Consider the following 93,084-nt stretch of genomic DNA (forward strand, 5'->3'; position numbering starts at 1 on the left):
ACTCCTTCGCAACGTGAGGTGCCAAATTATGCCAGGAGCAACCTCTCGCCTGGTCAAATAACGTGCCACATCGAATTCCTGAGCTCTGCCTCAATACCCCGCCGAGATCCGGAAATCTGAATTGATGCTCTCCATATTCCTATTCTAATTCCAATCGCCGCTTTCGGCGGTGACAAAGCCAACCCATGTTCGATTCGGTTCTCGTCTGGTTCCGGCGCGATCTGCGCGACACAGACCATGGCGCGCTCGACGAGGCGCTCCGCCAAGCGCGGCGCGTCCATTGTGCGTTCATCTTCGACCGCGAGATTCTCGATGCCCTGCCCGAGCGTGCTGACCGGCGGGTCGAGTTCATCCGCGATTCGCTGCTCGAGCTCGATCAGGCTCTGCGTTTGCGTGGCGGCGGCCTGATCGTGCGCCACGGCTGGCCACGCGAAGAAATCCCGCGCCTGGCGCAGGAACTGGGCGTTGCCGCCGTCTTCGTCAACCGTGACTACGAGCCGCTGAGCAAGCGGCGCGACGCCGCCGTCGCAGCGACCCTGCGTCGGGCTGGCATCGACTTCCGTTCGTGCAAGGATCAGGTGGTGTTTGATGGCGAAGAAATCCTGAATCGTGCTGGCCACCCCTACACCGTGTTTACGCCGTACCGGAGAGCTTGGCTCGCCCGCCTGACGGAAGACCGTCCGCCCACGCCCGGCCAGCCGCCAACCGGGGCACTTGCCGCACTCCCGGCGGCCGACCAGGTGCCGACCCTGCACGCGATCGGCTTCCGCAGCAGCGATCCCGGTGCGCCACGCCTGGCGACCGGGATGAGCGGCGCGCAGACCTTGCTGGATGACTTTCTTGGACGAATCGCGCGCTACGCGGAACAAAGGAACTTTCCCGCCATCAAGGGCGTTTCATACCTGTCCGTACATTTGCGCTTTGGCACCGTCTCGATTCGTCATCTCGTCCTGCAGGCAATCGCCCACGGCGCGCTGCTCGATCCCGCCGGAGGAGCCGCCACTTGGCTCGGTGAGCTTATCTGGCGCGATTTCTACTTCATGATTCTCGATCACTTCCCGCATGTCACCGAGAGTGCGTTCCGGCCGGCGTACGACGCCATCTGCTGGGAACAGGGGACGTGGGCAGACGAAGCATTCGCCGCCTGGTGCACCGGATGCACCGGCTATCCACTGGTCGACGCAGCGATGCGGCAACTCAATCAGACCGGCTACATGCACAACCGCCTGCGCATGCTCGTCGCTTCGTTCCTGAGCAAGGATCTGGGTCTCGACTGGCGCCGCGGCGAAGCCTATTTCGCAAGCAAACTGAACGACTTCGATCTGGCAGCCAATAACGGTGGGTGGCAATGGGCAGCCTCGACCGGCTGTGATGCACAGCCGTATTTTCGCATCTTCAACCCGCTGACCCAGTCCGAGCGCTTCGACCCAGCCGGGAAATTCATTCGCCGCTACCTTCCGGAGTTGAGCAAGGTTCCCGATCGGCATCTGCACGCGCCTTGGCGCATGTCTCAGTCCGAACAAGCTGCGTGCGCAACTTTCGTCGGGGACGCCATTCGCCAGCCGCTGGTTGACCATGAAACGGCACGCCAGCGCACGCTGGCGCGCTATTCGGTGGTCAGGAATCGCGCCGCGCCTTGACGTGCTGGCCGACCAATTGCAGAAGCTCATCCTCTTGATAGGGCTTGCCGAGATAATGATCGACACCCAGATCAAGCGCATACTGCCGGTGCTTCTCGGCCGTGCGTGAAGTGATCATGATGATCGGGATCTTGCGCAGGCGCTTGTCGGCACGAATGTTTCGCGTCAGCTCGAAACCGTCCATACGCGGCATTTCGATATCGACCAGCATGACGTCCGGCAGCGTCTTGGTCAATTGCTCGAGCGCTTCAACGCCGTTCTTGGCGGTCGTCACCTGGTAACCTTCACGCGCCAGCAAACGACTGGTGATCTTGCGCACGGTCAGCGAATCGTCGACGATCATCACCGTCGGCAAGTCGCCAGCCTGCGCGGCAGTCTCCTCTCCCTTGTGCTGCACCGGTACCGGCGAGACCGCAGCCTGTGTGCGAACCCGGCTGGCCAAGGCCACCGGGTTCAGAATCAGGACAACCTGCCCGTTACCAAGAACGGTTGCGCCAGCGACGCCAATGACCCGGGCAAGCTGCGGCCCAATGTTCTTGACGACGATCTCCTGGTTGCCAACCACCGCGTCGACCTGCGTTGCGATCCTGTTTGTACCGCTGCGCAGCAGCAGCACCCAGTAGCGCGCGTGCCTTTCGGGAAGCGCCCGCAGGTCGCCGAGCAAATGCGGTAAGTAGTGGAACGGGTAGCGGTTCTCTCCCCAGACGGCGAAGTTGCCATCACGAATGCGCGCCAGACCCTTCTCGCGGAGGTCGAGAACCTGCTCGATCATGGCCGACGGAATCGCATACTGCGTGCTGCCCGAACGCACCAGCAAAGCCTTGGTGACCGCCAGCGTAAGCGGAAGGTAGAGGCGGAAGGTGGTCCCCTGTCCGGCGCTGGAGGCCACCTCGATACGGCCACCGAGACTGGCGACTTCGCTACGCAGAACATCCATGCCGATGCCGCGACCCGACAACTGCGACAGTTCGCTGGCTGTAGACACACCGGGAACAAAAATCAGGTCAACCACCCGATCGTCGTCAGCCGCCTGCTCGCGGGTCAGCAGGCCTGCTGCCAAGCCGCGTGCACGCAGGCCATCGAGGTCGAGGCCAGCACCGTCGTCGGAGAAATTGAGGATGATCTCGTTGCCTTCCTGGGTCAGGGTCAGCGCGATCTCGCCGATCTCCGGTTTGCCCCGCGCCCGACGCACTTGCGCCGTTTCCAGCCCATGGGCAACCGCATTGCGCAGCATGTGTTCGAGCGGGGCCAGCATCTTGTCGAGCACCGTTCGGTCGAGTTCCAACTGTGTCCCGCGAATCTCGAGGTTCGCGCGCTTGCCCAGTTCCTTGGCTGCCTGCCGCACGATCCGATAGAGACGATCGGCAATACTGCCGAAGGGCACCATCCGGATCGACATCAGCTCCTGTTGAACTTCACGGTTGAGCCGTGCCTGCGCCAGGATCGCAGCGTTGGCATCGTCAAGATTCTTCAACAGCGTCTGCTGGACTGTGGCGACGTCGTTCACCGATTCCGCCATCATCCGCGTCAGTTCCTGGAAGCGCGTGAAGCGGTCGAACTCGAGCGGGTCGAAGTCAGCCCGCCCTTCACCCGCTTGCGCGGTACGCGACTGCATCTGCGTCTCAGCCTGAATCTCGATATCGCGCAACTGTCGGCGCAGGCGGATGACGTTTTCGGTCAGGTCTAGCAGCGAAACCTTGATCGCCCGCATCTCGCCTTCGATGCGCGAGCGAGCAATCGACAGTTCGCCTGTTTCGTTGACCAGCCGATCGATCAGGTCGGCGCGCACACGCAAGCTCGCGCGCTGCACGGAACTGTCACCCTCGCCTTCGGCAAACTCGGGCAGACTCACGGCGTGTTCCGGCTCGCTCGTCACCGTCGCGTCATGGAGCGCCGCGGGCTGCGCGGTCGGTGTTGCGGAAACGGGCTCGCCAGCCAGATCCAGGTGGGTGTGCGCTGCCTGACCGCGCTGCAGGCTATCGACGATCTGTACGATCGCATCAAACGCGTTATCGACGTCGTCGATCAGTTCGACCGATGCCTGACCTTCGGCCTGCGCCTCAATGAGGCGTGTTTCGATCGCGTGCGTCATTTGGCCGAGGTTCATCGCCCCGGCCATGCGGGCACTTCCCTTCAGCGTATGGAACAGCCGCGCGAGCCCGCGAACGACTTCGGGGTTGGCCGGTTCTTCCCGCCAGGCAAGCAGTTGTTGCGTGATCCGCTGCGCCAGATCCAAGGCTTCGTCGATGAACAGAGGCAGCAGTTGCTCGTCCAGTTCGTCGCGTAGCGCCTGCCCATCACTGGCGCTGGCGAACGCAGCAGCAGCCGGAACGGCGGCCGGCAACTCGACAATCGCTGGCGACGCGCTGACCTCGGTAGCGACCCCGGCGGGCACCGGCTTTTCGCGCTCCTCCGGATAAAGCGCCGACAGCCGCTCGACCAGGCTGTTCGCCGGCTGCGGTTGCCGTCGGCCGGCGATTGCCACCAGCATCAAGGCCAATTCGTCGATTGTCTGGCGGACTACCTCAAGCGCTTCGAAGTTGCCCGGGTGCGCCGTCGAGTTGCGCCGCTGGAGCGCCATTTCCAGAGCTCGCCCCAAGCGATTCACCGCTGGGAAGCCGACGGTTCCGGCGATGCTGGCCAGCGTGTGCGCGGCACGATACATCTCGTTCGTCGTCGGCGCCAGAGGGTCGGCAGCCAGTGCCGAGAACTCGGCTTGCAGCGTGGCCAGATGCGTCTTCGCTTCGTCGTTGAAGATTTCGGCCAAAGACGGCGGAAGCGAAAACTCCGCCTCGCCACCCGTGTCGAACTGCCGCTCCTCGGCCAGCGGCACTCGCCTGACGTCAGTCACCGCAGCGTCTGCCGTAGCCTCGACTGCCGCACTCGCCGGTTCAAGGTGAACAGCCGGCGCTTCTGTCGCCGCAGCGGACGGCAAGGCAGGAGTAGTATCGGCCCCGCCAATCAGGCTTGCCGCCAGACTGGTCACACCGCTTGCGTCGGGCGCTTGGCCGCGTCCGGTCTTCAGATGGTCGACCCAAGCGAGGAAAACCGCGTACGACTGGCCCACTAGATCGAAAATCGGCGCGTTGACTTCGCTTTCCTGACGCAGCCAGAGATTGAGCACTTGTTCGACCGACCACGCAACTTCGCCCAGGTCACGCAGGCCGACCATCCGGCCGCTGCCCTTCAAGGTATGGACCGAGCGGCGTATCGAAGTCAAGACCTCGACATCGTGCGGGTGCTTACGCAGAGCCTGCAGATCGCGCTTGATGCTGACCAAAACTTCATCGCCCTCGTCGAGAAAGATCTCGAGCAGTTCAGCGTCGACTTCCTCGGTGCTCGCCTGGGCCAGCATCACCGTCTTGGCCGAAGGTTCCGGGGCGAGCTGAGCCGCCGGCTTGAGCGTCGCCATCGCTTCGTCGATCTGCTCGGCGGCATCGCCGCCGGCCGCCAGGGCGGAAAGCACCTGCTTGGTTTGCTGGCCGAGTTCGCTGTCTGCTACCAGATCGGCGTCCTTTTGCAGCGCGGTGAGGTTCTGCCGGATTTCCTGGCGAAGTTCGGCATCGCTCGGCTGCTCGCGCAGCGCAACCAGGAGCGCATGCGCCTCGATCTTCTGTTGTTCGACCTCCTGCTCGACCGTAGCCTCGGCCAATTCGCTAGCCGCCTTGCTGGGCTCTGCGCGCAGGCGGTCAACAAACGTGGCAAAGCTCGTCGCGCCATGCTGCAAGGCATCGACAAAGAAGCCAATCAGCGACAGTTGTTCGGCGACACGCTCGAATTCATCCTCGGGCGGTCGTGTAGCCGCCTCGGCAAACGCCCTGATCTGAGTCGCGCACGCCTGAAGAACGGCGACCGCGTCGTCATGACGCATCATGGTCAGGGCACCCGCGACCTGATGCAGCGGTCCTTCGAGACCCTTAAGCTCGACGCGTTTTTCCGGGTCACGGAAGAAGGCGTCGAGCACCTGTTCGACCAGCGCAAGGTTGCTTTGAATCTCCTTGGCAACCTGAACAGTCAGCAGCTTTTCCTGGGCCCGACGCGACATTTCGTCGAGCGACGGATGCTCCGATTCTGGCGGCGGAGGCGTGCCCGTCAGGCAATCATGGATCCGCTCGATCATGACGCTTACCTGGTGGCCGAAACTCTGCTCCAGGTGTTGCATGTTTTCCAGGGCGTGTTGAGCAAGAAGAATGGCCGTCGCCACCTCCATCGCCAAAGCGTCCGTATGCCGTGTCGGGTCGTGATTCAGTATCCCGGCGACGCGCGAAAGTATCTCGACCAAGCGACGAAAGTCGGCTTGCCCGAGATCCTCGACCAGTGCCGCGAGCGTCCCGACATTGCTCTTGAAGGTCGGCAGCGCCTGCACAATCCCGGCACAGAATCGGTTCCAGCTCTCCTCGCTGGCGGCGATCGCGTCACGCAACGAGCGGCGCAGAGCCTCCGCAGCCACCGGCGGCGATGCTGCCGGCGCTGGCAGCAGCGGCGCCAACTGGTAAGCTTCCTTGACCCTGCGAACGGCCCGGTCCTTGCTATCAGCAATCGCGACAAGGTAGAGGGCGTCGCGCATCAATCGCTCGGCAACGTTTTTCGATCCCTCGAGCAAACGGCGCATCTGCAAGTCAATGCGCGTGCATAGTTGCCTCGTCTCGGCGTCCTGCGCGAGCGAGCGCTCGGCAAGCGCACCCATGAAAGCGCCAGCGATCCACCAGAACGAGCGGGCGGACGGCGTTTCCTGCACCGCTTCGACATGTTTGACCGCAGCCCGCATCTCCTGCACGCCGGCCGCTTCCAGCGGAGCCCGCAACCAACTGAGCAAACCACGCTGAAAGTGAGCCCGCTGCTGCCGCAAGTGGTTCTGCAGGTCGCTGCGACCGAGACGAAGCGGCGGGCCGCTGCGGCGCGGCGGACGCACGCGCAGGTTGGGGAAAAAGAGGTCGGTGGGCGCAACCCGCGCCTCGCCACGCGCCAACTGGATCTCGCGGTACAGCGGCAGCAAGCGCAGCGGCTGGTTCGGCTGTCCGTCGACCAGGTCGTCGAGAAAGTGGCCGATCGCCGCCAAAGCGCGCTGCGCAAGCGCAATGACCGCCCCCTCGGGCACCGCTGGCTGCAATTCCGCGGTCTCCAGCAGGGACTCCAGCGCGTCGGCAAATTGCGTCACGCCGTCCAGGCCGACAATGGTCAGCGCACCATGCACCTGGTGCAGATGCGTGCGACTGAAGCGCAACTGCGTGCGGTCACTTCGCCCTTGCGCCGATCCCGCAAGGAACTCCTTCAAGGCGTCATCAGCACGCTGCAGTGCGAGGTCAATCTCGCTCTTGACCCAGGCGAGTGGGCCGATATCGAAGTCCGTCGGGGAATTCATTTCGCGCAGTCCCTCCGTTCCGGCTTCCTGGGAGCTAGATCAGGACACCTTGAAGCCAGCCACCGATCCCTTGAGTTCGGTCGCGAGACCGGCCAGCTCGCCAATTGCCGCCGCCGTCTTCTGCGTGCCGGCCGTCGTCTGTCCGGTAACCAGCAGGATCTCCTGCATCTTGCGTGCAACCTTGGTGGCCGATTCGGCTTGCTGTCGCGTCGCTGCGGAAATCGTGTCGATCAGTTCGGTGAGTTCACGGGACACCTTTTCGATCTCGGCCAGCGCCTGTCCGGCAGCATCCGACAGGCGTGCGCCAACGACAACTTCGCGCGTCGACTCCTCCATCGCCGAAACCGTGTCCTGGGTATCGTTCTGAATCGTCCTGACAATCGCACCAATCTGCTTGGTCGCTTCGCCCGAGCGCTCGGCCAGGCGCTGCACTTCCTCGGCAACCACGGTAAACCCGCGTCCAGCCTCGCCGGCTGATGCCGCCTGAATAGCCGCGTTCAGGGCGAGAACGTTGGTTTGCTCGGTAATGTCCGAAATCAGTTCGACGATTTCGCCAATCTCCTGCGACGATTCCCCGAGCCGCTTGATCCGCTTCGAGGTTTCCTGAATCTGGTCGCGAATCTTGTTCATTCCCTTGATCGAGTCGGTGACCGCTTTGGTGCCTTTCTCGGCCGCCGTGAGCGACTGACGAGCGACGGTCGCTGACTGCTTGGCATCATCCGAAACGTTGGTCATCGAAGTCGCCATGGCCAGCGCCGATTGGCCAGCACCCTTGATCTCGGCCGCCTGACGCTCGGCTGCGGCCAGCAGCTCGGCAGAGGTCTGCTGGGCGATCCCGGTCGCCACGGTAACCCGCCCAGCCGCGTCGTTGATTCGCCCGACAAGGACGCGCAACTCTTCGATCGTGTAGTTGATCGAGTCGGCAATAGCGCCGGTGATATCCTCGGAAACGGTTGCAGTGACGGTCAGGTCGCCGTCGGCGAGGTCACCGAGTTCGTTCATCAGGCGCAGGATCGCACCCTGATTCTGACGATTGAGGAGTTCGCTGGCTTGCCGACTTTGCTCGGCTTTCTCGGCTTGCCGCTGGTTCTCGGCGAGATAGGTGCGCGCGATCAGATAGAGCAGCAGCAAGGCTACGAGAATCAGGACCAGCAGACTGATGGCATAGGCCGCGCGTTGCCCGAGGCTGCCCTGGTAGGCCTGGGCAAGCTGATCGGTCATTTGCAGCAGCTCTTCGCTATCACGGAAAATCTGCGAGCCGGCCTGTTTGGCGATCACCAGCTTCTGCATGTTGGCGAGAATGCCGCTGACGGCTGTGCGGTACTCGGTAAAGCGCGCATCGAGTTCGTTGAGTTTTTGCTTGGTCTCGTTGTCGGTCGCCGCCGCGATGCGCAGTTGATCGCTCCCCTTGCTCAGCGCCCGCAAGGTATCGCGGAAGGTGTTCGTATCCTTGCCGAGCAGGAAGGCGATCTCCGGGTCAATCGCGTCGCCGACCAGCAGCGCGCTGGCGTTCTTGGCGATCCTTTGGGTCAGCATCACCAATTGGCTGGCAGCGGCAATCTCGCGTAACCCGGAGCTGTTCTGCATCTTGAGCGCGGCCACCTGTTCCGCAACCTCGAGCAACTGCGGGTTTTTCTCGTTGATCGAAGCGACATCCTTGCCCAGGGAAATCAGGTTTTTCTCCATTTCAAGCAGACGTGCAGCATTCTTGTCGGTCTTGTCCCAGGTTTGCGTCAAGGCCTGCAGTTGCGGCTGAACGCTGTCCGGAGACGCCGGAACCGTCGTCCCCGCGACCTGACCACCATTGGTCAGCCGATCGAGATTGGTGGCAAAGCCTTCGCGCGAATCCTTCAGTTGCTGAAATGCATTGGCATCGCCGAGCAGCGCCAGGCTCGATGCCTTCGCCAGCCTTTGCGACAACATGCGCATCTCGCCCGCAGCGGCGACGTAGGCCGTGCCATTGCTTGCCTGGCTACTGTCCCGGAAAACGACGACAGCGATGATCAGCACGACGAACAACAGACACGCCCCGAGGATCTGCATTTGCTGACCGATCGGATACTGCCGAAGAAAGGCGGGTAAATGCGCCGCCTCTCCCTTTCCTTCGGGCTGACCCGATTCCATGACCGTACGAGCTGAAGAGGTCTCGCTGCCCGACCCTGTCACTCGCGACAAGAACGCCGACAGCTTAGTCTTGATCGTCATTTTGCTTCTCCGTTTACGCTGCCTCGACGGCGTGAATAGCTGTCGACAAGTCTTGCTTGATACGAAAGCGCCTCACTCGATATGAGAGTGAAAGCGCCTCAAACGCCAATGTCCATGAACGCCCCGTCGCTGAGCAACTCGCGCACCTTGATCTTCTTCCAGTGACGCCCCTCGTTGTCGGTGTACGCTTCTCGCGCCCATGCCGGCACTCGTCCGTCGGGCGCCTGCGGGGTCAACGCTTCAACATAACGCAGGCCGACCATGCGGGTCACCAGCAAGGCGGCATTGGTACCATAGCGGGTACCGATCAACAATAGACGGGACGTTGCGTTCTTCGGCGTCGCCTCGTTACCAAGAAATGCCGACAGGTCGATCACCGAATAAAGGCTGCCACGTATATTGGCAATCCCGGCAAACCAAGGCTTGGTCAGCGGTACAGCGGTCAACGGGGTCAGCGGTACGATCTCGCCCGAATCTGCGAGATCGAGCAACCAGTAATCGGAACCCGCCTGAACTCCGAGGAGTCCGGCCGACTTCTCGGCCGTGCTACCCGCCAGTCGTGCCGCGAGGTATGACTGGAACTCGTGCAGACTGATCTTCTTGGCCATCCTTTGCTCGCTCTGCTACAACGCAGCAATCTTGGCCAGCAACTCCTGACCGTTGACCGGCTTGACCAGGTAGTCATGGGCGCCCTGGCGCAGTCCCCAAATCCGGTCGGTTTCCTGACCTTTCGTCGTACACACGATGATTGGGATGTTTCTGGTCACCTGGTCGCGACTGAGCGTGCGGGTCGCCTGGTAACCGTTGAGACCCGGCATGACGATGTCCATCAACACCAGATCGGGCAGCTCGCTCTTTGCTTTGGCAATGGCCTCCTCGCCACTTTCCGCTGTAATCACCTCATAACCGCTACCGGTCAGCAGGGTCTTCATGACATGGCGCTCGGTCGGCGAATCATCGACAACGAGGATTTTCTTGATGGTCATGAGCTGTTCTTGCCTCTTCGCGTGCCTGTCGGGATTGCCGCGCCGGCTCAGCTAGCCGGCAGGGCATACGCGGCTACCGCCTTCAACAGGCTTTCCTTGGTGAACGGTTTGGTAAGGTAGTGGTCTGAGCCAACCATTCGACCGCGTGCACGATCGAACAAGCCGTCTTTCGACGACAGCATGATGACCGGGGTTGCCCGAAAACGCTGGTTCTTCTTGATCAGGGCGCACGTCTGGTAACCGTCGAGACGCGGCATCAGGATGTCGCAGAAGATGACCGCCGGCTGATGATCGGCAATCTTCGCCAAGGCGTCAAAGCCGTCCTCGGCAAGCAGCACCTGACAGCCAGCCTGCACGAGGAATATCTCGGCGCTGCGCCGGATCGTATTGCTGTCGTCGACAACCATGACCTTGATTCCGCGCAGGTCAGCAGCTTCAGTCAAGTGCATCCTCCATTGATATCCCTGATCGCCGTCCGACCAGGCTTGCCCGTGCTGTCGGAAGCCACCACGGGCGGCCGCCGACTCCGACGACCCGTTACTATACCGCATTGTCTTGCCAATACGTCCATTATGCCTTCCGCAAGCATGCGCTCGCGCTCGCCGCAAACTGCTGGGCTGGTCGTCGTCTCGCTGGCGGCAGCCCGGGGCTTCCGGCCGGCGGTGGATCCATCGCGAGCCGGAGCACACCGCCAGCCACTGATCATCCCGTGGGCGCCGGCACCCCCGATGCCATGGGCGGAACCAACCCCGGTTTTCGGTTAGAATCGCGGAGAACTTGGACGGATTCTAGCTAATGCGCTGACCCACTGCCAAGTCTTTATTTCTTAGACACTAGCAATTTCTTCGCAGGTAGCCCGTGGCGCATGGATGAGCGCTTTGACAAACGCACGCCGCCGCTCGTTCTCAGCTTTGCCGCCAGTGATCCCTCCGGCGGTGCGGGTCTGCAAGCCGACCTCCTGACGATCGGCACACTCGGCTGCCATCCGCTCTCGGTCATCACTGCGCTGACGGTACAGGATACCGTCGGCGTCAGCCACCTGCTGCCGGTTGATCCAGCGTACGTCGAACAGCAGGCACGCGGGCTGCTGATGGACATGCCGGTCGCCGCCTGCAAGGTCGGCCTGACCGGCAGCGTCGACAACATCGCAGCGATCGCCCGCGTGCTCGCCGAACACCCACATGTACCAGTGGTCGTCGACCCGGTTCTCGCCTCGGGCCGGGGCGACCCGCTGGCCGACGAAAAAACAATTGATGCGCTGTTCGATCAACTTTTCCCGCTGGCTACGCTGCTCACCCCGAACACGCTCGAGGCCAAGCGCTTGGCCAGAACGGTTCTGAATGAGGAGCCGTCAGGCGGCCCGGCGCAAGCGCAGCACCTGCTGACCAGTGGCTGCGAGTATGTTCTGTTGACCGGAACGCACGCTACCACTGAGCAGGTTGAAAACACGCTTTTTCGCCGTGGGCACGGCCTGCTTCGGCGCGATTGCTGGCCCCGCCTGGCGGACAGCTACCATGGCTCGGGCTGCACGCTGGCCTCTGCCATTGCCGCGTTTCTCGGCCGCGGCTCGTCGGTGGTCGACGCGGTGTACCTGGCGCAGGCGTACACCTGGCGGACGCTGGCGGCTGGCTTTCGTCCGGGACGCGGCCAGCATATCCCGAATCGCTTCTTTGCCAGCAGTGCGCCGATGGTCGGCGAGCGATGATCGCAGCCGGCCGGCGCGCCTTGCGTGGCCTCTACGCAATCACGCCCGAAGGGCTGACGCGGGCAGATCTTCTTCTGCACGTACGCGCGGCCTTGGCCGGCGGCGCCGTGTTGGTTCAATATCGCGACAAGCTGACGAGTGGCAGCGAGCGCCAGACGACCGCGTCCGCCCTGCGCGCACTCTGTCACGAGTTTGGCACCCCGCTGCTGATCAACGACGATCTCGATCTCGCGCTCGCGGTAGACGCCGATGGCGTACACCTTGGCAGCGACGACGGCGATTGGTGCGCTGCCCGCCGACGCCTCGGGCCTGAGCGGCTGCTCGGCGTCTCGTGCTATGCGGATATCGAGCTGGCACGCCAGGCAGTCCGCGCGGGAGCGGATTATTTCGCCTTCGGTGCGGTTTTCCCGTCGGCGACAAAACCGCTCGCCGTGCGCGCCGAGTTGTCGCTGTTCGCCCAGTGCCGGCAGGAGTTCGCCACCACGGTCTGTGCCATCGGCGGCATCACGCTGGAAAATGCGCCCAGCCTGCTCGCGGCCGGCGCCGACCTGCTGGCCGTAATCAGCGATCTCTTCGCGGCACCTGAGGTGCGGGAACGGGCCGCTGCCTACCAACATCTGTTCAAGGATACCTGCCGTGACTTCCCGTAATCAGAAGCTCTTCGAACGCGCTCAGGAGCATATCCCCGGCGGCGTCAATTCTCCGGTGCGCGCTTTCCGTTCGGTCGGCGGCATACCGCGTTTTCTCGCCGAGGGTCGTGGCCCGCGCGTGATCGACGCCGACGGCACAAGCTATATCGACTATGTCGGCTCGTGGGGCCCGTTGATTCTCGGCCACGCTCATCCGGCCGTCGTCGAGGCCGTTTGTTCAGCCGCCACTCGAAGTTTGTCGTTTGGCGCGCCAACCGAGAGCGAAGTGGAAATGGCCGAACTGCTGTGTGCCGCGCTACCGTCGCTCGAAATGGTCCGTCTGGTCAGTTCGGGAACCGAAGCAACGATGAGCGCCATCCGTCTGGCGCGCGGCTTTACCGGGCGTGACCTGCTGATCAAGTTCGAAGGCTGTTATCACGGGCATTCGGACAGCCTGCTGGTGAAAGCTGGCTCCGGCCTGCTCACCTTCGGCACGCCGAGCTCGAGTGGCGTGCCGGGCGATCTCGTCAAACACACGCTGGTACTCGACTACAACGACCTCGCCGGACTCGCGGCAAGCTTTGCCGAGCGTGGCAGCCAGATCGCGGGCGTGATCGTCGAACCGGTCGCCGGCAACATGAACCTGATCGCGCCGCGTCCCGACTTCCTGCGCGCATTGCGCGAGTTGTGCAGCGAGCACGGCGCGCTGCTCATTTTCGACGAAGTGATGACCGGTTTTCGCGTCGGTGCACAAGGTGCGCAGGGCCTCTACGGGATCACGCCGGACTTGACGACGCTCGGCAAGGTCATTGGTGGTGGGATGCCGGTCGGCGCCTTTGGCGGCCGGCGCGAGGTGATGGCCAAGGTGGCGCCGCTGGGTTCGGTATACCAGGCAGGCACCTTGTCGGGTAACCCGGTAGCGGTCGCGGCCGGCCTGGCGACACTCAAGCTAGTGTGTGGTGAGGATGGCTTTTACGAACGCCTGGCACAGCGTACCGGGCAACTCGTAGACGGCTTGTCGGCTGCCGCCCGACGCGCGGGCATCCCTTTTTCGGCGCAGGCCATCGGCGGCATGTTCGGGCTGTACTTTCGCGCCGAATGTCCGCAAACCTACGCCGAGGCGCTGGATAGCGATCAGGCGGCATTCAAGCGCTTCTTCCATGCCATGCTGGCGGCCGGACACTACTTCGCGCCGTCTGCCTTCGAAGCCGGCTTCGTCTCGGCTGCCCACGGCGAAGCCGACATTGCCGCAACCGTGGCGGCTGCCGAGGAGATCTTCCGCAACTGGTGAGAAAAGGCGGCGCTACTCGCGCAGACTTGCCAGCAAGCCGAGAAACTCGTCGGCACCCTGCAGGCCAACGATGCGGACGCCTTCGATCTCCTTGCCGGAACGGTCGAAGAAGATGATCGCCGGCGGGCCATAGACCTTGAAACGCTGCAGCAACGCCTGATCCTGCTCCGAGTTGCGGGTCACGTCGGCTTGCAGCAGCGTCCACCGGGCGAGTTCGGCCTGCACGCGCGGATCGGCAAACGTCGTCCGCTCCATTTCCTTGCAGGTGACACACCAATCGGCGTAGAAATCGAGCATCACCGGCCGCTGCGCCGACTTGACCCGCGCCGCCACTTCATCGACCGAGCCGACGCGGACGAAAGGCAGGGGACGCGTCTCGCCACCGGAAGCACCATTGCGCAGCACCGAGAGCGGCTGCAACGGATCGCGCGAGCCGGCCAGAGCACCAAGCAACAGGGCCGCGCCACACAGCAGCAGGACGATGCCGATTCCCTTCCAGAAGCGCTGCCAACCCCGGGCATGCACCGGAAGCGGGTCGAGCGCATGCAGATAGCTGGCGGAGACGATCAGTAGCAAGGCCCAGGCCAGCATGCCGGCCACCCCGGGCAGCAGCGGCGAGACCAGCCACAGCGCGGTGGCCAGAAGGATCACGCCGAAGGTCTTCTTGATCGCTTCCATCCACGCCCCCGACTTCGGCAGCAGCGTGCCAGCGGACACGCCGACCGCCAGCAGCGGCGCGCCCATTCCCAGGCCCATCGCAAACAGAGCCGCACCACCGAGCAGGGCGTCGCCGGTCTGACCAATGTAGAGTAGCGCGCCGGCCAGCGGCGCAGCGACGCAGGGGCCGACGATGACCGCCGACAGCGCACCCATCAAGGCCACCCCGGGGAGGGAACCACCGCGTAACTGACGCGCCTCGTCCGACACCTTGCTCTGCACGAAGGTCGGCAACTGCAGTTCGAAAAAGCCGAACATCGACAACGCGAGCACGACGAAGATGGCGGCGAAACTGCCGATGACCCATGGATTCTGCAGCGCCGACGACAACAGTGTTCCGCTCAAACCAGCAAGAACGCCGGCGACGGCGTAGGTCAGCGCCATTCCCAGGACGTAGGCGAGCGATAGTGAAAAGCCGCGCAGATGCGAAACACCGTGTCCGTCGCGCCCAGCACCGACGATGATGCTCGAAACGATCGGAATCATCGGGAAAACACAAGGGGTCAGCGACAGCAAGAGGCCGAATCCGAAGAAACTGGCAGCGAGCAGCCAGAAACCGGCGTGCTGAAAGAGGCGCGCAATGCGGCCCGACTCGTCGTTCATCGGGCGTCGATCGGTGCCACCAGCGGACGGTGAGCCTTCGACGACGGCGTCCGGTAGTTGCACGGTCAGTCTGTGCTGCTGTGGCGGATAGCAGACGCCGGCGTCGGCACAGCCTTGCGAGCTGAGCTTCAGCGTCAGCGGCAACGACCCGAAACTGGTCCGCGTGACCGGCAACCGAAAGAGCACTTCGTCGTAGTACACCTCGACCCTGCCGAAGGTTTCGTCATCCTTTGCCTTGCCGGGTGGCAAGGTCGGTGGCTCGAACGGCACACTCGTCGGGTCGAGCGCGAAGCGAAACTTGTCGCGGTACAGGTAATAGCCTTTGGCGATGGCAAAGCGAACCTCGATCGTGCGCTCGTCGACCGCGCGTGCCGTTGGCCGAAAGGCGACGGCCGGATCAAGAAACTCATCCGCCTGCCCGCTCAGGGCAAGAAACAACAGCAAGGAAAGCAACCAGCGAATCACGACAGCCTTGGCCAATCAGTCACCCTGCGATACTTCGTCGGCGACCCAGGCGAGATAGCCCGGCAAGCCGTGCGCAATCGGCCAAGCGATCACTTCCGGGAGTTCGTACGGATGGCGGGCAAGGATCGCCGCTTCGAGTGCCGGGTAGCGCTCGCTGGTCGTCTTGATCAGCAAGGGCACTTCATCGCTGGCCTCGATCGTTTCCTGCCAGCGGTAGACCGACCGGCACCCGGCGAGGATATTTACGCAGGCGGCCAAGCGTTGCGCGACGAGATCCTGCGCCAGCGCCTCGGCGATAGAACGGTCGGGCAAGTTGGTCAGAACGAGCAACGCAGTCACAGGATGGATTCTACTCCCCGGCGTTCCCGCGCCGGTTGTTCGCTGCAGTTCTACCCGCTGGCGCGGCGTGACTGCCGGTTCTTCGCCCTTGCTCCGCCATTGAACTCAATGCCGCCAGGCGCGGCTGACGATCTCGCGAATGACATGCAGCCGGCGATGGAAAAAGTGGTCGGCGCCCGGCACGACGACCACCGGTAGCTCAAGCGGCCGCGCCCAGGCAATGACATTCGCCAGCGGCACGGTGGTGTCCTCCGACCCGTGGATAACGATGGTGTCGGAAGGAACCGCGCGCGTCTGGTAGAGCCGTGCACCTTCGACGAAACCCGAGGCCGTACCGACGAGAACCAGGCGCTGCGCCGGGTGGCCCAGCGCGCAGAGCGCTTCGGCCACGCGCGTCTGCACGTAGGCACCAAAGGAAAAGCCGGCGAGCGCCACCGGCAGGTTGCCATAACGACATTTCGCTTCGGCAATGACCGCCAGCAGATCGTCGCACTCGCCCTGGCCATCGTCGTGCTTGCCGGCGGTCTGGCCGACGCCACGAAAATTCGGCCGCAAGGCGACATAGTCGAGGTGGTTGAACGTACGAGCCAGGGTCTGCACAACTTTGTTGGTATTGCCACCGCCGAAGAGCGGATGCGGATGCGCCACCAGCGCGATGCCGCGCGGCGCGCCGGGATTTTCCACGGTGATCTCGATCTTGCCGATCGGCCCGTCGATCAGCAACTGCTCGGGCGCCAGTCTCATGGCCAGGCGCGCAAATTCTGCACGCGGCGTGCCTTCGCCAGCTCCGGCGCCCGACAGCGAGCAGCGCCCGGGCAATCAGATGCGCAAGCGATCGACGACGCGCCCATGCAGCAGATGCTCCTGGATAATTTCTTCGATGTCTTCATGATCAACGTAGCGGTACCAGACGCCTTCCGGATAGACGACGACGACCGGGCCGTCGTCGCAGCGGTCCATGCAGCCCGCCTTGTTGATACGAACCTTGCCCGCACCCTTCAGTTGCAACTCGGCGACCCGGTCCTTGGCATAGGTCTGCGCCGCAGTCGCTCCCGCGTCATTGCAGCAGGTTTCGCCTGCACCACGCTGATTGCAGCAGAAAAAGACGTGATACTTGAAATGGCTCATGAACCGATGCTCCTTGCTCGCTACGGCAACCAGCGACGACGGTCGATTGTAACGTATTCCCGTTACAAGCGCCGGCCGAGCACGGTGAGATAGGGCAGCGCGAGAAAAGGCCACAAACTCGCCGCCCAGCGGGTCAATCCATTGAAGTTGAGGAAATGCCCCTGCCGCCAGGCGGCAAGGGCGGCTTCCGAATACGGGTTGGGCGGCGCCAGGTTGACCAGCGCGGTGCCCACCATCAGGGCGACGCCAGCCAGCGCAACACGGATTCCTGCCGGCAGAAAAAGCACGATGGCGAGGAGCACGCTGCCGACCAGCAAACCGATCTGGGCACCCGGGGTAAGCCAGGCAAAGGCGTCTTCCGGTGCCACCAGGACGGCCGCAGCGAGTGTCCTGATGGCCAGAGCGAGCAGAAAGAAGGCAAGCACGACCATCGACGACTGCGCACGGTCAAGCAACATAGTACGGACGAACAAGCCGATACTCAGGGTGTTGCAGGCAATGACGCCGGTTTCGAGAACGAAGAAGGACGATGCCGCGTAAGGCAGGGCTGGCGTCAGGCCAAGTACATGGCGCAGGTCGCCGGTACCAAAGAGTAGCGTTTCCGGCGACAACTGCGACACCAGCCAGAAGCCGATCAGGACCAGGCCCGCTTCAGCGTAGGGAACCTGCGCCAGCAAGTCCTGCTGGACCTGGGCGATCCGCCGGAAGATCCGCTTGCCGTTCCAGACGGCAATAATTGCTCCGACAGCAGCGCCAACGCTGTTGCAGGCGAGATCGAGATTCGACGGCACGCGCGCCGGCAACCAGTTCTGCAGGCACTCGAGGCTGAAACTGAGCGTCCCGCCGAGGAGCGCGGCAACCAGCGCTGCGCTCCACCGGCCAGGTAGGCGGCGCAAGGAAAGCGCCAGAAGAAAGCCGAGCGGAAGGTATGCGATGACGTTGACCGACAGATCGAAGACGGTCCAATAGCGTGGCCAGGGTGCGCTCAGAAAAGCCAGCGGCGGAACCCCGACGTGGCGCCAGCCGCTCAGCGGGTACAGACTGGCGTAGCTGATCACGACGACGTAAGCGAGCGCAAGCGCGAGCGGCAGCCGCGTCGCCGGTGACAGGCTGCGCCGAGCGGGCATGCTGTTGACCGGGATCTCGTGTGATCTGCGGAAGAACGCCATCAGGCAGATAGGCAGCGCAAAAAGCCGTCATTGTAGTGCTTGCGGCGAGGTTGGCGCAGGCGCCCGCCGGCGGGAATGCCGCAGGACTTGGCGCGCGGCCTACCTCTTGCGGTGGTCATGCAGGGCTTCCGCATGGTGCGTTTGCGCCGCAGCATGGTGATGCAAGCGGTGATGAAGATCGCCTGCCGGTGCTCCCCGGCCAATGTGCTGCGGCAAGAGCGACCCGCTCAGCATGCCGGCGATGCTGACCAGCAGGCCGATGAGCTGCGCCGGAACCAGTGGCTGCTCGACGAGCGTCTCGGCAAGCAGCCAAGCCGCCAAGCCACCCACGATCGCAGCCAAGGCGCCTTGCGTCGTCGCGCGTCGCCAGTAGGCGCCGAACACCAGCGGAACGAAAGCGCCGGCCAGGGTGACCTTGTAGGCGTTTTCCACCATCTTGAAGATCGACGCTTCCGAATTGAGCGCAAAGACGAGGACGATGCCGGTAAAGCAGACCAGCGTGATGCGCATCATGCGCAGGAAAGCATGATCGCCGGCTGCCGGAAAGAAGCCGCGCACGACGTTTTCCGAAAACGCGACCGACGGCGCGAGCAGAGTTGCCGAAGAGCAGCTCATGATCGCCGAGAGAACGGCACCAAAAAAAACCGCCTGGGCAAGCAGCGGCGTATGTTCGAGGACGAGCGTCGGCAACACCAGTTGCGAGTCGCTCTCGATCAGGCGATTGAACTGCTCTGGGTCGATCAACGTGGCCGCGTAGGCGATGAACATCGGGATGAAGGTAAAGCAGAAGTAGAGCGCCCCGCCGAGCAGCGACGCCTGGATCGCGATACGCGCGCTACGCGCCGAGGTAATGCGCTGGAAGACGTCCTGTTGCGGAATCGAGCCAAGCATCATCGTCATCCACGCAGCGAGAAAAGCCAGCCATTCGGCGGCCCCACCGCTCGGGAAGAAATCGAGCTTGCCGGCCTCGGCTGCCTGCCGGACGACCGTCTCGACGCCGCCGGTCATGCCGCTGACCAGGTAGCCGATGTAAGCCATGCCGCCCATGACCACCGTCATCTGCACAAAGTCGAGAATGGCGACCGAAAACATGCCGCCGAAGGTCGTGTAGGTAAGCACGATCGCTGCGCCGAGAATCATTCCGGCGTTCGCACTGACCGTACCGTTGGTGACCACGCTGAAGACCAGGCCAAGCGCCTTGATTTGCGCCGACACCCAGCCGAGGTAGGAAGCGACGATGCACAACGTGGTCAGCAGTTCGACGCTGCGGTCGTAGCGCAAGCGGAAGAAGTCTCCCAGCGTGAGCACATTCAGGCGGTAGAGCGTCGTTCCATAGAAAACGCCGGCGATCACCAGGCACAGGCTGGCGCCAAAGGGATCGGCGACGACACCGCGCAAGCCGTCCTTGACGAAGGTTGCCGACACACCGAAAACCGCTTCGGCACCGAACCAGGTTGCAAAAACGGTGGCGGTCACCACCGGCAGCGGCAAGCTGCGGCCGGCAACTGCGAAATCTTTCGCGCTATGCACCCGAGTCGCCGCATACAGGCCAATGCCGATCGAAACCATCAGATAGATGACGATGAACCAGATCAGCATTCGGAAACCTCACGCACGAAATGTGGTGCTTCCACTTGGCGGCCGGCGACGATGGTCAGGCGCGCACCATGTGCTTCAACAGCGCGTATCGAGCCCGTGCTCGGCGAGTTCCGCAGCATGCAGGACGGCGCGCGCCTTGTTCTGCGTCTCCTGCCACTCGGCCGCCGGGTCCGAATCGGCAACGATGCCCGCGCCTGCCTGCACGTGCAACTGGCCATCCTTGACGATGGCCGTCCGGATGGCGATCGCCAGGTCCATGTCGCCGTTGAAGCCGAGATAACCCACAGCGCCCGCGTAGAGGCCACGCTTGAGCGGTTCGAGTTCGTCGATGATCTCCATCGCGCGCACTTTCGGCGCACCCGACACGGTGCCCGCCGGAAAGGTCGCCTTGAGCACGTCGAGAGCGCCCAGCTCGGGGCGCAAGCGCGCCTCGACGTTCGACACGATGTGCATGACATGTGAGTAACGCTCGACGATCATGTGCTCGGTGACCTTGATCGTTCCGACGCGCGCCACGCGCCCAGCGTCGTTGCGCCCGAGATCGAGCAACTGGACATGCTCGGCGCGCTCCTTCTCGTCGGCCAGCAACTCGGCGGCCAGCGTCTGATCTTCGTCGTAAGAAACGCCACGCCGACGCGTGCCGGCGATCGGGCGGACGGTCACCGTATCGCCGTCGAGACGAACCAGGATCTCCGGCGAGGCGCCAACGACATGGAAATCCTCGAAGTCGAAAAAGAACATGTACGGTGACGGGTTGAGCGAGCGTAGCGAGCGATAGACCGCCAATGGGCTGGCGGTGAGCGGCTTGCTCATGCGCTGCGACAGCACGACCTGCATGATGTCGCCTTCCGTGATGTAGCGCTTGGCCCGGCTCACCGCCTGTTTGAACTGCGTTTCACCGAACATCGACACCGCCGGCTGTGACGATTGCGGTGTTTCCAGTGGAATCCGCGCAGGCTCGCGCAACTGACCCAGCAACTCGCGTAATCTGGCCTGCGCCTTCTGCTGCGCGCCCGGGACGCCGGGCTCAGCGTACACCACGAGCGTCAGCTTGCCGGACAGATTATCGACCACGGCAATCTCTTCCGAGAGCAACAGAACGATGTCCGGAATCCCCAGGTCGTCGGGCTTCAGCGAACGCGTCAGGCGGGTTTCGATGTAGCGCACGGTGTCGTAGCCGAAACAGCCGACCAGACCGCCGCAGAAACGCGGCAGACCCGTCGTCGGTGCGGCCCGAAAGCGCTTCATGAACTTGCCGATGAACTCGAGCGGATTGGTATCGTCCTCGCGCTCGGCGATCCGGTTGCCGTTGAGGACGAGCACCTGGTGCCCGTTGACGACAAGGCGCGTCGGACTGGCCAGGCCGATGATCGAGTAGCGGCCGAAACGCTCGCCGCCATGCACCGATTCGAGCAGATAGCTGTACGGACGATTGGCCAGCTTGAGGTAGATCGAGAGCGGTGTGTCGAGGTCGGCGAAGGTCTCCAGCGTCACCGGAATCCGGTTATAGCCTTCGGCAGCCAGACGGTTGAAGTAAGCATCGTTCATGGGTAGCCTGTCACGCGTTGAGCAGCCTCGAGCAGCGACGAAACGATCCCGTCGCAAGGCAGATCGCGCACGTCGCGCCCCTCGTTATAGCCGTAAGGGACGAGAAACACCCGGCAACCGGCTGCTCGCCCGGCATGCCAGTCGTGCACCGAATCGCCGATCATCAGCACGGTCGTCGGCGAAACGCCGAGGCGACCGCTCGCCCACAGCAGGGGCATCGGGTCGGGTTTCGGGCGCGGCAGCAGGTCGCCGCTGACGATGACCGCGAAGAAAGGCGTCAGACCCATGTGCTGCAGCAAGGGCAGGGTGAAGGCCTCAGCCTTGTTGGTGATGACGCCCATCGGCAAGCCGAACGCACGAAACGCTTCGAGACCTTCGCGAACCCCCGGAAAGAGCGTGCTTTGCCGACCGTTGACCTGTGCGTAGTGGTGCCGAAAACTCGCCAGAGCATTCGCTGGCGGCGGTGACGGGTCGTCGGCGGCTTCCCTTCCGCCGGCCAGGATGCGCTTGACCAGATTCGGAATGCCTCGCCCGACGTAGCTGCGGATGTCGTCGACCGCCAGCGGAGGCCGCCCGAGGTCGCCCAGCATCAAGTTCGCCGCGGCATGCAGATCGGGCACCGTATCGAGCAAGGTACCGTCAAGATCGAGCAGGACGGCACGCAGGGCCGGCATGGCGGAGCTCATCTCGTCTCCAGTTGGGCACGCAGGGCAGCGATCACGGTGTCGTAACGATTCGGGTCATCGCCGCGCGCCGCACCGAAAATGGCCGATCCGGCAACGAAAGTGTCGGCTCCGGCCCGCGCAATCTCGCCGATGTTCTCGACCTTGACCCCGCCATCGATCTGCAGGCGAATCCGGCGCCCACTGGCGCGCGCGTAACGGTCGATCCGGCGGCGCGCAGCGCGCAGCTTGGCGAGCATAGACGGGATGAAGGTCTGCCCACCGAAACCCGGGTTGACGCTCATCAGCAGAACCAGGTCGAGCTTGTCCATGACGTGATCCATGTAGGCCAGTGGCGTCGCCGGGTTGAAAACGAGGCCGGCGTGGCATCCATTTTCGCGGATCAGCGACAAGCTTCGGTCAACGTGTTCGGACGCTTCCGGATGGAAGCTGATCAGGTTGGCGCCAGCGCGCGCGAATTCAGGAACGATGCGATCGACCGGTTTGACCATCAGGTGAACGTCGATCGGGGCGGCGGTCAGCGGTCTGATTGCGGCACAGACAAGCGGGCCAATGGTCAGGTTGGGGACGTAATGATTGTCCATCACGTCGAAATGAATCCAGTCGGCACCCGCAGCAACGACGTGGCCGACCTCATCGCCGAGGCGTGCAAAGTCGGCGGAAAGAATGCTGGGAGCGATCACGAACACGGCACGAAACCCTTGGCGGCGGAGCATTCATTGTACCGCGAATTGCCCCGGCTCCGACTTCACGCGCGGCCCGCCGATCGCCTCGGCGACCGGGATCAATTTCCCGGAACACGGCCTGACGAACTTGCTAGACTGAGCAACAGCCAGCTTTCGCCAACTTCGGCGCGCTGGCGCCCGCCGGAGATGCGCACCGGCGATGCACATCGCCAAGGCTGGCGCGTCCGAGCGCCACCGGCAGACACGGCGGAACAGACGGAACCAATTCATTCGGAGAACACACATGGAAACACGCAGGGTCGCGATTGCTTGTCAGGGCGGTGGAATTCACGGTGCGTTCACCTGCGGCGTGCTCGACGCGCTGCTGCAAGCCAAGGAGGACGAAGCGGTTGGCAAAGCAGCCGCTGACGCCAGACGAAGCTTCGAGATCGTCGGCCTGAGCGGGACTTCGGCTGGCGCGCTGAACGCTTTCTCGGTGTGGTACGGGCTGATGGCCAAGGGCAACCGCACCGGCAGCATAAGCGAGGCGCGCCGCGTGCTCAAGCAGCTCTGGGATACCTTCCAGGTGCAGAAGCTGGGCGAATACGGGATGAACTGGTTCGGCCAGCAGATCTACAAACTCGCCGAAATGGGCCTGATGCTGAAGCAGCCCTACCCGGCGCAATCACATGAACTGTTGATGGCCTCGCTCAAGCAGTGGTCGGGTGTCGAGGAAATGCTCGCGCCGCATGCCGACTTTGGCGAAATCAGACCGGAGTTCTACGATTTCATGGCGCTCCTGGAGACCTGCACACCGGAGTTCGGCGAGCTGGATCTGGCGCGAATCGCCGAGCAAAAGACCGGGCCACGCCTGCTGCTCGGCGCGGTGGAGATCATCAGCGGCGCGTTCACCGCTTTCGACTCGTGGTTCCGACCCGCCATGGAGGGTCGCTGCGAACGTCGCGGACCGATCAGCCGCGAAGCGGTGGCCGCTTCCGGCACCTTGCCCGACCTGCGCCCCGCCCAGCGCATTCCCGGCATGTTCGCCGACGATCAGCGTGAAGGTCGGTACTGGGATGGCGTCTTCTCGCAGAACCCTCCGGTTCGGCAGTTTCTCGCCGACAGCGAGCGGAACCGCAAACCGCAGGAAATCTGGGTCATTCGGATCAATCCCCAGAAACGCAGCGAGGAACCCAGGACACTCGGCATGATCGAGGACAGACGCAACGAGCTATCGGGTAATCTGTCGCTCAATCAGGAGCTCTACTTCATCGAGAAGATCAATCAATGGCTGGCGCGGCTGGCTCCGATTGCGCAGGTGGACCCCGAGCATCCGGCCGTTCGGCTGTTTGCCGACTATCAGCCGGTGACGATCTACATGATCACGATGGACAAGAGCAAGGCCGAGCTGGGCGTTGCCTCGAAATTCGATCGCCAGCCCGAGTTCGTCCACGCGTTGCGCGAACACGGCGCGCTGCGCGCCCGCGAGTTCCTGCCGCTTTGGCTGACCGAATCGCCGCGCCTCGTGGCCTGGCCGCACGGCGACGCCCTCGACGGCTGAGCAACCCGGCCCGCGGCCGCGCAGCGCCGCTGTGCGGGCCGCGGTCAGACGCGCTCGATGATCATCGCCCGTCCTTGCCCGACGCCGACGCTCAGCACGCACAGGGCGTAGCGACCGGCACGCCGATGTAGTTCCCAGGTCGCGGTCGTCACCAGACGCGCACCGGTCATTCCCAGCGGGTGACCGAGAGCGATTGCCCCACCATTCGGATTGACACAGTTCGCGTCATCGGCAATCGACAACTCGCGCAGAACGACCAGGCATTGCGCGGCAAAAGCCTCGTTCAGTTCGATCACATCCATCTGCGCGAGCGACAGTCGGCTCTTCGCCAGAACCTTGCGGATCGCCGGAACCGGGCTGCAACCCATCAGGCATGGATCGACGCTCGCCGTCGCCAGAGCAACGACACGCGCCAGCGGGGTGAGGCCGTGTTCGAGTGCGGCAACCTCGCTCGCCATCAGCAGCGCGCAGGCGCCATCGGTAACGGCGGACGAGTTGCCGGCGCTGACCGTGCCGCCGAAGCCATTGATCGACGGGCTCTTGGCGAGCGTGAAAAGCGTCGTCTCGGGTCTCGGGTGCTCATCGACATCGACAAACAGCGGCCCACCCTTGCTTTGTGCAATGCGTACCGGAACGATTTCATCCGCAAAGCGACCGCCGCGATACGCCGCCGCCCAGCGCTGCTGTGAGCGCAAGGCAAAGACGTCCTGGTCAGAGCGCGAAATCCTGAAGCGGGCAGCCAGATGATCGACCGTCCGCGCCATCGAACGCGTGTTGTAGAGCTTCTTGAGCATTGGGCTGGCAAAGCGCCAGCCGGCCGTCGCGCCCTGCGCCGTCGCGCGCGGCGAAAAGGGCGTCTGCGCCTTGGCAATCACCAACGGTGCGCGCGACATGCTCTCGACGCCGCCGGCGATGATCAGGTCGTCCTCACCCGCCTTGATCAAATGCGCAGCCAGGCCAACCGCGTCCATTCCCGAGGCACATAACCGGTTCAGCATACTTCCGGGCACTTCCACCGGAAGCCCGGCGAGCGAGCCCGCCATGCGCGCCACGTTGCGGTTATCCTCACCTTCGCGATTGGCACAGCCGTAGACCACATCGTCTACCGCTGCCCAATCGACATTGACATTACGTTCGATCAGCGCGCGAATCGGCGTCGCAGCCAGATCGTCAGTTCGCACGGACGACAATGTTCCGCCGTAGCGTCCGATCGGCGTCCGGACAGCGTCGCAAATGAATGCTTCAGTCATTGTTCCTGTACTCGCCACAGCCCATGCGGCGTCCCGCCTCGCCCCCGTGCGTGCGCCTTCACTGCGGGTTCCCTTCCATCGTCCTGGCCGGCAAGCTGAACGAACCGTCGTCCCTGGCCTCCGCCGCCAGCCCGGCAATCACCTCACCAGCGATTCGATAGGACTTGCCGCGGAAAAGGGCAATGATCGTGCCCTGGCAATTGCGAATCGTCACATCGTAGACGCCGGTGCGGCCGGCGAGCGAGCGTTCCTCGCACTCCGCTTCGAGTTCCTCACCCTCGCGCGCTGGGGCGAGAAAGTCGATGTGGCACGCCGAGGCGACCGTGTTGCGATTGTAACTGTTGCAGGCGTAGGCAAAAGCAGAATCGGCGAGCGTAAAAAGGTAGCCACCGTGACAAATGTGGTGTCCATTGACCATATCGGGGCGGACAAGCATCGCCAGTCTGGCGTAGCCGGGTCGAACGGCGAGCAGGCGCAGTCCAATCAGCTTGCTTGCGGCATCGCGTTCGAACATCGCTTGCGCCGTTTCGCCGGCGAGCCTGAGAGCAGCTTGCGTCGGCGGCGCACCGCCACTTGCTCGGGACATGACAGATCCTATACCCGCCCGTGCAACACGCGGCGCGTGCGGCAATGGCGGCCGGCCTTGGGACGGCAAATCGCCTGCACCCTGTTCGCCTACTCGCCGCGAAACCTGGCCGGCCGCTTTGCCATGAATGCGCTGACCCCCTCCCGGTAATCCTGCGAGTGGCCCAGTTCCTGCATGATGTCGCGTTCGAGGTCGAGTTGGCGTTCAAGCGCGTTGCTCATGCCCGCGCGCATCGCCTCGCGCGTGCGCACGAGAGCCGACGTCGCCGATCCGGCAAGTTGCGCGGTGAGGCGGCCTACCGTGGGGTCCAGGTCAGAGTCATCCACACATGCCCAGATCAACCCCCAGGCAGCCGCCTGTTCGGCTGACAGGCGCTCGGCCAGCAGGGCGAGACCCAGCGCACGCGCCATGCCAACGCGCTGCGGAAGGAACCAGGTTCCACCACTATCGGGAATCAGGCCGATCCGGCTGAACGCCTGCAGAAAGCTGGCCGACCGCGCGGCGACGACGATGTCACAGGCAAGCGCCAGGCTGACGCCAGCACCCGCGGCAATCCCCCGCACGGCGCACAGCGTCGGCACCTGCAGCCTCTGCAGACGAAGAACCAGCGGCTTGTAGTTGCGCTCGATGACATCGCCGATAGCCGGTGGCTGATCGCCGATCGCCACGGCCGGATCGCTCAGATCCTGGCCGGCGCAGAAAGCTCGCCCGGCACCGTCGAGAACCAGAACACGCGCGCTGGTATCGGCTTCAAGCAAGTCCAGCGCCCGCCTGAGATCTTCGTGCATCGCCTCATTGAAGCTGTTCAAACGATCGGGCCGGTTCAGCGTCAGCCGGGCAATTCCCGCGTCAACTGAGTAGTTTATAGTGGCGAAGCTCATCGGGGCTTGTTCTCGCATCAGGGCGGGCCGCTACCGGCCGCGGAACAGGACGCTACAAATGAAGCGCGCAGATGTCAAGCGCGCCGCACCGTAGCGCCTTCACACCGCCTGCGGGCAAAGCTTTGCGTTGACAGGCATCGCCCGGCTGACTAAGATCCCTGCCTCTTGGGGGTTGGTAGCTCAGTCGGTAGAGCAGTGGACTTTTAATCCATTGGTCGTGGGTTCGAGTCCCACCCGACCCACCAGGCGTCCAAGAAAAGGGGCACCACTGCGGCGTAGGACGCATGTCGGGGCGTTAGCTCAGTTGGTAGAGCAGCGGACTCTTAATCCGTAGGTCCAGAGTTCGAGTCTCTGACGCCCCACCAGATCGATCGACGGCAGGCACACGGCGACGATTCCGCGCCGGCTCCCAGAACCACGAAAGCTTTCCTCTGATGCTTCCCGGCGACTTGCCGTTGACGCTGCTTTGCCATCCGGCGACGCCGGCACCGGTCGTGCGGACGATCGAGGCCGGTGCCACGCGTCGTGCCGACGGCACGCTCAGCTTCCACTATTGCCTGCGCGGCGACATCGTCCGCCTGCTCATCCCGACGCCCGATCCGGCGGGCCGTACCGACGGCCTTTGGGAGCATACCTGTTTCGAAGCCTTCGTCGGCCTCGCCGGCCAAACCGCCTACACCGAGTTCAACTTCTCGCCGTCGGGCCAGTGGGCCACCTACGCCTTTGCCGACTACCGGCAACCCGCAGCAGAGCCCGAGGTGTTTGCACCGCCGCAGATCACGGCGCGCGTCTTCGCCGGACGGATCGAGCTCGAGGCCGTCGTTCCGCCCGGCACGCTGGACTTGTCGGCCAGCGAAGCACGCTTGCAGATCGGGCTGTGCGCTGTCGTCGAAGCGCGCGACTTGATCGACGGGCGACACAGCTACTGGGCGCTGCGACACGCGGCAGACCGGCCGGATTTCCACGACCGGCGCGGTTTCGTCCTTGAACTTGCGGCGCCGCGCCGCACGCCCGGAGGCGACTGATGAGCGACGTACAGAGCGGACTCGACCGCCTGCTTGCCGAACCTGCCCTGCGCCGGCCGCTGCGCGGGCGACGGATCGCGTTGGTCGCTCACCCGGCTTCAGTCAGCAGCGACCTGAAGCACGCGCTCGACGCGCTGGCGGCGCTCGGCGACCTGAATCTCACCGCCGCTTTCGGCCCGCAGCATGGATTGCGCGGCGACAAGCAGGACAACATGATCGAGTCGGCGGACTTCCACGACGAGACGCACGGCATCCCGGTGTTCAGTCTTTACGGTCGCGTGCGGCGGCCGACGCGTGAGATGATGAACACTTTCGATGTCCTGCTGATCGATCTGCAGGACATCGGCTGCCGCATCTACACGTTCATCACGACCCTGCGCTACCTGCTGGAAGCGGCGGCGGAACACGGCAAGTCGGTTTACGTGCTTGACCGTCCGAATCCGGCCGGGCGGCCGCTCGAGGGATTGCTCCTGCGCCCGGGATGGGAAACCTTTGTCGGCGCCGGCCCACTGCCGATGCGCCACGGTCTGACGATCGGCGAACTCGCCGGCTGGTTCATCCGGCAGTGCAATCTGACCCTTGACTGCACCGTCATCCGCATGCATGCCTGGTTTCCCGACCAGGCCCCTGGCTTTGGCTGGCCGCTCGGCGAACGGACCTGGATCAACCCCAGTCCGAATGCGCCGAACGTGTCGATGGCACGCTGCTATGCTGGCACGGTGATGCTCGAGGGGACGACACTGTCCGAAGGGCGGGGAACGAGCCGACCGCTCGAGCTTTTCGGCGCGCCGGACCTCGACGCACGAGGCCTGTTGACGACGATGTACGGTCTGGCGCCCGACTGGTTATCCGGTTGCCGCTTGCGCGAGTGCTGGTTCGAACCGACTTTTCACAAGCATGCCGGCACCCTGTGTCATGGCATCCAGATTCACGTCGACGACGCGCACTACCAACACCACACCTTTCGCCCCTGGCGAATCCAGTGCCTGGCTTTCAAGGCTCTGCGTACACTGCGGCCAGACTATGCACTCTGGCGCGATTTTCCCTACGAGTATGAGTACGAACGGCTGGCGATCGACCTGATCAACGGCTCGGCGCTGCTCCGCGAATGGGTAGACGATACGCAGGCGACACCCGCCGACCTGGACGCGATCTGCCGTGCCGACGAAGCGATGTGGGAAGACGAACGGCGCGAATTCCTGCTTTATTAGTCGGGCGAACGGCGAACGACCGACTTCGCGCCAGCCGCAAGGCCGGCACCTTTCCCGGAAGGTCGATTCGTAGCACCGGAAATCGTCCCCTGCCTCAGCCGACGGGCCAGGGCTGGACCCACCGCGATCGGTACCGAATCAACGGCTGCATTCCTCGCCGCCTGCGCGCGGCCGGGTCGCCTCCTCCAGCGCGGCGAGCCAGGCGAGTGCGTGCTGCCGATCGTCGCCGCACATTTCGACCGATGGCTGCAGGCCGGCGCAAAAACCGGGTCGTTCGGCACAGCCCCAGAGACGGCAGCGAAAGTCGGTAGTCAGATGGCTGCACACCTGGCCGGCCGGTTTCCCCAGCGGGTGACCGGAATACGCGGTCGTGATCGACGGCGCAATGCAGCATGCACCGCACGCTGCCCGGCAGCTAACTCGCGCGCCCATCACCGGCAACCGCCTCCAGCGTCGCGGCGAGCAGTTCATCAGCCTGCGGCGTTGCTCCCGGAACACCCCGGTAGCCGAGCCGCCGCGACAGGGTTGCCGCCGCTTCGCGCGTCGCCAGCGCCATCGGACTATCCCAGTCCATTTCAAAGTTGCCGATGATGCCAAGTGACGTGAGCGCGGCGACCATATGTCCGCGATGGTCGAATACCGGTGCACTGAACCCGTTGATGCCTGGCGTGACGCTGCCTGAAGCGCGCGACAGGCCGTGCCGGCGGATTTCATCGAGTTGCTCGGTCAGGCTGGCCAGGACGTCGTCCGGCGCCATCCCACGCGCCTGGGCAGTGGCCAGGATTTCGCTCTCGAGCATCTTCTTCAGGTAAGGCGAACGGTAGAAGGCGGCGAAAGCGAGTCCGGTCGCCGACGAGGTCAGCGGCAGGACGACACCGGTGCGCAGCGTGATTGTCACCGGACCGCCGGCTTCGACCCAGCGCACGCAGGTCGCGCCATGGTTGCCCCACATGGCCAGGGCGACCGTTTCGCCGATGCGCTCGCAAAAGTCGTCGAGCACGGGACCCGCGGCGCGGACCGGATCGAGTCGGGCCAGGCTGGCGAGCCCCAGTTCGAGCGCAAACTCGCCGAGATCGTAACGCCCCGTATTCGCATCCTGCTCGACCAGACCCATGCGCATGAAGCTGACCAGGTAGCGACGTGCCTTGGCGGCGGGCATTCCGGCGGTACGCGCAACGTCGCGCAGCATCATCGAGCGGCCGTTGCGCGCCAAGGCGCGCAGCAGACGGCTGCCAACTTCAATCGACTGAATTCCCTGGCGTTGCCTGGGGGCTTCGCTGTCGTCCATGTCTGTCATCGGTGCCCGATGCTCCTCGTCAAGGGGTAGAAGAGACCAATCGTGCGACGCGCTTCCGGCCAGCCGCCGACTGCCTGGAGGTCACCGGCTAACGTTCGAAAAGAGCAATCGATTCGATATGCGAGGTATGCGGGAACATGTTGACCACGCCCGCACCGCGCAACCGATAGCCCTTCTCTGCCACCAGGATGCCGGCGTCACGCGCCAGTGTCGCCGGGCTGCAGGAAATATAGACCAGGCGCCGCGGCGCGTCGTCGACCGTCAGCGCCTTGACCAGTTCGACCGCACCCTCGCGCGGCGGATCGATCAGCATCTTGTCGAAACGGCCGAGCGCCGCCAGCGCTTCCGCGTTGAGCGCGAAGAGATTGGCCACCCGGTAATCGACCAGGTGCTGCAGTCCGTTTGCCGCAGCGTTCTCGCCGGCACGCCGAACGAGCTCGGCGCTGCCCTCGACGCCGAGCACGCGCGCCCCGCGCCGGGCAATCGGCAGGGTGAAATTCCCCAGGCCGCAGAACATGTCGGCGATCTGCTCGCCGGGCCGCGGATCGAGCAGGGTCAGCGCGCGGCGCACCAGCACGCGGTTGATCGCGTGGTTCACCTGAGTGAACTCGGTTGGCGAGAAGAAGTGCTCGATCGCGAAATCCGGCAGCAGGTAGGACAAACGCGCGCCCGCCGCCGGATGAAAACGATAAGCCGTCGCCGGTCCTTGCGGCTGCAGGTAAAAGACGACGCCGTGGTGATCGGCAAATTCGCGCAGCAGTATTTCATCCGCCGCCACCAGCGGTTCGAGAATGCGCAGCACGAGCGCCGTCTGCCGTTCGCCGACCGCGACTTCGATTTGCGGCAGACGCTCGCGGATCGACAGGCGCTCGACCAGCCGGCGCAGCGGCAGCAGCATCTCCGACAGATGTCGTGGCAGGATCTCGCACTGCTCCATGTCGGCGACATAACTGCTCTTCCGTTCGTGGAAGCCGACGAGCACCCCACCCTTCTTGACGACCAGGCGCACGCTGAGCCGCGCGCGGTAACGATAGGCCCACGCCTGACCTTGAATCGGCGCGTAGAGCTCTTCGGCAACCACCCGCCCGAGATGCCGGAGATTGTCCTCGAGCAGCCTTTGTTTGACCGCCACCTGCGCCTGCGCATCGAGATGCTGCATACTGCAGCCGCCGCAAACGCCAAAGTGCGGGCAGCGCGGCGGCACGCGCGCCGGCGAAGGCGCCAGTACGCGCACCGTGCGCGCGATCTCATAGCTCGGCTTGCGCCGGAAGCTGACATGCTCGACCTCTTCGCCGGGCAGGGCGCCCTCGACGAATATCGTCTTCCCGGCCAGCCGGGTCACGCCGCGTGCTTCGTGGTCAAGCGATTCGATGATTCCGGTCGGCATGCGGCAGGCCCGTGCGAAAGGGTGCAATTCTACCGTGATTGCCGGCTTTGCCCGGCCCTTCGCGCGCCGGGCGCGGAAACCCCACCGCGCGCAGTCGCACACGCGACGGAAAGACCAGGATCATGATAGATTCGCATCCTCCTCGTTGCCTCGGCAAGACCATGATCCACCCCCCGCACCAATGGCCGGATTCGGAGATCTTCGAAGATCTGTTCGTTCTCGAACTGGCCAACAACCACCAGGGAAGCCTCGAACGCGGCCTGCGCATCGTCACCAGCTTTTCCCGGATTGTCCGCTTCAACAATGTCAAGGCGGCGATCAAGCTCCAGTTGCGTGACGTCGACGCCTTCATCCACAAGGACTTCCGCGCTCGCTCGGATATCCGCTACATCAAGCGGACGCTCGATACGCGCCTGAGCAAGACCGAGTACGCAACACTGGCAAACGCCATCCGGCGGGCAGGCTGCATCCCGATGGCTACCCCTTTCGATGAGGTTTCGGTCGAGTTGTGCGTCGAGCTTGGCATCGACCTCATCAAGATCGCCAGTTCGGACATCAATGACTGGCTGCTCATCGAAAAGATCGCCGCCACCAAGAAGCCGGTCATCGTGTCCACCGGCGGATCGTCGTTGAAGGACGTCGACGATCTGGTGAAGTTCTTCAACCGACGACAGATCCCGCTCGCCATCAACCACTGCGTGTCGCTCTACCCGTCGGCCGACCACGAACTCGAACTCAACCAGATCGATTTCCTGCGCCGCCGTTACCCGCTGAACACCATCGGCTTCTCGACGCACGAGCATGGCGACTGGCAGACTTCGATCGCGATTGCCTACGCGAAGGGCGCGCGCACCTTCGAACGTCATATCGACCTGGCCGACTCTGAAGAGCTGTCGCCGTATTGCAGCCTGCCGCAGCAGATCGACCAGTGGTTCAAGGCGTACAAGCGCGTCGTCGCGATGTGCGGCGCGCCGGGCACACAGAAACGGCTGCCGCCAGCGCGCGAGATTGCCTACCTCGACACGCTGGTCCGCGGCGTCTATGCCAGACGGGCACTCGCCCAGGGCCACGCCTTGTCCGATGAGGACGTCTATCTCGCCATCCCGCTGCAAAAGGGGCAACTGTCGTGCCGCGAACTGATGCGCGGCGAGTTGCTGTTGCGCGCAGCCGCAGCCGACGAGCCCATCATGATCGACATGATCGACAGCCCCTATGCCGAAAACGAGCAGTTGAAAGCGCTGATCTATCAGCGCGGCTTATGAGCAAGGCAGGCAGGTGTCGCTGCACCGACTGGCGGCCCACACTGGCCGCCGGTACTTGGCGCGAGCGCAACACTGCCGACCTGCCGGCCAGGCCATCGGAAGCTGCAGCCTGCGCGCCACGATGAAGCTGATCAGCGTCGTCACCGGCTGCTTCAACGAGCAAGACAATGTCGATGAACTGTGTGCGCGCATCCGCCACCAGTTCGCGCAACTGCCCGGCTACGATTACGAGCACATCCTCATCGACAATGCATCGACCGACGCGACAGTGGCCAGAATCAAGGCGATCGCCGCGCACGACCGGCGCGTCAAACTCATCGTCAATACGCGCAACTTCGGACACATTCGTTCCCCCATGCACGCGCTACTGCAGGCACGCGGCGACGCGGTCATCGCCATGGCCTCGGATCTGCAGGAACCCCCCGAGTTGATCGGAGAATTCATTGCCAAATGGGAAGAGGGCTTTCGCATCGTTGCCGGGGTGAAGCCGCAGAGCCAGCACACAACCGCACTCACCTTCATTCGTCGCGCCTTCTACACGACGATCGGCCGCATCTCGGAAACGCGCCTGATTCCGGATTTCACCGGCTTTGGCTTGTATGACCGCTCGGTCGTCGAGATCATCCGGCAACTGGACGACCCCTACCCCTACTTCCGCGGCATGATCGCCGACCTCGGTTTCGCGCACGCCGAGGTTCCTTTCGTTCAACCGCAACGTAAACGCGGGATTAGCAAGAACAACTTCTACACGCTGTACGACATGGCTATCCTCGGCATCACCAGCCACTCCAAGGTGCCGATACGCCTGGCGACCATGGCCGGCTTCTTGCTCTCCGCCCTCAGCCTGCTCGTCGCCATCGTCTACCTGATCTACAAGCTGCTACGCTGGGATCAGTTTTCGCTCGGCGTCGCGCCGGTGGTCATCGGCTTCTTCTTCTTTGCCTCGGTGCAGTTGTTCTTCATCGGCATACTCGGCGAATACATCGCGGCCATCCACACGCAGGTTCTCAAGCGGCCGCTGGTCGTCGAGAAGGAACGAGTCAATTTTGCCCCGGACGAGAAATGAAAACCGTCGCTGCAGGCAGCGGCAACGGCGATGACCCACCGGCAACGCAGGTTGGCGCGTCCGACCTGCCGCCCGACGGCAGGCTCACTGCGTGCGCGCTCGTCTACCTGGCGCTGCCCAACCTGCTGTTCCTGCTCGGCTGGTTTCGCATCGGCCCGGCCTTGCTGCTCTTGGCGGTGGCGGTTTACCTGCTGGCTGCGGCCTTGCGCGTGCTCGCACGGCCGGCATCATCAGCGTATGCGCCGACTGCATTCCTGGTCATTCTCCTGACCAGCGCGCTTTGGTCGGTCTTTGGTGGCGGCAGTCATTTCATGTACGCCAACCCCGACTGGGAGATTCGCGATGCGGTGCTTGGCGACTTGATTCACGCCAACTGGCCCGTCTATTACTTCTCGGCAGCAGGCGAACCGCTAATCCTGCGTTCAGCAATCGGCTTCTTTCTACCGATGGCGGTTTTCGGCAAGTGGTTCGGCCTGGCCCATCTCGACCTGGCCGTCTACTTCTGGACGGTCGCCGGCGTTCTGCTCTTCCTGTTGCTGCTACCCCTTCCGGGACGCGTCGGTTGGCGCTTGGCGCTGAGCTTGGCGCTGGCTGTGTTTTTCAGCGGGATGGACCTCGTCGGCCAGTTCATCGCAACCGAATCGTGGCCAGAATTTCCCCTGCGCATGGAGTGGTGGGCTCCCCTGAGCTACCCCTCGCTCACCAATCAACTGCTCTGGGCACCGAATCACTGCCTGCCGATCTGGATCGTCACCTTGCTCTACTGGCGGCACCGCCAACGCGACGAGTTGTTCCAGGTGATGGCGGCAGCATTGTCTTTGAGCCTGATCTGGACGCCTTTTGCTGCCCCGGCGTTGCTTCCCTTTGCCGCGCTCGCCGCGATTACTGCGGTTCGCCGACACGGCTGCGGCGCAATTCCTTGGACCAGTTGTGCAGCAGCCCTGGTGTTCGCCCTGCCGCTCAGTGCCTTTCTGTTGACCGACGCCGCGCCCATTCAGGGAAGCCTGACAAGAGCATCGTCGCCAGCCGCACCGGGGACAGGCTACGCACTGCAACCGTTTTCTGCCCATACTTACGCGCTCTTTGTCTGTTGCGAGTTCCTTTTTCTGGCGCTGGTCTTGGCGCCGCACGTTCGACGGGACAAGATTGAGTTCTGGCTCGCTGTGTTCATCCTGCTGGCACTCCCTTTCGTTCGCCTTGGGCCATCGAACGATCTTGGTCTACGCCTGAGCGCACCGGCGCTGATCGTCCTCCTGATCGTCAGTCTTGACACTCTGCTCGGCGAGAAGCGCCTGGCAAGGCGGAGTACCTTGTGGCTCGCGTGCCTGTTTCTCCTGATTGGCGCTCATACGGCATTCAACGAACTGTGGCGCGCCGCCACTTTCCCACGCAGGCAGCCAGACTACCAACAGACGCTCGCCGAACGGCAGGGCGGCCAGCCGGCAGCGCACTACGCTGGGCGGGTCGCTTCGTCAGCGCTCGGACGATGGTTGCTGCGACCCGTTCCCAAGACAGCCATTTCCGGCGGTTAGCCAATCACCGGGCAGCACTTCGTGCGGCGTACCTGTCAGGCATCCGGGGAGATGCTGGCGGCGCATCGCCGGACGGCGACGCAGATCCCGCGTCGAGGTAACGGAAGAAGACATCTTCCAGGGTCAAGGTTGGCCGGATTTCGAGAACGGAATGTCCGGCCGCGCGCAGCGCGTCAAGGGCCGGCCAAAGTTCGTCCCGGCGCAAGTCGGCACGCCAACGCCCCTGGGTCTCCTGAACAAACGTAGCAACCGGGCTTGCTCCGCTCGAACGAACGGTCACCGTCTGCTCGGCATGCAGCAATTCGCCGGGTGCCTGCACGGTGACCAGATCCCCCCGGTGAATGAGGCCAAAGCGGTCGGCCAAGCGCTCGACATCGTGCAGAACGTGCGAAGTCAGGAAGATCGTTCCGCCCGCTTGGCGGTACTCGCCGAGAATGTCGACGACATCCTTGCGGCCAACCGGATCCAGGCCCGACAAAGGCTCATCAAGAATCAGCAGCCGCGGCTCGATGGCCATCGCGTGAGCAAGCGCTACGCGCTGCGTCATTCCTTTCGAAAAGCTGCGCACGCGCTTGTCTGCCACCTGGGCAAGAGAGAAGCGATCGAGCCATTGCAGACAGTGGCGGCGCTCATTGGCCGGCTTCACCCCGTGGATGGCCAGACCCATGCGCAGAATTTCCAGCGGCGTCAGATAGTCGTACAGGCTGGGATTCTCCGGCACATAGCCCAAGCCACGCCGCGCCTCGGGCAAGGAAACGTCCTTGCCGAAAAGCGCTGCCGACCCATGGCTCGGCTGCAGAACGCCGGTCAGGACCTTGATTGCAGTGCTCTTGCCGGCGCCGTTCGGTCCGATGAACCCAAAGACCTCACCCGGCGCGATCTCCAGCGAGATGCTGCGCAGCGCTTCGAAAGGCGGTGTCAGCCACGCCCGCGGGTAGGTCTTCGACAAGCCTTCGATCAGGATCGCAGGGCTCATTTCCCGGCGCTCCTGGCGACACTCCCCGCAATCACCGGCAATCCCGCCTGATCGAGCGCAAAGCCCGAGCCGAAAGGATCCTGCGGTATCTGCGCAATCAGCCCGCTGCGCACCAGATCGTCGAGCGATTCAGGCGGCCGCTGATGCCGCTCGGTATAGCTCGTCGCGGCCCGACGCAACGCCGCCAGATCGCGTAGCCGCTGGCTGCGCTGCCGCAGATAGGCGGCGAAATCCTCGCGTTTGGCTTGGGCAGCCATCGAGTCGACGATCCTTGCCGCCAAATCGAGATCCTGCGTCTTGTCAAGCCACCGGGCAGCAAAATTCTCCATCGTCAATTGCTCGTCCGGATCGGACAGTTTGCTTGCCGCCCTACGCAACCACTCGGATGCTCCGAGCGCATCACCCTTAAAATGCATCTGGTTGAACGCGTAGTAGAACGGAGGCTGGTAATCGAACGGACGAGCCAACGTTGCCCGCCGAAGAATTACCTGTGTCGCGTCCACTTCTCCTTCCCACGGCAGGATGGCTGTCGCAATGTAGTAGTTGTCTTCGTGCGCCGGGTTGAGCCAGGAAACATCTTCCTGCACCAAAGCAAGGATACGGTACCCCTCGGGGGCCATGCGAACGGTTTCGGTGACCAGGGCGCGAATGCTCGACCAGCTTGCCGCAAGATAGCGGTCCCCTCCGGTGAGTGCAACCTGAACGAACACCGGAAGAACCACCTCGATTTCCGCTTTCGGACGCGGTCGCTTCACCTCCTGGATGCCTGTCTGTCCCGCCCAGAAAGCCAATCCCCCAGCCATCGCTAGCAGCATCGGCAGCCAGGCCGTCCGTTGCGCGCCGGCCATTCTCAAAAGAACTCGCGTCGGCGGAACGTGAGGACCGCCAAGGCGAGCAGCAACGTCGAATAGCCGACCGCCAGCAGCACGCCATAGAAGATCGCCCCCTCGCCGGGTGAAGTCCCATACATCGGCCAAGTGCGCCAGTCGAGGCGAGACAAGTCGGGCATAGCGTACTGAATGGCCTGCAGCACGGGCCCGTAACGCCCAGTCAAGGCTTCATCGCCATCGGCACCCCGCTCGATATAGTCGAGCACGGATCCCAGGCTTTTTCCGGCTACGGCAAAAACGATGCCCAGAGCAACCGGAAGCATCTGCACGGTTGACAGGCTGGCAATCCACAGCGCAAAGGAGGCAACTACGATGGCGTCGATCAATACGCCGATGAGGGCTACCAGATACGGCCAGCCGACATTGACCGGATAGCCCTGCGCATAGTGACTTTGCGCCCAGTGAACGGAAAACCAGAGTAAGGTTCCCAGCGCGGCTGCGGCGACCAGCAGCAGGCCGACGACACCGAGAAAGCGGCCCAGCAGATATGAGGCACGCGACACGGGATAGGCCAGCGCGTAGAGCACGGTGCGCCGTTCGACCTCGCGGCCGACCAGTTCGTGCACCCAGAATACGGCAAGCAGGACGAGGCTGAAACGGATGCCCGAAAACCCGACATCAATGGTCACCGTCTGCGGTTGTCGCGGCGAAAAGGACGCAGCAAGAAATGCGACGCCGACCAGCAGTGTCCCGAGGATGAGGCTCAGCAGCACCGCGCGCGAGCGAAAGCCGGATCGTAAAGCGCTTAGACAGAACGCCCACATGGAACGAAAAAGGCGCGCAGAGCGCGCCCCCTAGTCGTCTAACAGAGGGTCACTCAGCTCGCATTCATTTGAGTGTCGGAGTTCCCCGAGGTGATTTCGGTAGTATCCGTACAACCCGTGCTGGCACAGTTGTTTATGTACTTGATTCCCCCTCCATTCGAACCGCCGCCGAAATACGACTTGCCTTTCTGAGAACCGGCCACAACCCCGAAAGCCGTGTTGTTTTGTGAGTACTGAAGCAGTACGTTGTTCGAACACTTTCCGACAAAGCCGTTGCGGGCAAACTTCGTATTATCAGCGGCTACAGTGACCTGCGCACCGGCCCCGGCACATCCGTTTGGAGCCGCGCTCGCCGTCGCGCTCAGCGACGCCATTACGGCAAACGCCGCGAGAGAAACCATTTTATTCATCACATTCTCCTGAGAGTTCATCAGCAATCAATTATCAGTTGTTCGACGCCGCAACCGCAGACGTTAGCCAGTTCTTGGCATCCGATTGCGCAGCTTTGTCTTCACCCTTCTTGGTGTACTCAGAGAACTGTGGAATGGCGATCGCCGCCAGGATACCGATGATCGCGACGACGATCATCAGCTCGATCAGGGTAAAGCCCTTTTGCAGCTTTTTCATCAATTGAACTCCTTCCAGTGAATGCAACGGACGCTCCGTTGCATTCACTGAATCAAGTTTCGTGCCAGGCAGGAAATCGCCGGAACGGCACGTATCGGCAGGCGATGCGGCACCCGGCAACGGCGGTCTGCGTCAGCGACCTGACAAGAATTGTCAGTTGCCGGGGCTGCTTGCGGGAACGCTCAGAGCTCGAAAACCTGGCCGTGGCGCAGCATCCTGGGCTTGAATTCGCTCACGGCGGCCTCGATTTCGGACATCGTCAACTCGATCTGGCCCGGTTTCAAGTGGCTGATATAAATTTTTGGCGCAAGCCGCAAGCGGCGCAACTCGCTGGCCAGCATGCTTGGGCAGAGGTGTTTGGAGACCTCGGCCAGCGCCTTTTCCTCATCTGGAAAAGCAGTTTCGATGAGCAGGTAGCGCAGGTTGGCGATCGCATTGACGATCGGCCAGAAAGCGGCGTTGGTCGTCGTATCGCCGGTGAAGACCAAGCTGCCAGCGCCCGAGTCGAGCTGGTAGCCGACCGCCGGAACCGTGTGTTCGGCGGGCAGCGCGGTGATCGTCCGTGTCCCCAGGCGAACCGACTGGCCGATACTGATCGACTGATACTGCATGAGCGCGCGTTCACGGTTCGGGATAGCGTTGAAATCCGGCCAGATCGACCAGTTGAAGACGTGCCGGACGAGAATGTCGATGGTCGCCGCGGTCGCATGCACGGTCACCGGTTTGCTGCGCAGATCGCTGACCGAATCGATCAAGAGCGGCAACGCTGCGATGTGATCGAGATGCGAATGCGTCAAGAAAACGTGGTCGATAAGCGCCAGATCGGCGAGCGGGAGATCGGCAACGCCGGTTCCGGCGTCGATCAGCAGATCATGATCGACCAGAATCGACGTCGTCCGCAACTGCGCGCCGCCGATTCCGCCGCTGCAGCCGAGAACCGTAACCTTCATGCGGGCCCCACGGCTTCCATCGTGTTCCTTCCTAGCGCACGTTGGCGAGAACACCCGCAGACAGGCGGGCAGACCGAGCAGACGACATCAGACCTTGAGAAAGAATTCCATCTTGACGCCGGCAATCTCGATCACATCGTGATCTTCGAGCCGCCGCGCTTGCGCATCGATCGCCTTGCCGTTGAGCAAAGGATATGCCGCTCCTTCGACGTGCGTCAGGAAGTAGCCATGCGGACGCCGGGCGATGACGGCGACCTGCACGCCCGGCTTGCCGAGCGTGGTCAACGTCTTGGTCAGTTGAAGTTCGCGACCGGTGTTTGAACCACTGAGCAACTGGATGGCGGCCGGCGGCACCGGCGAGGACGGCAGCTCAAAGCGCGGCGCCGAACCGACTGGATCGCTCGCCTTGCTCAGCTCCGGCACGGGGACCGTGTCGACCGGCATACGCCCGTCGTAATCCGCTTTCTCCTGGCTTGGCGGGGCGAGCAGATACTTCATCTTGTACTTGCCAAGTTCGATGACGTCGCCATCCTTCAGAAAATGTTTCTTGATCGGTTGGCCGTTCACCATCGTTCCGTTGGTGCTGTTCAGGTCTTCCAGGAAGGAGTCGTTGAGGATCGTGACGACGGCCGCATGTTCGCCGCTGATCGCCATGTTGTCGATCTGTATGTCGTTATGCGCCTTACGCCCGATGCTCATGCGCTCCTTGCGCAGAGGGATCTCCTTGAGAACCAGGCCGTCCATGCTGAGTACGAGCTTTGCCATTGTTTGCTTCTTCCTTATCTAAACCACGACCACGGTTTCCACCAGCAAGCGCTGCCAGCAGGAAACTCGCGCAAGACCTTGACCACGACGACCGAGACATTGTCTTCGCCGCCATTGTCGTTCGCGGTGCGGATGAGCTGGCGGGCCGCCAGATCGGGATTCGCGCCATATGTTTCGAGCGTACGGTGGATTTCCGGGTCGTCCACCATATCGTAAAGCCCGTCGGAACAAAGAAGATAAAGGTCGCCAGGTTGCACCGGGTAAAGATGGATCTCCACATCAACCTCCGGGTCCACGCCAACCGCTCGCGTCACGAGGTTTTTGTTGATCGAGTGGCGCGCCTCCTCGACCGAAATCAGGCCGCTGTCGATCTGCTCCTGCAGCAGCGAATGATCGCGTGTCATGGCGGCGAAGCTCCCGCCCCGTAGACAGTATAGACGCGAGTCTCCCACATGCGCGACGACCAGCTTGTTGTCGCAAAACACGACGGCGACTAGCGTAGTTCCCATACCAACGAGTTGGACCTGGCTTTCTGCGGCTCGATAGATCGCTGAATTGACCGCGGCAATCTGCTGCACCAGGCAACTGTGGGCAAACGGCTGCCCTGTCCTGCCGTCCCGCGTGTGCGCCGGAACCGACTTGAAGGCAGCTTCAAGGCGGGAAGACAGGAGCTTGGTGGCCATGCTGCTCGCCACCTCCCCGGCGCTGTAGCCGCCCATGCCGTCGGCGAGAATCGCCAGCCCACGACCAGCGTCAGCAAAGACAGCGTCTTCATTGTGTCCTCTGACCAATCCGGGGTCCGTCTGGACGGCAACCTCAAGCGCACCGGACAGGCTGTTGGGCACGGCTAGGCTCCATACGGCAGTTCGCTGCCCAGACCGCGCGTACGTGCGAGGCTCTCCAGGCGAGCAGCCAGGGCCAGGTCCTGCACGGCCAGGCCTTGCGATTCGAACAAGGTGATCTCGTCGACGGTCGTCCGCGCGGGCTGACGCCCGGCGAGCACCTGACCAAGGTCGCGCAACTGGCCGACATGCAGGCGACCCTTCTCCAGCCAGGGCAACAGATCGCCGGCTTCGCGCAGCGCCGTTTCGACGCTATCGACGACAATCGCCGAACAGCGTTTCAGCACGTCTTCACCGAGCTCGCGCCTGATCAGCGAATTCGATCCGGCCGCGTTGATGTGCGTTCCTGGCGCCAGCCAGTCGCCACTGAACAGCGGACTGGCGGCAGTCGTCACCGTGCTCACCAGATCACTGCCGCGCACCACGTCTTCCGGTGACGCTGCCGCTCGCACCTCGAGCCCCAGGCGCTCCGACATTCGTCGACAAAAGTTCTGCAGTCGTTCTGCGTTGCGCGAATAGACCTTGACCCAGTCGAGCGCACGTACCGCGGCAATCGCCTCGAGATGGCCTTCGGCCTGCCAACCGGCGCCAAACATTCCGAGCACGCGCGCCTCCGGCCGCGCCAGGCAGCGCGTCGCGACGCCGGAGGCAGCGGCGGTGCGCATCATGCCCAGGCGGTCGGCCTCGAGCACGGCGCGCAGGCTGCCGCTCGAGGCGTCGTACAGATGGACGAGAAAGCGCACTCCCGAGCGATTGCTCGTGTAGGCCTTGTAGCCAATCACTCCGAGCTCGGGCAGTGCTCCTTGCAGAACATGCAGCGTGGTCTGCGGCAGACGCGTGCGCTGGCGTGGCACATCGAGCGCCTGCCCCACAGCCAAGGCTCGGTGCGCGGCTTCCACTGCCTCCAGCGCGAGCGGCATCGTCAACAATTGTGCGACATCGCTTTCAGTCAGAAATAGCGCCATTCTCTCCTCATGGTTTTGACACTGTGATGGCTGCTGCTTCGGGGGCTCGCCAGGCAGGCCGTCGATGAACTGGCGCAGCCCTGATTTTACCGGCAAAACTCGACTCGCCAAGAGCAAACAAAGAGGGCAGACGATCGTCTGCCCTCTTTTCCCCAACTCTGCACTGCAGGCAACGGGCTCAGATCATCGACTTGATCAGTTTGGCCATTTCCGAAGGATCGCGGGTCACCGTGAAACCGCACTCTTCCATGATCGCCAGTTTGGCTTCGGCGGTATCGGCACCGCCGGAAATCAGCGCGCCGGCGTGGCCCATCCGCTTGCCGGCGGGTGCCGTGACGCCGGCAATGAAGCCGACGACCGGTTTCTTCATGTTGGCCTTGCACCACAACGCGGCGTTTGCTTCATCAGGACCGCCGATCTCGCCGATCATGATCACTGCATCGGTATCCGGGTCGTCGTTGAAGAGCCGCATGATCTCGATATGCTTCAGGCCGTTGATCGGGTCACCACCGATACCGACCGCCGACGACTGACCAAGGCCAATCTCGGTCAACTGGCCGACCGCTTCGTAGGTCAGCGTACCCGAGCGGGAAACGACGCCGATGCGCCCCTTGCGATGGATGTGACCCGGCATGATGCCAATCTTGACTTCGTCGGGCGTGATCAGTCCAGGGCAGTTCGGGCCCAACAGCAAGGTCTTCTTGCCGCCAGCGGCTTCGCGCTTCTTCATCTTGTTGCGCACAACCAGCATGTCGCGTACCGGAATCCCTTCGGTGATGCAGATCACCAGGTCGAGGTCGGCTTCGACCGCTTCCCAGATCGCCGCTGCCGCACCGGGTGGTGGAACGTAGATCACCGAGACGGTGGCGCCGGTCTGCGCGGCGGCTTCCTTGACCGACGCGTAAATCGGAATGCCGAAGATGCTCTCGCCGGCTTTCTTCGGGTTCACCCCGGCGACGAAGCAGTTCTTGCCATTGGCGTATTCCTGGCATTTTTCGGTGTGAAACTGCCCGGTCTTGCCGGTGATCCCCTGGGTGATGATCTTGGTGTCTTTGTTAATCAGAATCGACATGGTGGCTCCTTAACTGACCGCAGCGACGATCTTGGTGGCGGCTTCCGCCATTGAATCAGCGGTGATGATCGGCAGGCCGGATTCACTCAGGATCTTCTTGCCGATATCCTCGTTGGTCCCCTTCATGCGCACGACCAGCGGAACCGAGAGGTGCGTTTCGCGCGCCGCGGCAACGACACCAGTGGCAATCGTGTCGCAGCGCATGATGCCACCGAAGATGTTGACCAGAATCCCCTTGACCTTGGGGTTGCGCAGCATGATCTGGAAGGCCTCGGTGACCTTTTCCGTGGTTGCGCCGCCGCCGACATCAAGGAAGTTGGCCGGTTCGGCACCGAAGAACTTGATCGTGTCCATCGTCGCCATCGCCAGGCCTGCACCGTTGACCAGACACCCGATGTTGCCGTCGAGCGAAATATACGAGAGGTCGAACTTCGAGGCTTCGAGTTCGTCCGGATCTTCTTCGTCGAGATCGCGGTAGGCAACGATCTCCGGTTGCCGATAGAGCGCATTGGAGTCGAAATTGAACTTGGCGTCGAGCGCCTTGATGTTGCCGTTCCCTTCAAGAATCAGCGGATTGATCTCGGCCAGCGAAGCGTCGGTCTCCATGTAGCACTTGAAGAGCGCTTTGAATGTTGCCACGGCCTTGTCGCGCGATTCGGCCGGTACGCCGATACCGTCGGCGAGTTGCCCCGCCTGCGCGTCGGTCAGTCCCTCCTCGGGGTCGACGAAGACCTTGATGATTTTCTCGGGTGTCTTGTGCGCGACTTCCTCGATATCCATGCCGCCTTCCGACGAGGCCATCATGGCAACCGTCTGCGTCGCGCGGTCGGTCAGCGCCGCCACATAGTATTCCTTGCGGATGTCTGCCCCTTCCTCGATCAGCAAACGCCGCACCTTCTGGCCCTGCGGTCCGGTCTGGTGGGTGACGAGCTGCATGCCGAGAATCTGGTTCGCATACTGCCGCACCTCATCGAGCGATTTGGCCACCTTGACGCCGCCGCCTTTGCCGCGCCCGCCGGCGTGAATCTGAGCCTTCACGACCCAGACTTTGCCGCCCAGGGTCTCGGCTGCCTTGACCGCGTCTTCGACGGTCGGACAGAACACCCCGCGCGGAACGACAACGCCGAATTTCTTCAGGAGTTCCTTGCCCTGATATTCGTGAATTTTCATGCGCTTTCCTTGCTTGAGTTAAGGTTGCGAAACGTAATGAACCGCAGGGCAGAATTTCCTACCCCGGCTTCTGGCCGCGGTACCAACGTGGATAGTACTGGCGTACCGCGTCTGAATGGGACTCCAGCGCGTGGCAGCGATCGAGCTGATAGGGTTTGTGTCCGCTGTCGTCGTTGTCCGGCACGTCGCTGGCGAAAGTCTGCAGCGCAGCGGTGGGCAGGAACATTGCCAACTCACTCAGGTGCGAGCAGCCGCGCGTGCTGCGAAACAGTGTCTTGACCGCCGTGCGGAAACCATGAAAGAGGTTGAGGCCGATCAGTTGCCGGTAGGCCGGCGTGATGCGATCACAATGGCCAACATACGGCATGGCATCAGTGCTGGCCACGGCGTCGACGATGCCCATTCGCGAGTCGATGGTCACCCGCAGCCACATGTCATGCACGGCCTCGCCCCGCTTGCGCAAACCTGACGACAAGAGGTAGTCCTGATCTTTGACATCGGTCAGACGTGCCTCGATGTCCCAGCGTCCGTCGCTCCGCTTGTAGCCACCAAGCTGCACGCTGCGCACATGCTTGAGGGTACGTTCGGCGGTGGGCGGGGGCAGCGTCATCAATGATCCTGAAGGAGCTGGCGAGCGGCACTCGAGGCTTCGCCACTAGCGCTGGATCTTACTACAAGCGGGCACTTCTTTGCCGGCGAAATTCATAATTACAGCCGTCGTCCGGCCTCCTCGGCGGGCGCTTGAGGTGCCGCCGGGCACCTCGCCGCCGCCTCTTCAGCGCCTCGGCGAACGCCTCAGGCGACCACCAGCCGGCGAATCTCGGCCAGCCCGGCCGAGAGCATCGCCAGATCCTGCGGCTCGCTGCCTTTGAGTTCGTCGACCACGGCGCCTGCCCTGTCAGTCGGCGGTTGCGCGTCGGCCAGGACTTGCCGGAGGAGGTGCTGGCGCAGCGCGGCAAGGTCGGCCGCCAGTTGCGAACGGGCTCTTGCCTGCCAGCGATTGCCCGCCGGCAGACGACCGATCGCCGCCGCCAGCCAGTCGAGATCAAGTTGCTCGGCAAGTCGTTCGAGCCCTCGCTTCACTTCGCCCAGAGAATGGCCGGTAATGTGCGTCAGGTTGACCAGTTCGATGACCGCAATCACCGCTGCACGCTGCTCGATCAGCGCGGTGATCGCTTCGACGCCGCGCCGCGCACCGCGCAGCTCGGCGATGACCTCGGCCGCCGACTGGCGGTAGTCGTCGATGATCTGGCCCAGGGCCACGCCGGAGCGCAGGCGGACAAGCAACAGACGCGTCACCTGCCCGGTCATTGCCCGCAGGTTTGCCATCAGTTCCATCTGCCTGCTTGCCGGCAGCAGGCCATCGAGGCGCTCGAGCTCGTGCCAGATCTCTTCTGCCGCGAGCACGCGGTTCGTCGCATACCAGGCAGCGGCCACTTCGGCCGCCGACGCAGCCGTCTCGTCGCCGATCCGCATGACGAAAGTGGTTCCCATGCGATTGACCATCAGATTGACCAGTTGCGTCGTCGTGATGTCTCGCCGCAGCGGATGCCTGGGCAAGAGATCGCGGCAATGCTCGATCAGGACGCCCGGGAAGTAGTTCACGAGCAATTCGTGCACCTCTTCGCTGTCCGGCAACGACGACGCCAGGAGATCCTCTTTTAGCGAAATCTTGGTATAGGCCAGCAGCACAGCAATTTCCGGTGCGGTCAAGCCACGCTTCTGCTGCGCGCGCTCGCCCAGACCCTTGTCGTCCGGCAGACATTCGATGGCGCGGTGCAGGGCCCCGCGCGCTTCGAGATTGCGGATCAAGCGACCGTGAACTTCGATCAGTTCGACCCCCGCCGCTGCTTCCAGCGCGATGGCCAGCGTCTGCTGGCGATTATCGGCGAGGACGAGTTGGCCGACCTCGTCGGTCATCGAGGCCAGCAGGGCGTCGCGCTGTTTGGCGGTCATGTCGCCGCGCGCCACGAGTCCGGAGAGGAGAATCTTGATATTCACTTCGTGGTCCGAGCAGTCGACGCCCGCCGAGTTGTCGATCGCGTCGGTAAAGATGCGGCCACCGTTCAGCGCGTACTCGATTCTTCCCCTTTGCGTGATTCCCAGGTTGCCGCCTTCGCCGACGACGCGCGCCTGCAGCTGGTTGCCGTCGATGCGCAGCACGTCGTTCGCCCGGTCACTCGCTTCCTGATGGCTTTGCCCGCTGGCCTTGACGTAAGTCCCGATGCCGCCGTTGTAAAGCAGGTCGCACTTGGCCTGCAGAATGGCCCGGATCAGTTCCGGCGGGGTCATCTGCAGCGCGTCGCAGCGCAGCCAGGCGCGCATCTCGCGCGACAGGCGGATCGACTTGCTGTCGCGCGGCCAGACGCCACCGCCGCTGGAGATCAGCGCCCGATCGTAGTCCGCCCACGATGAGCGCGGCAGGGCAAACAGTCGCTGGCGCTCGGCAAAGCTGCGCTCGGCGTCGGGCTGCGGGTCGACGAAGATGTGCCGATGGTCGAAAGCTGCCAACAGCCGAATCTCGCGCGACAACAACATGCCGTTGCCGAAGACGTCGCCCGACATGTCGCCAATGCCGATGACGGTGAACGGCTGTTGCTGGATATCGACGCCGAGCTCGCGAAAATGCCGCTTGACCGCCTCCCACGCGCCGCGCGCGGTGATGCCCATCTTCTTGTGGTCGTAGCCGGCCGAACCGCCGGAGGCAAACGCGTCGCCGAGCCAGAATCCGTAATCGACCGCAATCCCGTTGGCAATGTCGGAGAAAGTCGCCGTACCCTTGTCGGCAGCGACGACCAGGTAAGGGTCGTCGCCGTCGCGGCGACGCACGCCGGACGGCGCGACGACCTTGCCGTCGACCAGATTGTCGGTCAGGTCGAGCAGGCCGCGGATGAACAGCGAATAACACGCGACGCCCTCGGCGAGCACCGCCTCGCGTTCGTTCGCCGGCGGCAGCCGCTTGCAGACGAAACCCCCTTTCGAACCCAGCGGAACGATCACCGCGTTCTTTACCATCTGCGCCTTGACCAGCCCGAGCACCTCGGTGCGGAAGTCTTCCATGCGATCCGACCAGCGCAAGCCACCACGCGCCACACGCGCCCCGCGCAGATGAACGCCTTCGACGCGTTCGCTATAGACGAAGATCTCGTACAGTGGCACCGGCGCGGGCAGGAAAGGTATGTCGCGCGAGGACAACTTGAACGACAGGTAGTCCTTTGCCCGACCGCTGGCGTCGGTCTGATAGGCGTTCGTGCGCAAAGTCGCCTGGATCACGGTATGCAGCGCGGCAAGGATGCGGTCGTCGTCGGGATTGCTCACCTGCAACAGGGCAGCGTTCAGTTCGTCGCTCAGTGCCGCCGCGCGCTGCTCGTCGGCCTGCGCTGCAAAGAGCGCCGCGAACAGTTCGACGAGATGGCGGGCAATGCGGAAATGCGCCGCCAGACAGCGCTCGACCGAAGTCTGGCTGAACGGCAGACCGGTCTGCCGAAGGTAGCGGCTGTACGCGCGCAGGATGCCGATCTGCCGGCGATCAATTCCGGCAAGCAGCGCCAGACGGTTGAAACCGTCGTTTTCGGCCTGCTCGCGAAGCAAGGCTTCGAGCAGCTCGACGAAGGCCCGGCGCGTGGCTTCGTCGTCAAGCGTCGCCGCCTGCGGCAACTGAACGGCAAAGTCGGCGATCTGCAGGTCACTCGCCGGCAAGGAGAACGGCTGCTCGGAGAGCACCGTCAGACCCATGTTCTCGAGCATCGGCAGGATGGTCGACAAGGGCCGCGGACGGCCACGACGAAAAAGCTTCAGACGCTGGTGCGAGGCGTCGTCGCCCGGCGCGTTGCTCAGCTTGACCTCGACCTGACCGCTGCGCTCGGCCGTTTCGAGGCGCTCGAGGTCGGATACCGCGCCCGCCGGCGTGACGCATTCCTGATAGGACAGGGGCAACTCGCCGGCGTAGCGGCGCAGCAAGCGATTGCCGTGTTCCTCGCCGTAATGCGCGACGAGGTTCTGCTTCAACTCGTCGGTCCACCCGCGCACGATGCGGGCAACCTGACGTTCGATGGCCTCGCCGTCGTACTGATAGCGCGTACCGAAAGGCGTGCGAGCGATGAAATGCAGGCGCGCCAGCCGCGATTCGCCGAGCATCACGAAGTAATCGACCTGATCGGCCGCCAGGGTATCCTGCAGGAGCGCCGAAATCCGCCGCCGGACGGTCGTGTCGAAATGGTCACGCGGCATGTATACCATCGCCGAAACGTAGCGCCCCCATGCGTCATTGCGCAGGAAGACGCGCACCTGTTCGCGCTCGTGCAGAGAGACGATGCCACGCGCAATGCGCACCAGGTCGTCGCGCGCGATTTCGATCAATTCGTCGCGCGGGTACGTCTGGAGCACGTTGACCAGCGTCTTGTCGCGATGGCTGCGCGGCAGAAAACCAATCGCCTCGACGACTGCCGACAGTTTGCGCCGCAGGAGCGGAATGTCAGTCGCCGCTACGTGGTAGACCTGCGCCGTGTATAGCCCGACGAAAGCGCGTAGCCCGATGATCCTGCCGTCCTCGGCAAAGCGTTTGACGCCGATGAAATCGAGGTACGCCGAGCGATGCACGGTCGAGCGCGTATCCGCCTTGACCAGAATCACCGCCGCCGGATCTTTGCCGAGTTCAGCGATCGCGCCTGGAATTCCGCTCAGGCAGCGACCGAAGCGCGGATGCGCGACATCGCGCAGGATTCCCAGGCCGCTATCGGCGACGCGCACGAGAACGCTTTCACCGGCCACCGACTGGTAATCCGCACTGCCCAGAAAAACGAAATTGTTGGCGACCACCCAGGCCAGGTAGGCGGCCGTTTCATCGCGCTCGAACGCGGCCGAAACGGCCACTTCGTCGCGCGCTGCATGCATGCGCTGATACATCGCCGCGCCGTCGTCGACCGCGCTGCGCACATCGGCGAGCACGGCGACGATTTCCTCGCGCAAGGCGGGCAAGGCATCAGCGCCGACGCGATCGATTTCCAGGTGTATCCACGACTCGGCCTGAGTTCCCTCGCTGCCGCGCGGTCGGGTACGCTGCAGCCGGCCGCCGTCGCTGCGCAGCGCACCAAGCAAGGGATGCAGGAGGCGATGGATGGCCAGACCATGGCGGTAGACGACCATCGTGATCGAGTCGACCAGGAACGGGACATCGTCGGTGACGACATCCAGCACGGTATGCGGCGAATGCCAGCCGTGGCGGTCGAAGTCCGGCGTGTACAGCATGACGCGGGCCTCGCCCGGCTGGCGTTCCTCGCCCAGGCGGAAATGCTGTACGGCCGCGCCGAGAAGTCCTTCCGGACTGGCATCACCGGCATCGGTCAGCTCGACATCGGCGAAGTAGGTGTCGAGGAATTCGCGCACTCCCGTCGATAACTTGTGACGGTCGGCGACATCACGCAGATTGCCGCGCAGGGTGACGATCGATTCGCTGAACGCTGCCATGGCGCACGCCTCCCGCGCGGGTCAGTGGTGAAGAATCTTGGCGAGAAACTGTTGCGCACGCTCCGAACGGGGATTCTGGAAAAACGCCTCCTTGCTGTCGTCTTCGACGATACGCCCCTGGTCCATGAAGATCACCCGACTGGCGACGCGCCGGGCAAAACCCATTTCATGCGTCACGCACATCATCGTCATCCCTTCCTGCGCCAGTTCGGTCATCACGTCGAGCACCTCGTTGACCATTTCCGGGTCGAGTGCCGAGGTCGGCTCGTCGAACAGCATGCAGATCGGGTCCATCGCCAGCGCCCGGGCAATGGCCACGCGCTGCTGCTGTCCGCCGGAAAGCTGGCCCGGGAACTTTTCCGCCTGTTCGCGCAAGCCAACGCGCTCCAGCAGCTTGCTCCCCTTCTCGCGCGCCTGTTCGAGGCTGCGACCGAGTACCTTGACCTGGGCAATGCACAGGTTGTCGATGATTTTCATGTGCGGGAAGAGCTCGAAGTTCTGGAAGACCATGCCGACCGTCGACCGCAGCTTGGACAGGTTGGTTTTCGGATCGCCGACCGATACGCCGTTGACGATGATCTCCCCACTCTGGAAAGGCTCCAGCCCATTGACGCATTTGATCAGCGTCGACTTGCCCGAACCCGAAGGCCCACAGACTACGATCACTTCTCCCTTGTGGACCTGCGTCGTACAGTCAGTGAGCACCTGGAACGTGCCGAAATGCTTGCTGACCTTGTTCATCGAAATCATCGAATACTCCTTGCGTCCGCGCTGCCGCAACCGCTCACGCGGTTTTCAGCCGGTTCTGGAAATGGCGAACCAGTCTTGATGCGGCAAAACAGATGATGAAATAGACCACGCCGGCAAAGAGCAGCAGTTCAACCAGCCGGCCATCGCGATCGCCCACCTTGTAAGCCGCTCCGAAAAAGTCGGCGAGCGCCGACACATAGACCAGGGACGTATCCTGGAAGAGGATGATCCCCTGCGTCAGCAGCAGCGGCACCATGTTGCGAAAAGCCTGCGGCAGGACGACCAGGCGCATCGACTGGCCGTAGGTCATGCCGAGCGCACTCGCCGCAGCCATCTGGCCCTTGGGCACCGACTGTATTCCGGCGCGAATGATCTCCGAATAGTACGCGGCTTCGAACAGGGCAAAACCGGCGATCGCCGAAGCCAGACGCACGTCCGACCCCGGCGGCAGACCGAAAAGCCTTTCAAGCAGGTGCGGGACGATGAGGAAGAACCACAGCAGCACCATGACCAACGGCACCGCGCGGAAGAGATTGACGTAGGCAGCGGCAAACCAGGAGAGAACGCTGACCGACGACAGGCGCATGAGCGCCAGCAGGGTACCCCAGACGATGCCGAAAACAACCGCGCTGAGCGTAATCTCCAGCGAAATCTTCATCCCGTCCCAGAGAAACGGCAGCGCGTTGGGAATCGACGACCAATCGAATTCGTGCATCTCACTTAGCTCCGATGTAGCCCGGGACGCGCACGCGCGCTTCGACCCAGCGCATGCCGAACATGACGACGACGTTGATCGTCAGGTAGGCAAGGGTGACCGCGATGAACGACTCATAAGGCTGCGCCGTGTAGTCGACGAGTTGCCGGCCCTGCGCCGCCAGTTCAAGGAGACCGATCGTCGAGCAGACCGCCGAGTTCTTGAAGATGTTGAGGAACTCGGACGTCAGCGGGGGAACGATCAGACGGACGGCCATCGGCAGTAGAACATGGCGATAGGTCTGCGCCAGCGTGAAGCCCATCGCCAGTCCGGCGTTCTTCTGCCCCGGCGGCAGCGAATTGATTCCCGAACGAACCTGTTCAGCCACCCGCGCGCTGGTAAACAAGGCAAGGCAAACCATCGAGGCGAGAAACTGCTGGAGTATCGGGTTGGTTTGCTTGAAGGCATTGCCGAGTTGCTCGGGCAGCAGCTCGGGCATGACGAAATACCAGAGAAAAAGCTGCACGAGCAGTGGAATGTTGCGGAAGACCTCGACATAGGCAGTGGCGATTCCTGCCAGCAATTTGTTCGGCACCGTGCGCAGGATGCCGACCACCGCGCCCACCGCCAGGGCAATCAGCCAGGCGGAGAGCGACAGGGCGATGGTCATCTTGAAGCCATAGAACATCCAGCCAAGATAGGTATCGTCGCCCGTCGCCGTCGGCTGCAGAAAAACGCCCCAGTTCCAGTTATAAGCCATCAGTCGAAGGCTTTGTCGTTAGGCGCCTTGTAGAGCGCTTTCACGACATCGGAAAGCGGGAAGTTGAGGTTCAGACCTTTCGGCGGAATCGGCTGCAGGAACCATTTGGCGTAGATCTTCTCCGCTTCACCCGAGGTCATCGCCTTGGCCAACGCCGCGTCGACAACCTTCTTGAACGCCGGATCATCCTTGCGCATCATGCAGCCATACGCCTCGAAAGATTGTGGTGTGCCGACCACCGCCCAGTCACTGGCGCGTTTGGCCTTGGCCATTTCGCCGTAGAGCAGCGCGTCGTCCATCATGAAAGCGACCGCGCGACCGGTTTCCAGCGTCAGGAACGATTCGCCGTGGTCCTTGGCGCTGATCACGTTCATCTTCATCTGCTTCTCTTCGTTCATCCGGCGCAGAAGGCGCTCGGAAGTCGTCCCGGCGGTCGTCACGACGTTCTTGCCAGCCAGGTCCGGAAAATCCTTGATGCCGGAATTCGTCTTCGTCATCAGACGCGTCCCGATGGCGAAAATGCTGTTCGAGAAGCTGACCTGCTTTTGACGTTCGGTATTGTTCGTCGTCGAACCGCATTCGATATCGACTGAACCGTTTTGTACCAGCGTGATGCGGTTGGCCGAGGTGACCGGCATCAGCTTGGTGTCGAGCTTGGCCATCTTGAGTTCGGTCTTCACCGCATCGACGACCTTGAGCATCAGCTCATGCGAGTAGCCGATGACCTGCTGCTTGTCGTCGTAATACGAAAAGGGGATCGACGATTCGCGATGGCCCAGGGCAATGATCCCGGTATCCTTGATCTTCTTCAGTGTACCGGTGAGCTCCTGGGCCAGCAGCGGTGTTGCCGACAGCATGCCAGTAGCTAACGCGAGCGCCAGCACCTGGCGCGTCATATTCTTCTTCATGGGTTTCTCCTTCCTCTCCAAAATACGAGTCGTTTGTCGGGTGAGCACCCGGGGCTCATGATTGTGGCACGACTTGCGCGCGAAACCAAGCAATGACCCATGCATGGTTTACGCGCGATCAGCCGCCCGCTCTCGACCTCCGCGCGCCAGACGAGTGAACGCGCGAAGCGCAGTACCCGCAGCGCTCGCCGTTCGACCGCGCGGATGCCTTACAATTCGCGTACAGGTCACGACTTTCGCCAGGCATTCTGGATGGACAGAGCGATGACCGTCCCCTCTCCCCGCCTGTCGGCAAGGGTTTGCTGCGTCGCTCACCGGCGCGACATGCCCGGGAGAATCCATCAGCGACTCCAGACGAAGCAACGGCATGCCAGCCGCACCCATCCTCTACCGCATTCAGCCGAGCAATGTGCACGCGCATCTGTTCGAAATTCGCTGTACGCTGCGCAACCCCGCGGTGGGTGGTCAAGGTTTCGCTCTCCCGGCCTGGATTCCCGGCAGCTACATGATTCGCGACTTTGCGCGCCATGTCGTGGCGATCCGTGCCGAGTCGTCTGGGCAAGCGCTACGCCTGGAGAAGATCGACAAGCAGACCTGGCAAGCGGCAGCCACCAAAGAGCGCCGCCCGCTGACGCTAATCTACCAGGTATACGCCTGGGATCTCTCGGTGCGCGCCGCACATCTCGACCAGTCGCACGCCTTCTACAACGGCACCAGTGTTTTCCTGCGCCCGCTTGGCCACGAGCATCTGCCCTGCCTGGTCGATATTCAGCCGCCGCGCGGGAAGGCGTTTGCGCATTGGCGGGTAGCGACCGCTCTGGCGCCCGCCAGCGGCGAAAAGGGCTGCGCCAAACCGCATGGCTTTGGCCTCTACCGCGCCGCCGACTACGACGAGCTGATTGATCATCCGGTTGAAATGGGAAGCTTCGCGCATGCCGCCTTCACTGCCTGCGGCGTTCGCCACGAAGTCGCCATCAGCGGCCGCCACGACGCCGATCTGAACCGCCTGACCAGCGATCTGCAGCGCCTTTGCGAATGGCAGATTCGTTTCTTCGGCGAACCCGCACCGATGCCCGCCTACGTGTTCCTGATCACCGCCGTCGGGGAAGCCTACGGCGGACTCGAACATCGTGCCTCGACGGCGCTACTCTGTTCCCGCGACGATCTACCCTACGCCGGCATGCGCGGCACCCCCGAACGCTATCGCGCCTTCCTCGGCCTGTGCAGCCACGAGTATTTCCACACCTGGAACGTCAAGCGCATCAAGCCTGCCGCCTTCTGCCCGTATCAGCTCGAGGCTGAAACCTACACGACGCTGCTCTGGGCATTCGAGGGTTTCACTTCGTACTATGACGATCTGGCTCTCCTGCGCTGCCGCCTGATCAGCCGCAAGCAGTGGCTGGACGGACTTGCCAGGACGATCGACAAGGTTCAGCGCGCCCCCGGACGGCACGTTCAGACGCTGGCCGAAGCGAGTTTCGACGCCTGGACGAAGTACTATCGACCGGACGAGAACACGCCGAATGCGAGCGTCAGCTACTACGCCAAGGGTGCGCTCGTCGCCCTCGCCCTCGATTTGACGCTGCGCGCCGGAACCGCCAGTCGGGTCAGCCTGGATGACGTCATGCGGACGCTCTGGCAACGGTTCGGCCGCGATGCGGGCAGCCCGGGAATCGAAGACGACGACCTCCAGCGGATAGCCGAAGAACTCTCGGGCATCCCGCTGGCCAGCTTCTTTACGGCGGCCGTGCAGAGCACCGACGATCTGGCGCTGGCCGACCTGCTCAAGCCGTTCGGCGTCCGACTGACGCACAGCACCGCGTCGACAACGCCGCAACTCGGGGTGGACACCGCCGATGCTGGCGACGAAGTCCGTTTGACGACGGTCTACAGCGACAGCCCGGCGCAGATCGCCGGGTTGTCGGCGGGTGATCTGCTCGTCGCCCTCGACGGGCTGCGCGTAACGCCGCACAGCTTCGAGCGCCTGCTCGGCCGGCGCAAAGCCGGCCAGCGCGTCGAAATCCTCGCCTTCCGACGCGACGAATTGCGCGTTTTTTCGGTCGAACTGGCCGCCCCTGCTGCCGATCGGCACAAGCTGCACGTCGGCCAACGCGGCAACGCCCTGCGTCGCGCCTGGCTGGGCAGGACGGGCAAACACGAACGTTCGACAGATCACGGAGACCGCGAAAAATGACCGACCTGGCCACCCTGCGCAAGAGCTACGAACGCGGCAAACTCAGCGAGGAGTCGTCGCACGCCGATCCACTGGCGCAGTTCGCTCAGTGGTTCCAGGAGGCCATTGCGGCCCAGCTTCCCGAACCGAACGCCATGACGCTGGCCACCGTGGACAGCCGCCAGCGCCCGTCCACGCGCATCGTACTGATCAAGAGCTACGACGAGCACGGTCTGACCTGGTTCACCAACTACGAGAGCCGCAAGGGACGCGAGCTGGCGAACAACCCATGGGCTGCCCTGCAGTTCCACTGGGTAGAGCTCGAGCGCGTCGTACGTATCGAGGGCCGGGTCGAAAAGCTGGCCGCAGCGGAAAGCGACGCCTACTTCGCCAGCCGGCCGCTCGATTCACGCATCGGCGCCTGGGCAAGCCCGCAAAGCCAGGTCATTGCCGACCGCGGTGTGTTGATCGCCGCCGCCGCACGCTATGCCGCGCGTTTTCTGCTCGACCCACCGCGCCCGCCGCATTGGGGGGGTTACCGCTTACAACCTGACACCTGGGAATTCTGGCAGGGCCGAAAAAGCCGCTTGCACGATCGACTGCGCTACCGGCTGGACGGCACCCGACAATGGATTCACGAACGCCTGGCCCCTTGAGCCGCACAGGGCAGCAGAACACGCGCGGAAAGGCTGCGTCGACGACGGCCGGCCTGATCGCCGAGCAGCTTGGCAGGCGGTCGAACGTGCGCCTTGGCCGGCTGTCTTAGGCCGATATAATGCTGCGTTCGCTTGCCCAAGCGAACAGCCTGCGAGCGGCTGGCGCAAACCAGGCTGCTCAGCTTGGCCGATCAGCGTGGGGGGACGAAGCAATGAGCTTACGAGAACGAACAGTCAGCGGCCATTCCGGATTCTCACGGTCGATCCACACCCGGCTGTTCCTGCTCCTGCTCGCCTGCCTGGGCCTGACGGGGTGTGCTTCGCTCACCCTCGACATCGTCCGTGACGGTCAACTGGTAGCCAGCGGCGACCCGCCGGGGGTCGACCTGGCGCGCCAAGGCATGCTCCTGAGCGTGACGCCCGGCATGGCCCTGCAGGCGGGCGACGAGTTGCGCACCGACGCTCGTTCGACGGCGGTGGTCAGCTTCTTCAGCGGCGCGCGCGCGTATGTCCAACCGAACAGCCAAGTGCAGCTCGGCAGCCTTCTCGTCTACCTCGGTGAAGTGCTGGTCAAGGCCAGAGGCTATTTTCGCGTCGACACGAAGTACGCCACAGCAGCCTCCGAAGGCACCGAATATCTCGTTCGCGTCGATCCCGGAGAGCGCCTTCAGGTCACCGTCGCCGAGGACCGCGTCAGCCTCAGCTCACCCAACCTCGCATGGCCGAAGAAGTCGCTCGGCGTCGGGCAAACAGCCCGCCTCAGCGGGCCCGACCTGCTTGATATCGGCCTGGCAGCACCCGGTGAAGTCGAGGCAATCAGAAGCCGCATAGACAGTCTCGACCAGATCGTCCCCAGCTACGCCGGCATCGGCACCGCACTTCTCGTCGGCGCCGCGATTACCGCGGGTGCCGTGGCGATCGGCAGCCAGTCGCACAACGAACGCGAGCACGATCGCCGCCGGCGCACGCCCGACCGGCCGGCCGCGGATGACGCCAGCCCCCAGGATCCGCTGGGACCGGCACGTCGTCGCTGAGCATCGTGAGGCGCGCCTGTCGGCGGCCAGCGAAGCCGCTTTGTTGCCGCCACGGTTGATTCGTGAGCAGAATATTCATCAGCTATCGGCGCGAGGACAGCATCGCTTACGCCGGGCGCCTGCACGACAACTTGGCCGCGCATTTCGGCGTCGACCGGGTTTTCATGGACCTTGGCCAGATCAAAGCGGGTGACGACTTCACCCGCGTCCTGGCCGACCAGATCGCCGCCTGCGACATCGTCGTCGCGGTGATCGGGCCGCACTGGCTGGACGCGAGCAATGCCCAGGGACGTCGGCTCGCACAGGCGGACGATTTCGTGCGCTACGAACTGGCAAGCGCGCTTGCCCAGGGCAAACGCCTGATTCCAGTGCTCGTCGGCGGTGCGCGCATGCCGGCAAGCAGCGACCTGCCGGCGACCATCGCCGAGTTGGCGCGCCGCCAGGCGCATGAACTCGACGACCACCGCTTTCAGCTCGACCTCGACGCGCTGATCCGGCAAATCGAGCGGCGCCCATCGTTGCTGGCCCAGTTCGCCGGGATGGCCAGGGCCGAGCGCGTCTACCGGTGGCAGCAGCCTGCCCTCGTCGGTATCGCCTTGACCATGGTGCTGTTTGCCTGGGTGCAGTTGTTCGATGCACTGGGCATCGACGCGCGCCTGGCGAGCTACACGATGGCGATCGGCGACCAGCTCGCGCCACCGGCAGTGAGCGACCGGATCGCCATCGTCGGTTTCTCCGAGGCAAGCGAGGCGCGCCTCGGGCGGCCGGGGCCTGCCTGGCGGCGGGCGCACGCGCAGATCATCGACCGGCTGAGCGAGGCAGGTGCCAAACTGATCGTGTTCGACGTGTTCTTCGAACGAACAACGGCAGCCGACGAAGACTTTCTCGCTGCGATCGGGCGCGCTCGAGAGCGCGGAACACGTGTCATCGTTGGCGTTCGGCGCCTGCTCGACAGCCAGCCGGCAATGCTGCCGGGTTTGCCCGCGCTGGTTGACGGCGGCCTGCTCTGTCTCGGCGGTCGGCTGGGCTACGCTTCGCTGGCGCCGCTTGCTGTCGTCAAGGCAGGCAGGGACGCAACATCCGGCGATCCGCCGGCACTTGCCGGACGACGCAGCCTGATCGCCATCAGTGCGCTCGCCGCTGGCGGCCAGCTTGCCGTCGTCGACGCGCAACACCAGCAACTGACGCTGGTCGGCGCCGGCGCGCAAACGCTCTGGCAGGGCGCCTTGCAGCCGGTCGGCCGGCAGCTCGAAGCATCGGGACAGGCCAGCCGCGACTGTCCCTTGCTGGCTGAAGACGACCTAGTCGCGACGATGCTGATTCGTCTGGCGCCGGCCGCCGCCTGGCGCACCGGACAAGCACGCTACGACTACGAGCAATTCACTTCATCGACCGCAGCCGTCGGCGACATCCACCTGGCTGATCGCATTGTCCTGGTTGGCGACGCGCGCCAGGAGGGCGACCAGTTTCTCGTCCGCCGCGGACTCGCCAGCGAATGGCGAGCAGGCGTCGAACTGCATGCCGAGGTGCTCAACAACCTGCTGCAGGGCATCCACGTACGCCAGCTGAACCCGCTTGCCCAGTTCGTCGTCATGCTGGCGTTCGCCGCCGCGGGCGGCTGGCTGCGCCGCGTTTGTGCGGACCTGCGTCGCTATTGGCGGGTCATGCTGCTTGGCGGAGCCATCGTCGCTTATCTGGCAGCGACGGTCCCCGCCTATACGCAGTACGGCTTGCTGCTCAACCCGGCTTACCCGCTGGGCGCGCTTTTTCTCGCCTACTACCTGTTCGGCCGCATGGTGAGCAGCAGCGAGCCTGACCGAGTGGGGTAGACTTGCCGACCATTCACCCAAGGAGGAGCACAACGAATGATTGCCACGACCAAGCGCGCGGCGCTGCTGTGCAGCGTACTCGGCGCCCTGCTGATCGGCTGCGTTTCGCTGCCGCAGGAAGACGTTTCGTATCCGCGCTCATCGGCGCTGCCGCCACCACCGGATCCGCCCGACAATCCGACAACGCCAGCAAAAGCGGCCCTCGGCAAACAGTTGTTCTTCGATAAACGGCTCTCGGGCGACGGCAGCACGTCCTGCGAGGGCTGCCACTACCGCCACCTTGGCTGGACGGATGGGCTTGCCCTCTCGCGCAAAGTGGGTGGCGAGATGAACACCCGACACACGCCGACGCTCTACAACACCGGCTACGCCGACGCATGGTACTGGGACGGACGCGCGCGAACGCTCGAGGGTCAGATCGCGGCCGCCTGGAAAGCGCAGATCGGCGCCGACCCACAACGGACTGCAGCGCTCATCGGCACCGTCGCCGCCTACCGCAACCAGTTCCAGGCCGTCTTCGGAAGCGAACCGACGGCAGACAACATCCCGCGCGCTCTGGCCACCTTCCTGCGCACACTGAACAGCGGTGAGTCGCCGTGGGATCGCTACCTCGCTGGCGATTCGACGGCGGTACCAGCGGCGGCGATCGCCGGGCACGAACTGTTCATCGGCAAGGCCGGCTGCGCGAGTTGCCATACGCCGCCGTTATATACCGACAATCGTTTCCACAATATCGGCCTGGAAGCCGGCAAGAGCCGACCTGACTCCGGCCGCCAGACGATCAGCAAAGACGCGCAGGATCTGCATGCGTTCAAGACGCCGACACTACGCTCGGTTGGCCTTTCCGGACCCTACTTTCACGACGGCAGCGTCGGCCGCCTGGAAGACGCGGTGCGTTACATGGCGGCCGGTGGCGGGGCTGATCCGCAACGAAGCCCGCTGCTCGTAGACCGCAAGCTGTCCGAAGAAGAAATCGCGCAGATCGTCGCCTTCCTCGGCACGCTGACCAGCGATGAGCGCTTCATCCGGCCCAGCCTGCCCTGATTCAAGCGCCGGCCTGACCGGGCGAATCACCGACCAGCGCGCCCGGTTCCGCCGCTCCGGGCGTTGCGCGACTTGCCCTGGGGCAAATTCTGCGCACTAAACAGCCTTCCGGCGTGCGCTCGGCAGGCCTTATTTGTTGTACCCTTGCGTGCCTTTCCGGTTTGCCTCGGCAACCCCGGGCTTGTTCGCCTTTTCGTGCTCACCAGGCGGTCCCCAGGCGGGACCGGTTCATTTCTTTGAAGGAGGTGCCATGCGATTCCCAGTCAGCTTCTTGCAAGCCGCCCTGCCCCTGTTGCTGATCCTTGCCGGCCCAGCCGACGCACGCGAATGGAACGTCGTCAAGAGCTCGGGAACGATCATCGCCGCCACTGAGGGTGGTTTTCAGCCCTTCAACTACTACGAGGGCGCCAAGCTCACCGGCTTCGAAGTCGAACTCGGCGAAGCCATCGCGCGCAAGCTTGGCCTGAAGCTGGAGTGGAAGGTCGTACCTTTCGACGCACAATTGGCTGCGCTGCAGCAGGACCGCTTCGACTTTGCAATCGCCTCGCACGGTTACACCGAAGAGCGCGCGAAATCGGTCGACTTCGCCAACCCGCATTACTGCACCGGCGGGCAGATCGCGGCGCGCGCCGGCGGCCCGCTCACCGTCACCGCACTGAGCGGCAAGACGGTCGGCGTACAACTCGCCACCAGCTACGCCGACGCCGCCAAGAAGATCAATGGCATCAAGGAAATAAAGACGTACAAGGGCGATCCGGAAGCGTTTTCAGCGCTCCGCGCGAAGAAGGTCGAAGCGTGGATTTCGGACAAGTTTACGGTCAAGGCGACGCTCGACAAGAACCCGAAGGCAGGAATCGTCGCTGGCGATCTGGTCTTCGTCGAGCGCGTTTCGATGATCCTGCGCAAGAACAACAAGGAACTCGCCGACAAGCTTAATCAGGCGCTGGCCGATCTGATGAAGGACGGCACCTACCGTGCGCTGTCCGAGAAGTACTTCAAAGAGGACATTTCCTGCCGCTCATAGCACCAGCGACCAACGATGAACTGGGCGACGCGCTACCCCGGCTGGGCAATGTTTGCCGCCATGGCCGGGCTGCTCGCCTTTCTCTGGGGACTGGCGATACCGCTCGCCGCCGCTCCTGAGCCGATCGGTCCGGCCGCCGAGCAATTCGCCGACGGCGCCCGGATTACCGTCTGGCTGACGCTGGTAGCCGGCAGTTCGGGCATCGTCATCGGCGTTCTCGCCGGCGTCGGCAAGCTCTCGCGTTTCTGGCCGCTGCGCCGACTCTGCGACGCCTACGTCTGGCTGATTCGCGGCACCCCCTTGCTGCTGCAGATTCTGTTCGTCTGGCTGGCGGCGCCGTCGATCCTGCCCGAGGACATCGTGTTGTCCGATTTCGCCTGTGCGGCGATCGCTTTGGCACTGAATGTCGGGGCTTACAACACCGAATGCGTGCGTGCCGGGATTCTCGCCGTCCCCTGGGGGCAGGTCGAAGCTGCGCGGGCGCTTGGCCTGACGCCGGTACAGACCTTCATGGACGTTGTCCTGCCGCAGAGCATGCGCGTCGCGCTACCCGCGCTGGCCAACAATCTCGCCTCGCTGGTCAAGGACTCGTCGCTCGCCTACGCGATCAGCGTCGTCGAGCTGACCATGGTCGGCTATCGCGTCCAGGCGGAGAGCTACCAGCCGATCCCCGTCTTCGTCACCACCGCGGTGATCTACCTGATTCTGACGACCGCTTTCACGACACTCACGGCGGCGCTCGAAGCGCAGCTCAACACCGGCCAGCAGCGCTGAGCGAAGCCGCATGAACAGCCCGGCACCCAGCCCCGACACAAGCTTGCGACCGATCATCGAGGCGCGCCAGGTCGACAAGCGATTCGGCTCGTTCCACGCCTTGAAAAAGGTCTCGGCGGTCTTCTATGAAGGCCAGGTGACGGCCATCGTCGGACCGTCCGGCTCCGGCAAGTCGACCTTTCTGCGCACGCTGAATCGTCTCGAAACGCACGATTCGGGCGAGATCGTGATCGACGGCATCGTTCTCAACGACGACCTGAAGAACCTCGACGCCATCCGCCGCGAAGTTGGAATGGTCTTCCAGAGCTTCAACCTCTTCACTCACCTGACGATCCTGCGCAACATCACACTGGCGCCGATGCGTGTGCGCAAGATGGAGCGTGCGGCGGCCGAGCAGAAGGCGCGCACGCTGCTCGAACGCGTCGGCCTGCTGAGCCAGGCGGACAAATACCCGGTGCAGCTTTCCGGCGGCCAGCAGCAACGCGTGGCGATTGCCCGCGCCTTGGCGATGGACCCCAAAGTACTTCTCTTCGACGAGCCTACCTCGGCACTCGATCCGGAAATGGTCAATGAAGTCCTCGCCGTGATGCGCGAGCTGGCCTACAGCGGTATCACGATGCTCGTCGTCACGCACGAAATGGGCTTCGCGCGCGAGGTCGCCGACCGGATCATCTTCTTCGACGACGGCGTCATACTGGAAGACACGACGCCGGAGGTTTTCTTCACCCAAGCCGAGCATGAACGGGCACGCGCTTTCCTGTCGCAGGTACGACACGGCTTCTGAACGGCGGAGCATCAGCCCGCGCGTAGCGGGCAGCCCGATTCGTCGGCGGCGAGATTGGCAGAAATGAAGTTCAACCAGCAGGCCGGTGCCTGGGCGATCATCCACAGCACGGCGACCGATACCTTCCTCTTCGGTCGTCGTTCGCCAGCGATGAACAAGCCCGGCGTGTGGAACTTCTTTGGTGGCCATGTCGACGCGGACGAAAGCCCGGAGGAGGCGCTGTTGCGCGAGTTATCGGAGGAACTGGGGATCAGACGCACGCGCGACCAGCTTCTTCGTTTCGGCAAGGTCAGCGGCGCCGCGGTCGAGCACCTGGGCTACGTCGATGCGCTACGCGAGCTGCACTACTTTCTGCTGCGTACCGAGCACGAGTTCGAGCCGCGCTTGAACTTCGAGCATTCTGCTTTCGCCTGGTGCAAGATCGGCAAGCTGCCGCGCAACCTCAACCGCCCAACCGCGATCGGGGTCAGCATCGGACTGCTCCATAAGGCGGCCTTGCTGGCTGGCGAGACCTGATCGGCACCCAATGATGGTGCCCCGCCGGGTGGCAAAATTCCCGCCACCTAGTCCAGTTGCCGACGTGCGCCGATCTGCAGCCAGAGCATGGCGTCGTACGGAACGCGCCGGTCTACCGCCGCCGCGTCCGAAGAATGCTCGCCGGCCGGACCGACCAGGACCTTTTCCGCGGTGACGCCGAGCACGCCGTACGGCGACCCGGCAAAGGGCTCATCGAGCCGCGAACGAAACGCCTCCGCGCTGAGCAGCGCGGCGACCAGAGCGTTCTCGCCACCGCTACGTCGCGCCCTGCCGCGACGCGCATCCCAGGCAGCGCTCGCCAGCGCGGCATCGGCCAGATGGCGCGAGATCCACGGAAAGCTCACCGCCCGGCCGAGATAGAGCGTGCGCAGGGGCGGCGCCGCGGACGGCCGCTGGTGCAACCAGGCGCCGACGACAGAACGATAAACCGCTTCGTGAACCTGGCAGTGCAGGAAGGCATTGCTGTGCGGACGGAAAACAGCCGCTTCACCGTCCGCCGATGCTTCAAGCAACGGGTTGCACGCCACCGCCCAGCCGGCGCCAAAGCCCAGCCAGACCGGCAGCCAACGACCGGCCAGGCGGCGTAGCTGGCCGAGCGCTCGCCGGAACGCTAGCCGTAGCGTGACTTCGGCAACCGTGAACATGTGATCAAGCGCGTAACGCCCTGCCATGCGCGCGCGGTCCTCGGTCGTGCAAACGGGATCCATCGGCCCACCCGTGACCCATCACTCGGTCAGCGGCCAGCGCGGACGCACGGCGAAAGCCCCGGGTGTCCTGCCGTTCAGCCCGGCCTGCAGGCGCAGCGCGCCGGCCAGCGCAATCATCGCGCCGTTGTCGGTGCAGAATTCGAGCGCGGGATAGAACACGGCGACGCCGGCGGCGGCTGCCGCCGCATCCAGGCAGCAGCGCAGATGGCGATTGGCGCCAACGCCACCGGCAACGACCAGCCGCCGCAAACCGCTGAGCTCGACCGCGCGCAGCGCCTTGCTGACCAGCACCTCGACGATCGCCTCCTGAAAGGCACACGCGATGTCGGCCCGCTGCTGATCGTCGAGCGTCGCCAACTCGCGCACTCGCGTGACGACGGCCGTCTTCAGGCCACTGAAGCTGAAGTCCAAATCATCCGAGCGCAACATCGGCCGCGGCAGTCTGATCCGACCGGGCCGACCGCGTTCGGCCAGCGCGGCCAGCGCCGGGCCACCAGGATAGCCCAGACCAAGCAGCTTGGCCGTCTTGTCGAAAGCCTCGCCGGCCGCGTCGTCGAGCGTCTCGCCGAGCAGCACATAGTCGCCGACCCCGCCGACGCGCATGAGCTGGCTGTGGCCACCGGAAACGAGCAGCGCAACGAAGGGAAAACTGGGCGGCGGGTGGGCGAGCAAGGGTGAAAGCAGATGTCCTTCGAGATGGTGTATCGCTACACTGGGCACGTCGAGCGCGGTTGCCAGCGCTTCGGCAAACGCCGCACCGACGAGCAGTGCGCCGGCCAGGCCAGGCCCTTGCGTATAGGCCACCGCGTCAATTTCGTGTCGGGCGCGTCCGCTCTCGGCAAGAACCCGCCGAAACAAGGGGACCAGGCGCCGGATGTGGTCACGCGAAGCGAGCTCCGGCACCACGCCGCCGTAATCCTCGTGCATGCGCACCTGCGAATGCAGCGCGTGCGCCTGGAGAACGCCGCCGTCGGCCGTGTCGTAGAGCGCGACGCCCGTTTCGTCGCAGGAGGATTCGATTCCAAGGACCAGCATCGGGCGTATTCTACCGCACGGCACGCCGCCCGCTGCCCGCACCTGGCACAGGCGGATGGCTAGGCCGGGTTGTGCGAGTCGATGACGAGCGTCACCGGGCCGTCGTTAACCAGATGCACCTGCATATCGGCTGCGAAAACACCGGTCTGCACCTGCCTGCCCAGATCCCTTTCAAGCTGTCGCACGAAAGCCTCGAACAAGGGCTGCGCCACTTCCGGCCGCGCTGCGCCACTCCACGAAGGGCGATTGCCCTTCTTCGTCGAAGCGTAGAGCGTAAACTGACTGACGGCGAGCAGTTCACCGCCAATCTCGAGCAGGCTGCGATTCATCACGCCGGCAGCGTCCGGGAAGATGCGCAAACGGACCAGCTTGCCCGACATCCAGGCGATATCATCGGCCGAATCGACCGCCGCGAAACCCGCCAGCAGCAACAATCCGCGACCGATCGAACCGCTGACGCGGCCGCCGACTTCGACCCGCGCTGCCGCGACGCGCTGCGCCACCACCCTCATCGCCGAGCTCCCCCGATCGCCTGCCGCTCAGACTGCCTCGCGCTGTGCCGCCCGCGGCAACCAGCGGATGATCGTGTTGAGCGGCTCAGGCTGCAGCGTGACGTGCGTGATTCCCCGCTCGGCCAGCACCTGCCGACTCGTCGCGAGCACCTCAGGCCACTGCTCGAGCGCTTCGACGACCAGGTGCGCGGAGAGCGCCACGCGCTGTGAAGACAGCGTCCAGATATGCAGATCATGCACCGAAGCAACCCCCGGAATGCCCGCCAGAACCCGGCCAACGTCTTCGCTCGACAGGCTGGGCGGCACGCCCTCCATCAGCGCCTGCACGACCTCGCGCAGCAGACGCAGGCTGGAGACCAGCATCAGGGCACAGATCAGCAGCGAAAGCAGCGGGTCGACCGTGGTCCAGCCGGTCCACATGACGACCGCACCCGAAATCAGTGCGGCAACCGAACCGAAAAGGTCGCCCAGCACGTGCAGCAGCGCGCCGCGCGTGTTCATCGTCTGCTCGCCGCGCATGAGCAGATAGGCGACGCCGATGTTCAGCGCCAGCCCGAGTGCAGCGACCAGCGTGACCGCCTCGCCGACGACCGGCGCCGGGGCGAGGATTCGACCGACCGCGGCGACCGAAATGGCAACCACGACGACGACCATGAAGAGCACATTGAACAGCGCGGCAAGCGTTTCGACGCGGCCGTAGCCGTAGGTATGCCGCCGGGTCGGCGGGCGGCCGGCGAGAACGGCGGCAAACGCAGCGAGACCGAGCGAGGCGCTGTCGGTGACCATGTGCCCAGCGTCGCCGAGCAGGGCAAGCGAGCCCGCCCACCAACCGACCAGCGCCTCGACGGCGGCGAAGGCGAGCGTCAGCAGCAGCGCCCAGATCAGTTGCGGGCCGCTGCCGGCGCCATGCCGGTGGCTGTGGCCATGCCCGTGCTCGTGGCCTTCATCATGTCCGTGCGCATGCGGTGGATCATGCTCATCGTGATGCGCATGGCGAGCAGGCTGGTCGGCGGCCTGCGGCGCGTGCGAATGCTGGGACCCGTTCATGGACGCGCATTCTAGCACCGGGCATGCTCGACCGTTCCCGCCCTGGACTGCCACCGCGCGCAAGGAGAGAATCCGATCGGGCGGTGTTCGCGGCGATCCGGCGCATCGCAGCATGCGGCCAGCCGTACGCCTGATGGGGGGCGCTGCTCGCTCCGTGTTGCCGTACAATGGCGTCACGGTCCTGGTGCCCGGTCGCGCGCCTTGCCCATTCCCCTTCAGAACCCCTCTTCTTGCGCCCACCGCCAGGCCCGTCCCGAATTGCACAGCGAACCGCACTCCGCAAATTCTTCAACGCAACACCAGGCTCGACAGGCGTCCGGAGCTGGCGGCGGCCAGACCGCTACGGACGATGCAGCGGCATGGGCGAGCTTTGCCGCGGCGCAGTCGGCGGCTGATTTCTGCCACAGTTGGCTGGCGATTCAGTGCGCGCAGGTGGCCGACGTGCGTAGCGGCCTGCTTCTGCTCGAACAGGACGGCGGGACCTACGTGCCGGCGGCGATCTGGCCGCTGGCGACGAGTGAAGTGAGCCATCTGGCACCGGCAGCAGAGGCATGTCTGGGCGAGCGCCGCGCCAGGATTCTGCGTGCTCAGCCGGGAGCGCTGGTCGTCGTCGCCTACCCGATCGAGGTCGATGGACGGATGCAGGGCGCCGTCGTGCTCGATCTGAGCGAACGGGCCGAGGCGGCGCTGCAGCTCGTCCTCAGACAGTTGCACTGGGGAATCGGCTGGCTCGAGGTCCTCTTCCTGCGCCGCAGTGCCTTGCACGACGCGGAAAGCTTACAGCGGGCGCGCACCGCCCTCGATGTACTGGCCATCGCCGCCGAGCACGAAGCGCTGCAACCGCTGGCGATGGCCGTGGTGAACGATCTGGCCAGCCGCTTTGCCTGCGCGCGCGTTTCGCTGGGGATCGACCAGCGCGGGCGCACGCGCCTGCTGGCGATGTCGCATTCGGCATTCTTCGAGAAGAAGAGCCAGTTCGTTGCAGCCCTCGAAAACGCCATGGACGAAGCGCTCGATCAGCGCGGCAGCATTGCCTTCCCGGCCAGCGCCGAAGGCGACAGCGGCATTGCCGTCGCACACCGCGATCTTGCCGCCGGGCGCGCCGTCTGCTCGGTCGTCCTGACCAGCCGCGGCCGGGGAATCGGAGTGCTGACCTTCGAGCGGAACGAGGCGACGCCGTTTGCCGCCGACGAGCGGCGCAGCTTCGAAGCGCTCGCGACACTCCTCGCGCCGCTGCTGGAGAGCAAGATCGCTCTGCACCGCTGGTTCGCAGGCCGGGCGGTAGACCGTCTGCGCGACTTTCGGCGCCATCTGCAGGATGCGCGACGACCCGGCCTGCGCATCGGCTTGGCGATCGCTGCACTGTTTGTCGCCGGCACCGTTCTGCTCGACGGCGAGTACCGCGTCGGCGCGCGCGCAGTCGTCGAAGGCGAAGTACAGCGCGCAGCAGTGGCACCGTTCGACGGCTTCGTGCGCGAAGCGCCGGTGCGTGCCGGTTTCATCGTCAAACAGGGGCAAACGCTTGCCGTGCTCGACGAGCGCGATCTGCTCGTCGAGCGCCAGCGCTGGTTGTCCGAGCGTGAGCAGCATCTGGCGCGCTATCGTGACGGGCTGGCCAAGCACGAGCGCGCAAACGCCAATGTCGCGCTGGCGCAGGTGCGCGAAGCCGAAGCGCAACTGGCGCTGGTCGAGGAGAAGCTCTCCCGCGCAACGATCGTCGCACCTTTCGACGGCGTCGTCGTTTCCGGCGACCTGAGCCAGTTGCTCGGTTCGCCGGTCGAGCAGGGCAAGCTGCTCTTCGAGGTCGCACCGCTCGACGCCTACCGGGTGATCCTCAAGGTCGAGGATCGTGACATTCGCGACGTGCGCGTCGGCCAGTCGGGCACCCTGGTGCTCGCCGGCCTGGCCGGCGAGGCCCTCGACTTCGCCGTGCGCAACGTTTCGATGGCCGAGGCCGAAGACGGCAAGAACGTCTTTCGGGTTGAAGCGCAGCTGGCGCGCAGCGATCTCAAGCTGCGTCCGGGCATGGAAGGCGTCGGCAAGATCAGCGTTGGCGAGCAGAGCTACGCCTGGATCTGGACGCATCGGCTGACCGACTGGCTGCGCATGCAGGCCTGGACCTGGCTGCCCTAGGCTGCGCCGAGCGATGTCCGGCCCGTTTCTCAGCGCCTCCTGGTACCGTGTCGCCGACTTGCGTCCGGAACTGCGCCGGCACGCGCGCATTCACCGCCAGCGCTTTCGCGGCCAACCCTGGTACGTGCTCGCCGACAGCGCTTCCGGCAAGCTGCATCGTTTCAGCCCGGCGGCGTACCGCGTCGTGCAGTTGATGGATGGCGAGCGGACGATCGACGAAATCTGGCGCGTCGTCGCGGCCGAGGCGGGGACCGAGGCACCGACGCAGGACGAAGTGATCCGCCTGCTCGCGCAATTACACACCGGGGACCTGCTGCAGTCGAACGTGCCGCCCGACGTCGACGAACTGGCCAGCCGCGGTGCGCAGCAGAAACGGCGCAAGCTGCTGCAGAGCTTCGTCAATCCGATGTCGATCCGCCTTCCGCTGTGGGATCCCGACGCCTTCCTCAACCGGACTTGGCCGCTGGTCAGCGCTTTGGCCGGAAAACTCGGCCTGCTCGCCTGGCTCGCCGTCGTTCTGCCGGCGACGCTCCTGGCCGGCGTACATTGGCAGGAATTGACCGCCAACCTGAGCGATCAGATTCTCGCCACGAACAATCTGCTGCTGCTCTGGTTCGTCTATCCGCTGATCAAGTTGCTGCATGAAATGGGGCACGCTTACGCGGTCAAGTCGGGCGACGGCGAAGTGCACGAAATGGGCATCATGCTGCTCGTCCTGGCGCCAATTCCCTACGTCGATGCGACCGCCTCAGCCGGTTTTCGCAGCACGCTGCGGCGGATGGTGGTCGGCGCTGCCGGCATCCTCGTCGAGCTTTTTCTCGCCGGCTTGGCGATGTGGGTCTGGATTCTCGTCGAACCCGGACTGCTGCGCTCGATTGCCTTCAACGTCCTGGTCGTCGCCGGCGCCTCGACGCTGCTCTTCAACGGCAACCCGCTGTTGCGCTACGACGGCTACTACGTGCTGAGCGATTTCCTCGAGATCCCCAACCTCGGCAATCGCGCCAACCAGTACTGGCAGTGGCTGGCCAAACGCTACCTGTTCGGCCTGCGCACGCTCGATCCACCGGTGGCGACGCCTGGCGAAAGGCGCTGGTTCGTCTTCTACGGCGCGGCGTCGTTCGTCTATCGGACGATGGTGATGATCGCCATCACGCTGTTCATTGCCGGCGAGTTCTTCTTCATCGGCGTCGTCCTCGCGCTCTGGGCGGCAATCACGATGTTCGTCGTGCCGCTCGCCAAGGGCCTGAACTACGTCCTGAACAGCCCGGAGCTGCAGCGCGCGCGGACGCGCGCCCGACTGGTCACTTTCGGCCTGCTGGCAATCACCGTAATCGGCGTCCTCGCTTTGCCGATGCCGCTGCGCACGCACGCCGAAGGCGTCGTCTGGGTGCCCGAGAACGCCGAGTTGCGCGCCGCCGGCGACGGTTTCGTCGAACGTCTTCTGGCCAACCCGGGAACGCCGGTCAATGCCGGCGACCTGGTGCTGGCGATGAACCAGCCTGCGCTGGTGGCCGAGGCCGAGCAGACGCGTGCCCGCCTGCGCCAGTTCGAAGTGCAATACGCGTCGCTGATGTTCGAGGAACGTGCGCAAGCGGCGGCGATGCGCGAGGATATCGCGCGCGAACAGGTGGCGCTGGCGCGCGCCGAGGAGAAGCTGGCCTCGCTGCTCGTCGTGGCGGCGGTGCCCGGCGTGCTCAGGCTGGCACGCGCCGAGGATCTGCCCGAGCGCTACGTGCGCAAAGGCGAGATGCTCGGCTATCTGCTCAGCGGTCCGCCGCGCCTGGTGCGCGTCGTCGTTACGCAGGACGACATTGCGCTCGTGCGCGAACGCCAGAAACACGTCGAAGTGAAGGTCGCCGACCGGCTCGCGCAGACGTATCCGGCGCGCATCCTGCGCGAAGTGCCCGGCGGCCACGACCAGTTGCCGAGCAAGGCGCTGGCCACCGCCGGTGGCGGACCGCACGCTACCGATCCACGCGACACGCACGGACTGAAGTCGCTGCAGAGGCTGTTCCAGTTCGATCTCGAACTACCCGAAGAGATTGGCCGCGTCGAGGTCGGGACGCGCGTCTACGTGCGCTTCCACCATCACGCCGAACCGCTCGGCGAGCAGTGGGCGCGTCGCCTGCGACAGCTTTTCCTGGCGCGCTTCAATGTCTAGGGCGCTGCTCGCCAGTTGGCAGGTCCACGAGTTCGGCCCGGGCCTGTACCCGGAACGACGCGACGGCAAGGACGGCGCTCTCGATCGTTGGCTCGGCCGCCTGCTCGGCCGCTGGGCGCAACGCGGCTCGCCGCTGCGTGTGCGTCGCCTGCGCCGTTTCGCCGAGCGTTGTGCGGCGCTGGCCGACGATCTCGGCAGCGCCTCCGAGGACGAACTGCAGCGGCGCGCGACGACGCTGCGCGCGACGCTGGCCTCGAACGGGCCGCGCGACGAACACGCCGCCGAGAGTTTTGCCCTGATCCGCGAAGTCTGCGCGCGCCGGCTCGGCCTGCGTCACTATCCAGTACAGTTGATGGGCGGCTATGCCCTGCTGCGCGGCACACTGGCCGAAATGCAGACCGGCGAAGGAAAGACGCTGACCGCGGTGCTACCCGCCATAACCATTGCCCTTACCGGCGCAGCCGTGCATGTGATCACCGTAAACGCCTACCTGGCACGACGCGATGCGGAGCATCTGGCCCCGGTCTATGCCTTCTTCGGCCTGCGCGTCGGGCTGATCGTCCCCGAGCAGGACAACGCACAGCGTGCGCAAGCGTATCGCTGCGACGTCACCTACTGCGTCAACAAGGATATCGTCTTCGACTACCTGCGCGATCGGATCACCGCCAAGCACACGCTGGGCGGCGCGCGCGCGGTCGTCTGCAACTGGCTGAGCTCCGTCAGTGAGCACTCACCGGCGCTTCTGCGCGGCCTCTATTACGCCATCGTCGACGAGGCGGACAGCGTGCTGATCGACGAAGCGCGGACGCCACTGATCATTTCCAGCAACGTCGATGATCCGCACGGGCGCGCGCTCTACGCGCAAGCGCTGGCGCTCGCCGGCAGTCTGGTGAACGGCGAGCACTACCGGCTGCGCGCTGACGAACACAGCGTCGAACTGACCGACGCCGGGCGCACCGTGGTCGCCGAATTTGCCCATGGCCTGAGCGGATTGTGGGCCATCTCGCGGGCGCGCGAGGAACTCGTCGAGCAGGGCCTTTCGGCGCTCCACCTCTTTGCCTGCGACCGCCATTACATCATCAGCGAGGGCAAGATCCAGATCGTCGACGAATACACCGGTCGGGTGATGGCCGATCGTTCATGGGAACGCGGCCTGCACCAGATGATCGAGGTGAAGGAAGGCCTGGACCTCAGCGAACGCCGCGAAACCATCTCGCGCATCACCTATCAGCGCTATTTTCGCCGCTATCTGTGCCTGGCCGGAATGAGCGGCACGGCTACCGAAGTCGCGCCCGAAATGCGTTCGGTCTACGCGCTCGATGTCCTGCGCATACCGCCCAACCGGCCGGTGATCCGCCGCGATCTCGGGCAGCGCGTCTTTCGCGACGGCGACCAGCGCTGGGCGGCAATCGCCGAGCGCGCCGCGCAGATGCGCCAGGCGGGGCGGCCGGTGCTGATCGGCACGCGCTCGGTGGCAGCTTCCGAACGGGCCAGCCACCACCTGACGGCGGCTGGACTCGAGCACGAGGTGCTCAATGCCCGCCAGGACGCACGTGAGGCCGAAATCATCGGACAGGCCGGGCAGCCGGGGCGGATCACCGTGGCCACCAACATGGCCGGCCGCGGAACCGACATCCTGCTCGCCCAGGCGGTACGCGCGGCCGGTGGTCTGCACGTGATCCTCTCCGAGTATCACGACTCGGCACGCATCGACCGGCAGCTTTTCGGTCGTGCTGGCAGGCAGGGCGACCCCGGATCGTGCGAGGCAATCGTTGCCCTCGACGATGAACTGTTTGTCGCCCATGCGGCGCGCCTGCTAGCCTGGCTGCGCACGCGCGTTTCGCCCGACGGACTATTGCCTGAACGCCTTGGCCGCTTGCTCAGGCGCTACGCACAGGCGGCCGCCGAGCGACAGAACTCGCGGATTCGTCGGCAGACGGTCGAGCTCGATAAACGGATGGAGCAGTCCCTGGCATTTGCCGGGAAAGGCGAGTAAGCGAGAGGAACCAGCGATGGGAGAACGATGACAAGACGATTGAACGAGGCGCTTGGCGTTGCCGCCCTGCTCGGGCTGCTCGTCGGCGGGCCGGCAGCGGCCGGCGAGTTCGACTGCATCATCGAGCCGAGCAAGACGGTAGACGTGCGTGCGGCGAGCGAAGGAATGATCGAAAAGATCTGGGTTGACCGCGGAGACATGGTCAAGGCAGGGCAGGTGCTGGTCACCCTCGAGTCGGGAGTCGAGCGCGCGGCAACCGAATCGGCGCGCTTCCGGTCGACGATGCAGAGCAAGATACGGACCGGCGAAAGCCGCCTGGCCTTCTCCAGCGCGAAATACGACCGCCGCGAGAAGCTGGCTGGCCAGTCGTTCATTTCGCTGCACGACCGCGACGAGGCGCTGACCGAAAAGAAACTGGCCGAATCGGAGTTGCTCGAAGCACGCGACGACCGGCGGCTGGCGGAAATCGAGTACCGCCGGCTGTCCGAGCAACTGCGCCTGCGGACGATCAGAAGTCCGATCGACGGGGTCGTCGTCGACCGCATGCTCAATGCCGGCGAACTGGCCGACAACCGCGACCTGCGCAAGCCCATCCTGCGCCTGGCGGAGATCAGCAAGCTATTCGTCGAAGTCCTCATGCCGATCGAGGCCTTCGCCAAGCTGAGTCTTGGACAGACCGTCGAAGTGCTGCCGGAAGCCCCGGTCGGCGGGCGCTACAACGCCAGCGTGAAAGTCATCGATCGCGTGCATGACGCGGCCAGCGGAACCTTCGGTGTGCGTCTCGAAATGACCAACCCGGGTCTGAAACTGCCGGCGGGAATCAAGTGCAAGGCGAGCTTCCCGGGCATCGGCGGCCGCCCGACCGCCGCACCCGCAGCGCCGCGCGGCGACCGCCGGCCGAGCGCTGCGCCCGGCCCGGCGCAAAGCGGCAAGCCGCTGTAACGATGCCCGGCAACCGGCGGGCGCTGCCCGCTGCGCCCGCTCAAGTCCTGGGCACGCCAGCGTGCCCGACGGGAACGGCCTAGGCGGCGGCGATCGAACGACCGGCGCCCGGGCGAGTACGGCCGGGCGCCGCTTTGCTGGCCTTGTTCCAGCCGGGCTTGCCGGTTGGGCGGGGTGCCGTCGAAGCCTGACGAGTCGGCTCGTGCCCGGCGACGATACTCACCGGAATCGTCTGCCGCGTGAAACGTTCGATCTTCCTGACGTTGAAGCGCTCGCCATGGTGCACCAGCGAAATCGCCAACCCGCTGCGCCCGGCGCGGCCGGTCCGACCGATCCGATGCACATAGTCCTCGGCAAACTTCGGCAGATCATAGTTGAACACATGCGTGATCGCCGGCACATCGATGCCACGCGCGGCAACGTCGGTCGCTACGAGAATGCGCACCTGACCGCGGCGCATGGCAGCGAGCGTCCGGTTGCGCGCCCCCTGATGCATGTCACCGTGCAGCGCAGCGGCGTTCAGTCCGGCGAGATTCAGGCGATCGGTGAGCAGGTCGGCATCGCGCCGGGTGGCGGTGAAGACCAGCGCCTGACCGATCGCAGCGTCGCGCAGCAGAAAGTCGAGCAAGCGGTTCTTGTGTGCCTGATCGTCAACGAAGTGCATGCGCTGCTCGATGGGCTCATGCCGATCGGCGACGGCATCCACCCGGATGCGCAGCGCGCAGCGCGTCATGCGCTGCGCCAGCTCACCGACCGTACCCTCGAGCGTCGCCGAAAAGAGCAACGTCTGGCGCGTCGTCGGCGTTGCGCCAACGATCGTCTCGATGTCCTCGATGAAACCCATGTCCAGCATACGGTCTGCCTCGTCGAGCACGAGCACGCGCAGCAGCGAGAAGTCGATCTTTCCCGAGTTCAGATGATCGATCAGGCGACCCGGCGTCGCGACGAGAATCTCGGGATTGCGTGCCAACAGTTCCATCTGCTTGGCGTAGGGCATGCCGCCGAGGATGGCCACGGCATTGACCTGCCGCAAGCGAACGGCATAGCGGTCGCTCGCCGCAGTGACCTGCAGCGCCAACTCGCGCGTCGGTGTCAGGACCAACATGCGCGGTTGCGCCGGCGTGCACGGTCGGCGCGTCGCCGGACGGCCACGGCGCAGCGTGTTCGTCGAATGAGCTGGCGCTTTGGCGGATTGCGGGCGCTGCTCGCTGGCGATGAGGTTAAGCGCCGGAAGGACAAAAGCGGCGGTCTTGCCCGAACCGGTCGGCGAGGAAACCAACAGATCGTTACCCGCGAGCGCGGCGGGAATCGCCTGTTGCTGCACGGATGTCGGTTGGCTGTAGCCGCAGTCGGCAAGGGCAGCAAGAAGGGCGGGATGGAGGCCGATTTCGGCAAAAGTCATACTTCTCTTTCTCGAGTGGAGGCGCGTGCTCCCGCTTGGCGGGAGTGCACGGCGCTAAGGTAAGAATGCAACGCCAACCAAACGAAGAAGCTAAGGGAAAGACTCCGTTCGCTGCGGAGGGCAGAACCGGCCGGTGGCCGCACATAGGCGGAACTTCGACGAGAAGATCCGGCGACAGGAAGGTTCGAGAGTTACAAAAAGGTTCGCGGTGCGCTAGACGATGGCCGGGCAGGCCAGCCACCTAGCCTTATATTATAGCATCAGAACAACGCCGGCAACCGTCGCATTTGCGCCACAGGGCGCTAAAACAGGCACGACCTGGCACGAAGAAACGTCTGGGCGACAGATAGGTGCTAGAATACGCCATTGATCGACGTGCTAGCCGGTCAACCAATCAGTTCTTAGCCCGTTGTAACCAATCTCTATGTCGATAAGGAACCCAATATGAAGAACTCCCTGCTCGTAGCCGCGCTGATCGCTCTTGCTGTTACCGCTTGCGGCAAGAAGGAAGAGGCCAAGCCAGCCGCCGCTCCCGCGGCCGCCCCGGCTGCTGCTGCTCCTGCTGCCGCCCCGGCCGCTGCTCCTGCTGCCGCCCCGGCTGCTGCCCCCGCAGCCGATGCCGCCAAGCCGGCCGCCGATGCTGCCAAGCCGGCCGAAGGCGCGATGGACAAGGCCAAGGACGCCGCCGCCGACAAGGTCAAGGAAGCTGCCGACAAAGCCAAGGAAGTTGCCGGCGCTGCCGCCCAGGGTGCTGCCGACGCAGCCAAGGACGCGATGAAGAAGTAATCTTCGTCCTGGAGACGAAAAAAGCCGGCATTGGCCGGCTTTTTTTTGCCGCTTTTTTGCCCTGCGCGGCGCGTCGACCGACCGACCTTGTCCCTTGGCTTTCTCTCTTGTCTTGCCCTTGTCGACCCGTGGCCGGTTTTGTCCAGCGCTTGCCGACTTAGGGGCTGCCGACTTCGCCAAGCTCGTGCATCAGGTCAGCGCCGACCCCAACGCGAAGGCTGCCGAGTGCCAAAGCAGCACCGCAGGAAACTACTTCAACTGATTGTGCAGAAGACCCAGGATTCGTTTCGCGGTTTCCGACTGGTCGACGCCACCTTCGGCGCTGAGCACCTGAACCGTCGACCGGATGCCGACATCTCTCAGAAAGATGCGATACTGCGTCTGCGGCTTGCCGCTGGAGCTCGACTTGAAGATGTTCAGCCGAGATAGAAAGCCCTCTTCCTTCTTCTCGTTGTCGATCTCCGGATCGACGTAGCGAACGAAGTACAGCCCGCGCGAGCGGTCACGGTCTTCGACCGTGAAGCCCACCCGGTCGAGCGCCAGACCAACCCGCCGCCAGGCACGGTCAAACGACTCCTCGACTTCCAGCGTTCCCGTGCCGTCGGCGCCACGCGACAAACGCGCCCGCTCGGGCGGCGTTTCCTGCGCCGCGCGGATCACCTCGGTCGCCCGCTTCTCTTCGCTCCCCAGACGAATCATCAGGCGGCGCAGCATTTCCGCTTCGAGTTCGGGATCTGCCGGGCGCGGCTGCCACTTGGTCTGGTCCTTGCCCTCGCTGACGAAGATTTCGTACATTCCGCGATGACTGATGAAAATGTCGGTCGTCCCCGCTTCACTGCCCGGTTCGAGACGTGTGCGGAACTTGTCGCGCTCGGGAGTCGAGTACACCGAATCGATGACCTTGCCAAGAAAGTTGCGAATGAAGTCCTGCGGTATCTTGGCCCGGTTCTCGGCCCAGTCGGTTTCCATCACGCCCGCATCCGGTAGCTCGAGGGCGATCAGGAAACCGGTTTCCTGCCAGAATTCCTTGATCGTTCCCCAAAGTTTGTCGGGCGATCCGGCGGCCACCAGCCAGCGTTGCGTTCCGGCGCGCTCGATGCGCGCCTTGTCCACCTGCGGCAGGACGTCGCCCTTCTGCTGCGACCGCGCCTCCGGCGAGCGCTCGGCGCTGTAAGCCGAGTAGGTGGCTGTACCTTTGCCGCCACCAATGTCGGGAACAGCGTAGCGATCGTCGCGCGTCGGCGAAGTCAGGTCGGGCGGGACTTCCAGCGACGGCGCGCGCGTGGTCGATGCCGTCTTGTACTCGATCTTCTTGCTTTCGAACAGGGAACCGTTGCACGCCGCCAAGCCCGCGGCAAGCGCCACGACGAGCAGCCGTTGATGCGAGCTGTTGGCCATCATCTGCCGGCCCCGCAATCAGGCGAGTACGCCGGCCTGCACCAGAGCAGTCCGGACCCGCGCCTGGCAGTCAGCAGAAAGTGGCGTCAAAGGCAGGCGCAGGCCGGGTTCGATCAGTCCGAGCTGCTGACACGCCCATTTCACCGGGATCGGATTAGCCTCACAGAAAAGCTGCCGATGCAGTCCGTGCAGACGAGCGTTGATCGCGCGCGCCTGCAGCGCATCACCCTGCAGCGCCGCGGCGCACATCTCGTGCATCAGGCGCGGCGCGACGTTGGCGACGACCGAGATGTTCCCCTTGGCGCCAAGCAGGATCAGCGCGCACGCGCTGGCGTCATCTCCGCTGTAGACGGCGAAACCCGTGGGAGCATGATTGATCAGTTCGCTGCCACGATCCATGCTGCCGGTTGCGTCCTTGATGCCGACAATGTTGGGTATCTCGGCCAAGCGCAGAGCCGTCTCGTTAGCCAGATCGGCGACCGTCCTGCCGGGTACGTTGTAGAGGATGATCGGGATATCGACCGCCTCGGCAATCGTCCGGAAATGGCGGTAGAGCCCCTCCTGCGTCGGCTTGTTGTAATAGGGCACCACTGACAAAGCGGCGTCGGCACCGGCCTGCCGGGCGTAGCGCGTCAACTCGACCGCTTCGGCCGTTGAATTGGCACCCGTTCCGGCGATCACCGGCAGGCGCCCAGCCGCCTGCTCGACGGCGACGCGGATCAGTTCGCAATGCTCGGCGAGGGTGACCGTCGGCGATTCGCCAGTCGTTCCGACGATGACGATCGCGTCGGTACCCTGGGTGACGTGAAAATCGACCAGGCGGCGCAAGCCCGGCAGGTCCAGGCTGCCGTCAGCGTGCATCGGGGTGACGATCGCAACGATCGATCCGGTAATCGTTTTCATGATGGATGCTCTGCAGTCAAGCTAAGGCGTGCCGCCTTGAAGCCGCAGATTCTAACCGAAGGCAAGACGCTTGACCACGAAAAACGCCGCCCTCGGCGGCGCACTCAGCGACTGCGGCAAGCCTTAGAGGTCGCCCAGGACCCGCAGGTGGGCGATGACGCAGCGGGCCAGCGCGGAAAGCGCGTAGCCGCCTTCAAGCATCGAGACGATCCGCCCTTGCGCTGTCTCGTCGGCGAGCGACTTGAGCTGTCCGGTGACCCACGCATAGTCCTTTTCGAGCAGGCGCAGGCCCCCCATTTCGTCTTCATAATGCGCGTCGAAACCGGCCGAGATGAGAACCATTTCCGGCCGGAATTCGTACAGTCGAGGCATCCACAGGTCGCTCACGACACGCCTGAACTCTTCGCCGTCGGCACCCCGGGCGAGCGGGATGTTGAGCATGTTGGGCGCTGGATTCTCGGTGCCGCTGTAGGGATAGAAGGGGTGCTGAAAGGTGCTCACCATGAGCACACGCGGGTCGGCTCGGAAGCAGTCTTCGGTACCGTTGCCGTGATGCACATCGAAGTCGATCACGGCCACGCGCGCCAACCTGTGGGCTTCCAGAGCGTGTGCCGCAGCAACGGCAATATTGTTGAAAAAACAGAAGCCCATTGCGGTTGCGCGCTCGGCGTGATGGCCAGGCGGGCGAACCGCGCAGAAAGCAGTGCGGACTTCGCCCTTCATCACCAGGTCGACGGCAAGAACGCCCGCGCCGGCCGCGCGCAAGGCGGCCTGCCAAGTATGCCGATTCATCGCGGTGTCGGGGTCGAGGTGAACGATCCCGAGTTCGGGTGACGCGCGCTTGAGGCGATCGAGATGTGTCGCGGTGTGGACCCGCTTGAGTTGCTGAAAAGTTGCCTGCGGCGCGTCGTGATAGATGAGGTACGAGTCCAGCCCCTGCGCGATCATGTAATCATTGATCGCGGTCAGCCGCTCCGGCGATTCCGGATGATATGAACCCATGTCATGGAGCTGGCAGTCGCGGTGGGTGATGAATGCAGTGCTGGTCACGTTTGCCTTTCGTGCCGCAGAGGGAAGCCGGCACCGGCGCCGGAATCCGCGGGAAGTCTAGTTGTTCGCTGATAGTTTATTATCGTCCCATTTGCGCCGCCACGACAAGCCATGCCGTCCATCGCCGAAACCGCTCTCGTGAGCGAAATCCTCGCCGCCGCCAACTCGGTCGTCCTCGGCAAGAGCCGGCAGACCAGGCTGGCGCTGTGCTGCCTGTTGGCGCGCGGCCACCTGCTGATCGAAGACCTGCCCGGCGTCGGCAAGACGACGCTGGCGCAGACGCTGGCCCGCCTGCTCGGCTTCCAGTTCTCGCGTATCCAGTTCACCAGCGACATGCTGCCAGCCGACATTCTCGGCGTCTCGATCTTCGACCGCGAGCGCGGCGATTTCCGCTTCCTGCCCGGCCCGATCTTCTCGCAGCTCCTGCTTGCCGACGAGATCAATCGGGCAACGCCAAAGACGCAAAGCGCGCTGCTCGAAGCGATGGAAGAAGGACAGGTGACCAGCGAAGGCGAAACACGCCGGCTACCCGAGCCCTTCTTCGTCATTGCGACACAAAACCCGTCGAACCAGGCCGGCACCTTCCCCCTGCCAGAGTCGCAGCTCGATCGTTTCCTGCTGCGCATTGAACTGGGTTATCCCGATCACGCCGCCGAACGCGCGCTACTCGAAAGCGGCGGCCGGCGAGATCAGTTGCCAGCCCTGGCGCCATGTCTGGCAGCGGCCGATTTCACTCGGCTGCAGCAGGCAGCGGCAGCCGTTCACGTGGCTCCGGCGCTGCTCGACTACGTCCAGGCGCTGGTCGGCGCAACCCGCAACGACGAGCGTTTTATGCACGGCCTGAGCCCGCGCGCGGCACTCTCGCTGCTCGCCGTGGCACGCGCCTGGGCCTTTTCCGGTGGACGCCAGATGGTCCTGCCGGAGGACGTGCAGGCCGTCTTTGCCGCGGCCAGCCGGCATCGTCTGCGTCTGGTCAGCGGCAGCCACCCCACCGACGGCGACATGGTCGGGCTGCTTCAGCGCGTACCGCTCGCCTGATGCGGCCGGTCGCTCTCGTCCAGCGCTGGCTGTTCCGCCTCGGGCGCGACGTAGAACTCCCGATCATCCTTTCGCAAAGGCGGATCTTCATCGTACCGAGCGCCGCCGGGCTGCTCTACGCTGCCGTCCTCCTGGTCATGGTGGTTGGCGCAATCAATTACAACCTGAGCCTCGGCCACGCGCTGATCTTTCTCCTCGCCGGCCTCGGCTTGGTGGGCATGGTGCACACCTTCAACAACCTGTTTGGCCTGCGTCTGCTGCCCACGCCTTGCGCGGCCGTTTTCGCCGGCGAAACGGCGCGCTTTCCGCTGCTCGTCGATAACCCGCGCCAACTGTCGCGGCGGGCGCTTGAATTCGCCTTCGCCGGCCAGCCGGTAGCGATCCTCGACCTTGCCCCGGGCACTTCGGCAACCGTCGCCGTGCCCTTCGTCGCCGCACGTCGGGGACGCCTCGACCCCGGTCGGATCACCTTGTCGACGCGCTACCCACTCGGCCTGTTCCGCGCCTGGAGCTATCCGCATCCGGCACTCTCGTGCCTGGTCTATCCACGCCCGCTGCGCACCCCGCTGCCCGCTGCGTCGGCCGGCCAGCCAAGCGACAGCCGACATGGTGCCAGCGGCCAGGAGGATTTTGCCGGCCTGCGTGCGCGCCAAGTCAGCGACCCGATCCGGCACATCGCGTGGCGCGCCGTCGCCCGCCGTACCAACGATCAACCTTTGTTGGTCAAGCAGTTCGCCGGTGGAGCAAGCGAGGAACTCTGGCTCGACTGGTCGATGACGCCAGCCGACGCGGACCCGGAGCTGCGCCTGTCGATACTCGCCGGCTGGCTGCAGATCGCGGAAGAGCGCCACCTGCCTTATGGGCTGAGCCTGCCCGGCAACCACTTCCCGCCGGCGCTCGGCGACGCGCAGCGCAGCCGCTGCCTGCGTGCGCTGGCGCTCTTCGGCACGGACGACGCCGCAGGTGTCGACTAGATCGGCGGCCAGCGAACTCGAACACGGTGCGACGCCCTGGCTGCTCGTCGCCGCCCTGGCGACGAGCGCGCCGCACGTCGAACATCTGCCGATCTGGCTGTCGCTGCTGACCGGCGCGGCGCTCGCCTGGCGCACCTGGCTTTGGCATCGACACGGCCGCTTGCCGCACCAGGCCTGGCTTGCGCTCCTCGTCGTCGGCTGCATCGGCGGCATCGGCTGGCAGTATCGGACGCTCTTCGGGCGCGACGCCGGGGTCGCCCTGCTCGTCCTCTTCATGGCTCTCAAGCCGCTGGAGATGAGCCGCCGGCGCGATGCGCTGGTCATCGTCATGCTGGGGTACTTTCTTCTCCTGACCCACTATTTCTATTCCCAGAGCATCCCGACCGGCGGCTGGCTGCTGCTCGTTACCGGCTGGCTGACCGCGACCCTGATCCGGCTTTACGGCGGCGCTCAGCCGCTGCCGCAGATCGCCCGCCAGGCGCTCGTCCTGCTCGCCCAGGCTCTGCCCTTCATGCTCGTCCTCTACCTGCTCTTTCCACGCATCTCCGGCCCGCTCTGGGGCTTGCCGCAGGATGCCCATGCCGGACTCAGCGGCTTATCGGATCGTCTGGCACCGGGTTCGATCAGCCATCTGATCCAGTCGGGCGCCATCGCCTTCCGCAGCCGTTTCGTCGGCGAGGTTCCGGAACACGCCAGCCTCTACTGGCGCGGACCGGTCTTCGACGAGTACGACGGACTCACCTGGCGGTTGCGCGCCACACCGGCCAGCGAACGTCCGGCGCCACCGGTGATCGACGCCAGCGCGCCGGCGCAAGCCTACACAACGATTCTCGAAGCGCACAATCAGCGCTGGTTGCTGGCGCTCGACATGCCCACCGAGCTGCCCACCGACAGCGCCTTCGGCCCTGGCCTCGAGGTTCTCGCCCGGGAACCGCTACGCGCCCGTGCCCGTTTCAGCTTTTCTTCCGTCCTCACCTATCGCGTCAACCAGCGCGAGACGCCGACGGTCCTGCAACACGCGCTACGCCTGCCGGCCCAGATCAACCCGCGCACGCGAGCGCTTGCCACAAGCTGGCGGGCGCTACCGCCGGAGCGCATCGCCGAAGCCGCGCTCGACCTGTTCCGGCGCGAGAACTTCGTCTACACCCTGCGTCCCCCGCTGCTCGGCACGGATGCGATGGACGACTTCCTGTTCGTCACGCGCCGCGGCTTCTGCGAGCACTACGCGTCGGCCTTCGTCTTCCTGATGCGCGCCGCTGGCGTCCCAGCGCGCGTCGTCGCCGGCTACCAGGGCGGAGAAATCAATCCGGTCGACGGCTATCTCACCGTGCGCCAGTCGGACGCACACGCCTGGAGCGAGATCTGGCTCGCCGGACAGGGCTGGGTGCGCGTCGATCCGACAGCAGCGGTCGCTCCCTCGCGCGTCGAACAGGGAATCGCCGCGGCACTTCCCGATGGCGATCCGCTGCCCGCCGTCGTCCGTCTCGACGCGGACTGGGCGCGCCAATTGCGCAATCGCTGGGAAGCGGCGAACAACGCATGGAATCAGTGGGTGCTCGGTTACAATCCGCAGCGCCAGCGCGAAGTGCTCTCGCGCCTGGGCCTGCGCCAACCAGACTGGCAGGAAATGACTGCCGCGCTTGCCCTGTTCAGCGCGCTGACGCTTATTGCCGTGACCTGGTGGACCTTGCCGCGCCGGCGACGACGCGACGCGGTACAAAGCGCCTGGCAAGGTTTCTGCGCCGGCCTGGCGCGACACGGGATCACTCGCGCCGACTGGGAAGGGCCGCTCGATTTCGCCGAACGCGTTGCCCGCGAAAAGCCCGAACTGGCCGCACTGGCGACAGCGGCTGCCAGCCATTACGCCGAACTGCGCTACGGCCTTGGCGACACCCGACAATTGCAGCACCTGCAGGAATGCGTACGCCGGATTCCCAAACCAAGGAGAAGAACGATTTGAAAAGACGATGCGCCACCCTCTTGTCGGCCCGCTTCTTAGCCCGCTTCTTAGCCCGCTTCTTAGCCCGCTTCTTAGCCCGCTTCTTAGCCCGCTTCTTAGCCCGCTTCTCAGCCTGCTTCTCAGCCTTCTTGTCGGCCCTTTTTACAGCCCTCTGCGCGCTCCTTCTGCCGCTCACCGCCAGCGCCGAGCCTCCCCCCCCGTTCAGCGAACAAGACGAGGTGCGCACCTTCGTCGCCGCGATGCACGAGCAACACGGTTTCGATGTCGCTCATCTGACGCGTCAGTTTGCCCAGATCCGCCCGAACGCCAGCGTCCTGCGCGCCATTCGGCCGGCCGCCGTGCCCGAAAAGCAGCGCTCATGGCAACGCTACCGCGAGCGCTTCCTCAACCCGCGGCGAATCGCCGGCGGTCAGCGCTTCTGGCGCGAGCACGCCGCAGTATTGGCGCGAGCAACGGCGATCTACGGCGTACCGCCGGAGGTCATCGTCGCTATCATCGGCGTTGAAACCGAGTATGGCGGCAACATGGGCAGTTTCAGCGTCCTCGAAGCGCTCGCCTCGCTCGCTTTTCACTACCCGCCACGAGCCGAATTTTTCCGCAGCGAACTCGAACAGTTCTTGCTCATGGCACGCGAAAACGGGCTCAGCCCGCTCAGCATCAAAGGCTCCTACGCTGGCGCCATCGGCATCCCGCAGTTCATGCCGAGCAGCCAGCGACGCTTTGCGGTGGACTTCGACGGCGACGACCGCATCGACCTGCGCACCAGCAGCAGCGACGCGATTGGCAGCGTCGCGCGCTACTTGCAGCAGTACGGCTGGCAGAAAGACGCGCCGATCGCCGTTCCGGCGCGGGTGCAGGGTGACGCCAGCGCGCTCATCGCAGCGGGCATCAAGCCGACGTTGACCGTGCGCGAAATGGCCGCACAGGGCGTCCGGGCGAGCGCTGACGGCGATCAACAGGCGGCGCTGATCGACCTCGTCACGCCCGATGCAGCGACCGAGTACTGGCTTGGTTTCGACAACTTCTACGTCATCACGCGCTACAACCGGTCGAGCTTCTATGCGATGGCCGTCTTCCAGCTCGCCGAGGCGCTGCGCGAACGCCACCGGCAGACGGCGGCACTACCCTAGGCGAGGCTCGCAGCGCACCTCGGAGCGCACCGAGTTGGCGATGAAGCACGCCTCGTGCGCCTCCTGATGCATCGCCCGAACGTCCGCCGGCATGGGTTGACGATCGCCCGAAAAATGTACTTCCGGGCGTAGCGTAACCACCGTCATCGCCAGCTTTCCCTCCGCATTCCTGGCCATGATGCCGACCGGATGGTCGGCGTAGGAATCGACGCAGAAGCCGTGTTTGGCGGCAATCGATAGAAACCAGAGTAGGTGGCAACTGGCGAGCGAGGCAACGAAAGCTTCTTCCGGGTCGATCGCTGCCGGATCCGACATCGGCAGCGGCACGACATGCGGCGAAGACGAGGCCGCGACTTCGAGGCCACCGTCAAACCGCAGCATGTGCTGCCGGCTGTAGCGCTGATCAAGAAAATTCTGCTCGCCGCGGAGCCAGGAGAGTTGCGCGGAGTATTCGTTCATCGTGATTCCGAGATGGATGAGCAATGCCAGGGGAGCCACACATGGTCATCGCAATGTACAACGCGTCGTTCCGAAGCACCAGCGCCAGATCCTGCGGCGAAACTGCGCGTAGCCAGGTTACCACTTGTCGCGCAGTCGGAACTTGCCAGGCCGCTACTTTTGACTGCCAAGGAAGAAACCTTCGGTGACACCCACGGTCTGACGGGGTAACGGCAGTTGGCAGGTGCGCAAAGCTGTCCACTTTGCCGCGTACAAGCACCCGACCGATGCCGGCGGGTGGATCAGGCGGGTGAATCAATCTGGAAAACCATGGGAGAGGAGACAATGAATGGGTGACAAGACAAACAAGACAATATTCAACAAGCGCCGGACAGCCGTCACGCGAGGTCGCCGACTGCCCTGGGCGCTGCTTTGTGCACCCCTGCTGGCGGGAGTGGCGGGCGAGGCGCTGGCCGGTTTCGTAGCCTACAGCGCTGCGGGACAGACGCCAGCCGACATTACTCCAACGCGCGACGCCTTTCGCGCTGCCATCGGCGGCGGAACGACGTCCGCCGCGAATGGCGATTTCGGCGGCGTGCGACGCGAGATCAACTGGGACGGTGTGCCGGATGCGCGCTCCGATCCCAACCTGCTGCCGGGAAACTTCTTCAACGTCAACTCGCCACGCGGTGCCGTCTTCAGCACGCCGGGCAGCGGCTTTCTGGTCAGCGCAAATTCGGGCGCAGGCCAGGCAATCCTGTTCGGCTTCCCGAACGACCTGCAGACGTTCAGCGCGCAAAGACTGTTTGCGCAAGTTGGCAGCAACATTCTCGACATCAACTTTTTCCTTCCCGGCACCACAACGGCAGCGACGACCAGTGCCTTTGGCGCGGTTTTCGTAGACGTGGAGGACAACAACTCGGTCAATGCAACAATGCTGGAGTTCTTCGATGCGGCGGGAGCGCGCATCTTCAGCCAGACGGCAGCCGCGGCGGGCAACCAGGGTCTGTCCTTTCTCGGCGGGGTCGCCGACGCCGACGAGCGCATCGGTCGGGTACGCATCACGACACCGAACAATTTCCTGATCAGCAACGGGGTGCGCGACAACGAGCAGATAGATTTCGTCGTGATGGACGACTTCATTTACGCGACGCCGGGCGTGCTTCCCTTGCCAGGCAGTCTGGGGCTCAGCCTGATTGGCCTGGCGTTGCTCGGCTGGCGCCAGCGCGTAGCGCAGGCGTAGAGACGGAGTCGCAAGCGGCGGGCGAAGCCAAGCGGCCGGCCGGTTGCTGCTCGCCGACAAACGGCGGCGCGGCACGGTACGGCGCGAGGCCTGTCGCTCAGAAACAGCCCGGCGTACCGAGTCGGGAAAGCCTGCCCATATCCACCACGTGCGCTTCGATCAGATCCTGAAAGCGCTTGCGCAACCCCGGAAAGTCGCGCTCGAACTCGCGCTCGAAAGCCTCCGCGTACGGCCTGCTTTGGCGCCTATGTGCGCTCCCCAACCAATGCAGCATGTGCAGCGTAAACGCTTGCTGGCGCGCGATGTCGGCGGCCTTTTTCGGCTTGCTTGCGCCATCGAAGCGGGCTTCCGCCGAGACGCGCTCGAGGTAGTAAGTGCCGCTCGGCGCGTGAACCACCTCGAGTAGCGTGCCTGGGTTGCGATTCGGCCGGTAATGCTCGAGCAGCTTGTCGATCCGCGCCGCGTGATCCGAAGCCGCGCCAAAAACGGCGGCAGCCGGAATACCTTGCGCCTTGAACTCGACGACGCGGCATTTGTCGCCCTTCTTTCCCTTGCCCTCGTTCTCGATCAGATAGAGAAAGCGGGGTAGGCACATGCTGCCACCGCTCTCCTTGAGCCTGACGCCGCGCGCGACGATCTGGCCGAGCTCCTGCCGGTGGATCGCGTCCTCCAGCGCCTTGCTATCGGTCTTGTACTGCCGCTTCACCCGGCTTCCGACGCCGTCTGGTTCTGCCCAGTCGCGTGCCTTTCGGCGCAAGGGCTTGCATTCTGCCGCAGCTGCCGTTGCGTCGCCGAGGATGTCCTTGAGCGAGCCGACGCCGGTCAACGCCTGCCCGGCCAGACCGCGCTGGTAAGCCTCGACGGCCCGATTGAACGGGATCCGGACCGTTTCCGGGTTCCAGGCGTGGTTATAGCTCAGGGTGTGAAGGAAATCAGCCAGAAAGCTGCCATGTCCACCGTCGTCGAGGTCGATCAGACCGACGTGCAGACCACCCTTGTCCTCGACGATGTCGACGTTGTCCGGTTTGACGTCCGCGCCGATGATTCCCGTGAACTCGCTCAGGCGCCGCAGCGTTTCGCCGCCTTGCGCAAGCTGCTCGCTCAAACAGGCGAGACTTCCTGCCGGATTGGAGCGCATAAACTGGAGCAGGTCGCCGTCAACACGGCGAAAGCACCCGTGTGCCGGGTCCTCGCTGCAGGCCTTGCGGCTGCAGACGGGACCGGCCGGCAGCGCCGCGGGCGGCACGAGCAGAACAGCCATGGCAACGACAAAGAATTGCCTGAAGTGTTTCATATGCGCCTCGCAGATGCATGAGTCGACGCTCGGGAGCGCCACGGGTGGTGGGCCAGGGAACTGCAGCGCCGGCAAGCGGAAGCTCACGTCAGCCTATGCGGCGCAGGGCACTGCCTGACGGCCCAAGTCTAGCATGCGACCGCGGACTCGCGCGACCGCTGCCACGCCGCCAAGCCAGCCGCATCTGGTCCGCACAGAGGTGCATCGACAGGCCGCCCGCCAGCAGCTAGACTGTTGAATTAGGACAAAACCATAGATCGTCGCAGTCGCCGGCACCGACCGCGTGGCGAGCGGACACTGGCCGCGCCAGTCCACCCTGGGGCAAGCCTGGCTTTCGGGAAACCCCTCAAGCATTCGTGACGATGACCGATAACGTTTCTGTGAACCTCACCTTGCCAAACAACAACGACCACCCGACAGCGCCGGACGCCGGCCGGGCGCACGTCCCCGATCTGCGCGAAGACGTTCTGCATCACGATCCCTTGCTCGCCTGCCTTGTCGAACTGACACGCCTGCACGGTCGACCCAGCACGCGCGCCGCCCTGACGGCCGGCCTGCCGCTTGTCGGCGGCTGCCTGACCCCCGCGCTGCTCGCGCGGGCAGCGGCGCGCGCCGGATTGTCTTGTCGGCTCGTTCGGCGCGCGCTGGACGAGATCGACCAGGCGCTGCTGCCGGTCATTCTGCTTCTCGACAAGGATCAGGCGTGCGTGCTGCTGGCTTGGGACGACAAGGGTGAAGTGGCGCAGCTTCTATTTCCAGAGAGCGGACAGGGCGAAGTCCGACTGACGCACGCTGAACTGAGCGAGCGTTACCTCGGAATCGCCGCTTTTGTCCGGCCGCGCTTTGCTTTCGACGCGCGCACGCCGGAGGTCGGCAAGGTCGTCGAGCGACACTGGTTCTGGGGAGCCTTGCTCGAGCAGGTGGCGCTCTATCGGGATGTCATCGGGGCGGCGCTGCTGGTCAACGCTTTTGCCCTGGTCATGCCGATCTTCGTCATGAATGTGTATGACCGCGTCGTTCCCAACAATGCGACCGATACGCTGTGGATGCTGGCGCTCGGCGTCTTGCTGGTGATCGGCATGGACTACATGTTGCGCCTGCTGCGCGGGCGATTCATCGACCTGGCCAGCGCGCGCATCGACGTCAAGCTCTCGGCGCTGATCATGGAGCGTGTGCTCGGTATGCAGCTCGAGGCGCGGCCGGCATCGGTCGGTTCGTTTGCCGCGAACTTGCGTTCGTTCGAATCGGTGCGCGATTTCATTGCCTCGGCCACCGTCTCGGCCTTGATCGATTTTCCGTTCGCGCTGATCTTCCTGCTCGTCATCGTCTGGATTTCGTGGCCACTCGTCCTGATTCCGCTGCTCGGCCTGCTGATTGGCGTCGTCTACGCCTATCTCGTGCAGCATCGGATGCACGAACTTGCGGAGACGACGTATCGGGCAACCGCCCTGCGCAACGCCGCCCTGATCGAAAGCCTGACCGCGCTGGAGACGATCAAGACGCAAAACGCGGAGGGTGTCGTACAAAGCAAATGGGAACGGACGACCGCTTTCCTCGCGCGTAGCGGGGTTCAACTGCGGCTGCTGTCCTCATCGGCCGCCAACGGTGCCGGCGCGATCGCTCAGTTCGTCAACGTCGCCCTGATTATCGCCGGCGTCTACCTGATCCAGGAAAAGCTGCTGACGATGGGCGGACTGATCGCCGTCACCATGCTCGGTGGGCGAGCGATCGCACCGCTGGCGCAAGCCGTCGGCCTGCTGCTGCAGTATCAGAACGCGAAAATGGCGCTAAGCACGCTCGACAAGCTGATGGCGCAACCGATCGAGCGGCCGGATGCCACGGCCTTCATCCATCGCCCGGAGTTGAAAGGCGAAATCGAGTTCCGCCAGGTGTCTTTCAGTTACTCCGAGCAGGGTGAAGCTGCCTTGCGCAACGTCTCGCTGCGCATCCAGCCGGGCGAGCGAGTGATCATCATCGGCCGCACCGGCTCGGGCAAGACGACGCTGCAGAAGCTGATGCTTGGCCTGTACCGACCCAGCGAAGGCGTCGTGCGTATCGACGGAATCGACCTGCGCCAACTCGATCCAGCCGATCTGCGACGCAATGTCGGCTTCGTCGGTCAGGATGCGACGCTTTTCTACGGATCGCTGCGCGAGAACATCGCGATCGGCGCGCCGTACGCTGACGATACGGCAGTCGTCGCCGCGGCTGAAGTCGCTGGTCTGACGCAGTTCGTCAACCGCCACCCGAAGGGTTTCGACATGCTGATCGGCGAGCGCGGCGAATCGCTCTCGGGCGGCCAGCGGCAGGAGGTGGCGATCGCCCGCGCCGTCCTGATGGACCCGCCGATCCTCCTTTTCGACGAGCCGACGAGCTCGATGGATTACTCGACCGAACAAGGCTTCAAGGAACGCCTGGCGCGCTTCGCCGCGCATAAGACGGTGGTCATCGTGACGCACCGGAGCAGCCTGATCGACCTGGCGACACGAATCATCGTCATGGATGCCGGCCAGATCGTCGCCGACGGCCCGCGCGACCAGGTCGTCGAAGCCTTGCAGACAGGCCGTGTCGGGCGGGCCGCATCATGAGCCAGGGTCTGATCGGCAGTTTGCGCAGCCTGCTCGATCGTTGCGAGCGCTTGCGCCAACGCCTGCAACCAGGTTTCGACGCGTGGCTGAACCGCGCGATGCAGCCCGAGAAGGGCCACGAGGAACAAGGCTTTGCTGCTGATGCGGACTGGGCCATCCTGCAGCAGGAACCCTTGCGCGCACGCGTCCTGCTCAAATCGATCGGTATCGCACTGGCGCTGTTTCTGATGTGGGCAGCGGTCACCCAGGTCAATGAGGTGACGCGTGGCGAAGGGCGGGTGATTCCGTCACGTCAGTTGCAGATCCTGCAGAGCCTCGACGGCGGGGTCGTAGCCGAGATTCTGGTGCGCGAAGGCGATGTCGTCGAACCGGATCAGATTCTCCTGCGCATCGACCAGACGCGTTTCGTCTCGTCGGTACGCGAGAGCCGCGTGCAATACACGGCGCTGGTCGCCAAGGCGGCGCGCTTGCGCGCGCTGGCTGAAGGAACGGCGTTTGAGCTGCCGGCACAGGTACTGAAGGAGGACCCACGCACCGCGGAGGAAGAGAAGCGACTCTACGAATCGCGCCGCAGCGAGCTTGAGGCCAGCCTGTCGATTGCCCGCCAGCAGTTGGCGCAACGCCAGCAGGAACTGGTCGAAGTACGCGCCAAGCACGAGCAGGCGAGCAAGGGTCACGAACTGGCGGCACGCGAGCTATCGGTCACCAAGCCCCTGATCAGTTCGGGCGCCGTATCGGAGGTCGAATTGTTGCGCCTGGAACGTGATGTCTCGCGCTTTCGCGGCGAACGAGACATGGCAGCGGCGCAGATTTCGCGTCTGCAATCGGCGATCAACGAGGCCGGCCGCAAGATCGAGGAGGTTGGGCTGACTTTCCGCAACGAGTCGGGCAAGGAGCTGGCCGAAACGATGGCCAAGCTGAACAGCCTGGCGGAAGGAGGCGTCGGACTGGCCGACAAGGTGAGCCGCTCGGTACTGCGCTCCCCGGTCAAAGGGACGGTCAAGCGCTTGCTGATCAACACGGTCGGTGGTGTCGTGCAGCCGGGCAAGGATGTCGTCGAAATCGTGCCGCTGGAAGACACGCTGTTGCTCGAAGCACGCGTTCTGCCACGCGACATCGCATTCCTGCATCCCGGGCAAAAAGCGGTGGTCAAGTTCACCGCTTACGATTTCGCCATCTACGGCGGCCTCGACGGCAAGCTCGAGCACATTGGCGCCGACACGGTGATCGACGACAAGGGCAATGCCTTCTATGTCGTTCGCGTGCGTACCCATCAATCGACGCTGGGCAGCAATCTGCCGATCATTCCCGGCATGGTCGCCGAGGTTGACATCGTCACCGGTGAAAAAAGCGTCCTGTCCTACCTCCTGAAACCGGTCTTGCGTGCCAAGTCACGCGCACTTTCGGAGCGTTGAGCATGCAACAAATCTTTCTCTGTGCGGATGCACGACCACGAAGTTCCTGGCGCGAAGCCTTCCCCGGCCTGATCGCGGCGCGCCTGGACAGCGTCCCCGCCGGTGGCGGTGTCGTCTGGGCCTTGCTTCCGGTCGGCCAGCCACTCGACACCGTGCTGATGCGCGTGCGCCAGGGACTGGCCGGTCGACCGCTGATCGTTCTCGCCGACGAACCGAATACCGACGGCGCGCTTGCCGCACTAGCTGGCGGAGCGTCCGGCTACTGCAACGGGCATGCGGCAGCGAGCGTGCTGCAACAGGTTGCAGCGGTGGTTCAAAACGGCGGACTGTGGATTGGCACAGCCTTGATGAAACGCCTGCTGAACACAACGGCCGCCCTGTTGGCCCGCCGTCCCGGCGAGAAGAACGCATGGCGCGCCGCGCTCACGGCGCGCGAGCAGGAAGTCGCTCTAGCGGTCGCTGCGGGCGCCAGCAACAAGGAAATCGCCCGCGACCTCGAAATCAGCGAACGTACGGTCAAGTTTCACGTCAGTGCCGTGCTCGACAAACTCGAAGCGCGCGACCGCCTGCAGATCTCCCTGATCATCAATGGCGTACCCGAGCAAATTTGACCAGACCCAGCGGTCGCGCTCGCTTGCGGCCGCGCCCGGCAAGCGGGCATCGTTCACTTCCCGTACTTCAGTACAGTAGGCGAGAACCCGAGCGCCGGCTATCTTGAGTATGTCCACAGTCCTATCCGAAGGTGTCCCCCATGGCTGAAAAAATTCCCGTTGCCCGAGTTTCCGCGATCCAGGGCAAGGCCTTTGTCCGCGAGGCCGACGGTACGCTGCGCCCCTTGCAAGTTGGCGACATGATTTATGAAGGCGATATCGTCGTCACCGCCCAAGGCAGCCGGGTCGATCTCGCAAGCCCGGATAACCGCCCCCTCGTGCTGCGCGAAAACGAAACGCTGACGGTCGATGAAAATGTCTTCGGCACGGTCAGACCCGATGCCACCGATGCCGCCCTGGTTGCCGGCGCAAGCGATGTAAACCGCGTGATCAAGGCCATTCGCGAGGGTGGCAGCCTCGACGAACTGCTCGAAGACCCGGCCGCCGGTCCGGCCGCTGGCGGCGCTGGCGGCGCCGACGGCGGACCCACTTTCGTCCGCCTGCTGCGCATCGTAGAGAACGTCGATCCCTTGACTTTCGACTTCGGTACGGCACGCGGCACCTTGGATGACACTGCTCCGGCGGGCATCGCCGGCACCACTGACGCACCGGCGGAAACCGTCGCCACTACCGGACCCACCGCTGTACCGCCCACCTTGAACCTGGTCGCAGCGAACAACACCAACGACAGCACGCCGACCATCACCGGATCGACCAACGCAACCCCCGGTTCGACGGTCACCCTCACCGTCACCGACGCGGCAGGCATCGTCCAGACCTTGACCGCGGTCGTACAGGCCGACGGCAGCTTCAGCGCCACCCCCGGCAACACGCTGGCTGACGGCGGTTACAACGTCGTCGCCAGCGTCACCGATCCCGCCGGCGGCACCGGCACGGCGAGCGGCGGTGGCACCGTCGACACAACCGCGCCGACGATCAGCGTCGTCGCCCCCAGCAATACCAATGACAACACCCCGACGATCACCGGTACGACCGATGCTGCCCCAGGTTCGACCGTCACGCTCGTCGTCACCGA

Annotated in this window: 80 protein-coding genes and 2 tRNA genes; 35 read left to right on the top strand and 47 right to left on the bottom strand. The window is 64.1% G+C overall.

The window, feature by feature from the left end:
- The first annotated feature begins 185 nt into the window (after window positions 1–185).
- On the top strand, window positions 186–1,640 hold the full coding sequence (locus Q1L59_RS12630) for a deoxyribodipyrimidine photo-lyase (RefSeq protein ID WP_300332702.1): 1,455 nt from the start codon (window positions 186–188) through the stop codon (window positions 1,638–1,640).
- On the opposite strand, the gene Q1L59_RS12635 is transcribed toward Q1L59_RS12630, so the two are convergent.
- The 5 genes from Q1L59_RS12635 to Q1L59_RS12655 form a co-directional block, all read right to left on the bottom strand.
- Window positions 1,618–7,002, bottom strand: a complete 5,385-nt coding sequence (locus tag Q1L59_RS12635) for an Hpt domain-containing protein (RefSeq protein WP_300332704.1) — start codon at window positions 7,000–7,002, stop codon at window positions 1,618–1,620. The genes Q1L59_RS12630 and Q1L59_RS12635 overlap by 23 nt on opposite strands.
- A 39-nt stretch (window positions 7,003–7,041) precedes the next feature.
- Window positions 7,042–9,207 carry a methyl-accepting chemotaxis protein gene (locus Q1L59_RS12640; RefSeq protein WP_300332706.1) on the bottom strand — a complete coding sequence of 722 codons (2,166 nt, stop codon included), beginning with the start codon at window positions 9,205–9,207 and terminating at the stop codon, window positions 7,042–7,044.
- A 98-nt stretch (window positions 9,208–9,305) separates the two neighbouring features.
- Complete coding sequence (locus tag Q1L59_RS12645; protein WP_300332707.1) at window positions 9,306–9,815, bottom strand: chemotaxis protein CheW; 510 nt, start codon at window positions 9,813–9,815, stop codon at window positions 9,306–9,308.
- Between the two features lie 15 nt (window positions 9,816–9,830).
- Entirely contained in the window at window positions 9,831–10,193 is a 363-nt protein-coding gene (locus Q1L59_RS12650) for a response regulator (protein WP_300332709.1), read from the bottom strand.
- A gap of 47 nt (window positions 10,194–10,240) precedes the next feature.
- Window positions 10,241–10,600: a response regulator gene (locus Q1L59_RS12655; protein ID WP_300332839.1), complete on the bottom strand. Its 360-nt coding sequence runs from the start codon at window positions 10,598–10,600 to the stop codon at window positions 10,241–10,243.
- Window positions 10,601–11,058: 458 nt separating this feature from the next.
- On the opposite strand from Q1L59_RS12655, the gene Q1L59_RS12660 reads away from it, so the two are divergent.
- From Q1L59_RS12660 to hemL, 3 genes are read left to right on the top strand one after another with little or no spacing between them, the layout of a single operon-like run.
- Complete coding sequence (locus tag Q1L59_RS12660) at window positions 11,059–11,898, top strand: hydroxymethylpyrimidine/phosphomethylpyrimidine kinase (RefSeq protein WP_300332710.1); 840 nt, start codon at window positions 11,059–11,061, stop codon at window positions 11,896–11,898.
- Entirely contained in the window at window positions 11,895–12,548 is a 654-nt protein-coding gene (gene thiE, locus Q1L59_RS12665; RefSeq protein WP_300332711.1) for a thiamine phosphate synthase, read from the top strand. Before Q1L59_RS12660 ends, thiE begins: the two co-directional genes overlap by 4 nt.
- Window positions 12,535–13,818, top strand: a complete 1,284-nt coding sequence (gene hemL / locus Q1L59_RS12670; RefSeq protein WP_300332713.1) for a glutamate-1-semialdehyde 2,1-aminomutase — start codon at window positions 12,535–12,537, stop codon at window positions 13,816–13,818. Before thiE ends, hemL begins: the two co-directional genes overlap by 14 nt.
- A 12-nt stretch (window positions 13,819–13,830) precedes the next feature.
- Here the strand turns inward: hemL and dsbD are convergent, their stop codons facing one another.
- The 9 genes from dsbD to rpe all read right to left on the bottom strand — a co-directional run bounded on the left by dsbD (window position 13,831) and on the right by rpe (window position 22,758).
- Window positions 13,831–15,618 carry a protein-disulfide reductase DsbD gene (gene dsbD, locus Q1L59_RS12675; RefSeq protein ID WP_300332715.1) on the bottom strand — a complete coding sequence of 596 codons (1,788 nt, stop codon included), beginning with the start codon at window positions 15,616–15,618 and terminating at the stop codon, window positions 13,831–13,833.
- Window positions 15,619–15,951, bottom strand: coding sequence for a divalent-cation tolerance protein CutA (gene cutA / locus Q1L59_RS12680; RefSeq protein WP_300332841.1), 333 nt, complete (start codon window positions 15,949–15,951; stop codon window positions 15,619–15,621).
- Between the two features lie 96 nt (window positions 15,952–16,047).
- The gene (locus Q1L59_RS12685) at window positions 16,048–16,686 is read right to left on the bottom strand and encodes an alpha/beta hydrolase (RefSeq protein ID WP_300332717.1); all 639 of its coding nucleotides are present in this window, start codon (window positions 16,684–16,686) and stop codon (window positions 16,048–16,050) included.
- A gap of 75 nt (window positions 16,687–16,761) precedes the next feature.
- A complete protein-coding gene (locus Q1L59_RS12690; RefSeq protein WP_300332719.1) occupies window positions 16,762–17,070 on the bottom strand; it encodes an NAD(P)H-dependent oxidoreductase subunit E in 309 nt (102 codons plus the stop codon).
- Between the two features lie 62 nt (window positions 17,071–17,132).
- A complete protein-coding gene (locus tag Q1L59_RS12695) occupies window positions 17,133–18,197 on the bottom strand; it encodes a VanZ family protein (RefSeq protein ID WP_300332721.1) in 1,065 nt (354 codons plus the stop codon).
- Between the two features lie 141 nt (window positions 18,198–18,338).
- Window positions 18,339–19,838, bottom strand: a complete 1,500-nt coding sequence (locus tag Q1L59_RS12700) for a sodium:solute symporter family protein (RefSeq protein WP_300332723.1) — start codon at window positions 19,836–19,838, stop codon at window positions 18,339–18,341.
- 75 nt (window positions 19,839–19,913) lie between these two features.
- On the bottom strand, window positions 19,914–21,386 hold the full coding sequence (trpE, locus tag Q1L59_RS12705; RefSeq protein ID WP_300332724.1) for an anthranilate synthase component I: 1,473 nt from the start codon (window positions 21,384–21,386) through the stop codon (window positions 19,914–19,916).
- Window positions 21,383–22,072, bottom strand: coding sequence for a phosphoglycolate phosphatase (locus Q1L59_RS12710; protein WP_300332726.1), 690 nt, complete (start codon window positions 22,070–22,072; stop codon window positions 21,383–21,385). Before Q1L59_RS12710 ends, trpE begins: the two co-directional genes overlap by 4 nt.
- Entirely contained in the window at window positions 22,069–22,758 is a 690-nt protein-coding gene (gene rpe, locus Q1L59_RS12715; protein ID WP_300332843.1) for a ribulose-phosphate 3-epimerase, read from the bottom strand. Before rpe ends, Q1L59_RS12710 begins: the two co-directional genes overlap by 4 nt.
- A gap of 280 nt (window positions 22,759–23,038) precedes the next feature.
- On the opposite strand from rpe, the gene Q1L59_RS12720 reads away from it, so the two are divergent.
- On the top strand, window positions 23,039–24,295 hold the full coding sequence (locus tag Q1L59_RS12720) for a patatin-like phospholipase family protein (protein WP_300332728.1): 1,257 nt from the start codon (window positions 23,039–23,041) through the stop codon (window positions 24,293–24,295).
- Window positions 24,296–24,339: 44 nt separating this feature from the next.
- On the opposite strand, the gene pcaF is transcribed toward Q1L59_RS12720, so the two are convergent.
- The 3 genes from pcaF to paaG form a co-directional block, all read right to left on the bottom strand.
- A complete protein-coding gene (gene pcaF, locus Q1L59_RS12725) occupies window positions 24,340–25,545 on the bottom strand; it encodes a 3-oxoadipyl-CoA thiolase (RefSeq protein ID WP_300332730.1) in 1,206 nt (401 codons plus the stop codon).
- Between the two features lie 58 nt (window positions 25,546–25,603).
- The gene (gene paaI, locus Q1L59_RS12730; RefSeq protein ID WP_300332732.1) at window positions 25,604–26,131 is read right to left on the bottom strand and encodes a hydroxyphenylacetyl-CoA thioesterase PaaI; all 528 of its coding nucleotides are present in this window, start codon (window positions 26,129–26,131) and stop codon (window positions 25,604–25,606) included.
- Window positions 26,132–26,220: 89 nt separating this feature from the next.
- Window positions 26,221–27,012, bottom strand: coding sequence for a 2-(1,2-epoxy-1,2-dihydrophenyl)acetyl-CoA isomerase PaaG (gene paaG, locus Q1L59_RS12735; protein ID WP_300332733.1), 792 nt, complete (start codon window positions 27,010–27,012; stop codon window positions 26,221–26,223).
- A 169-nt stretch (window positions 27,013–27,181) separates the two neighbouring features.
- Between paaG and Q1L59_RS12740 the strand changes: the two genes are divergently transcribed.
- The 4 genes from Q1L59_RS12740 (at window position 27,182) to Q1L59_RS12755 (ending at window position 29,248) form a co-directional block, all read left to right on the top strand.
- Window positions 27,182–27,257, top strand: a tRNA-Lys gene (locus Q1L59_RS12740).
- 44 nt (window positions 27,258–27,301) lie between these two features.
- A tRNA-Lys gene (locus Q1L59_RS12745) sits at window positions 27,302–27,377 on the top strand.
- Window positions 27,378–27,446: 69 nt separating this feature from the next.
- Window positions 27,447–28,037 carry a DOMON-like domain-containing protein gene (locus Q1L59_RS12750; protein WP_300332735.1) on the top strand — a complete coding sequence of 197 codons (591 nt, stop codon included), beginning with the start codon at window positions 27,447–27,449 and terminating at the stop codon, window positions 28,035–28,037.
- Complete coding sequence (locus Q1L59_RS12755) at window positions 28,034–29,248, top strand: DUF1343 domain-containing protein (protein WP_300332845.1); 1,215 nt, start codon at window positions 28,034–28,036, stop codon at window positions 29,246–29,248. The genes Q1L59_RS12750 and Q1L59_RS12755 overlap by 4 nt, the downstream gene beginning before the upstream one ends.
- A 138-nt stretch (window positions 29,249–29,386) precedes the next feature.
- Here Q1L59_RS12755 and Q1L59_RS12760 read toward each other — a convergent pair whose 3' ends face one another.
- The 3 genes from Q1L59_RS12760 to rlmD all read right to left on the bottom strand — a co-directional run bounded on the left by Q1L59_RS12760 (window position 29,387) and on the right by rlmD (window position 31,932).
- Window positions 29,387–29,680, bottom strand: coding sequence for a YkgJ family cysteine cluster protein (locus tag Q1L59_RS12760; protein ID WP_300332736.1), 294 nt, complete (start codon window positions 29,678–29,680; stop codon window positions 29,387–29,389).
- Window positions 29,664–30,545, bottom strand: a complete 882-nt coding sequence (locus Q1L59_RS12765) for an IclR family transcriptional regulator (RefSeq protein WP_300332738.1) — start codon at window positions 30,543–30,545, stop codon at window positions 29,664–29,666. Before Q1L59_RS12765 ends, Q1L59_RS12760 begins: the two co-directional genes overlap by 17 nt.
- Before the next feature lie 88 nt (window positions 30,546–30,633).
- On the bottom strand, window positions 30,634–31,932 hold the full coding sequence (gene rlmD, locus Q1L59_RS12770; protein WP_300332740.1) for a 23S rRNA (uracil(1939)-C(5))-methyltransferase RlmD: 1,299 nt from the start codon (window positions 31,930–31,932) through the stop codon (window positions 30,634–30,636).
- 161 nt (window positions 31,933–32,093) lie between these two features.
- On the opposite strand from rlmD, the gene Q1L59_RS12775 reads away from it, so the two are divergent.
- The 3 genes from Q1L59_RS12775 to Q1L59_RS12785 all read left to right on the top strand — a co-directional run bounded on the left by Q1L59_RS12775 (window position 32,094) and on the right by Q1L59_RS12785 (window position 35,792).
- A complete protein-coding gene (locus Q1L59_RS12775) occupies window positions 32,094–33,194 on the top strand; it encodes an N-acetylneuraminate synthase family protein (protein WP_300332742.1) in 1,101 nt (366 codons plus the stop codon).
- A 121-nt stretch (window positions 33,195–33,315) separates the two neighbouring features.
- The gene (locus Q1L59_RS12780; RefSeq protein WP_300332744.1) at window positions 33,316–34,260 is read left to right on the top strand and encodes a glycosyltransferase family 2 protein; all 945 of its coding nucleotides are present in this window, start codon (window positions 33,316–33,318) and stop codon (window positions 34,258–34,260) included.
- On the top strand, window positions 34,257–35,792 hold the full coding sequence (locus Q1L59_RS12785; protein WP_300332746.1) for a hypothetical protein: 1,536 nt from the start codon (window positions 34,257–34,259) through the stop codon (window positions 35,790–35,792). The genes Q1L59_RS12780 and Q1L59_RS12785 overlap by 4 nt, the downstream gene beginning before the upstream one ends.
- A gap of 4 nt (window positions 35,793–35,796) precedes the next feature.
- Here Q1L59_RS12785 and Q1L59_RS12790 read toward each other — a convergent pair whose 3' ends face one another.
- From Q1L59_RS12790 to Q1L59_RS12870, 17 genes are all read right to left on the bottom strand, one after another.
- A complete protein-coding gene (locus Q1L59_RS12790) occupies window positions 35,797–36,768 on the bottom strand; it encodes an ABC transporter ATP-binding protein (RefSeq protein WP_300332748.1) in 972 nt (323 codons plus the stop codon).
- On the bottom strand, window positions 36,765–37,523 hold the full coding sequence (locus Q1L59_RS12795) for a hypothetical protein (protein ID WP_300332750.1): 759 nt from the start codon (window positions 37,521–37,523) through the stop codon (window positions 36,765–36,767). Before Q1L59_RS12795 ends, Q1L59_RS12790 begins: the two co-directional genes overlap by 4 nt.
- A gap of 95 nt (window positions 37,524–37,618) precedes the next feature.
- Window positions 37,619–38,422 (bottom strand): ABC transporter permease subunit, encoded by an 804-nt coding sequence (locus Q1L59_RS12800; RefSeq protein ID WP_366145656.1) that lies wholly within the window; start codon window positions 38,420–38,422, stop codon window positions 37,619–37,621.
- A gap of 53 nt (window positions 38,423–38,475) precedes the next feature.
- The gene (locus Q1L59_RS12805) at window positions 38,476–38,832 is read right to left on the bottom strand and encodes a hypothetical protein (RefSeq protein ID WP_300332754.1); all 357 of its coding nucleotides are present in this window, start codon (window positions 38,830–38,832) and stop codon (window positions 38,476–38,478) included.
- Window positions 38,833–38,866: 34 nt separating this feature from the next.
- Complete coding sequence (locus tag Q1L59_RS12810; protein ID WP_300332756.1) at window positions 38,867–39,049, bottom strand: prepilin-type N-terminal cleavage/methylation domain-containing protein; 183 nt, start codon at window positions 39,047–39,049, stop codon at window positions 38,867–38,869.
- A gap of 182 nt (window positions 39,050–39,231) precedes the next feature.
- Entirely contained in the window at window positions 39,232–39,999 is a 768-nt protein-coding gene (locus Q1L59_RS12815; protein ID WP_300332757.1) for a 3',5'-cyclic-nucleotide phosphodiesterase, read from the bottom strand.
- A gap of 87 nt (window positions 40,000–40,086) precedes the next feature.
- Complete coding sequence (locus tag Q1L59_RS12820) at window positions 40,087–40,764, bottom strand: FHA domain-containing protein (RefSeq protein ID WP_300332759.1); 678 nt, start codon at window positions 40,762–40,764, stop codon at window positions 40,087–40,089.
- Between the two features lie 14 nt (window positions 40,765–40,778).
- Window positions 40,779–41,609 carry a Stp1/IreP family PP2C-type Ser/Thr phosphatase gene (locus Q1L59_RS12825; RefSeq protein WP_300332760.1) on the bottom strand — a complete coding sequence of 277 codons (831 nt, stop codon included), beginning with the start codon at window positions 41,607–41,609 and terminating at the stop codon, window positions 40,779–40,781.
- Window positions 41,610–41,611: 2 nt separating this feature from the next.
- Window positions 41,612–42,571: an ornithine cyclodeaminase family protein gene (locus Q1L59_RS12830; protein ID WP_300332762.1), complete on the bottom strand. Its 960-nt coding sequence runs from the start codon at window positions 42,569–42,571 to the stop codon at window positions 41,612–41,614.
- A 178-nt stretch (window positions 42,572–42,749) separates the two neighbouring features.
- Window positions 42,750–43,643, bottom strand: coding sequence for a succinate--CoA ligase subunit alpha (sucD, locus tag Q1L59_RS12835; RefSeq protein WP_300332764.1), 894 nt, complete (start codon window positions 43,641–43,643; stop codon window positions 42,750–42,752).
- A gap of 9 nt (window positions 43,644–43,652) precedes the next feature.
- Entirely contained in the window at window positions 43,653–44,813 is a 1,161-nt protein-coding gene (gene sucC, locus Q1L59_RS12840) for an ADP-forming succinate--CoA ligase subunit beta (protein ID WP_300332766.1), read from the bottom strand.
- Window positions 44,814–44,871: 58 nt separating this feature from the next.
- A complete protein-coding gene (locus Q1L59_RS12845) occupies window positions 44,872–45,423 on the bottom strand; it encodes a DUF2889 domain-containing protein (RefSeq protein WP_300332768.1) in 552 nt (183 codons plus the stop codon).
- 185 nt (window positions 45,424–45,608) lie between these two features.
- Window positions 45,609–50,279, bottom strand: coding sequence for an NAD-glutamate dehydrogenase (locus tag Q1L59_RS12850; protein ID WP_300332770.1), 4,671 nt, complete (start codon window positions 50,277–50,279; stop codon window positions 45,609–45,611).
- 21 nt (window positions 50,280–50,300) lie between these two features.
- Window positions 50,301–51,029, bottom strand: coding sequence for an amino acid ABC transporter ATP-binding protein (locus Q1L59_RS12855; RefSeq protein ID WP_300332772.1), 729 nt, complete (start codon window positions 51,027–51,029; stop codon window positions 50,301–50,303).
- Between the two features lie 34 nt (window positions 51,030–51,063).
- Window positions 51,064–51,744 (bottom strand): glutamate/aspartate ABC transporter permease GltK, encoded by a 681-nt coding sequence (gltK, locus tag Q1L59_RS12860; protein ID WP_300332774.1) that lies wholly within the window; start codon window positions 51,742–51,744, stop codon window positions 51,064–51,066.
- A gap of 1 nt (window position 51,745) precedes the next feature.
- Entirely contained in the window at window positions 51,746–52,483 is a 738-nt protein-coding gene (locus Q1L59_RS12865) for an amino acid ABC transporter permease (protein ID WP_300332776.1), read from the bottom strand.
- Window positions 52,483–53,391 carry a glutamate/aspartate ABC transporter substrate-binding protein gene (locus Q1L59_RS12870; RefSeq protein ID WP_300332778.1) on the bottom strand — a complete coding sequence of 303 codons (909 nt, stop codon included), beginning with the start codon at window positions 53,389–53,391 and terminating at the stop codon, window positions 52,483–52,485. The genes Q1L59_RS12865 and Q1L59_RS12870 overlap by 1 nt, the downstream gene beginning before the upstream one ends.
- Before the next feature lie 367 nt (window positions 53,392–53,758).
- Between Q1L59_RS12870 and Q1L59_RS12875 the strand changes: the two genes are divergently transcribed.
- From Q1L59_RS12875 to Q1L59_RS12915, 9 genes are all read left to right on the top strand, one after another.
- Complete coding sequence (locus tag Q1L59_RS12875) at window positions 53,759–55,585, top strand: PDZ domain-containing protein (RefSeq protein WP_300332780.1); 1,827 nt, start codon at window positions 53,759–53,761, stop codon at window positions 55,583–55,585.
- Window positions 55,582–56,220, top strand: coding sequence for a pyridoxamine 5'-phosphate oxidase (pdxH, locus tag Q1L59_RS12880; RefSeq protein WP_300332782.1), 639 nt, complete (start codon window positions 55,582–55,584; stop codon window positions 56,218–56,220). The genes Q1L59_RS12875 and pdxH overlap by 4 nt, the downstream gene beginning before the upstream one ends.
- 212 nt (window positions 56,221–56,432) lie before the next feature.
- Window positions 56,433–57,254, top strand: coding sequence for a hypothetical protein (locus tag Q1L59_RS12885; protein ID WP_300332783.1), 822 nt, complete (start codon window positions 56,433–56,435; stop codon window positions 57,252–57,254).
- Between the two features lie 62 nt (window positions 57,255–57,316).
- On the top strand, window positions 57,317–59,083 hold the full coding sequence (locus Q1L59_RS12890; RefSeq protein WP_300332786.1) for a CHASE2 domain-containing protein: 1,767 nt from the start codon (window positions 57,317–57,319) through the stop codon (window positions 59,081–59,083).
- Between the two features lie 36 nt (window positions 59,084–59,119).
- Window positions 59,120–60,127, top strand: a complete 1,008-nt coding sequence (locus Q1L59_RS12895; protein WP_300332788.1) for a cytochrome c peroxidase — start codon at window positions 59,120–59,122, stop codon at window positions 60,125–60,127.
- A 250-nt stretch (window positions 60,128–60,377) separates the two neighbouring features.
- Window positions 60,378–61,151, top strand: coding sequence for an ABC transporter substrate-binding protein (locus Q1L59_RS12900; protein ID WP_300332790.1), 774 nt, complete (start codon window positions 60,378–60,380; stop codon window positions 61,149–61,151).
- Between the two features lie 15 nt (window positions 61,152–61,166).
- Complete coding sequence (locus tag Q1L59_RS12905; RefSeq protein WP_300332792.1) at window positions 61,167–61,925, top strand: amino acid ABC transporter permease; 759 nt, start codon at window positions 61,167–61,169, stop codon at window positions 61,923–61,925.
- A 10-nt stretch (window positions 61,926–61,935) separates the two neighbouring features.
- Complete coding sequence (locus tag Q1L59_RS12910; RefSeq protein ID WP_300332794.1) at window positions 61,936–62,709, top strand: amino acid ABC transporter ATP-binding protein; 774 nt, start codon at window positions 61,936–61,938, stop codon at window positions 62,707–62,709.
- A 63-nt stretch (window positions 62,710–62,772) separates the two neighbouring features.
- On the top strand, window positions 62,773–63,225 hold the full coding sequence (locus Q1L59_RS12915) for an NUDIX domain-containing protein (RefSeq protein ID WP_300332796.1): 453 nt from the start codon (window positions 62,773–62,775) through the stop codon (window positions 63,223–63,225).
- Window positions 63,226–63,272: 47 nt separating this feature from the next.
- Here Q1L59_RS12915 and Q1L59_RS12920 read toward each other — a convergent pair whose 3' ends face one another.
- From Q1L59_RS12920 to Q1L59_RS12935, 4 genes are read right to left on the bottom strand one after another with little or no spacing between them, the layout of a single operon-like run.
- Window positions 63,273–63,917, bottom strand: a complete 645-nt coding sequence (locus tag Q1L59_RS12920) for a hypothetical protein (protein ID WP_300332798.1) — start codon at window positions 63,915–63,917, stop codon at window positions 63,273–63,275.
- A gap of 54 nt (window positions 63,918–63,971) precedes the next feature.
- Entirely contained in the window at window positions 63,972–64,988 is a 1,017-nt protein-coding gene (gene tsaD, locus Q1L59_RS12925; protein ID WP_300332799.1) for a tRNA (adenosine(37)-N6)-threonylcarbamoyltransferase complex transferase subunit TsaD, read from the bottom strand.
- A gap of 59 nt (window positions 64,989–65,047) precedes the next feature.
- The gene (gene dtd, locus Q1L59_RS12930; RefSeq protein WP_300332801.1) at window positions 65,048–65,500 is read right to left on the bottom strand and encodes a D-aminoacyl-tRNA deacylase; all 453 of its coding nucleotides are present in this window, start codon (window positions 65,498–65,500) and stop codon (window positions 65,048–65,050) included.
- Window positions 65,501–65,527: 27 nt separating this feature from the next.
- Window positions 65,528–66,547, bottom strand: coding sequence for a cation diffusion facilitator family transporter (locus tag Q1L59_RS12935; RefSeq protein WP_300332802.1), 1,020 nt, complete (start codon window positions 66,545–66,547; stop codon window positions 65,528–65,530).
- A 441-nt stretch (window positions 66,548–66,988) separates the two neighbouring features.
- Here Q1L59_RS12935 and Q1L59_RS12940 point away from each other — a divergent pair, with 441 nt between their 5' ends.
- From Q1L59_RS12940 to Q1L59_RS12955, 4 genes are read left to right on the top strand one after another with little or no spacing between them, the layout of a single operon-like run.
- Window positions 66,989–68,680 (top strand): HlyD family efflux transporter periplasmic adaptor subunit, encoded by a 1,692-nt coding sequence (locus Q1L59_RS12940; RefSeq protein ID WP_300332804.1) that lies wholly within the window; start codon window positions 66,989–66,991, stop codon window positions 68,678–68,680.
- A gap of 13 nt (window positions 68,681–68,693) precedes the next feature.
- The gene (locus Q1L59_RS12945; protein ID WP_300332806.1) at window positions 68,694–70,841 is read left to right on the top strand and encodes a PqqD family peptide modification chaperone; all 2,148 of its coding nucleotides are present in this window, start codon (window positions 68,694–68,696) and stop codon (window positions 70,839–70,841) included.
- Window positions 70,834–72,837 (top strand): preprotein translocase subunit SecA, encoded by a 2,004-nt coding sequence (locus Q1L59_RS12950; RefSeq protein ID WP_300332808.1) that lies wholly within the window; start codon window positions 70,834–70,836, stop codon window positions 72,835–72,837. The genes Q1L59_RS12945 and Q1L59_RS12950 overlap by 8 nt, the downstream gene beginning before the upstream one ends.
- A 27-nt stretch (window positions 72,838–72,864) precedes the next feature.
- Complete coding sequence (locus Q1L59_RS12955; RefSeq protein ID WP_300332810.1) at window positions 72,865–73,779, top strand: efflux RND transporter periplasmic adaptor subunit; 915 nt, start codon at window positions 72,865–72,867, stop codon at window positions 73,777–73,779.
- Between the two features lie 79 nt (window positions 73,780–73,858).
- On the opposite strand, the gene Q1L59_RS12960 is transcribed toward Q1L59_RS12955, so the two are convergent.
- Window positions 73,859–75,181, bottom strand: coding sequence for a DEAD/DEAH box helicase (locus Q1L59_RS12960; RefSeq protein ID WP_300332812.1), 1,323 nt, complete (start codon window positions 75,179–75,181; stop codon window positions 73,859–73,861).
- A 444-nt stretch (window positions 75,182–75,625) separates the two neighbouring features.
- On the opposite strand from Q1L59_RS12960, the gene Q1L59_RS12965 reads away from it, so the two are divergent.
- Window positions 75,626–75,967, top strand: coding sequence for a hypothetical protein (locus tag Q1L59_RS12965; protein ID WP_300332814.1), 342 nt, complete (start codon window positions 75,626–75,628; stop codon window positions 75,965–75,967).
- A 249-nt stretch (window positions 75,968–76,216) separates the two neighbouring features.
- Here Q1L59_RS12965 and bamC read toward each other — a convergent pair whose 3' ends face one another.
- The 3 genes from bamC to Q1L59_RS12980 form a co-directional block, all read right to left on the bottom strand.
- Complete coding sequence (bamC, locus tag Q1L59_RS12970) at window positions 76,217–77,365, bottom strand: outer membrane protein assembly factor BamC (RefSeq protein ID WP_300332847.1); 1,149 nt, start codon at window positions 77,363–77,365, stop codon at window positions 76,217–76,219.
- 18 nt (window positions 77,366–77,383) lie between these two features.
- A complete protein-coding gene (gene dapA, locus Q1L59_RS12975) occupies window positions 77,384–78,268 on the bottom strand; it encodes a 4-hydroxy-tetrahydrodipicolinate synthase (RefSeq protein WP_300332816.1) in 885 nt (294 codons plus the stop codon).
- A 123-nt stretch (window positions 78,269–78,391) separates the two neighbouring features.
- Window positions 78,392–79,318, bottom strand: coding sequence for a histone deacetylase family protein (locus Q1L59_RS12980; protein ID WP_300332818.1), 927 nt, complete (start codon window positions 79,316–79,318; stop codon window positions 78,392–78,394).
- Window positions 79,319–79,429: 111 nt separating this feature from the next.
- On the opposite strand from Q1L59_RS12980, the gene Q1L59_RS12985 reads away from it, so the two are divergent.
- The 4 genes from Q1L59_RS12985 to mltB all read left to right on the top strand — a co-directional run bounded on the left by Q1L59_RS12985 (window position 79,430) and on the right by mltB (window position 84,420).
- Entirely contained in the window at window positions 79,430–80,356 is a 927-nt protein-coding gene (locus Q1L59_RS12985) for an AAA family ATPase (RefSeq protein ID WP_300332820.1), read from the top strand.
- On the top strand, window positions 80,356–81,330 hold the full coding sequence (locus tag Q1L59_RS12990; RefSeq protein WP_300332822.1) for a DUF58 domain-containing protein: 975 nt from the start codon (window positions 80,356–80,358) through the stop codon (window positions 81,328–81,330). The genes Q1L59_RS12985 and Q1L59_RS12990 overlap by 1 nt, the downstream gene beginning before the upstream one ends.
- Window positions 81,320–83,290, top strand: coding sequence for a DUF3488 and transglutaminase-like domain-containing protein (locus Q1L59_RS12995; protein WP_300332824.1), 1,971 nt, complete (start codon window positions 81,320–81,322; stop codon window positions 83,288–83,290). Before Q1L59_RS12990 ends, Q1L59_RS12995 begins: the two co-directional genes overlap by 11 nt.
- Before the next feature lie 218 nt (window positions 83,291–83,508).
- Window positions 83,509–84,420, top strand: a complete 912-nt coding sequence (gene mltB, locus Q1L59_RS13000; protein WP_300332825.1) for a lytic murein transglycosylase B — start codon at window positions 83,509–83,511, stop codon at window positions 84,418–84,420.
- Here mltB and Q1L59_RS13005 read toward each other — a convergent pair.
- On the bottom strand, window positions 84,412–84,879 hold the full coding sequence (locus Q1L59_RS13005) for an OsmC family protein (protein ID WP_300332827.1): 468 nt from the start codon (window positions 84,877–84,879) through the stop codon (window positions 84,412–84,414). The genes mltB and Q1L59_RS13005 overlap by 9 nt on opposite strands.
- Before the next feature lie 328 nt (window positions 84,880–85,207).
- Between Q1L59_RS13005 and Q1L59_RS13010 the strand changes: the two genes are divergently transcribed.
- Window positions 85,208–86,101, top strand: a complete 894-nt coding sequence (locus Q1L59_RS13010; RefSeq protein WP_300332828.1) for a PEP-CTERM sorting domain-containing protein — start codon at window positions 85,208–85,210, stop codon at window positions 86,099–86,101.
- A 97-nt stretch (window positions 86,102–86,198) separates the two neighbouring features.
- Here the strand turns inward: Q1L59_RS13010 and Q1L59_RS13015 are convergent, their stop codons facing one another.
- Window positions 86,199–87,395: a hypothetical protein gene (locus Q1L59_RS13015; protein WP_300332830.1), complete on the bottom strand. Its 1,197-nt coding sequence runs from the start codon at window positions 87,393–87,395 to the stop codon at window positions 86,199–86,201.
- Between the two features lie 362 nt (window positions 87,396–87,757).
- Here Q1L59_RS13015 and Q1L59_RS13020 point away from each other — a divergent pair, with 362 nt between their 5' ends.
- The 4 genes from Q1L59_RS13020 to Q1L59_RS13035 all read left to right on the top strand — a co-directional run.
- Complete coding sequence (locus Q1L59_RS13020) at window positions 87,758–89,983, top strand: type I secretion system permease/ATPase (protein ID WP_300332831.1); 2,226 nt, start codon at window positions 87,758–87,760, stop codon at window positions 89,981–89,983.
- Complete coding sequence (locus tag Q1L59_RS13025) at window positions 89,980–91,398, top strand: HlyD family type I secretion periplasmic adaptor subunit (protein ID WP_300332833.1); 1,419 nt, start codon at window positions 89,980–89,982, stop codon at window positions 91,396–91,398. The genes Q1L59_RS13020 and Q1L59_RS13025 overlap by 4 nt, the downstream gene beginning before the upstream one ends.
- A gap of 2 nt (window positions 91,399–91,400) precedes the next feature.
- Window positions 91,401–92,009, top strand: a complete 609-nt coding sequence (locus Q1L59_RS13030; RefSeq protein WP_300332835.1) for a response regulator transcription factor — start codon at window positions 91,401–91,403, stop codon at window positions 92,007–92,009.
- A gap of 140 nt (window positions 92,010–92,149) precedes the next feature.
- On the top strand, window positions 92,150–93,084 hold a 935-nt coding region (locus tag Q1L59_RS13035; RefSeq protein ID WP_300332837.1), incomplete at its 3' end, for a retention module-containing protein.

This window comes from Accumulibacter sp. (assembly GCF_029255125.1).
In the GTDB taxonomy this organism is placed as follows: Bacteria; Pseudomonadota; Gammaproteobacteria; order Burkholderiales; family Rhodocyclaceae; genus Accumulibacter.

What these genes read in the sequence shown, in the direction of transcription:
- Q1L59_RS12630 (WP_300332702.1), top strand. Translation starts at nt 186, where the DNA reads ATGTTCGATTCGGTTCTCGTCTGGTTCCGGCGCGATCTGCGCGACACA.
- Q1L59_RS12635 (WP_300332704.1), bottom strand. Translation starts at nt 7,002, where the DNA reads ATGAATTCCCCGACGGACTTCGATATCGGCCCACTCGCCTGGGTCAAG.
- Q1L59_RS12640 (WP_300332706.1), bottom strand. Translation starts at nt 9,207, where the DNA reads ATGACGATCAAGACTAAGCTGTCGGCGTTCTTGTCGCGAGTGACAGGG.
- Q1L59_RS12645 (WP_300332707.1), bottom strand. Translation starts at nt 9,815, where the DNA reads ATGGCCAAGAAGATCAGTCTGCACGAGTTCCAGTCATACCTCGCGGCA.
- Q1L59_RS12650 (WP_300332709.1), bottom strand. Translation starts at nt 10,193, where the DNA reads ATGACCATCAAGAAAATCCTCGTTGTCGATGATTCGCCGACCGAGCGC.
- Q1L59_RS12655 (WP_300332839.1), bottom strand. Translation starts at nt 10,600, where the DNA reads ATGGTTGTCGACGACAGCAATACGATCCGGCGCAGCGCCGAGATATTC.
- Q1L59_RS12660 (WP_300332710.1), top strand. Translation starts at nt 11,059, where the DNA reads ATGGATGAGCGCTTTGACAAACGCACGCCGCCGCTCGTTCTCAGCTTT.
- thiE (WP_300332711.1), top strand. Translation starts at nt 11,895, where the DNA reads ATGATCGCAGCCGGCCGGCGCGCCTTGCGTGGCCTCTACGCAATCACG.
- Q1L59_RS12685 (WP_300332717.1), bottom strand. Translation starts at nt 16,686, where the DNA reads ATGAGACTGGCGCCCGAGCAGTTGCTGATCGACGGGCCGATCGGCAAG.
- Q1L59_RS12690 (WP_300332719.1), bottom strand. Translation starts at nt 17,070, where the DNA reads ATGAGCCATTTCAAGTATCACGTCTTTTTCTGCTGCAATCAGCGTGGT.
- Q1L59_RS12695 (WP_300332721.1), bottom strand. Translation starts at nt 18,197, where the DNA reads ATGCCCGCTCGGCGCAGCCTGTCACCGGCGACGCGGCTGCCGCTCGCG.
- Q1L59_RS12700 (WP_300332723.1), bottom strand. Translation starts at nt 19,838, where the DNA reads ATGCTGATCTGGTTCATCGTCATCTATCTGATGGTTTCGATCGGCATT.
- trpE (WP_300332724.1), bottom strand. Translation starts at nt 21,386, where the DNA reads ATGAACGATGCTTACTTCAACCGTCTGGCTGCCGAAGGCTATAACCGG.
- Q1L59_RS12710 (WP_300332726.1), bottom strand. Translation starts at nt 22,072, where the DNA reads ATGAGCTCCGCCATGCCGGCCCTGCGTGCCGTCCTGCTCGATCTTGAC.
- Q1L59_RS12720 (WP_300332728.1), top strand. Translation starts at nt 23,039, where the DNA reads ATGGAAACACGCAGGGTCGCGATTGCTTGTCAGGGCGGTGGAATTCAC.
- pcaF (WP_300332730.1), bottom strand. Translation starts at nt 25,545, where the DNA reads ATGACTGAAGCATTCATTTGCGACGCTGTCCGGACGCCGATCGGACGC.
- paaI (WP_300332732.1), bottom strand. Translation starts at nt 26,131, where the DNA reads ATGTCCCGAGCAAGTGGCGGTGCGCCGCCGACGCAAGCTGCTCTCAGG.
- paaG (WP_300332733.1), bottom strand. Translation starts at nt 27,012, where the DNA reads ATGAGCTTCGCCACTATAAACTACTCAGTTGACGCGGGAATTGCCCGG.
- Q1L59_RS12750 (WP_300332735.1), top strand. Translation starts at nt 27,447, where the DNA reads ATGCTTCCCGGCGACTTGCCGTTGACGCTGCTTTGCCATCCGGCGACG.
- Q1L59_RS12760 (WP_300332736.1), bottom strand. Translation starts at nt 29,680, where the DNA reads ATGGGCGCGCGAGTTAGCTGCCGGGCAGCGTGCGGTGCATGCTGCATT.
- Q1L59_RS12765 (WP_300332738.1), bottom strand. Translation starts at nt 30,545, where the DNA reads ATGACAGACATGGACGACAGCGAAGCCCCCAGGCAACGCCAGGGAATT.
- rlmD (WP_300332740.1), bottom strand. Translation starts at nt 31,932, where the DNA reads ATGCCGACCGGAATCATCGAATCGCTTGACCACGAAGCACGCGGCGTG.
- Q1L59_RS12775 (WP_300332742.1), top strand. Translation starts at nt 32,094, where the DNA reads ATGATCCACCCCCCGCACCAATGGCCGGATTCGGAGATCTTCGAAGAT.
- Q1L59_RS12780 (WP_300332744.1), top strand. Translation starts at nt 33,316, where the DNA reads ATGAAGCTGATCAGCGTCGTCACCGGCTGCTTCAACGAGCAAGACAAT.
- Q1L59_RS12785 (WP_300332746.1), top strand. Translation starts at nt 34,257, where the DNA reads ATGAAAACCGTCGCTGCAGGCAGCGGCAACGGCGATGACCCACCGGCA.
- Q1L59_RS12790 (WP_300332748.1), bottom strand. Translation starts at nt 36,768, where the DNA reads ATGAGCCCTGCGATCCTGATCGAAGGCTTGTCGAAGACCTACCCGCGG.
- Q1L59_RS12800 (WP_366145656.1), bottom strand. Translation starts at nt 38,422, where the DNA reads ATGTGGGCGTTCTGTCTAAGCGCTTTACGATCCGGCTTTCGCTCGCGC.
- Q1L59_RS12805 (WP_300332754.1), bottom strand. Translation starts at nt 38,832, where the DNA reads ATGAATAAAATGGTTTCTCTCGCGGCGTTTGCCGTAATGGCGTCGCTG.
- Q1L59_RS12810 (WP_300332756.1), bottom strand. Translation starts at nt 39,049, where the DNA reads ATGAAAAAGCTGCAAAAGGGCTTTACCCTGATCGAGCTGATGATCGTC.
- Q1L59_RS12815 (WP_300332757.1), bottom strand. Translation starts at nt 39,999, where the DNA reads ATGAAGGTTACGGTTCTCGGCTGCAGCGGCGGAATCGGCGGCGCGCAG.
- Q1L59_RS12820 (WP_300332759.1), bottom strand. Translation starts at nt 40,764, where the DNA reads ATGGCAAAGCTCGTACTCAGCATGGACGGCCTGGTTCTCAAGGAGATC.
- Q1L59_RS12830 (WP_300332762.1), bottom strand. Translation starts at nt 42,571, where the DNA reads ATGGCGCTATTTCTGACTGAAAGCGATGTCGCACAATTGTTGACGATG.
- sucD (WP_300332764.1), bottom strand. Translation starts at nt 43,643, where the DNA reads ATGTCGATTCTGATTAACAAAGACACCAAGATCATCACCCAGGGGATC.
- sucC (WP_300332766.1), bottom strand. Translation starts at nt 44,813, where the DNA reads ATGAAAATTCACGAATATCAGGGCAAGGAACTCCTGAAGAAATTCGGC.
- Q1L59_RS12845 (WP_300332768.1), bottom strand. Translation starts at nt 45,423, where the DNA reads ATGACGCTGCCCCCGCCCACCGCCGAACGTACCCTCAAGCATGTGCGC.
- Q1L59_RS12850 (WP_300332770.1), bottom strand. Translation starts at nt 50,279, where the DNA reads ATGGCAGCGTTCAGCGAATCGATCGTCACCCTGCGCGGCAATCTGCGT.
- Q1L59_RS12855 (WP_300332772.1), bottom strand. Translation starts at nt 51,029, where the DNA reads ATGATTTCGATGAACAAGGTCAGCAAGCATTTCGGCACGTTCCAGGTG.
- gltK (WP_300332774.1), bottom strand. Translation starts at nt 51,744, where the DNA reads ATGCACGAATTCGATTGGTCGTCGATTCCCAACGCGCTGCCGTTTCTC.
- Q1L59_RS12865 (WP_300332776.1), bottom strand. Translation starts at nt 52,483, where the DNA reads ATGGCTTATAACTGGAACTGGGGCGTTTTTCTGCAGCCGACGGCGACG.
- Q1L59_RS12870 (WP_300332778.1), bottom strand. Translation starts at nt 53,391, where the DNA reads ATGAAGAAGAATATGACGCGCCAGGTGCTGGCGCTCGCGTTAGCTACT.
- Q1L59_RS12875 (WP_300332780.1), top strand. Translation starts at nt 53,759, where the DNA reads ATGCCAGCCGCACCCATCCTCTACCGCATTCAGCCGAGCAATGTGCAC.
- pdxH (WP_300332782.1), top strand. Translation starts at nt 55,582, where the DNA reads ATGACCGACCTGGCCACCCTGCGCAAGAGCTACGAACGCGGCAAACTC.
- Q1L59_RS12885 (WP_300332783.1), top strand. Translation starts at nt 56,433, where the DNA reads ATGAGCTTACGAGAACGAACAGTCAGCGGCCATTCCGGATTCTCACGG.
- Q1L59_RS12895 (WP_300332788.1), top strand. Translation starts at nt 59,120, where the DNA reads ATGATTGCCACGACCAAGCGCGCGGCGCTGCTGTGCAGCGTACTCGGC.
- Q1L59_RS12900 (WP_300332790.1), top strand. Translation starts at nt 60,378, where the DNA reads ATGCGATTCCCAGTCAGCTTCTTGCAAGCCGCCCTGCCCCTGTTGCTG.
- Q1L59_RS12905 (WP_300332792.1), top strand. Translation starts at nt 61,167, where the DNA reads ATGAACTGGGCGACGCGCTACCCCGGCTGGGCAATGTTTGCCGCCATG.
- Q1L59_RS12910 (WP_300332794.1), top strand. Translation starts at nt 61,936, where the DNA reads ATGAACAGCCCGGCACCCAGCCCCGACACAAGCTTGCGACCGATCATC.
- Q1L59_RS12915 (WP_300332796.1), top strand. Translation starts at nt 62,773, where the DNA reads ATGAAGTTCAACCAGCAGGCCGGTGCCTGGGCGATCATCCACAGCACG.
- Q1L59_RS12920 (WP_300332798.1), bottom strand. Translation starts at nt 63,917, where the DNA reads ATGGCAGGGCGTTACGCGCTTGATCACATGTTCACGGTTGCCGAAGTC.
- tsaD (WP_300332799.1), bottom strand. Translation starts at nt 64,988, where the DNA reads ATGCTGGTCCTTGGAATCGAATCCTCCTGCGACGAAACGGGCGTCGCG.
- dtd (WP_300332801.1), bottom strand. Translation starts at nt 65,500, where the DNA reads ATGAGGGTGGTGGCGCAGCGCGTCGCGGCAGCGCGGGTCGAAGTCGGC.
- Q1L59_RS12935 (WP_300332802.1), bottom strand. Translation starts at nt 66,547, where the DNA reads ATGAACGGGTCCCAGCATTCGCACGCGCCGCAGGCCGCCGACCAGCCT.
- Q1L59_RS12945 (WP_300332806.1), top strand. Translation starts at nt 68,694, where the DNA reads ATGTCCGGCCCGTTTCTCAGCGCCTCCTGGTACCGTGTCGCCGACTTG.
- Q1L59_RS12950 (WP_300332808.1), top strand. Translation starts at nt 70,834, where the DNA reads ATGTCTAGGGCGCTGCTCGCCAGTTGGCAGGTCCACGAGTTCGGCCCG.
- Q1L59_RS12955 (WP_300332810.1), top strand. Translation starts at nt 72,865, where the DNA reads ATGACAAGACGATTGAACGAGGCGCTTGGCGTTGCCGCCCTGCTCGGG.
- Q1L59_RS12960 (WP_300332812.1), bottom strand. Translation starts at nt 75,181, where the DNA reads ATGACTTTTGCCGAAATCGGCCTCCATCCCGCCCTTCTTGCTGCCCTT.
- Q1L59_RS12965 (WP_300332814.1), top strand. Translation starts at nt 75,626, where the DNA reads ATGAAGAACTCCCTGCTCGTAGCCGCGCTGATCGCTCTTGCTGTTACC.
- bamC (WP_300332847.1), bottom strand. Translation starts at nt 77,365, where the DNA reads ATGGCCAACAGCTCGCATCAACGGCTGCTCGTCGTGGCGCTTGCCGCG.
- dapA (WP_300332816.1), bottom strand. Translation starts at nt 78,268, where the DNA reads ATGAAAACGATTACCGGATCGATCGTTGCGATCGTCACCCCGATGCAC.
- Q1L59_RS12985 (WP_300332820.1), top strand. Translation starts at nt 79,430, where the DNA reads ATGCCGTCCATCGCCGAAACCGCTCTCGTGAGCGAAATCCTCGCCGCC.
- Q1L59_RS12990 (WP_300332822.1), top strand. Translation starts at nt 80,356, where the DNA reads ATGCGGCCGGTCGCTCTCGTCCAGCGCTGGCTGTTCCGCCTCGGGCGC.
- Q1L59_RS13005 (WP_300332827.1), bottom strand. Translation starts at nt 84,879, where the DNA reads ATGAACGAATACTCCGCGCAACTCTCCTGGCTCCGCGGCGAGCAGAAT.
- Q1L59_RS13010 (WP_300332828.1), top strand. Translation starts at nt 85,208, where the DNA reads ATGGGTGACAAGACAAACAAGACAATATTCAACAAGCGCCGGACAGCC.
- Q1L59_RS13015 (WP_300332830.1), bottom strand. Translation starts at nt 87,395, where the DNA reads ATGAAACACTTCAGGCAATTCTTTGTCGTTGCCATGGCTGTTCTGCTC.
- Q1L59_RS13020 (WP_300332831.1), top strand. Translation starts at nt 87,758, where the DNA reads ATGACCGATAACGTTTCTGTGAACCTCACCTTGCCAAACAACAACGAC.
- Q1L59_RS13025 (WP_300332833.1), top strand. Translation starts at nt 89,980, where the DNA reads ATGAGCCAGGGTCTGATCGGCAGTTTGCGCAGCCTGCTCGATCGTTGC.
- Q1L59_RS13030 (WP_300332835.1), top strand. Translation starts at nt 91,401, where the DNA reads ATGCAACAAATCTTTCTCTGTGCGGATGCACGACCACGAAGTTCCTGG.